106 protein-coding genes and 1 tRNA gene (1 of these 107 cut by a window edge) are annotated in these 113,932 nt (G+C 68.8%); 53 read left to right on the plus strand and 54 right to left on the minus strand.

Annotation, left to right across the window (positions count from 1 at the left end):
- Window positions 1-385: 385 nt before the first annotated feature.
- Both AB0I34_RS01610 and AB0I34_RS01615 read right to left on the minus strand, forming a co-directional pair.
- Complete coding sequence (locus AB0I34_RS01610) at window positions 386-3,757, minus strand: phosphodiester glycosidase family protein (protein WP_360437604.1); 3,372 nt, start codon at window positions 3,755-3,757, stop codon at window positions 386-388.
- A gap of 136 nt (window positions 3,758-3,893) precedes the next feature.
- Entirely contained in the window at window positions 3,894-4,229 is a 336-nt protein-coding gene (locus AB0I34_RS01615; protein ID WP_360437607.1) for a rhodanese-like domain-containing protein, read from the minus strand.
- Between the two features lie 117 nt (window positions 4,230-4,346).
- On the opposite strand from AB0I34_RS01615, the gene AB0I34_RS01620 reads away from it, so the two are divergent.
- On the plus strand, window positions 4,347-5,156 hold the full coding sequence (locus tag AB0I34_RS01620; RefSeq protein WP_360437610.1) for a hypothetical protein: 810 nt from the start codon (window positions 4,347-4,349) through the stop codon (window positions 5,154-5,156).
- A gap of 72 nt (window positions 5,157-5,228) precedes the next feature.
- Window positions 5,229-6,197: a hypothetical protein gene (locus AB0I34_RS01625; RefSeq protein ID WP_360437612.1), complete on the plus strand. Its 969-nt coding sequence runs from the start codon at window positions 5,229-5,231 to the stop codon at window positions 6,195-6,197.
- 23 nt (window positions 6,198-6,220) lie between these two features.
- Here the strand turns inward: AB0I34_RS01625 and AB0I34_RS01630 are convergent, their stop codons facing one another.
- Entirely contained in the window at window positions 6,221-7,078 is an 858-nt protein-coding gene (locus AB0I34_RS01630) for a DNA-formamidopyrimidine glycosylase family protein (RefSeq protein WP_360437615.1), read from the minus strand.
- Between the two features lie 115 nt (window positions 7,079-7,193).
- On the opposite strand from AB0I34_RS01630, the gene AB0I34_RS01635 reads away from it, so the two are divergent.
- Both AB0I34_RS01635 and AB0I34_RS01640 read left to right on the plus strand, forming a co-directional pair.
- Window positions 7,194-7,334: a hypothetical protein gene (locus tag AB0I34_RS01635; protein ID WP_360437618.1), complete on the plus strand. Its 141-nt coding sequence runs from the start codon at window positions 7,194-7,196 to the stop codon at window positions 7,332-7,334.
- Between the two features lie 202 nt (window positions 7,335-7,536).
- Window positions 7,537-8,715 carry a DUF418 domain-containing protein gene (locus AB0I34_RS01640; RefSeq protein WP_360437620.1) on the plus strand — a complete coding sequence of 393 codons (1,179 nt, stop codon included), beginning with the start codon at window positions 7,537-7,539 and terminating at the stop codon, window positions 8,713-8,715.
- Between the two features lie 71 nt (window positions 8,716-8,786).
- Here AB0I34_RS01640 and AB0I34_RS01645 read toward each other — a convergent pair whose 3' ends face one another.
- A complete protein-coding gene (locus AB0I34_RS01645) occupies window positions 8,787-9,056 on the minus strand; it encodes a hypothetical protein (RefSeq protein ID WP_360437623.1) in 270 nt (89 codons plus the stop codon).
- Window positions 9,057-9,138: 82 nt separating this feature from the next.
- Here AB0I34_RS01645 and AB0I34_RS01650 point away from each other — a divergent pair, with 82 nt between their 5' ends.
- From AB0I34_RS01650 to AB0I34_RS01675, 6 genes are all read left to right on the plus strand, one after another.
- The gene (locus tag AB0I34_RS01650; RefSeq protein WP_360437626.1) at window positions 9,139-10,092 is read left to right on the plus strand and encodes a helix-turn-helix domain-containing protein; all 954 of its coding nucleotides are present in this window, start codon (window positions 9,139-9,141) and stop codon (window positions 10,090-10,092) included.
- Window positions 10,092-10,517 carry a GNAT family N-acetyltransferase gene (locus tag AB0I34_RS01655; protein ID WP_360437629.1) on the plus strand — a complete coding sequence of 142 codons (426 nt, stop codon included), beginning with the start codon at window positions 10,092-10,094 and terminating at the stop codon, window positions 10,515-10,517. Before AB0I34_RS01650 ends, AB0I34_RS01655 begins: the two co-directional genes overlap by 1 nt.
- 58 nt (window positions 10,518-10,575) lie before the next feature.
- Window positions 10,576-11,271 carry a PadR family transcriptional regulator gene (locus AB0I34_RS01660; RefSeq protein ID WP_360437632.1) on the plus strand — a complete coding sequence of 232 codons (696 nt, stop codon included), beginning with the start codon at window positions 10,576-10,578 and terminating at the stop codon, window positions 11,269-11,271.
- Window positions 11,272-11,422: 151 nt separating this feature from the next.
- Window positions 11,423-12,406, plus strand: a complete 984-nt coding sequence (locus tag AB0I34_RS01665) for an ATP-binding cassette domain-containing protein (protein WP_360437635.1) — start codon at window positions 11,423-11,425, stop codon at window positions 12,404-12,406.
- A complete protein-coding gene (locus AB0I34_RS01670) occupies window positions 12,406-13,194 on the plus strand; it encodes an ABC transporter permease (RefSeq protein WP_360437638.1) in 789 nt (262 codons plus the stop codon). The genes AB0I34_RS01665 and AB0I34_RS01670 overlap by 1 nt, the downstream gene beginning before the upstream one ends.
- 13 nt (window positions 13,195-13,207) lie before the next feature.
- Window positions 13,208-14,212, plus strand: a complete 1,005-nt coding sequence (locus AB0I34_RS01675; RefSeq protein WP_360437641.1) for an L-idonate 5-dehydrogenase — start codon at window positions 13,208-13,210, stop codon at window positions 14,210-14,212.
- On the opposite strand, the gene AB0I34_RS01680 is transcribed toward AB0I34_RS01675, so the two are convergent.
- On the minus strand, window positions 14,195-15,274 hold the full coding sequence (locus AB0I34_RS01680; protein WP_360437644.1) for an adenosine deaminase: 1,080 nt from the start codon (window positions 15,272-15,274) through the stop codon (window positions 14,195-14,197). The genes AB0I34_RS01675 and AB0I34_RS01680 overlap by 18 nt on opposite strands.
- 34 nt (window positions 15,275-15,308) lie before the next feature.
- Here AB0I34_RS01680 and AB0I34_RS01685 point away from each other — a divergent pair, with 34 nt between their 5' ends.
- Both AB0I34_RS01685 and AB0I34_RS01690 read left to right on the plus strand, forming a co-directional pair.
- Entirely contained in the window at window positions 15,309-17,165 is a 1,857-nt protein-coding gene (locus tag AB0I34_RS01685) for an ABC transporter ATP-binding protein (protein ID WP_360437647.1), read from the plus strand.
- Window positions 17,152-18,945: an ABC transporter ATP-binding protein gene (locus AB0I34_RS01690; protein WP_360437650.1), complete on the plus strand. Its 1,794-nt coding sequence runs from the start codon at window positions 17,152-17,154 to the stop codon at window positions 18,943-18,945. The genes AB0I34_RS01685 and AB0I34_RS01690 overlap by 14 nt, the downstream gene beginning before the upstream one ends.
- A gap of 7 nt (window positions 18,946-18,952) precedes the next feature.
- On the opposite strand, the gene AB0I34_RS01695 is transcribed toward AB0I34_RS01690, so the two are convergent.
- Entirely contained in the window at window positions 18,953-19,426 is a 474-nt protein-coding gene (locus tag AB0I34_RS01695; RefSeq protein WP_360437653.1) for a nitroreductase family deazaflavin-dependent oxidoreductase, read from the minus strand.
- Between the two features lie 112 nt (window positions 19,427-19,538).
- Here AB0I34_RS01695 and AB0I34_RS01700 point away from each other — a divergent pair, with 112 nt between their 5' ends.
- Window positions 19,539-20,231: a TetR/AcrR family transcriptional regulator gene (locus AB0I34_RS01700; protein WP_360437656.1), complete on the plus strand. Its 693-nt coding sequence runs from the start codon at window positions 19,539-19,541 to the stop codon at window positions 20,229-20,231.
- On the opposite strand, the gene aat is transcribed toward AB0I34_RS01700, so the two are convergent.
- A complete protein-coding gene (gene aat / locus AB0I34_RS01705; RefSeq protein WP_360437659.1) occupies window positions 20,224-20,889 on the minus strand; it encodes a leucyl/phenylalanyl-tRNA--protein transferase in 666 nt (221 codons plus the stop codon). The genes AB0I34_RS01700 and aat overlap by 8 nt on opposite strands.
- A 147-nt stretch (window positions 20,890-21,036) precedes the next feature.
- On the opposite strand from aat, the gene AB0I34_RS01710 reads away from it, so the two are divergent.
- Entirely contained in the window at window positions 21,037-21,732 is a 696-nt protein-coding gene (locus AB0I34_RS01710) for an EcsC family protein (RefSeq protein WP_360437662.1), read from the plus strand.
- A gap of 5 nt (window positions 21,733-21,737) precedes the next feature.
- Window positions 21,738-22,124: a VOC family protein gene (locus tag AB0I34_RS01715; protein WP_360437665.1), complete on the plus strand. Its 387-nt coding sequence runs from the start codon at window positions 21,738-21,740 to the stop codon at window positions 22,122-22,124.
- 3 nt (window positions 22,125-22,127) lie between these two features.
- Here AB0I34_RS01715 and AB0I34_RS01720 read toward each other — a convergent pair whose 3' ends face one another.
- Both AB0I34_RS01720 and AB0I34_RS01725 read right to left on the minus strand, forming a co-directional pair.
- Window positions 22,128-22,967: a helix-turn-helix transcriptional regulator gene (locus tag AB0I34_RS01720; RefSeq protein WP_360437668.1), complete on the minus strand. Its 840-nt coding sequence runs from the start codon at window positions 22,965-22,967 to the stop codon at window positions 22,128-22,130.
- Between the two features lie 40 nt (window positions 22,968-23,007).
- Complete coding sequence (locus AB0I34_RS01725) at window positions 23,008-23,934, minus strand: hydroxymethylglutaryl-CoA lyase (RefSeq protein WP_360438128.1); 927 nt, start codon at window positions 23,932-23,934, stop codon at window positions 23,008-23,010.
- Between the two features lie 34 nt (window positions 23,935-23,968).
- Here AB0I34_RS01725 and AB0I34_RS01730 point away from each other — a divergent pair, with 34 nt between their 5' ends.
- Entirely contained in the window at window positions 23,969-24,613 is a 645-nt protein-coding gene (locus AB0I34_RS01730; protein ID WP_360437671.1) for a GNAT family N-acetyltransferase, read from the plus strand.
- An 81-nt stretch (window positions 24,614-24,694) separates the two neighbouring features.
- Here AB0I34_RS01730 and AB0I34_RS01735 read toward each other — a convergent pair whose 3' ends face one another.
- On the minus strand, window positions 24,695-25,492 hold the full coding sequence (locus AB0I34_RS01735) for a metallophosphoesterase family protein (protein ID WP_360437674.1): 798 nt from the start codon (window positions 25,490-25,492) through the stop codon (window positions 24,695-24,697).
- A gap of 102 nt (window positions 25,493-25,594) precedes the next feature.
- Here AB0I34_RS01735 and AB0I34_RS01740 point away from each other — a divergent pair, with 102 nt between their 5' ends.
- From AB0I34_RS01740 to AB0I34_RS01755, 4 genes are all read left to right on the plus strand, one after another.
- On the plus strand, window positions 25,595-26,329 hold the full coding sequence (locus AB0I34_RS01740; protein WP_360437676.1) for a hypothetical protein: 735 nt from the start codon (window positions 25,595-25,597) through the stop codon (window positions 26,327-26,329).
- The gene (locus tag AB0I34_RS01745) at window positions 26,329-27,591 is read left to right on the plus strand and encodes a type IV secretion system protein (RefSeq protein ID WP_360437679.1); all 1,263 of its coding nucleotides are present in this window, start codon (window positions 26,329-26,331) and stop codon (window positions 27,589-27,591) included. The genes AB0I34_RS01740 and AB0I34_RS01745 overlap by 1 nt, the downstream gene beginning before the upstream one ends.
- Before the next feature lie 129 nt (window positions 27,592-27,720).
- Window positions 27,721-28,272 carry a MarR family transcriptional regulator gene (locus AB0I34_RS01750; RefSeq protein WP_360437682.1) on the plus strand — a complete coding sequence of 184 codons (552 nt, stop codon included), beginning with the start codon at window positions 27,721-27,723 and terminating at the stop codon, window positions 28,270-28,272.
- Window positions 28,273-28,370: 98 nt separating this feature from the next.
- Entirely contained in the window at window positions 28,371-29,933 is a 1,563-nt protein-coding gene (locus AB0I34_RS01755; RefSeq protein WP_360437685.1) for a molybdopterin-dependent oxidoreductase, read from the plus strand.
- On the opposite strand, the gene AB0I34_RS01760 is transcribed toward AB0I34_RS01755, so the two are convergent.
- Window positions 29,930-30,532, minus strand: coding sequence for a TetR/AcrR family transcriptional regulator (locus AB0I34_RS01760; protein WP_360437688.1), 603 nt, complete (start codon window positions 30,530-30,532; stop codon window positions 29,930-29,932). The two genes, AB0I34_RS01755 and AB0I34_RS01760, sit on opposite strands and share 4 nt — an antisense overlap.
- A 55-nt stretch (window positions 30,533-30,587) precedes the next feature.
- Between AB0I34_RS01760 and AB0I34_RS01765 the strand changes: the two genes are divergently transcribed.
- Both AB0I34_RS01765 and AB0I34_RS01770 read left to right on the plus strand, forming a co-directional pair.
- A complete protein-coding gene (locus AB0I34_RS01765; protein ID WP_360437691.1) occupies window positions 30,588-31,280 on the plus strand; it encodes a hypothetical protein in 693 nt (230 codons plus the stop codon).
- A complete protein-coding gene (locus tag AB0I34_RS01770; RefSeq protein WP_360437694.1) occupies window positions 31,277-33,340 on the plus strand; it encodes a YhgE/Pip domain-containing protein in 2,064 nt (687 codons plus the stop codon). Before AB0I34_RS01765 ends, AB0I34_RS01770 begins: the two co-directional genes overlap by 4 nt.
- 545 nt (window positions 33,341-33,885) lie before the next feature.
- On the opposite strand, the gene AB0I34_RS01775 is transcribed toward AB0I34_RS01770, so the two are convergent.
- From AB0I34_RS01775 to AB0I34_RS01805, 7 genes are all read right to left on the minus strand, one after another.
- Window positions 33,886-35,130 carry a hypothetical protein gene (locus AB0I34_RS01775; RefSeq protein ID WP_360437697.1) on the minus strand — a complete coding sequence of 415 codons (1,245 nt, stop codon included), beginning with the start codon at window positions 35,128-35,130 and terminating at the stop codon, window positions 33,886-33,888.
- The gene (locus AB0I34_RS01780; protein ID WP_360437700.1) at window positions 35,127-36,032 is read right to left on the minus strand and encodes a carbohydrate ABC transporter permease; all 906 of its coding nucleotides are present in this window, start codon (window positions 36,030-36,032) and stop codon (window positions 35,127-35,129) included. The genes AB0I34_RS01775 and AB0I34_RS01780 overlap by 4 nt, the downstream gene beginning before the upstream one ends.
- 9 nt (window positions 36,033-36,041) lie before the next feature.
- Window positions 36,042-36,932 (minus strand): sugar ABC transporter permease, encoded by an 891-nt coding sequence (locus AB0I34_RS01785; protein ID WP_360437703.1) that lies wholly within the window; start codon window positions 36,930-36,932, stop codon window positions 36,042-36,044.
- Between the two features lies 1 nt (window position 36,933).
- The gene (gene ngcE / locus AB0I34_RS01790) at window positions 36,934-38,313 is read right to left on the minus strand and encodes an N-acetylglucosamine/diacetylchitobiose ABC transporter substrate-binding protein (protein WP_360437706.1); all 1,380 of its coding nucleotides are present in this window, start codon (window positions 38,311-38,313) and stop codon (window positions 36,934-36,936) included.
- Window positions 38,314-38,423: 110 nt separating this feature from the next.
- Entirely contained in the window at window positions 38,424-39,092 is a 669-nt protein-coding gene (locus tag AB0I34_RS01795) for a putative N-acetylmannosamine-6-phosphate 2-epimerase (RefSeq protein ID WP_360437709.1), read from the minus strand.
- Between the two features lie 9 nt (window positions 39,093-39,101).
- Entirely contained in the window at window positions 39,102-40,025 is a 924-nt protein-coding gene (locus AB0I34_RS01800; protein WP_360437712.1) for a BadF/BadG/BcrA/BcrD ATPase family protein, read from the minus strand.
- Entirely contained in the window at window positions 40,022-42,682 is a 2,661-nt protein-coding gene (locus AB0I34_RS01805; protein WP_360437714.1) for a hypothetical protein, read from the minus strand. Before AB0I34_RS01805 ends, AB0I34_RS01800 begins: the two co-directional genes overlap by 4 nt.
- A 137-nt stretch (window positions 42,683-42,819) precedes the next feature.
- Here AB0I34_RS01805 and AB0I34_RS01810 point away from each other — a divergent pair, with 137 nt between their 5' ends.
- A complete protein-coding gene (locus tag AB0I34_RS01810; protein WP_360437716.1) occupies window positions 42,820-43,905 on the plus strand; it encodes a glycoside hydrolase family 172 protein in 1,086 nt (361 codons plus the stop codon).
- A 119-nt stretch (window positions 43,906-44,024) separates the two neighbouring features.
- Here AB0I34_RS01810 and AB0I34_RS01815 read toward each other — a convergent pair whose 3' ends face one another.
- Both AB0I34_RS01815 and AB0I34_RS01820 read right to left on the minus strand, forming a co-directional pair.
- Window positions 44,025-45,455: a gamma-aminobutyraldehyde dehydrogenase gene (locus tag AB0I34_RS01815; protein WP_360437719.1), complete on the minus strand. Its 1,431-nt coding sequence runs from the start codon at window positions 45,453-45,455 to the stop codon at window positions 44,025-44,027.
- Between the two features lie 9 nt (window positions 45,456-45,464).
- Window positions 45,465-47,123, minus strand: coding sequence for an amidohydrolase (locus tag AB0I34_RS01820; protein WP_360437722.1), 1,659 nt, complete (start codon window positions 47,121-47,123; stop codon window positions 45,465-45,467).
- Between the two features lie 129 nt (window positions 47,124-47,252).
- Here AB0I34_RS01820 and AB0I34_RS01825 point away from each other — a divergent pair, with 129 nt between their 5' ends.
- A complete protein-coding gene (locus tag AB0I34_RS01825) occupies window positions 47,253-48,632 on the plus strand; it encodes an aspartate aminotransferase family protein (protein WP_360438130.1) in 1,380 nt (459 codons plus the stop codon).
- Window positions 48,633-48,666: 34 nt separating this feature from the next.
- Here the strand turns inward: AB0I34_RS01825 and AB0I34_RS01830 are convergent, their stop codons facing one another.
- The 5 genes from AB0I34_RS01830 to AB0I34_RS01850 are packed head-to-tail and all read right to left on the minus strand — an operon-like array spanning window position 48,667 to window position 54,059.
- Window positions 48,667-50,034 carry an FAD-binding oxidoreductase gene (locus AB0I34_RS01830; protein ID WP_360437725.1) on the minus strand — a complete coding sequence of 456 codons (1,368 nt, stop codon included), beginning with the start codon at window positions 50,032-50,034 and terminating at the stop codon, window positions 48,667-48,669.
- Window positions 50,031-50,831 (minus strand): ABC transporter permease, encoded by an 801-nt coding sequence (locus tag AB0I34_RS01835; RefSeq protein WP_360437728.1) that lies wholly within the window; start codon window positions 50,829-50,831, stop codon window positions 50,031-50,033. Before AB0I34_RS01835 ends, AB0I34_RS01830 begins: the two co-directional genes overlap by 4 nt.
- Window positions 50,828-51,736 (minus strand): ABC transporter permease, encoded by a 909-nt coding sequence (locus AB0I34_RS01840; RefSeq protein ID WP_360437731.1) that lies wholly within the window; start codon window positions 51,734-51,736, stop codon window positions 50,828-50,830. Before AB0I34_RS01840 ends, AB0I34_RS01835 begins: the two co-directional genes overlap by 4 nt.
- Window positions 51,733-52,866, minus strand: a complete 1,134-nt coding sequence (locus AB0I34_RS01845; protein ID WP_360437734.1) for an ABC transporter ATP-binding protein — start codon at window positions 52,864-52,866, stop codon at window positions 51,733-51,735. The genes AB0I34_RS01840 and AB0I34_RS01845 overlap by 4 nt, the downstream gene beginning before the upstream one ends.
- A 2-nt stretch (window positions 52,867-52,868) precedes the next feature.
- Window positions 52,869-54,059, minus strand: a complete 1,191-nt coding sequence (locus AB0I34_RS01850) for a spermidine/putrescine ABC transporter substrate-binding protein (protein ID WP_360437737.1) — start codon at window positions 54,057-54,059, stop codon at window positions 52,869-52,871.
- Window positions 54,060-54,206: 147 nt separating this feature from the next.
- Here AB0I34_RS01850 and AB0I34_RS01855 point away from each other — a divergent pair, with 147 nt between their 5' ends.
- The gene (locus AB0I34_RS01855; RefSeq protein WP_360437740.1) at window positions 54,207-54,689 is read left to right on the plus strand and encodes an Lrp/AsnC family transcriptional regulator; all 483 of its coding nucleotides are present in this window, start codon (window positions 54,207-54,209) and stop codon (window positions 54,687-54,689) included.
- Window positions 54,674-56,041: an FAD-binding oxidoreductase gene (locus AB0I34_RS01860; protein WP_360437743.1), complete on the plus strand. Its 1,368-nt coding sequence runs from the start codon at window positions 54,674-54,676 to the stop codon at window positions 56,039-56,041. The genes AB0I34_RS01855 and AB0I34_RS01860 overlap by 16 nt, the downstream gene beginning before the upstream one ends.
- On the opposite strand, the gene AB0I34_RS01865 is transcribed toward AB0I34_RS01860, so the two are convergent.
- The 3 genes from AB0I34_RS01865 to AB0I34_RS01875 all read right to left on the minus strand — a co-directional run bounded on the left by AB0I34_RS01865 (window position 56,038) and on the right by AB0I34_RS01875 (window position 57,643).
- Window positions 56,038-56,679, minus strand: coding sequence for a hypothetical protein (locus AB0I34_RS01865; protein ID WP_360437746.1), 642 nt, complete (start codon window positions 56,677-56,679; stop codon window positions 56,038-56,040). The genes AB0I34_RS01860 and AB0I34_RS01865 overlap by 4 nt on opposite strands.
- A gap of 68 nt (window positions 56,680-56,747) precedes the next feature.
- Window positions 56,748-57,329, minus strand: a complete 582-nt coding sequence (locus AB0I34_RS01870; protein ID WP_360437749.1) for a hypothetical protein — start codon at window positions 57,327-57,329, stop codon at window positions 56,748-56,750.
- Window positions 57,329-57,643, minus strand: coding sequence for a hypothetical protein (locus tag AB0I34_RS01875; protein ID WP_360437752.1), 315 nt, complete (start codon window positions 57,641-57,643; stop codon window positions 57,329-57,331). The genes AB0I34_RS01870 and AB0I34_RS01875 overlap by 1 nt, the downstream gene beginning before the upstream one ends.
- A 169-nt stretch (window positions 57,644-57,812) precedes the next feature.
- Between AB0I34_RS01875 and AB0I34_RS01880 the strand changes: the two genes are divergently transcribed.
- From AB0I34_RS01880 to AB0I34_RS01925, 10 genes are all read left to right on the plus strand, one after another.
- Window positions 57,813-58,553 (plus strand): GntR family transcriptional regulator, encoded by a 741-nt coding sequence (locus AB0I34_RS01880; RefSeq protein ID WP_360437754.1) that lies wholly within the window; start codon window positions 57,813-57,815, stop codon window positions 58,551-58,553.
- 72 nt (window positions 58,554-58,625) lie between these two features.
- A complete protein-coding gene (locus AB0I34_RS01885) occupies window positions 58,626-59,738 on the plus strand; it encodes an FAD-dependent monooxygenase (protein ID WP_360437757.1) in 1,113 nt (370 codons plus the stop codon).
- A 74-nt stretch (window positions 59,739-59,812) separates the two neighbouring features.
- Complete coding sequence (locus AB0I34_RS01890; RefSeq protein WP_360437760.1) at window positions 59,813-60,601, plus strand: TIGR03084 family metal-binding protein; 789 nt, start codon at window positions 59,813-59,815, stop codon at window positions 60,599-60,601.
- Window positions 60,598-62,310: an acyclic terpene utilization AtuA family protein gene (locus AB0I34_RS01895; RefSeq protein WP_360437763.1), complete on the plus strand. Its 1,713-nt coding sequence runs from the start codon at window positions 60,598-60,600 to the stop codon at window positions 62,308-62,310. The genes AB0I34_RS01890 and AB0I34_RS01895 overlap by 4 nt, the downstream gene beginning before the upstream one ends.
- The gene (locus tag AB0I34_RS01900; protein ID WP_360437766.1) at window positions 62,307-63,428 is read left to right on the plus strand and encodes an acyl-CoA dehydrogenase family protein; all 1,122 of its coding nucleotides are present in this window, start codon (window positions 62,307-62,309) and stop codon (window positions 63,426-63,428) included. Before AB0I34_RS01895 ends, AB0I34_RS01900 begins: the two co-directional genes overlap by 4 nt.
- The gene (locus AB0I34_RS01905; RefSeq protein ID WP_360437769.1) at window positions 63,425-64,978 is read left to right on the plus strand and encodes a carboxyl transferase domain-containing protein; all 1,554 of its coding nucleotides are present in this window, start codon (window positions 63,425-63,427) and stop codon (window positions 64,976-64,978) included. The genes AB0I34_RS01900 and AB0I34_RS01905 overlap by 4 nt, the downstream gene beginning before the upstream one ends.
- A 7-nt stretch (window positions 64,979-64,985) precedes the next feature.
- Window positions 64,986-66,887 carry a biotin carboxylase N-terminal domain-containing protein gene (locus AB0I34_RS01910; RefSeq protein ID WP_360437772.1) on the plus strand — a complete coding sequence of 634 codons (1,902 nt, stop codon included), beginning with the start codon at window positions 64,986-64,988 and terminating at the stop codon, window positions 66,885-66,887.
- On the plus strand, window positions 66,884-68,041 hold the full coding sequence (locus tag AB0I34_RS01915; protein ID WP_360437774.1) for an acyl-CoA dehydrogenase family protein: 1,158 nt from the start codon (window positions 66,884-66,886) through the stop codon (window positions 68,039-68,041). The genes AB0I34_RS01910 and AB0I34_RS01915 overlap by 4 nt, the downstream gene beginning before the upstream one ends.
- 49 nt (window positions 68,042-68,090) lie before the next feature.
- Complete coding sequence (locus AB0I34_RS01920; protein ID WP_360437777.1) at window positions 68,091-69,659, plus strand: AMP-binding protein; 1,569 nt, start codon at window positions 68,091-68,093, stop codon at window positions 69,657-69,659.
- Complete coding sequence (locus AB0I34_RS01925) at window positions 69,652-70,263, plus strand: TetR family transcriptional regulator (RefSeq protein WP_360437780.1); 612 nt, start codon at window positions 69,652-69,654, stop codon at window positions 70,261-70,263. The genes AB0I34_RS01920 and AB0I34_RS01925 overlap by 8 nt, the downstream gene beginning before the upstream one ends.
- Here the strand turns inward: AB0I34_RS01925 and AB0I34_RS01930 are convergent.
- Window positions 70,236-70,409, minus strand: coding sequence for a helix-turn-helix domain-containing protein (locus AB0I34_RS01930; protein ID WP_360437783.1), 174 nt, complete (start codon window positions 70,407-70,409; stop codon window positions 70,236-70,238). The two genes, AB0I34_RS01925 and AB0I34_RS01930, sit on opposite strands and share 28 nt — an antisense overlap.
- Window positions 70,406-70,969, minus strand: a complete 564-nt coding sequence (locus AB0I34_RS01935) for a hypothetical protein (protein WP_360437786.1) — start codon at window positions 70,967-70,969, stop codon at window positions 70,406-70,408. The genes AB0I34_RS01930 and AB0I34_RS01935 overlap by 4 nt, the downstream gene beginning before the upstream one ends.
- 55 nt (window positions 70,970-71,024) lie before the next feature.
- Here AB0I34_RS01935 and AB0I34_RS01940 point away from each other — a divergent pair, with 55 nt between their 5' ends.
- A complete protein-coding gene (locus AB0I34_RS01940) occupies window positions 71,025-72,158 on the plus strand; it encodes an MFS transporter (protein WP_360437789.1) in 1,134 nt (377 codons plus the stop codon).
- Here the strand turns inward: AB0I34_RS01940 and AB0I34_RS01945 are convergent.
- Window positions 72,148-74,403 (minus strand): NACHT domain-containing protein, encoded by a 2,256-nt coding sequence (locus tag AB0I34_RS01945; protein ID WP_360437792.1) that lies wholly within the window; start codon window positions 74,401-74,403, stop codon window positions 72,148-72,150. The genes AB0I34_RS01940 and AB0I34_RS01945 overlap by 11 nt on opposite strands.
- Window positions 74,404-74,513: 110 nt before the next feature.
- Between AB0I34_RS01945 and AB0I34_RS01950 the strand changes: the two genes are divergently transcribed.
- The gene (locus AB0I34_RS01950) at window positions 74,514-75,965 is read left to right on the plus strand and encodes an MDR family MFS transporter (RefSeq protein ID WP_360437795.1); all 1,452 of its coding nucleotides are present in this window, start codon (window positions 74,514-74,516) and stop codon (window positions 75,963-75,965) included.
- Here the strand turns inward: AB0I34_RS01950 and AB0I34_RS01955 are convergent.
- A complete protein-coding gene (locus AB0I34_RS01955; protein WP_360437798.1) occupies window positions 75,903-77,333 on the minus strand; it encodes a sulfatase-like hydrolase/transferase in 1,431 nt (476 codons plus the stop codon). The two genes, AB0I34_RS01950 and AB0I34_RS01955, sit on opposite strands and share 63 nt — an antisense overlap.
- A gap of 61 nt (window positions 77,334-77,394) precedes the next feature.
- Window positions 77,395-78,837, minus strand: coding sequence for a DUF1254 domain-containing protein (locus tag AB0I34_RS01960; protein ID WP_360437801.1), 1,443 nt, complete (start codon window positions 78,835-78,837; stop codon window positions 77,395-77,397).
- 129 nt (window positions 78,838-78,966) lie between these two features.
- On the opposite strand from AB0I34_RS01960, the gene AB0I34_RS01965 reads away from it, so the two are divergent.
- Window positions 78,967-79,983 (plus strand): GNAT family N-acetyltransferase, encoded by a 1,017-nt coding sequence (locus AB0I34_RS01965; protein ID WP_360437804.1) that lies wholly within the window; start codon window positions 78,967-78,969, stop codon window positions 79,981-79,983.
- Here AB0I34_RS01965 and AB0I34_RS01970 read toward each other — a convergent pair.
- Complete coding sequence (locus AB0I34_RS01970; protein ID WP_360437807.1) at window positions 79,978-80,412, minus strand: MarR family winged helix-turn-helix transcriptional regulator; 435 nt, start codon at window positions 80,410-80,412, stop codon at window positions 79,978-79,980. The genes AB0I34_RS01965 and AB0I34_RS01970 overlap by 6 nt on opposite strands.
- 28 nt (window positions 80,413-80,440) lie before the next feature.
- Here AB0I34_RS01970 and AB0I34_RS01975 point away from each other — a divergent pair, with 28 nt between their 5' ends.
- Complete coding sequence (locus AB0I34_RS01975; RefSeq protein WP_360437810.1) at window positions 80,441-80,851, plus strand: MarR family transcriptional regulator; 411 nt, start codon at window positions 80,441-80,443, stop codon at window positions 80,849-80,851.
- Window positions 80,852-81,403: 552 nt separating this feature from the next.
- Here AB0I34_RS01975 and AB0I34_RS01980 read toward each other — a convergent pair.
- Window positions 81,404-81,592 carry a hypothetical protein gene (locus AB0I34_RS01980; protein WP_360437813.1) on the minus strand — a complete coding sequence of 63 codons (189 nt, stop codon included), beginning with the start codon at window positions 81,590-81,592 and terminating at the stop codon, window positions 81,404-81,406.
- 214 nt (window positions 81,593-81,806) lie between these two features.
- Here AB0I34_RS01980 and AB0I34_RS01985 point away from each other — a divergent pair, with 214 nt between their 5' ends.
- The 4 genes from AB0I34_RS01985 (at window position 81,807) to AB0I34_RS02000 (ending at window position 85,786) form a co-directional block, all read left to right on the plus strand.
- Entirely contained in the window at window positions 81,807-83,102 is a 1,296-nt protein-coding gene (locus AB0I34_RS01985; RefSeq protein ID WP_360437815.1) for an XRE family transcriptional regulator, read from the plus strand.
- A gap of 8 nt (window positions 83,103-83,110) precedes the next feature.
- Complete coding sequence (locus AB0I34_RS01990; protein WP_360437818.1) at window positions 83,111-83,644, plus strand: GNAT family N-acetyltransferase; 534 nt, start codon at window positions 83,111-83,113, stop codon at window positions 83,642-83,644.
- Between the two features lie 30 nt (window positions 83,645-83,674).
- Window positions 83,675-84,577, plus strand: coding sequence for an oxygenase MpaB family protein (locus AB0I34_RS01995; protein ID WP_360437820.1), 903 nt, complete (start codon window positions 83,675-83,677; stop codon window positions 84,575-84,577).
- A gap of 63 nt (window positions 84,578-84,640) precedes the next feature.
- Window positions 84,641-85,786 (plus strand): ROK family transcriptional regulator, encoded by a 1,146-nt coding sequence (locus AB0I34_RS02000; RefSeq protein WP_360437823.1) that lies wholly within the window; start codon window positions 84,641-84,643, stop codon window positions 85,784-85,786.
- Window positions 85,787-85,829: 43 nt separating this feature from the next.
- Here AB0I34_RS02000 and AB0I34_RS02005 read toward each other — a convergent pair whose 3' ends face one another.
- Both AB0I34_RS02005 and AB0I34_RS02010 read right to left on the minus strand, forming a co-directional pair.
- Window positions 85,830-86,426, minus strand: coding sequence for a ParA family protein (locus AB0I34_RS02005; RefSeq protein WP_360437826.1), 597 nt, complete (start codon window positions 86,424-86,426; stop codon window positions 85,830-85,832).
- A gap of 106 nt (window positions 86,427-86,532) precedes the next feature.
- The gene (locus AB0I34_RS02010) at window positions 86,533-86,751 is read right to left on the minus strand and encodes a hypothetical protein (protein WP_360438133.1); all 219 of its coding nucleotides are present in this window, start codon (window positions 86,749-86,751) and stop codon (window positions 86,533-86,535) included.
- Between AB0I34_RS02010 and AB0I34_RS02015 the strand changes: the two genes are divergently transcribed.
- Complete coding sequence (locus AB0I34_RS02015) at window positions 86,674-88,425, plus strand: tetratricopeptide repeat protein (RefSeq protein ID WP_360437829.1); 1,752 nt, start codon at window positions 86,674-86,676, stop codon at window positions 88,423-88,425. The two genes, AB0I34_RS02010 and AB0I34_RS02015, sit on opposite strands and share 78 nt — an antisense overlap.
- Here the strand turns inward: AB0I34_RS02015 and AB0I34_RS02020 are convergent.
- The 3 genes from AB0I34_RS02020 to AB0I34_RS02030 are packed head-to-tail and all read right to left on the minus strand — an operon-like array spanning window position 88,379 to window position 92,360.
- Complete coding sequence (locus AB0I34_RS02020) at window positions 88,379-89,338, minus strand: ABC transporter substrate-binding protein (RefSeq protein WP_360437832.1); 960 nt, start codon at window positions 89,336-89,338, stop codon at window positions 88,379-88,381. The genes AB0I34_RS02015 and AB0I34_RS02020 overlap by 47 nt on opposite strands.
- Window positions 89,335-91,290: an ABC transporter permease subunit gene (locus tag AB0I34_RS02025; protein WP_360437835.1), complete on the minus strand. Its 1,956-nt coding sequence runs from the start codon at window positions 91,288-91,290 to the stop codon at window positions 89,335-89,337. Before AB0I34_RS02025 ends, AB0I34_RS02020 begins: the two co-directional genes overlap by 4 nt.
- Window positions 91,290-92,360, minus strand: a complete 1,071-nt coding sequence (locus AB0I34_RS02030; protein WP_360437838.1) for a glycine betaine/L-proline ABC transporter ATP-binding protein — start codon at window positions 92,358-92,360, stop codon at window positions 91,290-91,292. The genes AB0I34_RS02025 and AB0I34_RS02030 overlap by 1 nt, the downstream gene beginning before the upstream one ends.
- An 83-nt stretch (window positions 92,361-92,443) precedes the next feature.
- Between AB0I34_RS02030 and AB0I34_RS02035 the strand changes: the two genes are divergently transcribed.
- Window positions 92,444-92,572, plus strand: coding sequence for a hypothetical protein (locus tag AB0I34_RS02035; protein ID WP_360437841.1), 129 nt, complete (start codon window positions 92,444-92,446; stop codon window positions 92,570-92,572).
- Here AB0I34_RS02035 and AB0I34_RS02040 read toward each other — a convergent pair whose 3' ends face one another.
- Together AB0I34_RS02040 and AB0I34_RS02045 are read right to left on the minus strand one after the other, a co-directional pair.
- Window positions 92,573-93,034: a group II truncated hemoglobin gene (locus tag AB0I34_RS02040; RefSeq protein WP_360437844.1), complete on the minus strand. Its 462-nt coding sequence runs from the start codon at window positions 93,032-93,034 to the stop codon at window positions 92,573-92,575.
- A 12-nt stretch (window positions 93,035-93,046) separates the two neighbouring features.
- Complete coding sequence (locus AB0I34_RS02045; RefSeq protein WP_360437847.1) at window positions 93,047-93,937, minus strand: aminoglycoside phosphotransferase family protein; 891 nt, start codon at window positions 93,935-93,937, stop codon at window positions 93,047-93,049.
- 47 nt (window positions 93,938-93,984) lie between these two features.
- Here AB0I34_RS02045 and AB0I34_RS02050 point away from each other — a divergent pair, with 47 nt between their 5' ends.
- Complete coding sequence (locus tag AB0I34_RS02050) at window positions 93,985-94,707, plus strand: hypothetical protein (protein ID WP_360437850.1); 723 nt, start codon at window positions 93,985-93,987, stop codon at window positions 94,705-94,707.
- Here the strand turns inward: AB0I34_RS02050 and AB0I34_RS02055 are convergent.
- The 7 genes from AB0I34_RS02055 to AB0I34_RS02085 form a co-directional block, all read right to left on the minus strand.
- The gene (locus tag AB0I34_RS02055) at window positions 94,670-95,350 is read right to left on the minus strand and encodes a class I SAM-dependent methyltransferase (RefSeq protein WP_360437853.1); all 681 of its coding nucleotides are present in this window, start codon (window positions 95,348-95,350) and stop codon (window positions 94,670-94,672) included. The two genes, AB0I34_RS02050 and AB0I34_RS02055, sit on opposite strands and share 38 nt — an antisense overlap.
- A gap of 45 nt (window positions 95,351-95,395) precedes the next feature.
- Window positions 95,396-96,223 carry a siderophore-interacting protein gene (locus AB0I34_RS02060; RefSeq protein WP_360437856.1) on the minus strand — a complete coding sequence of 276 codons (828 nt, stop codon included), beginning with the start codon at window positions 96,221-96,223 and terminating at the stop codon, window positions 95,396-95,398.
- Between the two features lie 114 nt (window positions 96,224-96,337).
- On the minus strand, window positions 96,338-97,465 hold the full coding sequence (locus AB0I34_RS02065; RefSeq protein WP_360437859.1) for an endonuclease: 1,128 nt from the start codon (window positions 97,463-97,465) through the stop codon (window positions 96,338-96,340).
- 355 nt (window positions 97,466-97,820) lie between these two features.
- Window positions 97,821-98,738, minus strand: a complete 918-nt coding sequence (locus AB0I34_RS02070) for a hypothetical protein (RefSeq protein ID WP_360437862.1) — start codon at window positions 98,736-98,738, stop codon at window positions 97,821-97,823.
- Complete coding sequence (locus tag AB0I34_RS02075; protein WP_360437865.1) at window positions 98,735-99,865, minus strand: pyridoxal phosphate-dependent aminotransferase; 1,131 nt, start codon at window positions 99,863-99,865, stop codon at window positions 98,735-98,737. The genes AB0I34_RS02070 and AB0I34_RS02075 overlap by 4 nt, the downstream gene beginning before the upstream one ends.
- The gene (locus AB0I34_RS02080; RefSeq protein WP_360437868.1) at window positions 99,849-100,475 is read right to left on the minus strand and encodes a PAS domain-containing protein; all 627 of its coding nucleotides are present in this window, start codon (window positions 100,473-100,475) and stop codon (window positions 99,849-99,851) included. The genes AB0I34_RS02075 and AB0I34_RS02080 overlap by 17 nt, the downstream gene beginning before the upstream one ends.
- Window positions 100,476-100,508: 33 nt before the next feature.
- Window positions 100,509-101,306, minus strand: a complete 798-nt coding sequence (locus tag AB0I34_RS02085) for a PrsW family intramembrane metalloprotease (protein WP_360437871.1) — start codon at window positions 101,304-101,306, stop codon at window positions 100,509-100,511.
- A gap of 146 nt (window positions 101,307-101,452) precedes the next feature.
- Between AB0I34_RS02085 and AB0I34_RS02090 the strand changes: the two genes are divergently transcribed.
- Complete coding sequence (locus AB0I34_RS02090; protein WP_360437874.1) at window positions 101,453-105,085, plus strand: S8 family serine peptidase; 3,633 nt, start codon at window positions 101,453-101,455, stop codon at window positions 105,083-105,085.
- 37 nt (window positions 105,086-105,122) lie between these two features.
- Here AB0I34_RS02090 and AB0I34_RS02095 read toward each other — a convergent pair whose 3' ends face one another.
- Complete coding sequence (locus AB0I34_RS02095) at window positions 105,123-106,100, minus strand: helix-turn-helix domain-containing protein (RefSeq protein ID WP_360437877.1); 978 nt, start codon at window positions 106,098-106,100, stop codon at window positions 105,123-105,125.
- A gap of 194 nt (window positions 106,101-106,294) precedes the next feature.
- Between AB0I34_RS02095 and AB0I34_RS02100 the strand changes: the two genes are divergently transcribed.
- Window positions 106,295-106,438, plus strand: coding sequence for a hypothetical protein (locus AB0I34_RS02100; protein WP_360437880.1), 144 nt, complete (start codon window positions 106,295-106,297; stop codon window positions 106,436-106,438).
- Here AB0I34_RS02100 and AB0I34_RS02105 read toward each other — a convergent pair.
- From AB0I34_RS02105 to AB0I34_RS02120, 4 genes are all read right to left on the minus strand, one after another.
- Entirely contained in the window at window positions 106,418-108,241 is a 1,824-nt protein-coding gene (locus AB0I34_RS02105; RefSeq protein WP_360437882.1) for a hypothetical protein, read from the minus strand. The genes AB0I34_RS02100 and AB0I34_RS02105 overlap by 21 nt on opposite strands.
- Window positions 108,226-108,984 carry an ABC transporter ATP-binding protein gene (locus tag AB0I34_RS02110; protein ID WP_360437885.1) on the minus strand — a complete coding sequence of 253 codons (759 nt, stop codon included), beginning with the start codon at window positions 108,982-108,984 and terminating at the stop codon, window positions 108,226-108,228. The genes AB0I34_RS02105 and AB0I34_RS02110 overlap by 16 nt, the downstream gene beginning before the upstream one ends.
- Window positions 108,985-109,111: 127 nt before the next feature.
- Window positions 109,112-109,942 carry a carbon-nitrogen hydrolase family protein gene (locus tag AB0I34_RS02115; protein ID WP_360437888.1) on the minus strand — a complete coding sequence of 277 codons (831 nt, stop codon included), beginning with the start codon at window positions 109,940-109,942 and terminating at the stop codon, window positions 109,112-109,114.
- Between the two features lie 190 nt (window positions 109,943-110,132).
- Window positions 110,133-110,216 (minus strand) — tRNA-Leu (locus AB0I34_RS02120).
- 227 nt (window positions 110,217-110,443) lie between these two features.
- On the opposite strand from AB0I34_RS02120, the gene AB0I34_RS02125 reads away from it, so the two are divergent.
- The 4 genes in view from AB0I34_RS02125 to AB0I34_RS02140 are tightly spaced (at most 10 nt apart) and all read left to right on the plus strand, a layout consistent with a single transcriptional unit that may run on beyond the window.
- Window positions 110,444-111,262 (plus strand): DUF3662 and FHA domain-containing protein, encoded by an 819-nt coding sequence (locus tag AB0I34_RS02125; RefSeq protein WP_360437891.1) that lies wholly within the window; start codon window positions 110,444-110,446, stop codon window positions 111,260-111,262.
- Window positions 111,263-111,272: 10 nt separating this feature from the next.
- Entirely contained in the window at window positions 111,273-111,755 is a 483-nt protein-coding gene (locus tag AB0I34_RS02130; RefSeq protein ID WP_360437894.1) for an FHA domain-containing protein, read from the plus strand.
- 10 nt (window positions 111,756-111,765) lie between these two features.
- Window positions 111,766-113,157 carry a protein phosphatase 2C domain-containing protein gene (locus tag AB0I34_RS02135; protein WP_360437897.1) on the plus strand — a complete coding sequence of 464 codons (1,392 nt, stop codon included), beginning with the start codon at window positions 111,766-111,768 and terminating at the stop codon, window positions 113,155-113,157.
- On the plus strand, window positions 113,154-113,932 hold the 5' portion of the coding sequence (locus AB0I34_RS02140) for an FtsW/RodA/SpoVE family cell cycle protein (RefSeq protein ID WP_360437900.1). It continues 619 nt past the right edge of the window; only the first 779 of its 1,398 coding nucleotides appear in the window; it begins with the start codon at window positions 113,154-113,156; its stop codon lies beyond the right edge, outside the window. The genes AB0I34_RS02135 and AB0I34_RS02140 overlap by 4 nt, the downstream gene beginning before the upstream one ends.

Below are 113,932 nucleotides of genomic sequence, written 5' to 3' on the forward strand. Positions count from 1 at the left end.
TCCCCTCCGCTGGGTAGGCCCACCGGCTGGTGGGTTCGCCAACCGCACGCCATGGGTCAACCCACACTCTCGTGGGTCAACCCACGACAGGGGCCCACGCCGCCCCACGAGCGTCCCCTCCGCTGGGTAGGCCCACCGGCTGGTGGGTTCGCCAACCGCACGCCATGGGTCAACCCACACTCTCGTGGGTCAACCCACGACAGGGGCCGTCGCCGCCCCACGAGCGTCCCCTCCGATGGGTTGGCCCACCGGCCGGTGGGTTGGCCAGCCGCACGCCGTGGGTCAACCCACACTCTCGTGGGTCAACCCACGACAGGGGCCGACGCCGCCCACGAGCGTCCCCTCCGATGGGTCAACCCACGAGAGGGGCCTACCAGAGAGGGGGCTACCAAGTGACCTCGATTGTGGTGGTCTTGGAGACGCCGTTGACGGTGACGCCCAGCTGGACCGTGCCTGGGCGGATGCCGGTCACCTTGCCGGTGGCCGGGTCGTACGACGCGACGGCCCAGAACGGTGCGGTGTCGGCCGGACCGATGTGGAGGAGCGCCGAGCCGAACCAGTCGGACGACACCGGGAACGCAACCCGCACTCGGCGCTCGTCCTGGACCACCGTCGCGGCCGCCGTACCCGTCTCACCTCGGTGCAGCGTCGCAGGCGCCGCGAGCTCGAGCGAGTCCACGTGCGGTCGCAGCTCGACCTGGAACCAAGACCGCTCCGGCGCCGACCACTTCCGCTCGCCGGCCGGCGCAGCCGCGGCCTTCGGGTCGATCCCGACCAGCGCCCAGCCGGTGAAGCCACCCGCGTCCGGTGCCGCTGCCGGGCTCTTGCCCGAGTTGCCGGTCAGCGGCAGCAGTACGCCGTCCGTCCGGGTGGCGGCGAACGTCCCGGCATGCGCTGCCATGTACGCCGCTCCCTTGCCGGTCTGCGCGCGGAAGTCAGCCAGCCACTTCACCACCATCGCCGCTTCCTTGCGGTCACCGAGCTGCGAGTTGGCCGTCGGCGACGGGTCGTCGATCGGGTGGTGCGCCATCACCACGACGTTCCGGATCGACTTGTTCCGGGCCGCGTCGTCCAGTTGCGCGCGCAGGTCACGGATCTGATCGAACCCACCGGCCCGCAGCGAACCGAGCGAGGAGTCACGCAGGACGAACCGCGTGCCGTTGTGGTCGAAGGTGCTGGTCGGCGACCCGAACACCTTGGTCCACTCGGACAGGTCACCCGGTCCGTAGCTCTCGTGGTTGCCGGGCACGTAGTGGACCGGCACCTTGCCGGCCACCTCCTCGTCGATGATCTGCTTGGCCAGCGCGATGTCGTTCGGGAAGGCCCGATCGACGAAGTCACCGTTGATCACCAGGAAGTCCGGGTGCTGCGCGAGTGCCTCGCGGATCGTCCGCCGGGCCTGCTTGACGTAGTCGGAGTTCGGGTCGTCGGAGGTGAACTGCGCGTCCGACATCACCGCGAAGCGCCAGCGCCCACCGCCGGTCACCATGCCGTCCGTGACCACCATCGGGTCGATCACCTTCGCCGGTGGCGCCACGGTCACCGGCGGCGCGCTGCGAACGGTCAGGTCGTCGACGATGATCCGTCCGGAGTACTGCCGGGTCGGCACGGTCTCCACCACATAGATCCGCCAGAACCGCAGCGGCATGGCCAGACCGGGCGGGATGTCCGCCTCGACATACTTCCAGCCGGTCCAATCCACGGTGGCCGCGAGGTTCAGCGTCTGCGCGGTGCCACCGGCAGCGTCGTACGCGTTCGCCCGCAGCCACGCGCCCTTGCCGTCGCCGTAGACCCAGGCGCCGAGCTTCTGCGGCTGCCCGGGCAGCGTCTGCTGCGGCGTCTGCGAGAGGTACGCCGCTCGCGTTGCCGTACTGCCGGTCAGCGAATAGTCGAGCGCGATCGCCTGGCCGCCGTCATGCCCTTCGGCGGCGGACGCCGATGCCGTCGCCGCACCGACCGGTACGGCGTTCGCGGCCCACTTGGTCAGGTCGTCGACCTCGTCCACGACCGTGCTGCTCAGGCCGGCGGTGACGCTGAGCTGCGTGGTCAGGTCACCGACCTTGGCCGTGACCACCGTCGAGACCGCCTCGTCGCTGAGCACGTTGACCTCGAACCCATTGCCCTTGGCAACCACCTTGACGACGGCCGGGTCGTAGGTCAGCTCGACGTCCCGCGGCTCGATCCAGGTGGAGAACCCGTCGGCGTCGTACCCGTCGACCTCGAAGAACCCCTTGGCGGCGGAGTCCGCCAGCGACACCTGCCGCGTCGACGGTGCCAGGCGGGCCGGCGTACCGAGGACCGTCATGGGGAACCTCCCGTTCGCCGAACCGCGAGCCGCCGTGACCACCACCTCGCCGGCTCGCCGTCCTGTCACCACACCCTGCTGGTCGACACCGACATTGCTTCCGGCGAACCAGTACGGCGTACCTGTCGCGGGAGCATAGGTCTCGTCGTGGCCGGTGGCGGTGAGAACGCGGCTGAGGCCGGTGAGGACGCGGGAGCTGCGTGACACATCGGCGTCCGGGCCGTCGGCCGCCGTACCCAGAGCCTCGACCTGGTAGCCCGTCAGCGTGCCGGAGCCCTTCACCGGAAGGAGTCCGAGGCCGTTCGGGATCAGGCGCTCGCCGCCGTCGGACGGGTCGTTCACCACGTGCGGCCCGGCCTCTCCGGGCGAGCGGGCCAGCATCGTGGACGAGCCGCCGCCGTCCAGGTTGAGCGCATCGTCGGCACCGAGGCCGATCATCAGCTCGCCCATCTCCTTGAGCGACAGGCCGCGGGATCCGGTCGCCCGGCCATCGACGGTCAGCAGGAACATCCTGCTGCCGTCCTTGTCGAAACCGACCGCAGTGCGCGGTGCGAGGTCGGCGTCCGGTACGTCGGCGGGGACAACACCGTCCTTGGCCAACTGGTAGTTGCCGCTGATGCCGACCGCGACGTTCGCCGCATCCGGGCGCAGGCCGTACTCGACGTCGACCTTGTCGCCGACCTCGAAGGCGGTGAGGGCGTCGGCGCCCGCCTCCCGGCCGATCAGCGCCTGCTCGTTCGCGGCCAGCGGAGTGGTGCCCGGAGTGGCGGCCGAGGAGACGACCACCCCGTCGCGAAGGATCACCTCGCGTACGGTCGGCAGGCCGTCGACGGTCCGGGTCCGGGCCGCGTCACCCCACTCCGGCGTGTAGAGGCCGATGCCGCCGGAGTTGACGGCCGGCGAGTTCAGGTTGGTCAGCTCGAGCTTGGTCGCGTCGTCGTCGGTCGCACTGCCCTGCAGGAAGAGCTGCGCGATCTGGCCAAGGCCGTCCTTGCCGATCACCGCGGTGTCGTTGTGGCCGGTGGCCGGCGCGTTGATCAGCCGGCCGTCCCGCTGGACGCCGACACCGAGTGGTGCGGTGGTGTCGTTGATGTCGAAGAAGTCGCCGTTGACGCCGGCGATCGCACCCCGGCTCGCCAGCTGCTGGCTGAGCGGCGTACCGCCGGAGACCTTGCCGGTGTTGACGTAGTCGACCGTCACGCCGTGCTTGTCCAGGTCGGTGGTCAGGATGTCGCCGCGCTGCCAGCCCTTGGGGTCCAGTCGCTCGAACGACGTGTAGTTCACGCCGGGCGCGACCGGGCTGTCCTCGCGCGTCGTCAGTACGCCGTCACCGGCGATCCCGGCATCCGGGATGGGCCCGTCCGCGGTCTGCGCGTGGGACGGGCTGACGACGACACCGGCCAGCAGGCCACCCACGCCGATGGCTGTGGTCAAGGGACGGAAGAGCGACACGGGAGCCTCCCCAACGTGGACGGACGCGGCCATCCGACGCGGTGCGCTCTACCTCCACATGAGGCACAGGTGTACGCCGGTCAACCGACCGGTGACAAAGTAACGTCTCCAGCGGCTGACCGGAAGGTTTTCTTCTCTACTGATCGGATCCGTTGGTACTGACCGGGCGCCCCGACACCTGCCACGCGTGCATGCCGCCGTCCAGGTTGATCGCCTCGCGGCCGATCGAGTTCAGGAACTGGGTGGCCATCCCGGACCGTCCGCCGACCGCGCAGACGCAGAGCACCTTCTGGTCCGCCGGCACCTCGCCGACCCGCTGCTGCAGGTCGCCGAGCGGGATGTGCACGGCGCCCTCGATGTGCCCGCGGTCCCACTCGTCCGGCTCACGTACGTCGAGCACGAACGCCTCCGCCAGCAAGGTGTCGCCGAGTTCGGCCACCACGACCGAGGGGATCTGCTGATTCTGGAACATGCCTCCGATCATCCCAGACGCCGGTGACGCGATCCGGCCACGGCGGGCCGAGGCGTGGAAATCGCGTTGACACCGGCAGACCCGATTGCGGAACGTAGATCGGAGGAGGCGGCGGCGTTGGCACTGATTCAGGGCATCCCCGGCGAGTTCGGGCCGCAGCCGTGGGGCGAGGCGATCCTGCGGAACGGCGAGCTCCTGCTGCTCCGGATCACCCGCCGTCCCCCCAACCACGAGGTCCGGCTGCCGGGCCTGGCGACCACGCCGCGGCATGTGGTCGAGGACGGTACCGGCAGGGCGCTGACCTGGCGGCACGATGGCGACGACCTGCTCGTCCGCCTGCCCGAGTCCACCGAGCGCGCCGTCGTCCGGGTGTCGCTGGAGGGCAAGCTGCGGATCGTCCCGCCGGACACGGTCACGGCCAACGCGGACGGCGTCTGGGACCTCACGCCGGCTGGTACGACGGCCCACCTCGTCGCCCGCCGCTCCGCGGACGTCGCAGTCCGCGTCTTCGGCGAGGCGACCGGCGAGATCGAATTGGCGAACCAGTCGCTGCCCATCCATCACCTCGGCCGGACCATCGGTCCGTTCCAGGTGCCGGCCGGCCTCGTCGTTCCGCTGACGCTTCCGGCCGGCGTACGTCGGGTGCTCGTCGCGCCGGTCGGCACAGTACTGGCGTCGATCCACGCCTGCGGTCCGGCCGGCGAGCTGGTTGTCCGCGTCACGAACTTCGGCCGCACGGTCGCTCAGGGGGAGGTCGAGCTGGCCCTGCCCACGGGGACCTGCCGATGGACCTTCGAGGAGCTCGAGCCCGGCGGGTCGACGGGGTGGACCGCCGCGATCACCGGACGGCCGGGCGTGTACGTCCTCGAAGCCCGGCTGGACGCCGGGCGTCGCTCGGCCTCGTCGCCGTTGTCGATTCACCTGTGATGGGTTGAATTCCGGCAACGGTTCCCCTGTACTGAGGCTGATCGATCTTCCGCCCCGATCGAGGAGTCACCCATGCGCAATGCCCTGCCCAGAACCCTCCGGCTTGTGGCCGCCGGCATCCTGCTCACCGGCGGCGGCGTCGTCAGCACAGCCGCCGCAGTCTCTCCCCCATCCACACCAGCAGCCGCGACAACCGCCGTACAGGCTCCTGCGCTGCCGTCGAAGGTTCCGGCCGGTGCGCTCGACGCGACCGGCTACTGGACCGCCGAGAAGCTGAAGAACGCGATCCCGGCCGACCTGCCGGGTGACGCCGCAACCCCAGCAAAACAAAGGCCTTCCACGTCGAGTGGCGTCGCGTCGAAGCCGGTCGCCCCGCTCGGCTACAAGCTCGCGAACGATGTCGTCCCGAGTACGGCGGGCAAGCTGTTCTTCGTCGACAACGGGCTCAACTACGTGTGCTCGGCGTCCACGATCAACAACAACTACAAGAACCTGATCATCACCGCCGGCCACTGTGTCCACAGCGGGGCCGGTGGCGCGTGGCACTCGAACATCGTGTTCGCGCCGGCGTACTACAACGGCCAGTCGGGCTACGGCCTGTGGAACTGGAGCCAGGCGCGCACGTTCAACTCGTGGATGAACAGCAGCGACTTCACCCACGACCAGGCGTTCGTCACGCTGCAGCAGCGCAACGGCGCCAACCTGGTCGACGCGGTCGGCGGGAACGGACTGGTCTGGGGCAACAGCCAGAACCAGCCTGGTGCCCGGATCTGGGGTTGGCCGGCCGAGCCGCCGTACAACGGTGAGGTGCCGTACTACTGCGACGGCGACACGTTCGCGTGGGGCGGCTCCGACGCCGCTCTCACCTGCTCGATGAACGGTGGCGCGAGCGGAGGTCCGTGGCTGAAGGATCGGATCGACGCGAACCTCGGCTACGTGTTCGCGGTGACGTCGCGTCGGACGACCAGCGGTACGCCGACGTTGCTGTCGACCCCGAACTCGGCCGACGTGAAGACGATGTTCGACCTGATGACGACGTAGCAGCTATTTCAGGAACTTGACTGCTATTTCAAGAGCTTGGACAGGCGGCGGTCGGCCAGCGGCTTGCCGCCTGTCTGGCAGGTGGCGCAGTACTGCAGCGCGGAGTCGGCGAAGCTCACCTCGCGGACGATGTCACCGCAGATCGGGCACTTCTGGCCCTTACGGCCGTGCACCCGCAGGCCGGACTTCTTCTCCGACTTCAGGTCCTGGACCGCGAGCCCGGCGGACCGGTCGACGGCGTCCTGGAGGGTTTCGCGCATCGCGTCGTACAGGGTCTTCAGCTCGTCCTCGGACAGATTCGAGGCGGGTTTGAACGGGCTCATCTTCGCGACGTGCAGGATCTCGTCGGAGTAGGCGTTGCCGATGCCGGCGATGACCGACTGGTTCCGCAGGACGCCCTTGAGCTGGACCCTGCCCTGGCGCTTGAGGATGTCGCTGAAGTCGGCCGGTGACAGGGTGAACGGATCCGGCCCGAGCCGCGCGATCCCGGGGACCTCGGCCGGGTCGCGGACGACGTACACCGCGAGCTTCTTCTGCGTGCCGGCCTCGGTCAGGTCGAACCCTGAGCCGTCGTCCAGCACCGTCCGCAGCGCGATCGGCCCCTTCCCCGGCCGCACCAGCCCGGTCGACTGCTCCTCCCGCCATCGCAGCCAGCCGGCGCGCGCCAGGTGGATCACCAGGTGCACACCCTGAGCCGAGATGTCCAGGAACTTCCCGTGCCGCTGGACGTCGTCGATCAGCAGCCCGACCAGCGACGAGATCGGCGGATCGTACGTCTTCAACGCACTGATCGCGGTGATGTCCGCACGCACGAACGCCCGGCCGACGGCTCGCTCCCGCAGGAACACCGCTAGCGACTCCACCTCCGGCAACTCTGGCACCGTCCCAGTGTGCCGCAAGCCAGGGACAGTTTCCCGGGGTTCTCCGGTGAATCACCTATTGGAGACGCTTGCTTCGGGCGGCTACCGTCAGTGGCAACAGAGTAGGGAGGCCCTCATGGGGTTCGTGAAGACGTTGGTGAAGGGTGCCGTCGTCGCCAAGCTGGCCCAGATCGCCCAGCGTGAGCTGAGCAAGCCGGAGAACCAGCGGAAGATCAAGGAAGCGTTCCAGAAGATGCAGCAGCGGCGGGCGCAGTAGGCAGGCTTGTGGGCCTGGAGGGTGTAGGTGGCGGGGAGCCAGTTCGGATTCTCCGCCAGACACCGCTCTCCGGCCTGGTCCTCGGTCACCAGGCCGAGGAGGCCACTTCAGCGCGCCCATCCCCGGGGTAGGTGAAAGTCCACCCCTAGGGGAGGGGGCAGGGTGAGTGTGTCCGGGGGCTCGGGTTGGTGTGCTGGAGCACATGAGCCAGGGACTCGATCGGACGCGGATCCAGGACATCGACGCGCTGCGTGGTTTCGCCCTGCTGGGCATCTTGATCGTGAACATCACCTTCGCCGCCTCGGGCTTCCCGATCCACCTGGCCGAGGATCCGGCGTACCACTCCTGGCTGGATCAGGCGGTGCACTGGTTGTCGACGGCGTTCGTCGACATGAAGTTCTATCTGCTGTTCTCGTTCCTGTTCGGATACAGCTTCCAGCTGCAGCTGGTGGCGGCGCAGAAGGCCGGCGCCGCGTTCAAGCCGCGGATGCTGCGGCGACTCGGCGGCCTGTTCGTGATCGGGACGCTGCACGGGATCTTCCTGATCACCGGTGACATCCTCAGCGTGTACGCGCTGATCGGTCTGGTCCTGCTGGGCATGCGGCGAGTGTCGGACCGGACGGCGCTGATCGTCGCCGGCTCCATCTACGCCTACATGTTCATCACCCTGGGTGCAGCAACGCTGTTCATGGACGCGTCGGCTGTCATCGACCCGACCACGGCCGTCGCCTCGGCACAGCAGACCGCGGCCAACCTGGCCGGCTCGTTCAGCGATGTCATCGGCGAGCATGTCCGGGCCATGCCGACGTACGGCCTGTCGCTGCTGACTGTGCAAGGCCCGACGACTCTGGCCGCATTCCTGATCGGCATGGTGCTCGGCCGCCGGCGGATGCTCGCGAACCTCACCGGCACCGAGGCAGTACTGCGGCTGATTCAACTGCTCGGCTTCACCATCGGCATCACCGGCGGGATCGTCTACGCGTCCGCGGGTGGGAACGGCGACACCGGCGCCGTACTGGCCAGCGCGCTGACCGCGCCCTTCCTCACCGCGGCGTACGTCGCAACGCTGCTCAGGGTCATGCACTCCGACCTAGGGCAGGACGTCCGCCGATTGCTGGCACCGGCCGGGCGGATGGCACTGTCCAACTACCTGGGTCAGTCGGTCGCGACGGTGCTGATCTTCACCGGCGTCGGACTGGGTCTCGTCGGGCAGGTGTCGCCGCTCGCGACCATGGGCATCGCGGTGGCGATCTTCGCCGTACAAGTGGTGCTGAGCCACCTCTGGTTGAACCGCTACGGCTACGGACCCGTGGAAGGCGTACTGCGGGCGATCACCAACGCCACCGCGCCGACCTGGCGGCGCCAGCTCAGCAGGGTTTGATCAAAGTAGGCGGGGTTTGATCAAACAGAAGGCCCGCCGGGAAGTCCCGGCGGGCCTTTCTGATGTATCGGTCAGGCCGCGTGGCGGCCGTGGTGCGTGGTGAGACGGGTCCGGCGGATCGTGTGCACGGAGCCGGCGGTCGTCACGGGCTTGTGGTTGAAGGGTTCGGCCTTGCTGCCGAGGGCGAGCAGGTCGAGCTTGGTCCGGGCCAGGTCGCGGTCGTCAGCAACCCAGGAACCGTCCGGACCGGTGGACAGACCGGTCGAGTGGCGCCTGTTGCTGAACTCCAGAGCCGCGATCACGGCCAGCACGAGTACTACGAAAACGATGTATCCGGTCATGGCAGTAATCATGCTACCAACTAGATCCAGCCACCATTGGCACTATTGACATAGTTCCACAAATTACTGCCATACTGGTTCCATGCTGGAAAAGATCGCGGTCGTCCTGATGGAAGACGTCGCCATGTTCGAGTTCGGGGTGGTGTCGGAGGTGTTCGGCCTCGACCGGACCGATGACGGTGTGCCCGCGTTCGACTTCAAGGTGTGCTCGACCACGCCCGGCCAGCCGCTGCGGAGCAGCAGTCACTCCGCGGTGATCGCGCCGTACGGGCTGGAGGAGCTCGAGGACGCCGACCTGGTCGCGCTGCCGGCGACGACCTGGCGGGAGGAGTACGACGAGCGCATTCTCGAGGCGCTGCGGCGGGCCGAGGCCCGCGGGGCGATCCTGCTGACGGTCTGCTCGGGCGCGTTCGTGCTCGGCAAGGCGGGCCTGCTGGACGGGCGGCCGTGTACGACGCACTGGCGCTACGAGAAGAAGTTCCAGGAGCAGTTCCCGCTGGCGAAGCTGGATGCGGACGTGCTGTTCGTCGACGACGGCAACATCATCACCAGCGCCGGCACCGCGGCCGGGATCGACGCCTGCCTGCACCTGGTCCGCCGTGAGCTCGGCAGCGCGGTCGCGACCCGGATCGCCCGCCGGATGGTCGTCCCACCCCAGCGCGACGGCGGCCAGCGGCAGTACGTCGACGTCCCGGTGCCGGAGTCGTCGAGCGAGAGCATGCAGCCGGTGCTCGACTGGATGGTCGACAACCTGACCATCGAGCACACCGTGCCCGCGCTGGCCCGCCGCGCCCAGATGTCCGAGCGCACGTTCGCCCGCCGCTTCGTCGCCGAGACAGGCACCACGCCGCTCAAGTGGGTCACCACCCAGCGCGTCCTCCGCGCCCGCACCCTGCTCGAGCAGACCCGGATGGGCATCGAGCAGATCGCCTCCGAGTCAGGATTCGGGACGGCAGCCTTGCTCCGCCACCATTTCCGTAGGGTGGTGGGCGTGCCACCACAGGACTATCGCCGTACGTTCCAGACCGCCAGCTGATGCTCACCTACCGCGCCGCGGTCGCTGCCGATGCCGACGACGTGATGGCCTTCTGGGCCGTCGCCGCCGAGGACTCCCACCGCCCGCCGGACTCACCCGAGGCCGTGCTGCGGTTGATCGCCCGTGACCCCGAGGCGCTGATCCTGGCCGTGGACGACGACACGGTCGTCGGCTCGATCATCGTCGGCTGGGACGGCTGGCGCTGCCACCTGTACCGCCTCGCGGTCGCCCCGACCCACCGCCGCCAAGGCATCGGACGGGAGCTTGTCGCGAGGGCCGAGGCCCGGTTCGCGGCGTACGGCGGGACGCGAGCGGACGCGATGGTGCTCGACGACAACGCCCAGGCACACGGTGTCTGGTCGACCGCCGGGTACGCGCCGCAGCCCGAGTGGTCCCGCTGGGTCAAGCCGCTCTCGAATACTTGACATCGGACACCCTCGGACTAATACTCGATTTCGAGTAATTGAGATCGAGGAGGGCCCGATGGCCAAGCGGAAGGTCGGGAATCCCCTGGCGTTCGCCGTGCTCGGGAGTCTGGGCGAGCGGCCGATGCACCCGTACGAGATCTCCACGATGCTCCGGGCCCGCGGCAAGGACCAGAGCATCAAGATGAACTACGGCTCGCTCTACTCGGTCGTCGCGGCGCTGGAGAAGAACGGTTTCATCGAGGCACTGGAGACGGTCCGGGAGGGCAATCGGCCGGAGCGGACGGTGTACCAGATCACCGGCACCGGGCAGGCCGAGTTCGACGACTGGCTGACCGAGCTGGTCGGCACGGCCACCCGCGAGTTCCATCCCCTCGAGGCCGGCCTGGCGTACCTGCCGGGCCTGCGACCCGACCGCGCGGCCGAGCTGCTGGAGCAGCGCGCCAGGGCGATCGACGCGGACATCGAGGAGACGACCGCACTGCACGAGCAGATGGAGTCGATCGACTTCCCGCGCATCTTCTGGGTCGAGTCGGAGTTCCGGCTCGCGCTGCTCAAGGCCGAGTCGGAGTACGTGCACCAGCTCGCCGAGGAGATCCGCACCGACACGCTGGGCGGCTCCGCCTTCTGGCGCAAGGCCTGGAAGCTCTTCGAGGAGGACGGCATCACCCCGGCCGAGCAGCTCAAGGACCCGGTCAAGTACTTCGGGACCGAGTTCGAGTGGATGCGGGCGATGCCACCGGAAGCGCAGTAACAGTACGAGACGGCCCCCGACCCACGGTGCGGCAACACCAGGGTCAAGGGCCGCAGTTCCTCGAGTCGGTCCGAAGACCTGGCACCCAAGGCGCAACCATCAGGATAGCCAGCAGCGGACCGGCTCCCATCACCCACAAGGGAGTCACCACATGGTTACGCATGCCCTCGAGGCGGTCGACCTGGTCAAGACGTACCCGGCCGGGCGCAAGAAGCCTCCGCTGCGCGCACTGGACGGGCTGACGTTCAGCGTCCCGGAAGGCATCGTCCTCGGCCTTCTCGGCCCGAACGGCGCCGGCAAGTCCACCACCGTCAAGATCCTCACCACGCTGTCCCGCGCCGACTCCGGTACGGCGCGGGTCGCCGGGTACGACGTCGGCGGCGAGCAGGACCAGGTCCGTCGCGCGATCGGGTACGTACCGCAGAAGTCCAGCTCGGACCCGATGGCCACCGGCGTCGAGAACCTCGTGCTCGGCGGCCGGATCTACGGCCTGTCCCGGACGGACGCCGTCCGCCGGGCCGCGGAACTGCTCGAGCGGTTCGGGCTGACCGAGTTCGGCGATCGTCAGGTCAAGACGTACTCCGGCGGCATGCAACGCAAGCTGGACGTCGCGCTCGGGCTGGTGCACCGGCCGCGGGTGCTGTTCCTGGACGAGCCGACCACCGGTCTCGATCCCGAGGCCCGCGCCGATCTGTGGAACGAGGTCGGCCGGCTGTCCGGCGACGAAGGCCTGACGGTGTTGCTCACCACCCACTACCTCGAAGAGGCGGACCGGCTGGCCGGTCAGCTCGCCATCGTCGACCACGGCAAGATCGTTGCCGAGGGCACCCCGGAGGCGCTGAAGGCGGAGCTGCGCGGCGACTCGGTGCACGTCGAGCTGGTCGACCCGGATCTCGACGGCAGCGTCCGCGCGCTGCTCAGCGGGCTCGCCGGCATCGGCGAGATCGTTGTCGAGGGCAACGCCCTGCGCGCCCGGGTGGACCGAGGTGCGACCGCGGTTCCCGCCGTCCTGGGAGCCCTTGAAGACAAGGCGATTCCGGTCGCCGCGGTGACCGTGTCCCGGCCGTCGCTCGACGACGTGTACCTGCAGTACACGGGACGATCGTTCCATGCGGTGGAAGAGGAGGCTGCGTGATGTCGACTGCAGTTCCGGGATTCACGGCGCACACTCGCTTCATCACCGGCCGGTGGCTGCGGGCACAGTACCGGCAGCCGGCGTTGATCGCGTTCACCCTGGTCCAGCCGGCGATCTGGCTGCTGTTGTTCGGGCAGCTGTTCAAGGGCGTAGTGAACATCCCGGGCTTCAGCGACTCGTCGTACATCGCGTTCCTGACGCCTGGGATCGTGATGATGACCGCGCTCATGACGAGCGGCTGGAGCGGTACGACGTTCATCGCGGACATGGAGCGCGGCGTGATGGACCGGATGCTCGCCTCGCCGGTCAGCCGTGGCGGCCTGATGGCCGGTCAGCTGATCAGCAACGCGACCACGACGCTGATCCAGACCATCCTGGTGTTCGCGATCGGTATGGCCGCGGGCGCTCGGTACGACGGCGGCCCGGCCGGCTACCTGGTCACGATCGGGGTGTCGATGCTGGTCGGGATCGGGTTCGGCTCGCTGTCCAATGCGGTGGCGCTGCTGACGCGGCAGCAGGAGGCGCTGATCGGGATCTCGCAGTTCGTCTCGCTGCCGCTGACGTTCATGTCGTCGATCATGATCGACCCGGCGGTCGCCCCGCACTGGGTGAACGTCGCGGCGAAGTTCAACCCGGTCGACTGGGCCGCGATCGCCGCCCGCCAGGCTCTGGCGGCCGACCCGGACTGGTCGTCGGTCCTGGGCCACTCCGGGCTTCTGCTCGCCTTCACCCTGTTCGTCGGCTGGCTGTCGACGCGCGCATTCCGTACCTACCAGCGCTCGGTGTGAGCATGATCGGTGCATGAGAGCAGTCGTGGTCCACGGACCGGGTGACGTACGGGTCGAGGAACGGCCCGATCCGTCACCCGGTCCCGGCGATGTTCTGGTGGCGATGGAGTGGGGCGGGGTGTGCGGGAGCGACATCTCGTACGCGCTGCACGGCGCGTCCGGGACCGCCGTACTGCGCCATCCCTTGGTGCTCGGGCATGAGGTCGCCGGGCGGGTCGCCGTCCTGGGTGAAGGAGTGACGTCGTACGCCGTTGGTGATGCGGTGACTGTGCATCCGGCGACTCCGTCGGACGAGCCGCTGCCCGCACGGTTGATGGGGCGGACGAACCTGCACCGTGAGGTCCGGTATCTGGGATCCGCCGCCTTCGATCCACATGTCGACGGCGGCTTCTCGACGTACAAGGTGGTGCGGGCCTCGCAACTGCGCTTGCTCCCGGCCGGCGTTTCCACTCAGCTCGGCGCGTTGGCCGAGCCGCTGGGTGTGGCGTTGCATGCGGTCGGGCGGCTCGGTCCGCTGGACGACCGCGAGGTGCTGGTGAATGGCGCCGGGTCGATCGGGTGCCTGGTGGTTGCGGCTTTGAAGGCCCGCGGCGCGGGCCGGGTGGTCGCGGCGGATGTGAGCGTGGCGGCGCTGGACCAAGCGCGGATGTTGGGCGCCGACGACGTGTTCTCCTCGACCGAGCTGCCCGAGGACGTCGAGCTCGTTGTCGAGGCATCCGGCGTACCCGATGCCCTCGGTCCACTCCTGCGCGCGACCGCCCGCGGTGGGACCGTCGTGCAGGTCGGAAATCTGCCGATCGCCCCGACCCCGGCCGTACTGGCCGACCTCGTCACCCGCGAGATCACCTGGACCGGCTCCTACCGCTTCGTCGACGAGATCACCGAGGCGGTCGAGCTACTTGCCAAGGGCATCGATCTGTCGCCGCTCATCGCAGGTACTGCCGACCTGGACGACGCTCCCGCGGCGATCCGGGCGGCCGGATCCACCGCGGGCAAGCTGCTACTTCACCTCGGCTAGGGCGTCGGCGTACCAGGGCTTGATGATCTGGTCGATGATCGCGAGGCGTTCGTCGAAGGGGAGGAACGCGGACTTCATCGCGTTGATGGCGAACCAGCGGAAGTCGGCCAGGCCGTAGTCGAAGGCCTCGGCGAGCAGGGTCAGTTCGCGGCTCATCGATGTACCGCTCATCAGGCGGTTGTCGGTGTTGACCGTGACCCGGAACCGGAGTTTGGCGAGCAGGCCGATCGGGTGGTCGGCGATCGACTCGGCCGCGCCGGTCTGCAGGTTCGAGCTCGGGCACATCTCCAGCGGGATCCGCCGGTCCCGCACGTACGCCGCCAGCAGGCCGAGGTCAGCCTTGCCGGTGTCCGGGTCGTAGTTGATGTCGTCGATGATCCGGACGCCGTGGCCCAGCCGGTCGGCGCCGCACCACTGGATCGCCTGCCAGATCGACGGCAGGCCGAACGCCTCGCCGGCGTGGATGGTGAAGTGCGCGTTCTCCCGCTGCAGGTACTCGAACGCGTCCAGGTGGCGGGTGGGCGGGTAGCCGGCCTCGGCGCCGGCGATGTCGAACCCGACCACCCCGTCATCGCGGTACGCCACCGCGAGCTGGGCGATCTCCATCGAACGGGCCTTGTGCCGCATGGCGGTCAGCAACTGGCGCGCGACGATCGGCCGCTCCGCCGTCGCCATGCCATGCTCGAAACCCTCGCGGACCGCGTCGACGACGTCCTCCAGCGACAGCCCGCCGTTCAGGTGCTGCTCCGGCGCGTACCGCACCTCGGCGTACACCACGCCGTCCGCAGCGAGGTCCTGCACACACTCGCTCGCCACGCGCTTGATCGCCTCGGCGTTCTGCATCACCGCGACTGTGTGGTCGAAGGTCTCCAGGTACCGCTCCAGCGACCCCGAGTCCGCCGACTCGACGAACCACTCCCCGAGCTCCCCGGCATCGGACCGCGGCAGCACATGCCCGATCTCCTTCGCCAGCTCCAGCACCGTCTCCGGCCGCACCCCACCATCCAGGTGGTCGTGCAGAAGAACCTTCGGCGCCGCGCTCAACTGCTCGGGAGTAATCATGCCGCCATGGTGCCAGCAGCGAGGGATCCGGCAAATGTTCAAGATTTCCGTCGGTGCGGCGTGCCATGGTGAGGAAATGATGAGCCGCCTGCGCCGCCGCCCCGAATGGCAGTTCTTCGCGGTTCTGCCCAAGGCGGATCCGGTGCTGGCAACGGTCTGGTGGCTGCTGCTGTTGGCCCGTGGCGCGCTGCCCGCGGTGTTCGCGATCGCGATGGGGTCGATGGTCGGTGCGGTCCAGCACGGGTCTGCTCTGGCAGCTCCGCTGACCTTGATGGGTACGACGTTCGTCCTGCTCCAAGTGCTCACGCCCGTTCACCAGGCCGTCAGCGCCAACCTCGGCAGCCGGGTCGCCGCCTGGCTCAACGACGCGCTCGCGGAGGCCTGTGTGGGACCGCCGGGGATCGGCCATCTCGAGGACCCGGAGCTCGCCGAGGACCTGACCGTGGCGCGGGAGTTCGACCGCGGCCAGACCGGGCCACCGATGTATATGAACGTCGACTTCGCCGCGGGCGGCCTGGTCGAGCTCGCCGGTGGTGTCGCGTCCGCGGTGGTGCTGTTCGGGTTCACCTGGTGGGCGCCTTTGCTGCTCGTCGGCGCCTGGTCGGCGACGCACTGGCTGCTCCGGGAAAGTGGTGTCTGGCGGGACCGGAACACGACCGAGGTTCGATCGGCCCAGCGGCACGCCGACTACGCCTATCGACTGGCCGTCGAGCCGGACGCCGCGAAGGAGGTGCGGCTGTTCGGCCTGGCCGAGTGGACCGTGCAGCGGTTCACCGATCGGCGCCGGCGGCTGTTCGAGTTGCAGCATGCCGCGACGCGGCTACGAGAACGCCCGATGATCTGGTGTCTGCTGATCGTCACAGTGGCCAACGGTCTCGTCTTCTGGGCGCTCGGAGCGGCCGCGATCGACGGTCGCCTGGATCTCGACCGGCTGGTGGTCTTCGCCCAGGTCGCGATCGGGGTCAGCATGATCGCGTTCGGTGGGCTGAACTGGGTCCTCGACGGAGCGGCGGCACCAGTCGTCGCAGTACGGCGGCTGGAGCCCGCGATGGCACCGGCCGGTGCGCTGACGCCCGCCCGGCGACCAGCCGGTGATGCCATGCCCATACGCCGGGGAGCGGTCGCGATCGAGATCCGTGATCTGAGTTTCCGGTATCCGCACGCCACCCAGCCCGTCTTCGACGGACTCGATCTGACCGTGCCGGCCGGCTCGTCGCTGGCCGTCGTCGGCCAGAACGGCGCCGGCAAGACCACGTTGGCCAAGCTGCTGTGCCGGTTGTACGACCCGGACGCCGGATCGATCGAGGTCGACGGGGACGACCTGCGTGACCTCGACACCGACGGCTGGCGGACCCGAGTCACCGCGGTCTTCCAGGACTTCCTGCGGCTCGAGCTCCCCGTGCGGGACAACGTCGCACCGGCCGGAGCTCCGGAGGCGGACATCCTGGCCGCACTCGCGGACGCCGGCGCCGGCGACCTGGCCGGCCTCGACACCCGGCTGGCCACGGGCTACGGCGACGGCATCGACCTGTCCGGAGGTCAGTGGCAACGGATCGCGCTGGCGCGGGCGCTGTGCGCCGTCCGGCAGGGTGCCGGACTCGTGCTGCTCGACGAGCCGACGGCCCAGCTCGATGTCCGGGGCGAGGCGGCGATCTTCGACCGCATTCTGACGGCGACCCGCGATGTCACCACGATCCTGATCTCACACCGGTTCTCGACCGTCCGGCATGCCGATCGGATCTGTGTCCTCGAGGCCGGCCGGGTCGTCGAGCTCGGCAGCCACGAGGAACTGATGGACCTCGGTGGGCGGTACCGGACGATGTTCGATCTCCAGGCCCAACGCTTCACCGCGGAGGTCGACGAACAAGGGATGAGCTATGACACGCTCTGATATCGACGACCTGCCCAAGGCTCTGCCGGCGATGTGGCGGCTGTGCCGACTGGGCTACCAGCACGAGCCAGGGCTCCTGGTCTTCGCCTTCGGGATGACTTTGCTGGCTGCACTGCCGGACGCGTTGCTCGCGTTGTGGCTCGCGGTGCTCGCCGACGGTGTTCTGCAGGACGACCGGCGAGCCGTTCTGCTGGCCGTCAGTGGGCTCGCGCTCTCCGTCACGGCGACCTGGTTCCTACGGACGCTGTCGGCCCGAGTCTCCCGGCGATTCCGGGACCGCGTCACGATCATGCTCGAGGCCCACGTCGCCCGGCTGCAGGCGTCCGTCGCCACCGTCGAGCACCACGAACACCGCGACTTCCTGGACCGCCTGTCGGTCCTGCGCAAACAGGTGTTCGTGCTCGACCACATGTACATGTCGTTGTTCTCCACCTGCGGCTGGATCCTGCGGCTCGGGGTGACTGTCGCTCTGCTGATGTCGATCGATCCGGTGCTGGTGCTCCTGCTGGTGTTCGCGCTGCCCACCGTCCTCAGCTCGAGCTGGCGGCCGGGCGTCGAGCGCGCGGTCGAGGAGCGGTACGCCGCCGACAGCCGCCTGGCCGAGCATCTGTTCAAGACCGCGACCACACCCGCTCCCGGCAAGGAGGTCCGCGTGCTCGGCATCGGCCGGGACCTGGTGGTGAACCGTCGTCGCGAGTGGGAGCGGTGGTACGCCCCGATGGCCGCAGCCCGCTGGACCAGCGCCGCCTGGCATGCCGCCGCCTGGGCCGTGTTCGGCGCGGCGTACGTGGGTGCCGTGCTGTTCGTCGCATCCGGGCTGAACGGCTCGGTCGGTCAGGTGTTGCTGATCCTCGCGGCCGGTGCGCGGTTGTCGTCGTACATCGGTGCGACGGTCGGCGAGATCGGCTTCCTGCGCGGGATCTGGCTGGACGGATCCCGGCGGCTGGTCTGGCTGGAGAACTACGCGGCCTCGTTCGACACCACCGCGGATCTGGCTGCGCCCGACCAGCTCACCGACGGCATCCGGCTGGAGCACGTCTCGTTCGCCTATGCCGGATCCGAACAGCCTGCGCTGGATGACGTCGAGCTGCGGCTGCCGGCGGGCAAGGTGATCGCCGTCGTCGGGGAGAACGGCGCCGGCAAGTCCACCCTGGTGAAGCTGATCTGCAAGCTGTACGAGCCGACCGATGGACGGGTTCTGATTGACGGCCGGCCACTGGACCGGATGCCGGCCGAGGCGTGGCGGCTGAAGATCGCCGGCGCCTTCCAGGACTTCTTCCGGTTCGAGTTCCGGGCCGACCACAGCGTCGGGCTCGGGGATCTGCCGAGGCTGGACGACGAAGCGGCCGTCACCTCCGCTGTCGGCCGGGCCGGTGCCGAGGACGTCGTCGAGCGGCTCGAGGCCGGGCTGAACACTCAGCTCGGTTCCACCTGGCCGGATGGAGCCGAGATCAGCTTCGGGCAGTGGCAGAAGCTGGCACTGGCCCGGGGCTTCATGCGGGACCGGCCACTGCTTCTGGTGCTCGACGAACCGACTGCCGCGCTGGATGCCGAGACCGAACATGCCCTGTTCGAACGCTATGCGGCTGCGGCCAGGAACAGCACGGACGGACGGATCACGATTCTGGTCTCACACCGCTTCTCGACGGTGCGAATGGCCGACCTGATCGTCGTCCTGGACGGTGCCCGGTTGGTCGAGACGGGAACGCACGACGAGCTGATGGCGCGCAACGGCCACTACGCCGAGCTGTACCGGATCCAGGCCGCCGCCTACCACTGATGCCGGCTCAGACAGCGTGGATCTTGAAGACGGGGACGCCGGGGGCGATGTGAAGGAGGGTTTCTTCGGGGGAGTTCTTGGTGACGTCGCCGGAGAAGAAGGTCCCTACCTCCCAGGCCCACTTCTTCAGGTAGAGGCGGAGGACGGGGAGCTTGTCGGCGTTGGGGACCTCTTCGGCGCGGAAGGTCTCGATCTTGCGGCCCAGTTGGAGCCGGCCCTCGTTGCTGGCGCGGAGGTTCTTCACCCACTGGGTGTGGCCGCGGGGTGCGACCAGGTAGCGCTGTCCGTCGAGGACCAGGAGGTTGACGGGGGTGCTCCGCCAGTCGCCGGTCTTGCGGCCGCGGACCGACAGGACCCGGCTGCCCATCAGGCTGATCCCGAGCTTGGTGAAGCGCGCGACGATCCGGTTGAAGATCCGCATGCTGCCGTCGGCAGTGGTGATCACGCGGTTGGCGTCGTAGGTCTGCTTGTACTCCGGCATCGTGGTGCCCCTCCAAGTCTGCGAGAGCGGTGCTCTCTGTTGTGATCAGTGAATACCGGAGCAGTGCTCCCTGTCAAGAGCACTGCTCTCGGTTTTGTGGCACACTGCCTCTATGAACGCCGGACGCACCGCACGCGAGAGAGCCCGCGCCGAGCTGACCGAGGAGATCAAGGCAGCCGCCCGCCGGCAACTCGCCACGGAGGGAGCCGAGTCGCTGTCGCTGCGGGCGATCTCCCGCGAGCTCGGCATGGTCTCGTCCGCCCTCTACAGGTACTTCCCGAGCCGCGACGACCTACTCACCGGCCTGATCGTCGACGCGTACGACGCTCTCGGTACGGCGGCCGAGTCGGCAGCGGCGAAGGACTACGAGCACCCGATCCAGGCGTGGCTGGCGGTGTGCGCCGCTCTCCGCGAGTGGGCACGGGCCAACCCACACGAGTACGCCCTCATCTACGGCTCACCGATCAGTGGCTACCAGGCACCGCAGGCGACGGTCGAGCCCGCCGCGCGGACGCCGATCGTCCTGCTGCGCATCGTGAGCCAGGCCCACGCGGAAGGCTGGCTCAAGCTTCCCGGCGACGTGCCGGAGCCCACCGGCAAGCTGCCCGAACAGCTCGACGTGATTGCGGCGATCGCTCCCGGCGTACCGTACCGGATCCTGCTGCGAGTGGTGATCGCCTGGACGCAGCTGTTCGGGATGATCAGCTTCGAGCTGTTCGGTCAGCTGGTCGGGACGATGGATCCAGCGGACGACTTCTACGACGCGGCAACCCGGCAGATGGCGAAGTTCATCGGCCTCAGCTGAAGGCCTTGGGCAGTGGCACTGTGAGGGCCTGCGCGACCCGGCGTACATAGACCTCGCGCGGGATCGAGACCGCGCCGAGCGTCGCCAGGTGGTCCGTCACCCACTGGATGTCGAGCACCCGGTCGGCGGCGTACTCGTCGTCCAGCAACTCGATCAGCCCGGCCACCGCGGCCTTCGACCCGTCGGTCTTGTGGTGGAACATCGACTCCCCGGCGAACAGCCCGCCGATCGCGACGCCGTACAGGCCGCCCGCGAGCTCGTCGCCGTCCCAGGCCTCGACCGAGTGCACCCAGCCGAGCCGGTGCAGTTCGGCGTACGACGCGATGATGTCCCGGTCGATCCACGAGCCGGGCCGGCGCGGATCGGCGCACGCCCGGATGACCTGGTCGAACGCGGTGTTGACCCGGATCTCGAACTTGCTCCGGGCTCGCCGCACCGTCCGCGACGGCCGGTACCCGGCCACCTCGATCACGCCCCGATCGACCGGCGACCACCACAGCACCGAACCGCGGTGGTCCGGCATCGGGAACAGCCCCGCCCGGTACGCCGCCAGCACCGTCCCCGGAGCCAGATCCGCGCCGCCCGCGACCACGTCACTCGCCCCGGCGACCGCCACCGGCGGAAACTCCCAGACAGACCCAGCAGGCTCGACAGGCACGCCACCATCCTGGACCACGACCCATCGCCGGCTCCCACCAGCCACCTAGGGGACACCAAGGGTTTCTCCCGAGTGGCGGGGTACCAGGAGCCACGTAGAGTTGAGGCACGCCCCGACTCCGTCGCGGGGAGGGCCGGAAGGAGCACCGTGGCCGGAGTAGCCAGGTTCGTTGCCAGCAGTCTCGCGCCCGCCGCGCAGCGCTTTGCACCGCAAGCCGCAGCGGGTGCCCTGCGCCAGGTTCTCGAGATCGCGATCGACGGCTATCAGCGGTTCCCCGGCGCGGAGCGGGTCGCCGAGACCAAGCTGGCCAAGGTCGGCGGTGACCCACAGCTCGCGATCGACGCCGTGATCGACCAGCACATCAGGCTGGCCGGCGTGCAGGGCTTCGCCACCGGCCTCGGCGGCCTGGTCACCCTCCCGGTCGCGCTGCCCGCGAACCTGACCGGCATCGCGATCGTCCAGGCACGCATGGTCGCCGCCATCGCGCACCTGCGCGGCTACGACCTCGGTGACCCGCGCGTCCGCACCGCTGTGATCACCTGCCTGCTCGGCGAGGACGGCATCACAGACCGGCTGGAGAAGTCGAGTCTCCCGACGTCGCCGTTGGCGATCGCGACCGCTCCGGTGTTCGATCCCGAGCTGGACCGGCAGGTCGCCGGTGAGGTCGTCGGCGAGCTGATCGCGCGGATCAGTGGGAAGAAGATGGCGCTCACCTTCACCCGGCGGGTTCCGTTGCTCGGTGGCGCGGTCGCCGCCACCGTCGACGGCTGGTCGACGTACCGGGTCGGCCAGTACGCCGACAAGAGTCTGGTCCGCCGGATCCGCCGCCCGATCGAGCCCTGACGAGCGTGGTCGCGCCGTTCTGGGGCCCGACGCTCGACTGTCCGGATCCGCTGGAGCTGGGCGAGTTCTACCAGCGCGTCGCGGGTGGTGAGCTGGCCGTCGTCCACGAGGCGTTCGTGGAGCTGAGGTTCGAGACGTACAGCATCGGCTTCCAGCGCGACCTGAACTACCGGGCGCCGACCTGGCCGGATCCGCGCGTGCCGCAGCAGTGCCACCTCGACTTCATGGCGGCGGACCTGGACGCGGAGCAGGCCCGCGTCATCGAGGCGGGCGCGACCCCGACCCCGCTCCAGCCGGAGCCATCGGTGTTCCGGGTCTTCCTCGACCCGGCCGGACACCCGTTCTGCCTGACCACCTGGCGTACGCCGAGCGGTCCACCCAAGTCCCGCTGACCGTCAGACCCCGGCCGACGCCACCGAGCGTCGGGTCATCGGAAGCCGGCTGCGCGTCTCCTCGTCGGCCGGTGTCTCGACGAACAACACCAGCTCCGGATGCGCGGGCACGGCCAGCTCGGTGACGGTCAGATGCAGCTCACCGGCCTCCGGGTGCAGGATGTGTCGCGGACGTGGACTGCACGCGGCGACCTCGTGCCGGGACCAGAGCTGAGCGAACTCCGGACTCAGCTTCTGCAGCCGCTCCAGGTCCGTCTCCCAGTCGGGATCGCCGACATGTTCGCCGTACGCCGACCGTAGTCGGCCGACCAGGTACGGGACCTCGGTGTCGTAGTTGAGCAACTGCTGCCGGGAGGTCGGCTCGGTGACGAGGCACCAGAGCAGGTTCTTGTGGATGCAGGGCAGTGCGTGCCAGTCGTGGAACAGGTCGCTGAACGCCGCGTTGGTCCGGACGATGTCGAACCGGGTGTTCGTGATCACCGCGGGCAACGGGTCGAGCGCGCCGAGGATCTCGGCGAAGACGTTCTCGTTCGCGCAATCGGTCACGCGCGGCGGCCGCGCCGGAGTCGCCTCGGCCAGGCGATACAGGTGTTCGCGCTCGATCGAGCTGAGTCGCAGCGTCCCGGCGACCGCGTCGAGTACCTGCCCGCTGGCGTTGATCGGCCGGCCCTGCTCGAGCCAGGTGTACCAAGTCACGCCGACCCCAGCGAGCTGAGCGAGCTCCTCACGGCGCAGTCCGGGCGTACGACGCCGACCGCCGGCGGGCAGACCGACATCCTCGGGGGACACCCGGGCGCGCCGCGCCTTCAGGAATTCCCCGAGCTCGGTCCGGCGATCAGTCACCCGACCATCCTGACCGCACCTACCGACATTTCCCAGCGGATTACCCGGCGAGCGCCTGCACCACCCGGCTCGGCGACGGCTTGCCCAGCTGACCGGCCATCCAGACGCTGGTGGCGACCAGCTTCTCCAGGTCGACGCCCGTCTCGATGCCGAGGCCGTCGAGCTGCCAGAGCAGGTCCTCGGTGGCCAGGTTGCCGGTCGCGCTCTCGGCGTACGGGCATCCACCGAGGCCGCCCGCCGAGCTGTCGACCGTGGTGACGCCGGCGCGGAGCGCGGTCAGCGTGTTGGCGAGAGCCTGGCCGTACGTGTCGTGGAAGTGCACAGCCAGCTTGTCGACCCCCACCCCAGCCGCGCCGAAGGCGGCGATCAGCGCGGTCACCTGACCCGGCGTCGCCACACCAATCGTGTCGCCGAGGGACAGCTCGTGGCAGCCGAGCTCGACCAGCCGCGCGCCGACCTTCACGACCTGGTCGATCGGTACGTCGCCCTCCCACGGATCGCCGTAACACATCGACACGTAGCCACGGACCGTCAGCCCTTCGGCCAGGGCACGGTGGATCGTCGGGGCGAACATCGCGAACTGGTCGTCCAGCGTGGAGTTCAGGTTCTTCGCGGCGAAGGTCTCGGTCGCGCTGGCGAAGATCGCGATCTCCCGCACGTTCGCGGCCAGGGCCCGGTCGAGGCCGCGCTCGTTCGGGACCAGGACCGGCGCCCGGACGGCTTCCGGCAGGTCCAGCCCCTCGAGCAGCTCCGCGGCGTCGGCGAGCTGCGGCACCCACTTGGGGTGCACGAAACTGGTCGTCTCGATGGTCGTCAGGCCCGCGGCCACGAGCCGGTGGATGAACTCCGCCTTAACCGCCACGTCGACGATCGCCGACTCGTTCTGCAGTCCGTCGCGGGGACCGACCTCGTAGATCGTGACCCGGCCGGGCAGTCCGTCGGCCCGCTCCACCTGCGGCTTCCGCATGTCCTTGCCCTCCGTACCGCCGACAATGGTCGTGATGAACACTCTTGCTGACATTCTGCGTGGCGTCGAACGCGGCGCGTTCCCGCCCCCGGACCTCGGCATCACCGTCGTGCCCCCGCCGTCGGACCGAGCGTCCTGCCTGGTCGCGTTCACCGCCCACATCGTCATCGCCGCCGATGTCGACGCCGCCTGGGTCGCGGAGCGACTGCCACCAGGCGACCTGTGCGCACCGACGAACCCGCCGTTCCTGTCGGCTCTCGAGGCGGCGACGGAACGCCACGTGGCCTCCCTCGACGCGATGCTCCTCGCGCCGGCAGTCACCGACCCGGCGGAGCGCACCGCGGCGACCGCCGGTCTCAGCGAAGTGACCGACCACCAGCACCCCCGGATCGAGAACGCCTTGCACACCCGCGACGACGTCCGTGTGTACGTGGACGAGTACGGCGGGTTCGTGCTGACCGGACGCGGTCTCGCGGATCGCGTCGAGTGTGCGATCGAAGTACCGGAAGACGCCCGCGGCAAGGGACACGGGCGCCGGCTGGCGCGGGCCGCGCGGGCCTTGATTCCTGCGAATGCACACGTTTGGGCGCAGGTCACACCGGGGAATGCTGCATCGATGCGCACGTTCCTCGCGGCCGGATACCGGCCTGTAGGTTCGGAAGCTCTTCTGGTCAAGTGACCACCGGGTGAACATCCGATGGTCGGACCGTTGCTCGGGGCACCTAATCCACACCTGTGGACAACGTTGGGGACAACGTCCTCAGGTGGTGCGGAGCCGGCGGTGGTACGTGTGCGGTTCGCCGGCGTAGAAGTTGCCGCGGTACAGACCCCGGATGATCTCGGCCTCGTAGCCGTCGAGTTCGGGCATGCCGAGTTCGCGGGCGATCTCGAGCTCGGCGTGCGCGTCGTACGGGACGCGGACGAACTGGATCGAGAACGTCGCCGGATCGGGTGAGTCCGGCACGCCTTCGAGGATCGTGTAGACCGGGGTCGGATCGTCCAGGCTGTTGCCGACCGAGCCGATGTTGAACAGCGTCCGGCCGAGATCGACCTCGTAGAACGGGTCGTGGGTGTCGGCGTACCCGACCATCGTCGGGACCGGTCCGGCGCCGGTGGCCTCGGTGTTCTCGAACATCAGCCGGTACTCCGCTTCGTCGTGATCGAACCGGACGCGCTTGTGAACGCTCGTCGACGACGCGTGGAACAACCGGATCTGCCGGCCGCTGAGCAGGAAGTCGTGGCAGAACGGGAGCCCTCGCAGCCAGGTCCCCTGGTCCTCGCGCAGTTCCTTCCGCCACCAGCGCATGCCCTCGGTGTCGAACTCGCGGTCCGGGTCCGGCAGCGAGTCGTCCCAGTTGCCGAGGATGTTCACCTCGCAGACCTCCCGGCACCGGTCCACCACCGCCTGCCCTCGCGGTCCTTTCCCGACGTAGTCACCGAGATTGAAGATCCGCCCGATCCCCCGCCGCTCGATGTCCGCGAGCACCGCCTCCAACGCGGTCAGGTTCCCATGCACGTCCGAGATCAGCGCGATCCGCTCCAGCCCCATGTCCGTCATGGTTCCACCCTGCCGCACCCCACCGACACCGGTTTTCCCGCGGCGGCCCAGGCCTGTGGATAACTTCCGCGGCGATCGGCCGATCTTTGCCAGCCTTGATCCATGAGGCCGGAACACGAGGACAAGTCACCGTTCGGACGCGGGTTCGTCACCGCCTGCGTGGTCGTCAGCACGGTGCTGCTGTGTGGCGCTCTGCTGCTGGTCAGCGCTCTGACCTCGGACGACGACCAACAGGCGGCAGCGCAAACCGCACCCACAGCACCACCCGCGACGCCAGACGCCCAGCCTGCCGCAACTGGAGAGGGCAGCTGTGGTCTGCCCGGTGGTGATCAGACGATCCCGACGAAGCCGCCGGCCGTGGATGCCTGGGAGGTCAGCCGTCGCGTCGTCGTACCGCGATCGAGCGCGACCGGACCTGCCCGGACCGATCCCGACGGCTTCCGGCATTGCTTCGCCCACTCACCGACAGGCGCCGTCTTCGCTGCCTACAACGTGGTCGCCGCCTTCGCCGACCAGGAGCAGGCGCTCGCCACGATCCGGAAACTCATGGTCCCGGGCCCGGACACCGACGCCCTGACGCGTGCGCAGAGCGAGTCGGAGCCGTCCGGCTCGTCCGCCTCGCAGGTGGCCGGCTTCCGCGTGCTCGACGCCGGCGGAGACCGAGCCACGATCATGCTGGCACTTCCGGCCGAGTCGGCGTACATGAGCATCACGCTGACCATGCGCTGGTACGACGGCGACTGGCGCCTCCAGTCACCACCTCCCGGCGGGGCGGTCGGAGCGCCGTACTCCCAGCACCGGGACCTGAGCGACTTCGTGCCGTGGAGCGGTGTCTGATGTGTGGGCCGACGGAGATCGATTGCCACATCACGAGGGGTCTGAACGACGTCGCAGGCAACGCACTGGAGCAGATCGCGAAGAGCATCGGACAGGCGGCGTACGAGGGCATCCAGGCGATCGCAACCTTCTGGATCCACCAGCCGAGCCCGGCACTCTCGGTCGGCGCGGACACCTCGAGTCCGCGGAACAGCGCGATCGTCGACTTCCTCCAGGGCAACGTGCTGTGGGTGTCGGCGGCTGTCTTCACCGTCGCGGTGCTGGTCGCCGGGATGCGGCTGGCCTGGGAGCAGCGCGCCCGGCCGCTCCAAGAGTTGCTCAAGGCAACAATGGTGTTCGTCGCCGTCGGTGCGGCCGGGTCCGCGACGTTGCAACTGCTGGCCGAGTGGTCGGACAAGCTCGCCGAGGCGATCATCCGCTCCGCGCATCCCAACGACACGACGCTGGCCACCGCACTCGCCGACGTGATGCTGCAAGGCAGCCTGGGCACCGTGACGGGAACGAACCCGGCCACGCTGATCATGATGTTCGCCGGCGTCGCCGTCATTCTGGCCGCGCTGATCCAGGTCGTGCTGATGGTGATCCGGTCCTCGATGCTGATCCTGCTGGCGGGCACGTTCCCGCTCGCCGCGGCCGCGACCAACACCGAGATCGGCCGGTCCTGGTTCCGCAAGTACTGCGGCTGGTCGCTGGCGTTCATCGCGTACAAGCCGGCCGCGGCGCTCATCTACGCGGCCGCGCTGAAGATGAACGAGAGCGGCATCGGGCAGTCCGACAACAGCTTCGTGCAGACCACGACCGGCCTGATGATGTTGTTCCTCGCGATCTTCGCGCTACCGGCCCTGCTCCGCTTCCTGGTTCCGGTCACTGCCGCGGTGGCCGGCGGCGGCTCGGGGATGGGCAGCACAGTGGCCGATCCGGGCGGTATGGCGACCGGCGCCGTCGGTGTCGGCCGCTCGGTCTTCGGCCGAGGGGGCGGCGGATCGGGCCGGTCCGGTGGTGGATCCTCGGGCCGTGGTGCGTCGGGCGCGGTCGGAGTCGGGTCGCATCCCGGCGTCGTCGCGGCCGGCGGGATGGTGAACGGCGCGCGGAAGTTCGCCGGCGGTCTGGCCGGCGCCGCGGCGCACTCGGCCGGTGAGCAGGGCGGCGGATCGACCACTCCGACCTCGTCCTTCGGTCCGCTGTCCCAGCCCGGCGGATCCCGCGAACCCCGTCGCGAAAGGAAGGGTCCGAATGGCAGTACGCCGTCCGCACCGCGCTAGACCGGATCCCGCCGAGGGCGCTCGGCGGTGGCCGGGTTAGGCTCAGAAGCTTGTCGGTTCGGGGTCGATCTGTAGCCGAAGGGTCACCCCGTGTAGCGAAGTGACCTAGTCAGCTAATAGAGTCCGCGCATGACCATCGCGCCTTCGCTTTGCTCGCCCCTAGCGCTCGCCGATGCAGAACCCACCCGCGCCGCGGAACCATGGGAAAGCGACGTCCTCACCGCGTACGGTCTGCTGCGAGAAGCAGCGGCCGAACTCGATCATGTGATGCGTCACTCCCTCAAGCGCAGTGGTCTGCAAATGGCAATGTTCGAACTGTTGCTGCGGCTGGCCCGCAGTCACGGGGAGAAGCAGCGTCTCACCTCTCTAGCCCGGGAGCTGACCGTCACCACCGGCGGCATCACCCGGCTGGTCGACCGCGCCGAGAACCTCGGTCTGGTACGCCGGGAACCCTGTCCCGACGATGCCCGCGGTTCGTTCGCGGTTCTCACCGAGGAGGGAAAGCGGCGGTTGCGCGAAGCACTGCCGGATCACCTCCTGGAGATCGACAGCCTCTGGATGTCTCAACTGGCCGACGAGCGGGAGGTTGTGCTCGGCAAGTTGCGCCGGGTTCGCGACAACGCCCGCCGCTGGCCGAACGGCCGGCCATCGCTGGGTCAGATCTCTCCCGAGCGCATCTGACGCAGTATCCGGGGCAAAACTCGATATTTGTATTACCCGCGACTAACGGATGGGGCGCCCGGCTGGTGTCGGGCGCCCCGCCGCGTAATGGTTGAGAGGTGAACCAGCAACTCGTCGACCAGCCGCGGGCGCCCCAACGTCGTACCGAGGGCAGGAACGGGATCCGCTGGCGTGGTGCCCTCGGTGGCATCCTCGCCGCTCTGTCCGGACTGGCGGCCGGGAGCGTGGCCGCCGGGCTCCTCGGCACCTCGCAGACACCCGTGGTGGCGATCGGGTCGGCGTTCATCGACCGGGTCCCGCCGTGGCTCAAGGACCTGGCGATCTCCTGGTTCGGCACCAACGACAAGACCGCGCTGCGCGTCGGCATCGTGATCGTCCTGCTCGCCCTGGCCGCGATCGGCGGCATTCTCGCGGTACGGCGCTACTGGGCCGGCGCACTGATCATCGTCGTACTGACCGGGGCGGCGGTGATCGCGGCGGCGACGCGGGCGGACGCCGGACAGACCGGGTTCCTGCCGTCAGCGGTCGCCGGGATCACGGCCCTGATCATTCTGCGGCTCTTCAGCAGGCGGCTCGAGCCGCTCCTCCAAGGAGTCGACGACGGCGTGAGCCGGCGCGGATTCCTGCAGTTGTCGGCCGGAGTCGCGATCGGCGCGGCGGCCGTCGGCCTGCTCGGCCGGGTGGTCTCGGGGAACCGTGCCGCCGTCGCCGATGCACGGAAGGCGCTCAACCTGCCGAAGCCGCCGAGCCTCGACGCGCCGGCGGGTGCGCAGGCGGAGGGCGCGGTGCCGTGGGTCACCCCGAACGACGACTTCTACCGGATCGACACGGCGCTGTCGGTGCCGCAGATCCTGCCGTCGGACTGGAAACTGCGCATCCACGGCATGGTCGACCACGAGATCGAACTGAGCTTCGACGACCTGCTGAAACGCCCGGTCCTGCACAAGTGGGTGACGCTGACCTGCGTGAGCAACGAGGTCGGCGGCGACCTGATCGGGAACGCGCTGTGGTCCGGCGTACTGCTCAAGGACCTGCTGCAGGAGGCCGGCCCGTCTCCGGACGCCGACGCGATCCAGTCCACGTCGAAGGACGGCTTCACCGCGGGTACGCCGCTCAGCACGCTGCTCGACGATCGTCAGGCGATGCTGGCCTACGCGATGAACGGGCAGCCGTTGCCGGTCGAGCACGGGTTCCCAGTGCGGATCGTCGTACCCGGGCTGTACGGGTACGTGTCCGCGACGAAGTGGCTGACGGACATCGAGGTGACCCGGTTCGACCAGTTCGAGGCGTACTGGACGCCGCGCGGCTGGTCGGCGCTCGGGCCGATCAAGTTGTCGTCGCGGATCGACGTACCGGGCGGCAAGGAGGTGCCTGCCGGTCAGGTCACGGTGGCCGGGGTCGCGTGGGACCAGCACGTCGGGGTGTCCAAGGTCGAGGTCCGGGTGGACGGTGGCCAGTGGCACGAGGCGACGCTGGCGACGGACGCGTCGATCGACACCTGGCGGCAGTGGCACTGGACCTGGGACAACGCGCCGCACGGGATGCACATGCTGCAGTCCCGGGCGTTCGATGCCAAGGGCAACCCACAGGTCGAGGCGTCGGCTCCCCCCGCACCGAACGGCTCGACCGGCCTCCACACCGTGAGCGTGAAGGTCAACTAGTCGGTCACCGCGGTCAGGACCATCGGCAGGAAGGTCCGTTCGAGCGAGCCGGCCGGGACCTTCCGGGGCTCCAGCAGGCTTTGTGACCGCGCACCTTCGTGTACGGCGATGACGAGCCGGACGAACTGCTCCGCCGGGACACTCATCCGCATCCCGCTGGTCTCGGAGATCTCCTCGACCAGCTCGGTCAGGCTCGACCGGAACATCGCCCGCTGCCGATTGAGCGCCCGCGCCGCCTCCGGATTCCGCAACGCGTGCAGGGTGAACTCGGTGGAGATCAGATGCCACTGCCGCTGGTCCCCGGCCGCCTCGTCGAGCAGCCCGAGGACGGCGTCCAGCAGCGTGCCGGGCTGACTCGCAAGGTCCGGCAGCAGCGCGCCGATCTGTTCGAGCAGGCGGTCGGTGGTTGCCTGGAACAACGCCAGCACCAGCTCGTCCTTGGACCCGAAGTTCGAGTAGAAGGCGCCCCGGGTGAAGCCGGCCCGCTCGCAGATGTCCTCCACCGAAGCGCCGTTGAAACCGCGCTCGGCGAACACCTCGAGGGCGCCGTCGAGGAGGCGGGACCGAGTGGCGGAGCGGCGGCGTTTGGGTGCGTCCATAGCAGTAGGATACAGTTCTGTATTGAATACACAACCGTATTGAACGGGGAATGGGATGCAGCTCGATGCCAGCCGGATCAGTGTGCGCGGCCCACACGCACCGATGCTGGGCACCACATCGGTGGGCGTCGCCGACCATCAGGTCGTGCTGCTGGCGGGCTACCCAGGCCCCGGCCATGTCGCGGCAGCACTCGGACTGTCCGGTCGGTTGCGACCCGACACCGGCCGGGTGCGGCTGGACGGCGCGACTGACGCCGCCCTGCTTCGCCGCCGGGTCGCTGTGGTCGACGCACCCGGCATCACCGAGCCGGACGACGCGCTGCCCGTGCAGACCGTGGTTGGCGAAGAGCTGGCGATCGCTGGACGCAAGGCCGGCCGGAAGGCCGTACTGGAGTGGCTCGACGAGCACGATGCGGCACAGCACGCGGGCAAGCGCTTCGAGCACCTACCGGTCGCCGAGCGGACCGAGTTGCTCGCCGAGCTGACAGTGGCGCGACCCGACGTACAAGTAGTCATCCTGACGATGCCGGACCGCCACGGCGGCGATCCGCATGAGTGGTACGCCCTCGGCCGCCGCCTGGCGTCCCGCGGGTACGGCGTGATCATCACCTGTGCTGACGCATCGGCACGACTCCTGGGTGTGCCGGCTGCACAGCTCGGCTCTGTCGATCAGCCCGAGCCGATCCAGGTTGCGCCCGTCGCGCCGGTGGAACCTGTGACTGCCATTGATGAGGAGCTGAAGGCGTGACCGCGCTGCGGATGGCGTTGAGTGAGCTGCGGCGGTTGACCGCGGGACGATTGCCGAAGCTGGCGGTGGTCGCACTGCTGCTCGTGCCGGTCCTGTACGGCGGCCTCTACCTCTACGCCAACCACGATCCGTACAGCCGCCTCGACAAGATCCCCACCGCTGTCGTGGTGGAGGACGCGGGTACGACGCTGTCCACCGGCGAGAAGCTGAATGTCGGGCCGGAGGTCGCGGACGAACTGGTCAAGTCGAAGAGCTTCGACTGGCACAAGGTGGACCGTGCGGCCGCCACCGACGGCGTGTCGGACGGGACGTACGAGTTCGCTCTGGTGCTGCCGAAGTCGTTCTCGGGCGACCTTGCGTCGAGTGCCGAGTTCACACCCCGGCAGGCGAATCTCGAGCTGCTCACCAACGACGCCAACAACTACCTCGCCCACACGATCGCGAACCAGGTCGTCGCGCAGGTCACCAAGACCGTCGCGGCACAGGTGAGTGAGACCGCGGCGAGCAAGCTGCTGGCCGGTTACAACACGATCCACACGCAGGTCAGCCAGGCAGCATCTGGTGCCGCGCAACTGCAGACTGGTCTTACCAGCGCCGCGTCCGGGGTCACCAAGCTCCAGACCGGCGCGACCCAGCTCAACACCGCGCAGAAGCAGCTCTCCGCCGGCGCGACCAAGCTGGCGACCGGGACCAGCCAGGCGTCTCAGGGCGCGACCGAGCTCGCGTCCGGAGCGAGCAAGCTGGACTCCGGCCTCGGCACTCTCGAGCGCAAGACCGCGACCTTGCCGAAGCAGACCAAGACGCTTGCCAACGGCGCCGATCAAGTGGCCGACGGCAACGAGAAGGTCGCCACCGCCGGACGCCAGGTCGCTACCGCGTCCAGCACCCTGGTCAAGGATCTGAGCACGGTGGACGGCACACTGGCGCAGCGGCTGAAGGCCCGTGGCTTCACGCAGGCGCAGATCAACGAGGTGCTCGCCGAGACCGCAAAGCTGCGTGCGCCAGTCGTCACCGCGAACACGAAGATCCAGTCGACCTCCAAGCAGCTCAACCAACTCGCGACCGGCGCCCGCAAGGTTTCGAACGGCGCCGCCGCCTTGGCCAAGGCAACGCCGGCGCTGACGAACGGCATCGGTACGGCGGCCAACGGCGCGAAGCAACTCGACACCGGTGCGGGCCAACTCAAGACCGGACTGACGAGCCTGCAGACCGGCGCCCAGCAACTCGCGGCCGGTGAGAAGCAGGCGGTGACCGGCCAGGGCCAGCTGCTCACCGGCGTGAACAGCCTGGCCGGTGGAGTCACCCAGCTGAAGACCGGCGCCACCCAGCTCAACGCCGGGCTGGCCAAGGGCGTCCAGCAGATTCCCAACCCGTCTGCCGACCAGCGCAAGGCGGTGGCCGAGACCCTCGGCGCACCCGTCACGCTGCAGAACGTCTCCCAGGCGACCGCGGACAGCTACGGCGCCGGGCTGGCTCCGTTCTTCCTCAGCCTCGCCTGCTGGATCGGCGCCTACGTACTGTTCCTGCTGGTTCGGCCGCTGTCGCCGCGGGCACTGGCCGCGTTACAGTCGCCGTTCCGCGTCGCCCTCGGCGGATGGTTGCCTCCAGCCCTCTTCGGCGCGATCCAGGCGGCACTGGTGTTCACCGCGGTCACACTCGGCCTCGGTATCCACGCTGCGCATCCGTGGCTGACCGTCGGCTTCCTGATCCTGACGTCGTTCACGTTCGTCGCGATCCTGCACGCGTTGTCCGCCTGGTTCGGTGCCGTCGGCAAGTTCCTCGGCTTGGTCCTGATGGTGATCCAGCTGGTCAGCGCCGGCGGCACCTTCCCGTGGCAGACGATCCCGGCGCCGCTGTACTTCTTCCACCACGCGCTCCCGATGAGCTACGCGATCGACGGCGTACGCCACCTCATGTACGGCGGCCCCGGCACCTCCCTAGGCCGCGACCTCCTAGCCCTGGCCGCCTGGTTCGCCGTAGCCCTAGCGGCCTCGACCCTAGCCGCCCGCACCCAACGAGTCTGGCCCGCCAAGAAGCTCCAACCGGAGCTGGCCATCTAAACCCGCGCCCACCACGTCCTGTTCAGCGTCGACTTTGTGCATCGGATCCGCATCCCAGCGGCGATTCGGTACGTACGCGGTGCACAAAGTCGACGAGATCGCGAGTCGCCGGCCGTCAGTTGGCGGCGAGGACGCCAGCGGCGGTGAAGGTGTAGGTGGTGTTGGCGATGGTGAGGGACCGGATCGCGCCGTGCCAGGCGTTGTCCCGGCCCTTGCCGACGCCGGCGGAGATGAACTTCGCGTCGTCGCCCAGCTTGGACAGCGCCTCGGTCAGCGTGCACCGCGAACCGTTGATGCCGCACCGGTCGGTGCCGGTGTTGAAGTACGTACCGGTGAAGCCCCAGTGGTTCCCCGTGTCGGCCTTCGCGTCGATCGAGGTCCAGGCGTTCGACGCCGACCGCCAGCGCCCCGTTGTGGTGTCCTGCCGGACTAGACCGGCAGGAGCTTCCGGGGGTCACATCGGTGTGAGAACACGGAGCGTTACATCGGCGCCGGAAGTATTTTGGTTGCCCCCGGCTCCTGCCCAAACCCACGGCCCGTGCGAGCTACCTGTTGACGAAGGCGGCGGTTTCGGAGAGGAGGCGGTTGGTGGTGGGCTGGTCGAAGAAGGTGATGAGGGCTTCGTAGGCGCCGGAATCGGCGGCGGACGGGTCGACGATGTAGCCGTAGTAGCCGTCCGTGTAGCCGACGACGCGGGTGATCGGGTGCGTACTGTCCGCCTGCAGGCAGGCGCCGTGCAGCGCGAACAGTTCGACCGGCAGGTTGACCCAGCACACGTCGCCCATCGTCACCACGCTGACCGGCAGGTCCAGCGTCTCCGGCAACGATGCAGCGGCCATCAGCGCCTGGCCGCGCGCACCGTCGAGCCGGGTCTGCGCGATCCGGGACGACGGGTCGTCGATGCCGTCACGCAAGGATCGCTCGGCCGTGGCGACGGCCGAGGCCCGATCGTCGGCCGAGGGTAGATCGCGGACCGGCAGGCTGATCGTCGTACGGCGGATGACCGGGACCGACCGGGGTAGCTCGAGGCCCGGGCCGGCCAAGGCCTCGCGGACCCGGGACGCGAGCAGACCGCCCAATCGGGCGACCTCGACGGCGCCGCGGCCCTGGCGCGTGAAGCGCGGACTGACGTCGCCGGCGGCACCCTGGAGGTAGCCGACCACCGCGGGTGCCAGTGCTGCACGGGCAGCGCCGGGCCAGTCGGCGGAGTACTGCAGGTTCTCCGGGCCGTGGGTTGTCGGGTGGCAGGCGAAGTCCAGCAGGATCGCCTCCAGCGAGCCGTCGAGGGAGTGAAGCGCGAGGATGCCGGCGGTGTTGTCGTGCGGACCGTTCCGCCGGTGCCGGTTGGTGCCGACCCCGACCACCTCGATCGATCGCCAGGACGCCGTCACCGGACGGCGCTCCAACGTCGCATTGGCGATCGACGCGCTCAGCGCCTCGTACAGCGCCGGCTCCCGCTCGGCCGGGATGACCGGGTGGATCTGGCCGGTCCAGCCGGACGGCCCGGAGTGCGTGTGCGACGCGGACACCACCACGTTCTCCGGCGGGATCCCGGCCACCTTGGCTGCGGCCGCGGCCAGTTCCGTGGTCAGTTGCTTGCCCACAGCAATCGCGTCCAGAGTCAGCCACAGCACCCCCGGGTCGTCCGCCGTACCGAGCCAGATGATGGTGGCTCGCAACGGGTCCGCGGCACCGGTCGCGGGAGCAGTCCGGGCCGCGTACCCGTCCAGGCGGTGCCCGGGCGGCGGGGTGACGTCGAGCGACGTCGCGGCGAGCAGGAGATCGGTCACTTGAGGGCTCCAGCCGTCATACCGGTGCTGATCTGTCGATGGAAGGCAAGATAGACCGCCAGCACGGGGAGGATCGAAATGGTCAGTCCGGCGAACAGGCCGGAGAAATCACTGTGGTACCCCTGCGTCACCGCGATGTTCGCCAAACCCTGGGTGACCAGGTAGCGACTCTCGTCGGTGTTCAGCACCAGCGGGAGCAGGTACTCGTTCCACATCCCGAGGAACTGGAAGATGCCGATGCTGACCAGCCCGGGGCGGGCCAGCGGCAGCATGATCCGGAACAGCACACCCCAGTGTGAGCAGCCGTCGACGAGCGCCGCCTCGGCGAGTTCCTTGGACTGGGTCCGGAAGAACGCGGTCAGGAAGAACACCGAGAACGACATGCCGTGTGTCGCGTAGACGAGGATCAGGCCGAGGTACGTGTTGAGTAGACCCAGGTTCTGAACCACGAAGAACAACGGCACGAGGGCCATGAACCCAGGGAACACCATGCCGCCAACAAAGACGTAGTACAGCAGCCGGCTGCCCGGGAACTCGAAGCGCGCGAGCACGTACGCGACGGCGGACGACAGCAGCAGGGTCAGCAGTACGCCGCCGCAGACGACGATCACACTGTTGAAGAAGTACGTGCCGATGTGGGACTCGTTCCAGGCCCGGGAGAAGTTGTCCCAGTGCCACACCGACGGCAGACTCCACGGACTCTTGAAGATGTCCGCGTCGGACTTGAAGGAGCTGAGCACCGCCCAGAGCAGCGGGAACACCACCATCGCGCCCCAGACCAGCACGAACCCCTGGGACGTGCCGCCCAGCACCCGCGATCCCACGGTCCGCCCTGTCGGTGGATCCGGTACGGCGGGAGCCGGGGCGGCGTCGATCCGGGCCGGATCCGTCAGAGTGGCCACCTGTGCTCCTCAGTATTCGACCCGCTCACGGCGGGTCAGCCGGAACGTCAGCAGGGTCAGGATCATGTTGATGGCGAACAGCGTTACCCCGATCGCCGAGGCGTAACCGAACTTCCCGTAGGTGAAGGCGTTCGTGTACATGTACAGCGAGATCACCTGGGTCGCGTCGTCCGGTCCGCCCGGCCCGACCGACAGGATCTTCACCAGCGCGAACAGGTCCAGCGCGCCGATCACCTGGAACGCGAGCGCGACCTGGACGGTGTTCCAGATCAGCGGCAGCGTCAGCCGCCAGAACGACTGGAGCGCGCCGGCGCCGTCGAGCAGCGCCGCCTCGTACAACTCCCGCGGGATCGCCGCCATCGCCGCGGTGAACAGGACGACGTAGAAGCCGACGCCACCCCAGACGACCACAGCCATGATCGAGCCGAGCGCGGTCTTCCCTTCGCCGAGCCACAGCTGGGCCAGACCGTCCAGCCCGATCGCCCGCAGGAACCCGTTCAGCAATCCGTTCCGCGGCTCGAAGATGAACTGCCACAGCACGCCGACGATGGCGATCGACAGCACGCTGGGGAAGAAGTACACGACCTTGTAGAACTTCGCGCCCGGTACGCCGCCGCGGTAGTTCAGCATCGCGGAGAAGAACAGCGACAGCGTGACGATGATCACCGGCAGACTGATCAGCAGGAACAGGTTGTGCCGCAGTGCGACCCAGAACACCGAGTCGTGGAACAGCGTGACGAAGTTGTCGAACCCGATGTAGTGGTAGTCCGCCGACAGGCCCTCCCAGTCGGTGAACGCGATCGGGAAGGCCTGCACGTACGGCGAGACCACGAACACGGCGTACAAGCCGAGTGGGATCAGCAGCAGGCTGAGGACGAACCGGTACTTGCCGTGGTGCATGTCAGACGTGGAACTTCTTGATCGACGGGTCCTTGGCGGTCTCGTCGGCGTACTTCTGCATCTGCTTGCTCCACTCGTCCGGCGTCACCTCGCGGTTCATCAGCGCCGCCATCGCCTTGTCCGAGTTGTCGAGCAGCTTCTTGTACCAGAGCCGGAACGACCAGTCGGCGAACATGTTCGCGCCGGCCGCGGTGATCACGTCCTGCATGGACTTGTTCGCGGACGACAGCTCGACGCCGTCGGACGCGCCCTGCACCACGGTCAGCGACTTGGTCACCTGGGTGAAGTTCTTCATGCACTGCTTGGACAGGATGATCCGCAGCAACTCCAGGCCGCCCTGCGGATTCTTCGCCTTGGCCGGCACGATCAGCGCCCCACCCGGGCCGCCGGTCACCGTCTCGAACGGCGCCTTGTCGTCCTTCGACCAGCCCGGGACCGGCACCATCGTCATGCCGAGGTCCTTGGGCGCGATGGCGCCCAGCTCGTTCTCCAGCCAGCCGCCGCACGGGATGAACACGGCCTTGCCCTGCGCCCAGTAGGTCTGCGACTGCGTGTGCGACAGCGCCTGCGATCCCTCCAGCAGGTAGCCCTTCGCGGCCAGCTCCTGGTAGCCCTCGGCGGCCTGGATCAGGGCCGGATCCCGCCAGGCGTTCGGCTCGAGGTTGTCGACCTTCTTCTTCAGGTCCGGCCCGGCCGCCTTGTACGCCGTCATCAGCATCGGGTTGGTCAGATAGCCGGGGAACTTGCCCTGGTAGGTCCACGGCGCGATCCCGGTCTTCTTGATCTCCTCGCAGAGTGCGAGCATCTCGTCCCAGTGCTTGGGGTAGGTCCAGCCGTGCTTGTCCATCAGCGGCTTGCTGTACCAGATCCCGCCGACGCCGAACACGTACGGCATCTCGTACTTCACGCCGTCGTACCGGCCGGCCTCGGCGACGCCCGGCAGCAGGGTGTCCTTGACCTTCTTGCCGGGCTCGTCGTACGCGTCCATCTCGAGCAGCGCGCCGATGTCCATGACCTGCTTCTTGGCGGCCAGGGCGGCGCCGTCGAGGCCGACGTTCTCGATCAGGTCCGGCGGGTCGCCCTGGATGAAGCGGGGCTGGAGCTGCTGCTGGAGTTGCTGGCCGCTGGTCAGCTTCACCTCCGCCTGCGGGAACTCCTTGCGGTAGAGGTCCAGCGGCATCGTGGTCCATTCCTTGCCGTAGCCGCCGTCGAAGTTGAAGAACTCCAGCGGCTTCGAGCCGTCCACCGAGGCGCCGGTACTCGCGGCCGGCGCGGACTTGTCGGCGACCGGCTTCGCACAGGAGGCGAGCGCCGCCACGGCGGGCGCGGCCAGCGCCACGCGGAGGAGGGTACGGCGGTCGACCTTGCCGGCAATGCTCATGTGTCGCGTCCTCTCCCAGGGTTGAGTTGCGTCATGGATACGCCGCCCGGAACTCGCGCGGAAGAGGATTCGACCCTCGTCGACAAGGTGGGCTAGACCACTCGGATGGCCTATGTCCCCGGGATCGCCTCGACCAGTCGGGCCGTGATGTCCATCGGATTCGTGATCGCGTGACCGACCACGACGGCGTACGCGCCCGCATTGCACACAGCGCGGACGTGTTCGGGCGTACGAATCCTGCCTTCGGCAACGATCGGGCAGTCCAGCTTCGCCGCGAGCTGCCGGACCAGCTCGACGTCTGGTCCGGTCGGCGACGTGCCATTGGTATACCCGGACAGCGTGGTCGCGACCAGGTCGGCGCCCGCCGCACGGGCCGCGAGACCCGCGTCGACACTGTCCACATCGGCCAGTACCTGTACGCCGAGCTCCTCGTGGATCCGGGCGATCTGCTGGTCCAGCCGTTGCCCGTCCGGCCGCGGCCGCATCGTGCCGTCCAGCGCGATCAGGTCGGCCCCGGCCCGGGCCACCCCGACGGCCGAGTCGTACGTCGGGGTGATGAAGACGCCGGCCGGATCGCCGAGTTTGTTCAGCCCGATGATCGGCAGGTCCGTCACTGCCCGGATCGCGGCCACGTCGAGCGCTCCGTTCGCCCGGATCGCCCCGGCCCCGCCCGCCTCGGCCGCGCGGGCCATCAGCGCCATCGCCTCGGGCGAGTAGAACGGATTGCCGGGCCCGGCCTGGCAGGACACCACGAGGGTGCCGTGGGCAAGAACTCTCATCGTCTGTTGTCACCCCCGAGCGAAGCGAGGGCGCCCTTTCTCTTGTGTCTTGCGGTGGATCACGGTGAGATCGGCATACGGCTGCAGCGATCCGGTCGCGAGCCGCTCGGCGCCGTCGAGCGAGTTGCCGACGGCAGGGGTCAGCCGTGCACGGGCCGACAGCGCCGCGCGGACCGGCTCCAGCAACTGATCGCCGGCACCGCGGAACAGCCCGCCGACACACGCGACCGGCACCGGTCCTTCGCCGGCCAACTGCGCGACGGCCGCGTTGATCGTCTCGCCGATGTCCCCAGCTGCCTGTACGACGAGGTCCGCGGCAACCGGGTCCCCTTCGGCGGCACAGCGCAGTACGTCGGGAGCGAAGCGGGCAACGTCGTCGACCAGCGTCGCGGATCGATAGAGCGTGACCGGATCGAGCGGGGTGTCCGCGAGCTTCGTCACCGGGCCGCGGCCGTCGCGGGCGCGCTGGACGGCGACCAGACCGGCACGGCCGATCGCGAAGGCACTGCCAGCGTCGCCGAACAGGTACCCGTGTCCGTCGAGCTTGTGCCAACTGCCGTCGCGATCCAGCGCGAGACAGACAAGTCCGGTGCCTGCGGCAACCACCACGCCATACCCGTCGGGCAGGGCGCCGGCGTGTGCGGTCACCATGTCCTGCGTCAGCCGCACCTCGTCGGCGTCCAGCAGTTCGCCGACGTCCGCCGCGAACTCTTCCGCGGCTCCCGGAGCAGGCGGGTAGCCCGTCAACCCGAGAGCGACCACCTCGACCGGTCCGCTCACACCTGCCTCGGCGGCGGCCGCTCCGATGGCGGTCAGCATCCGTCGGAGTGCGTCCGGGCCGTGGGTGTACCCAGGGCCTGTACCGGTACGCCGGGACGGGAGGGCTCGGAGTCGGAGGGCGGACTGACCGCCGTCAATGGCGAGGTGAGTCATGCGGTGATCCAGTGTGAGTAGTCCTGCCACGGCAGGTGCCAACGGTTCACCTTGCGGGTCCGGCGGTCCTGTCCGGCGATGTCGTTGGCGACCAGGCGGACGGTTCCGAGCGTCTCGTCGTACAGCACGGCGGGCGAACCGGTGAAGTGCAAGGTGCCGACAGGTTCCCACGGGGTGTGGCCGCCGCGCACGTCGATCATCGAGCAGTGGTGGATCCGGCGGTCCACACCGAGCACGTACACCTCGACCGCGTCGGCGCCGGGGTTGAACGCGACCACCGGGTCGTCGGCCAGTTCCAGTTCGCCAACTTGTTGCCACCGGCCCTGACCGACGCGGTCGTCCAGGTAGGTGTGGTGCAGGTGGCCGTCCGCGCCGCGGACATAGATCTCGGTCGATCGGGCCGGCTCGTTCCGCGCCCAGACCGGTTCACCGGCTGCGACCAACTCGCCGAGCACTGCCTGAGCGCCGTCCTGGGTGCGGACGATCCGGGCGTCGTCACGCCGCGCGAAGCCGACCGGTGCCGGGCGTCCGGTGAGGATCGCGTCGAACTCTGCCTGGACCTTGGCGACGGTGACGCTGTGCCCGGTGCTGGGCTCGGGCGGGAAGAAGGGGTCGCCGCTCAGGTAGAGCATCGCGCCGATCAGCGCGGGCGCCACGGACCAGCCGGTCTCGACGCAGTACGGTCCCCAGCCGAGGTCCGCGTTCGAACCGAAGTACTCCCACGCTTCGAAGTCGAACGCCCGCTGCCAGGTCCCGTCGAGTTGCTCGTCGTCCGGGTCGTCGATCTGGATCCGGCTCAGATAGTCGAGTACGCCGTGCGCCAGCTCCTCGAACACCTTCTCCCCGGTGACCTGGTGCGCGAGCGGCAGCGCCCAGGCGGCGAACGGGGTGCCGTACAGCTGGTCGGTGATCGGGTCGCCATTCGCCTGGAAGATCGACGCCTCGTCGACGCCGTACGCCTCGTTGCTCGGCGGACACTTCCCGTCCCACTCGGCGAACCCGCCGTCCGGGCCCTGCCGGCTCTTCAGGTACTCCGCCAGCGAGCGGAGCGTATCCAGGTAGAGGGGCTTGCGGGTGTAGTGGTAGGCGCCGACGAGCGGGAGGAGGAAGCGGCCGGCCTCACAGGTCCGGCTGGTCTCCAGGCGGGCGCGCGGATGATGGCTCGCCATGTGGTCCAGTCCGCGGGTGGCGATGTCGAGGTACCGCTGCTCACCGGTCAGGCCGTACGCGTACAGGTAGGCGCACTGTGCCGAGCTCTGCCAGTGCGAGGTCAGGTCGAGGCCGTCCTCGATCGGGGTCCGGGCGATCTCCTCCCAGCCCTTCACCAGGATCGTCGACGGGGTTCGCCATGGGTCGACCTGCAGGCCGAACTCCTCGCTCGCGGTCCGCATCAGCGACTCGACGCCGCGCAGCCCGGCCTCGGTCGCACCGGAGATCAGCGCGAAGAGGGAGATCCAGCCGTTGTCGTCGGCAAACAGGTTGTTCGTCGCGGTCAGGTCGGTGCGTGCTCCACGCGGTTCCCAGGCGCCATACAACTGGTTGCGGTCGGTGAGCTGTTCCTCCTCGACCACGAGACACATCAGGTTGTCGGCGATCGTGTGACCGCGCGGGAAGTCCGCCAGGTCGGCGTACATCCGGAAGGCGTGCGCGGTCTGGGTGAAGCAGTCGCCGCGCGGAACCGGACGGAACGGGAGTCTGCCGTCGACGTCGACCTCGTTGGAGAAGCCTTCCGCGACGCCCTTGGACCCGTCCGGCCGGGCGTAGAACATACCGGCCCGGTCGAACCACGCAATGCCTCTGTCGACCATCCGGCGATAACGCTCCGCCCGCGGCCCGACCCTGACGGTCGTTTGCTGGTCGCCGACGGTGAAGGTGTGTTCGCCGTCGTCGAGGTACTGCGGCTCGGATTCGAACCTCCCGGTCGCCGTCTCGATCAGGTCGAGATCCGGGGACGACGGCTTGGTCGCGGACCGCACGACCAGACGGACCGGCTCGCCGGACGCAACCCAGACACGCGGCTCGGTGAAGACCTCGAGGTCCGGTGCGATCTCGGTGCCGGTGACCTCGGCGACGATCACCTGCATCAGGCGCCGCCAGCGGCGTACCGGCTTGTAGCGGCCCTCGAGGTGGTGGCTGAGTGCGGTCGTGGCGTAGAGCAATCGGCCGTCGCCGACCGGGATGTCCAGGAGGGCTGGGAAGGTGTGTTCGGGTGGACCGAAGACGGCCTTGTGCGTGCCGGCGACCGTGCCGTAGCTGAGCAGCTCGACCGCGTTGCTCGGGGCGGCTACTTCCTGAGCGCGGGACAGGTGCTCGTCCAGGATGCTGAGCGGCTCCAGCCCTGGCAGCGCCGCCGTGGTGAAGATCCGCTCGATGTGCGCCTCCCGCACGTCCCCGGCCGGCAGGAACCCGGTCGCGTCGAGGGCGAACTCGACGTACGCCGATCCGCCTGAAGCGACGTACTGCGCCAGCGCGCCGGTATCGAGGTGGTCGGGTTCCGGATAGCGGCCGGCGAGGACGAACACCGCACGATGACCGGAGAGCTCGGCGGGCTGGGCGTCGTACCGGACGTAAGGGAGTCCGGCCCGGTCGAGGGCACCGGTGAGCGTGGCCGCCGGGCCGGGTGGTCCGATGACGGCGACAGGCGCTGATGCGGTCACCGGTTCACTGTCGCCGACTCCGCCCGGCCGGGTAAAGCACCTTGAGTAGACCACTCGGGGCTTCCGGGACACGCCGGTCTCACCCGGTCCGCCGATGGGCGCCTGCTGACCGGCCACGGCCTCTAGGGTCATTCGCCATGGGTGACTTCAACGGGCTCGACGTTCATCTCGGCAACGTGGCGCGGTTGTCGGCGGCACGGACCTACTCGATCAGTGCGGAGAATCCGGACGGCGCGAAGGCGGGCGGCGCCCGGGCGACCGAGGGCGCGTATTCACGACAGGCCCGCGAGCTCGGCCCGGGCTGGAAGATGGCGCCGTGCATCCCGCTCGCACCGGAGTCGACCACGACGATCGCGGACATCGAGGGACCGGGAGCGATCACGCACGTGTGGATCACGGTCGACTCGAAGCTGTGGCGGTCGCTGGTGCTGCGCGCGTACTGGGACGACGAGGAGACGCCGTCGATCGAAGTGCCGCTGGGCGACTTCTTCTGCAACGGCTGGGGTCAGCACTGCCAGGTCAGCTCGGTGCCGATCGCGGTGAACCCGTCCGGCGGTTTCAACAGCTACTGGCAGATGCCGTTCCGCGGCCGCGCCAAGCTGACGATCGAGAACCTCTTGGAGACGGAGGTCCCGGAGCTCTTCTACCAGGTCGACTTCGTCAAGACCGAGGTCCCGGACGACACGGCGTACCTGCACGCGCAGTGGCGACGCAGCAACCCGATCCCGTACGGCGAGGTGCACACGCTGCTCGACGGCGTCCGCGGCCAAGGGCAGTACGTCGGCACGTACGTCGCGTGGGGCTGCAACAACTCGGGGTGGTGGGGTGAGGGCGAGGTCAAGTTCTACCTCGACGGCGACGACGAGTACCCCACCATCTGCGGGACCGGGACCGAGGACTATTTCGGCGGCGCGTGGGGGTTCATCCACCCGGAGGGCGTGTACGCGACGTTCACGACGCCGTACCTCGGGATGCCACAAGCGATCCAGCCGGACGGGTTCATGAAGAACCAGCAGCGGTTCGGGCTCTACCGCTGGCACATCGCCGACACGATCCGCTTCACCGAGGACCTGAGGGTCACCGTCCAGGCCCTCGGCTGGCGGCGCGACGGCCGGCTGCTGCAACTCCAGGACGACGTGGCCTCCACGTCGTACTGGTACCAGACCGAGCCGCACGCACCGTTCCCTCCGCTGCCGGGAAAGGACTACCTCGAGGTCGTTTAGCTGTGGTGCTGTGCAAACGGACAGGAGGTGTCACCTGTGGCATGAACTTGTGCCGCTCGTCGAACCTGCTCGGCGGACGAATTGAACCGACACCTCCTGTCGAGCTGCACGGAGCTGCACTAGATCTCGATGTTGGACATGACGTGCTTGATGCGGGTGTAGTCCTCCAGGCCGTACATGGACAGGTCCTTGCCGTGGCCGGAGTGCTTGAAGCCACCGTGTGGCATCTCGGCGACGATCGGGATGTGGGTGTTGATCCAGACGCAGCCGAAGTCGAGGCGGCGGGCCATCCGCATCGCGCGGCCGTGATCGCGGGTGAACACCGACGAGGCCAGGCCGTACTCGACGCCGTTGGCCCAGCGCAGTGCCTCGTCCTCGTCGGTGAACCGCTGGACCGTGATGACCGGGCCGAAGATCTCCTGCTGGATCGCCTCGTCGTCCTGCCTCAGACCGGAGACGACCGTCGGCGCGTAGAAGTACCCGCGCTCGCCGACGACCGCACCGCCGGTCCGCACCGACGCGTGGTCGGGCAGGCGATGGACGAAGCCGTCCACCCGGTGCAACTGAGCCTCGTTGTTCAAGGCGCCGTACGCGACGTCAGGGTCGTCGGGGCGGCCGGTACGGGTGCGGTTGGCGCGGACGGTGAGCGCGTCGACGAAGTCGTCATGGATCCGGGGACCGGCCAGCACCCGGGTCGCGGCGGTGCAGTCCTGCCCTGCGTTGTAGTAGCCGGCGTCGGCGATCGCCTCCGCGGCCTGCTCCAGGTCGGCGTCGTCGAAGACCACTACCGGCGCCTTGCCACCGAGTTCGAGGTGAGTGCGCTTGAGCTGCCGGGCCGCCGACGACGCGACCTCCATCCCGGCCCGGACCGAACCGGTGATGGCAACCAACTGCGGGATCTCGTGGTCGACCAGAGCACGGCCGGTGTCGCGGTCGCCGCAGACGACGTTGAACACACCCGGTGGCAGGAACTCGTTGCACAGTTCGGCGAGGAGCACGGTCGATGCCGGGGTGGTGTCGCTCGGCTTGAGCACGATCGTGTTGCCGGCGGCAAGGGCCGGTGCGATCTTCCAGACCGCCATCATCAGCGGGTAGTTCCACGGCGTCACCTGACCGACGACGCCGATCGGTTCGCGGCGTACCCACGACGTGTGGCCGGCCAGGTACTCGCCCGCCGAGCGGCCCTCCAGCACCCGCGCCGCACCGGCGAAGAACCTTAACTGGTCCACACAGGGCGGCACCTCGTCGGTCGCGGCGATCGCCAGCGGCTTCCCAGTGTTGCGGCTCTCCACCGCGATGAACTCGTCCGCGCGTCGCTCCATCGCGTCGGCGATCCGGAGCAGGGCCAGCTGCCGCTCGGCCGGCGTGGTGTCGCGCCAGGTCTCGAACGCCCGCGCGGCCGCGGTCATCGCCTGATCCACGTCCTCCGGACCCGACAGCGGCGCGCGGGTGTACGTCTCGCCGGTGGCCGGCGCGATCACGTCGTACGTCGCTCCGCTCTGGGCCGGGACCGGCTTGCCGTCCACGAGGTTGGTGAGGGTTTGCTCCATGACCGTCCCTTATCTCGTTGAGTGATCACCGAAGACGCACTCGCCCTCGACATAGGTGGCCCGCACTCGGGCGGCTCCGATCTCGTCGGTCGGGCCCGTGAACGGGTCCCGGTCGAGGAGGACCAGATCCGCGAGCGCTCCACCCTCGATCCGGCCGGAATCGTCGGCATGGTTCAGCCAGGCACTCCCCGACGTGTACGCCGCCAGCGCGGTACTCAGGTCCAGGGCCTGCTCGGGAAGGAAGGCGTCGGGATCGCCTGGCGCCCGGCGATTCACCGCGACGTGGACGGCGGCCAGCGGGTCGGGGCTCGACACCGGCCAGTCGGAACCGGCCGCGAGCCGGGCACCGGAGCGCGCGAGGTCGCCGAAGGGGTACTGCCACGAGGTTCGCTCCGGACCGAGGAACGGGATGGTCAGCTCGACCATCTGTGGGTCGTACACCGCCCACAACGCCTGCAGGTTCGCGGCGACTCCGAGGCGAGCGAACCGGCCGATGTCGTCAGGGTGGATCACCTGAAGATGCGCGATGTGGTGCCGCAGGTCGCTGTCGCCGTTCTCCGTCCATGCCGCCTCGAACGCATCCAGCGCCTCCCGGACGGCGCGGTCGCCGATGGCGTGCACGTGGACCTGAAATCCTGCGGCGTCCAGCTGTGTGACATGGCTCCGCAAGGCGATCGGGTCCACGAACGAGAGACCGGCGTTGGCGGTCCGGCAACCGCAGCCGTCGAAGTACGGCTCGAGCATGCCCGCGGTGAAGTTCTCCGCCACGCCGTCCTGCATGATCTTCACGCTGTCCGCCCGGAACCGCGGGAACTTCACCGCATCCCGTCGTTCGATGAGTTCCTGCAGTTGCTCGGCGCCACGGTCCCGCTGCCACCACAGCGCGCCGACGACTCGTGCCGTCAGCCGTCCGTCGCGAGCGAGTTCGGCGTACGCCGGGGTCGCGTCGCTGAGGTTCGCGTAGTCGCCGAGGATGGCGTCCTGCCAGCCGGTGACGCCGAGCGAGTGGAGGTAGGCCTGCGCGTCGAGGAGGGCGGCGACCTGCTCGTCGTGGGTCGTCGGCGGGACCAGGCGGCCGACGAGACTCATGGCGCCCTCGTGCAGTGTCCCGGTCGGCGTGCCGTCAGGGCCGCGCTCGATCCGGCCGTCCGGTGGGTCCGGTGTGGTCGCGTCGATCCCGGCGTACTGGAGCGCCTTCGTGTTGACCCAGGCGCCGTGGTGGTCCGCGTTCACCAGGAAGGCCGGACGGTCGCCGGTGACCGCGTCGAGGTCGGCTTTGAGCGGCGCGGCGCCGGGGAAGTCGGGCTGATGCCAGCCGCCGCCGAGGATCCACGGGACGTCCGGGTGCGAGGCGACGTACTGCGCGATCGTCTCCTGGTACGCCCTGAGTCCGTGGGCGGGTGAGAGGTCGCAGTGGGCGCGTTCGAGGCCGCCCTGCACCGGGTGGATGTGGGCGTCCACGAATCCGGGCAGCAGGAGGCCGCCGGCGAGATCGACCACCTCGGTCCGCGGACCACGCAGCCCGGCGGGGTCGGCGGTGACCGCCGAGATCCGGCCGGCCCGCACACCGACCGTCAGGCCCGATCGGTGGCGGTGGCCGTCGAAAATCGATCCGTTCACGAACAGGGTGTCCACCTTGGCAACCTTCCCGTGGTACGGATTTCGCATCAGAAGCCTATGCGAACCGATGACATCAACACCATATCGGCTGGATGGGCACGAAATCACTTGCCTGAACGGTTTTTCCCAGGCAGGATGACCAACTACACACAGCACCCGGAGACGAGGGATCTGACCATGTCGTTCGACGACGCAGAGTTCACCACCCTGCAGACGTCGGCGCGCGACCACCTCTGGATGCACTTCACCCGGATGTCCAGCTACGAGACGGCCGACATCCCGGTGATCGTTCGCGGCGACGGCGCCTACATCTACGACGCCCGCGGCAAGCGGTACCTGGACGGCCTGGCCGGACTGTTCGTCAACCAGCTCGGACACGGGCGCACCGAGCTCGCCGAGGCGGCCGCCAAACAGGCGTCCGAACTGGCGTTCTTCCCGCTCTGGTCGTACGCACACCCCAAGTCGATCGAGCTGGCCGAACGCGTCGCCGGGTACGCGCCGGGCGACCTGAACCGGGTCTTCTTCACCAGCGGCGGCGGCGAGGCGGTCGAGACCGCCTGGAAGCTGGCCAAGCAGTACTTCAAGCTGACCGGCAAACCCGGCAAGCACAAGGTGATCAGCCGTGCGATCGCGTACCACGGCACCAGCCAGGGGGCCCTGTCCATCACCGGTCTCCCGGATCTCAAGGCGCCGTTCGAGCCGCTGGTGCCGTCGACGTTCCGGGTCCCGAACACGAACATCTACCGCGCCCCGATCCACGGCGACGACCCGGCCGCGTTCGGCCGCTGGGCCGCCGACCAGATCGCGGTCGCGATCGAGAACGAGGGCGCCGACACCGTCGCCGCCGTCTTCCTCGAACCGGTGCAGAACGCCGGCGGTTGCTTCCCGCCACCGCCTGGCTACTTCGACCGGGTCCGCGAGATCTGTGACGAGTACGACGTACTGCTCGTCAGTGACGAGGTGATCTGCGCGTTCGGCCGGCTCGGGCACATGTTCGGCGCCGAACGCTACGGCTACCAGCCCGACATGATCACCTGCGCTAAGGGCATCACCTCCGGCTACTCACCGCTCGGCGCGATGATCGCGACCGACCGGCTGTTCGAGCCGTTCAGGCACGGGGACACCACATTCGCCCATGGCTACACCTTCGGTGGCCATCCGGTATCAGCCGCGGTCGCGCTGACCAATTTGGACATCTTCGAGCACGAAGGCATCAACGAGCACGTCCGGGCCCGGGAGGGGGAGTTCCGGGCGACGCTCGAAAGATTGCTCGATTTGCCCTTGGTCGGCGACGTCCGCGGTGCGGGGTACTTCTACGGGATCGAACTGGTCAAGGACAAGGCGACCAAGGAGACCTTCGACGACGACGAATCCGAGCGCCTACTGCGCGGCTTCCTGTCCAAAGCCCTCTTCGACGCCGGCCTCTACTGCCGAGCCGACGACCGAGGCGACCCCGTCATCCAACTCTCCCCACCCCTGATCTGCGACCAGCCCCACTTCGACGAGATGGAACAGATCATCCGATCCGTCCTCACCGAAGCCGAATCCAAGCTGTAGCTCTTCCCCACGCGTACACAGCCCGGGAAATCGTCTAGAAGTCGAAGCCGAGGCCGAGTTTGTCGAGGGTTCTCAGCCAGAGGTTTCGGTGGCCTTGGTGGGTGTCGGCGCGGGACATGGACCAGCGGGTCAGGTGGATGGCGGCGGCGCGGATGGGTTCGGGTGGGAAGGGCATGGGGCGTTCGCGGACCATGCGGAGGCGGGTGCGGTCGGTGTCCTCGTCGTACAGGAGGTCGAGCATGACGTCGGCGCCGAAGCGGGTGGCGCCCACGCCGAGGCCGGTGTAGCCAAGGGCGTACCCGACCTGGCCGGCGTGCGCCGTACCGAAGAAGGCGCAGAAGCGGGTGCTGGTGTCGATCACGCCGCCCCAGCGGTGGGTGAAGTGCAGGCCCTCCAGCTGGGGGAACGTCGTGAAGAAGTGGCGCGCGAGCATCTCGTGGATGCTGTGGCGTAGTTCGTGGCGGGGATCGATCCGGCTGCCGTAGTAGTAGAGCGGGATGTAGCCGCCCCACAGGATGCGATCGTCCCGGGTCAGGCGGTAGTAGTGGAAAAGGTTCGACGCGTCGCCGACACCTTGGCGGTTGCGCCAGCCGATGGAGTCGAGCTGTACGGCGGACAAGGGCTCCGTGACCAGGACCAGGTCGTAGACGGGGACTGTGTAGCGGCGGAGGCGCCGGAGCAGGGGCGGGAAGGCGTTCGTGGCCAGGGCGATCCGGTCCGCCCGGACCGAGCCAGTTGCTGTGGACAACGTTTTGCCGTGCATCCTGTTCACCTGCGACATTTCATGGATGCGTACGCCGTGCAGCAGGCAGGCACGGCGCAGACCCCAGGCCAGCCGGGCCGGCTCGACCAGAGCCATCCGACTCGGGTCGGACAGTGCGCCGAGGTACGTCGGTGAGTTGACCTCAGCACGGGCGGCGTCCTGGTCCAGCAGCGTGACACCGTCGCGCTCACTCACCTCCTCGGCCAGTTCGTCGAGGTGATGTGGCTCGGTGGCAACGGTGAGTTCGCCGCTCAGTCGCCAGTCGCAATCGATGCCGTAGCGCCCGATCGTCTCCCCGATGGCAGCGAGATTGTCGGCGCCGAGCTGCTCGAGCTGGCCGATTTCCTCGGGCCAGCGCGCGAGACCGTTGGCGAATCCGTGCGTGAGGCTGGCGTCGCAGAACCCGCCGTTCCGTCCGCTGGCCGCGGATCCACAGATCTCCGATTCCAGCAGTACGACGTCCAGTTCCGGGTACCGTTCCTTCGCCCGCAACGCCGTCCACAGGCCGGTGTAACCACCGCCGACCACGGCCAGGTCGGCCTCGGTCGGGCCGAGGAGCGAGGGCGAATGCTCCGGCGCGGCCTTGTCGTCGAGCCAGAACACTCGCGGTTCTGCATCCGCCAGCGCCGCAAGTTTCATCGCGTCCGTCGGCGGCGGGTGAGCTCGCCACCCACGACGAGCAGGAGGGCCAGCAGGAACATCGCCGTACCGACGACGTTGATCTGCGGCGGGATGTCGCGCTGCGCCGACCCCCAGACGAACATCGGGAACGTCACCGTCGTACCGGCGTTCAGGTTCGTGATGATGAAGTCGTCGAACGACAGCGAGAAGCTGAGCAGCGCAGCGGCCACGATGCCGGGCAGCACCAACGGGAACGTGATCCGCCAGAACGCCTGCCACTCGGTGGCGTACAGGTCCATCGCGGCCTGTTCCAGCCGGAGGTCCATCCCCGCCAGCCGGGCCTTCACGGTCACCACCACGAAAGACAGGCAGAACATCACGTGCGCGATCAGGACCGTCCAGAAGCCGAGCTGCCCGCCGAATCCGCTGGACACGAACAGCGCCAGCAAGGACGAGCCGAGCACGATCTCCGGCGACGCCATCGGCAGGAAGATGAACAGGTTCGCCGTCGTCCGGCCGCGGAACCGGTGCCGCACCATCGCGAACGCCATCAGCGTCCCGAGTGCGGTCGCGATCAGTGTCGCGAGCAGGCCGATGCGGAGGCTGGTACTGACCGCGTCGCACAGACCGAGTGGCCGGCACGGGTGCTGCCAGTTGTCCCAGGTGAAACCGTCGAAGGTGTAGGACAGCTTGCTCGCCGGCTGGTTGAACGACATCAGGATCACGACGGCGATCGGCGCGAACAAGTACAGCAGGACGACGATCGCGACCAGCATGATCACGTTCCGCCCGAACCAGTGCCCGACCCTGGTCATACCAGATCCTCTGTCCCGGCGCGGCGTATGTAGAGCAGCACAAGTACGACGATGGCCGCCATCAGCGTCACCGACAACGCCGCCGCCGTCGGGTACGCGCCGGCCGCGAACAGCCGCTGGATGTCGTTGCCGATCATCCGTTGTTTCGGCGTACCGAGCAGCTGCGCGTTGATGTAGTCGCCGGCCGCCGGGATGAAGGTGAGCAGCGTGCCCGCGATCACGCCCGGCATCGACAGCGGCAGCGTGACTTTCCGGAAGGTGGTGAAAGGCCCGGCGTACAGGTCCCCGCCGGCCTCGAGCAGCCGCGGGTCGATCCGTTCCAGGCTGGCGTACAGCGGCAGCACCATGAACGGCAGGAAGTTGTACGTCAGCCCGGTGACGACCGCGGACGTGGTGGCGAGCAGTCGCCCGTCCTCGCCGAGGATGTGCAGCCACTTCAGCGCGTCCACGACGAAGCCGTTGTCACTCAGCAGCAGCTTCCACGACAGTGTCCGGATCAGGAAGCTGGTGAAGAACGGCGCGATCACCAGTGCCAGCATCAGGTTCTTCCACCGGCCGGCCTTGACCGCGATCGCGTACGCGAGCGGGTAGCCGAGCAGCAGGCACAACGCCGTGGTGATCAACGCGTACCACAGCGACCGACCGAACGGACGCCAGTAGTCCGCCATCGTGTCCGTGAAGTTCTGCCAGTGCCAGGTCATCGAGAATCCGTTCTCGATGGACCCGTTCGGGTCGTACAGGCTGGCCGCGAGCAACGACACCAGCGGTATGGCGAAGAACAGCAGCAGCCACAGCCCACCCGGAAGCAGCAGCAGGTACGCCGTCACCCGCCGGCCGGATCGCTGAGGCGGGGGCGATGGCTTGGCTGCGGTGGCGGTCGCGCCCAGCTGGCCGACCGCACTCATCCGGCGCCACCCGGGTCGTCGACGTGCTCGACTCCTGCCAGCGCGTCCTGTTCGGCGTCGAGCACGAACGTGTGCGCGGGCTGCCAGTGCAGGTCGACCTCGTCGCCGACCGCGAACGTGCCCCGGGCACCGGTGTTCTGCTCGAACACCGTCAGCTCCTGGTCCCATGGCAGCCTGACCAGGTACTGCGTACTCACGCCGACGTAACTGACGTCGGTGACGACCGCGCCCCGGAGCTGGTTCACGCCGTTGCTCTGCTCGGTACCGGCCGCGGCCAGGAACACCTTCTCCGGTCTGATCCCCATCCAGACGTCGCCCTCGGTCACCCGGCAGCGCGGCAACGGCACAGTCACCTTGCGCCCCTGCACCTCGACGATCAGGTTCTGCTCGGCCCGGCCGATGATCGATGCCCGGATCAGGTTGGACTGGCCGAGGAAGTTCGCCACGAAGGTGGTGGCCGGCAGGTCGTACAGCTCGGCCGGCGACCCGAGCTGCTCGATCACACCACCGTTCATCACCGCGATGGTGTCGGCCATCGTCATGGCCTCTTCCTGGTCGTGCGTGACGTGCACGAAGGTGATCCCGACCTCGGTCTGGATCCGCTTCAGCTCGATCTGCATCTGCCGGCGCAGCTTCAGGTCGAGCGCACCGAGCGGTTCGTCGAGCAGCAGCACCTGCGGCCGGTTGATCAACGCCCGGGCCAGGGCTACTCGTTGCTGCTGGCCACCGGACAGCTGAGACGGCCGGCGCTTGCCGAAGGTCCCGAGCTCGACCAGGTCGAGCATCTCCGTCACCTTCGGCTTGAAGTCCTTGACGCCACGACGCTTCAGCCCGAACGCGACGTTCTCGAAAATGTCGAGGTGCGGGAACAGCGCGTAGTTCTGGAACACCGTGTTCACCGGTCGCTTGTACGGGCGCAGCCGGGTGATCTCTTGCTCACCCAGGCTGATGCTGCCGCTGCTCGGTTCCTCCAGCCCGGCGATCATCCGCAGGGTCGTGGTCTTGCCGCATCCCGACGGTCCGAGCAACGCGAAGAAGGAGCCGGTCGGCACAGTCAGATCCAGTTGCTGCACCGCGTACTGCGCACCGAACTGCTTGCTGATCCCGGTGAGGACTAGGTCGCTCGTCATGGTCAGCCCCCGATCGCAAGGTTGAAGTCGGTTTCGTAGAGCTTCGCCTGGTTCGTGTCCAGCGGCATGAAGGCGAACGTCTTGGACAGCATCGCCTGGTCGGGGAAGATCAGCGGGTCCTCGACCAGCTCGGGGTCGATCGCCTCCATCGCCTTCTGCGCGCCCTCGACCGGACAGATGTAGTTCACCCAGGCCGCGAGCGTGGCGGCCACCTCCGGCTCGTAGTAGTAGTTCATCAGCGCTTCGGCGTTCGCCTTGTGGGAGGCCTTGTTCGGCACCATCAGGTTGTCCGACCACAGCGCCAGGCCCTCTTCCGGCACCACGAACTTGATGTCGGCGTTGTCCGCCTGCATGGCGATCACGTCACCCGACCACGCTTCGCAGGCGGCGATGTTGCCGGCGTTCAGGTCCTGCACGTAGTCGTTGCCGGTGAACCGGCGGACCTGACCGGAGGCGACGCTGTCCTCGAGCCGCTCCAGCGCCTTGCTCCACTCCGCGTCGGTGAAGTTGGACGGGTTCGCACCCACCAGGCGCAGCATGAACGACATCGTGTCGGGCATCTCGGACAACAAGGTGATGCGGCCCTTGAGATCCTCGCGACTGAGAAGGTCCTCGAAGCTGCCGACCTCGCTGGTGACCTTGGCGTTGTAGGCGATCCCGGTCAGACCGGTCTGCCAGGGCACGCTGTGGTCGCGGTTCGGGTCCCAGCTCGGCGCCCTGAGCTGCTCGAGCAGGTTGGCGTCGACGTTCGGGATCTTCGCGTGGTCGAGCTTCTGGATCCAGCCCAGGCCGATCATCCGGGCCGCCATCCAGTCGGTCAGCGCGAAGAGGTCGCGGCCGCAGGGCTGGCAGGTACCGAGCTGGTCGCGCACCTTGGCGTAGAACTCGGCGTTGTCGTTGACGTCGGCGGTGTAGGTGACCTTGATCCCGGTCTGCTTCTCGAAGGCGGCGAGCGTGGGCGGCGGCGCTTTGCTGTTCTCCTCGTCCTCGTCGATATAGCTCGGCCAGTTCGAGAAGATGAGTGCCTTCTGCTCACCGGACAGATCGGTGCTGACACACGAGCCGGCGCTCTGTTTCGCGGGGGGAATGCCGCACCCCGCCAGCGCGGAACCTCCGGCCAGACCGAGGGCGGAGAGCGACATCCCGCGAAGAACCGCCCGGCGCCCCACGACGGATTGTTGCCGAAGACTCATCGCACACCTCCCCGGATGCGTCTGTCGCGGGCGATACTGTCAAACAGAATGGATCGAGACAAGGGATTCCGTAGTTAATAGCCCGATTTGCAACGAATTCCGCTGCATTGACTTGCTTACACCAGGTAACCCTGAAAGGATCTCCGAGTGGCTGTGCGAACGGGGAACTCCGACAAGAACCAGGCGCTGCTGGACGACACCTCGAAGGCGATCATCGAGCAACTCCAGAAGGACGGACGCCGTTCGTACGCCGCGATCGGTAAGGCGGTCGGACTGTCCGAGGCCGCGGTGCGGCAGCGGGTGCAGCGACTGACCGAGGCCGGCGTGATGCAGGTCGTCGCGGTCACCGATCCGCTCGAACTGGGCTTCGACCGGCAAGCGATGATCGGGATCAAGGCCGAGGGTTCGCTGGAGCCGATCGCCGACGAGCTCGCGAAGATGGACGAGGTCGAGTACGTCGTGATCACGGCCGGCTCGTTCGACCTGCTGGCCGAGGTTCTGTGCGAGAGCGACGAGCACCTGCTGCAGGTGCTGTCGGAGCGGGTCCGGCGGATCGACGGCGTGAAGGCGACCGAGACATTCGTCTACCTGAAGCTGGTCAAACAGACGTATTCGTGGGGTGTGCGCTGATCCTCTGGGCCGAGACGACCGAGCCCGCGGCCGCACGCCCGGGGCTCGCGGGTGACCGGAACGCCGACGTGGCGATCGTCGGCGCCGGGTACACCGGCCTGTGGACCGCGTACTACCTCGCGAAGGCCGATCCTTCGCTGCGCATCGTCGTACTCGAGGCTCGGACAGCCGGGTTCGGGGCCTCTGGTCGCAACGGTGGTTGGTGTTCCGCCTTGTTCCCGGTCTCGTCGCGGCGGCTGGCGGCGCTGCCCGGATCGAGCCGTGAGTCGGCGATCGAGTTGCACCGGGCGATGCAGGCGACGGTCAACGAGGTCGGGTTGGTGACCGCTGCCGAGGGCATCAACTGCGATTACCACAAGGGCGGCACGATCGTGTTCGCCCGGACCAAGGCGCAGCTCGCCCGGGCCCGCGCCGAGGTGGCCGAGGCGCACGACTGGGGTCCTGGTGACCTGCGCTTCCTCGAGCCGGACGAGGTCGCGGCGCAGGTGCGCGCCACAAAGGTGCTCGGGGCAACGTTCACGCCACACTGTGCCGCGATCCATCCGGGCAAGCTGGTGCGTGGACTGGCCGCTGTGGTCGAGGGCCTCGGCGTGACGATCCACGAGAACACTCCGGTAACCGCGATCGAGTCCGGCCGCGCGATCACGCCGTACGGCGTCGTCCGCGCCGAGGTGGTGGTCCGGGCGACCGAGGGGTTCACGCCGGCGCTCGACGGGCAGTCGCGGGCGGTGGCGCCGGTGTACTCGTTGATGATTGCGACCGAGCCGCTCGACGATGCGAGCTGGGAGCGGATCGGGCTGGCGGACCGGCCGACGTTCAGCGATCACCGGCACCTGATCATCTACGGGCAGCGCACGGCCGACGGGCGACTCGCCTTCGGCGGGCGCGGGGCGCCGTACCACTTTCGGTCGCGGGTCAAGGCGTCGTACGACGAGGTGCCGCGTGTGTTCAAGGTGTTGCAGGCGACGTTGCGTGATCTGTTCGACGGGCTGGACGACGTTGAGTTCACGCATGCTTGGGGCGGGCCGCTCGGCATACCCCGGGACTGGTGCGCGTCGGTCGGGTTCGATCGTGGATCCCGGCTGGCGTGGGCGGGTGGGTACGTCGGGGATGGCGTCAGTACGACGAATCTCGCCGGGCGGACGTTGACGGATCTGATCCTCGGGCGCGACACCGCGCTGGTCCGGCTGCCATGGGTGGGGCATCGGTCGCGGCACTGGGAGCCGGAGCCGCTGCGTTGGCTCGGAATCAACGCCGGGCTGCGCGCGATGACGTTCGCCGACACGGAGGAACGCGTGACCGGGCGGGACAGCCGGATCGCTCGCCTGATGGCACCCTTGATCGGTCGTTAGCGGAGCGCTAGTTGGGTGGTGCCTTCTTCGAGCAGGGATGCGAGCGGGCGGCCGGTCAATTGGATGCTGGGGCGCATCCAATCGTTGAGGATCGGCTCCTCGGTGGTGAGGTGATCGGTCAGTTCGGTCCGGCTCAGCTCGAAGACGTGGGCCGGGTTGCCGGTCAGGTCGACGACAGTCTGCATCAGCCGGCCGGCCTGTTCCTCCCACAGCACATCACCGGCGTCGAGGTGGTCCGGGCGGATCAGCAGCAGGTCGACGTCGCTGTCCAGGTCGCCGTCACCTCGGGCGACCGCGCCGTACAGGCTGGCGTGCACCGGCGGGATCCGCCAGGCGCTGATCTCGTCCGCGAGCCGGCTGACCAATGTACTGCGAAGATCCGCGAGGAACTCGACCGCCGGGGCGACCAGGTGTCTGCGATTGAGTCGATAGAGCAACGAGTTGCCGAGGTCATCCACGTGCACGAGCCCGGTCGCCGCCAACCGCTGCAGCACCAGCCGCACACCGGCGACGCTGCCCGTGCCGGCCAGCTTGTGGATCTGCCGTCCGGACAGCCCTTCGTCACTGCGCGCCAGCACCTGGAGCACGGGACCATCGAGCGACGGCACGACGGTACTGATCGGAGTCCTGAGATCCATAACCCGATCCACCCTAGTGATCACACCCCCACTCACCGTAATCACGATGACCCGTCAACCACCTTGCCCTATTGGTAGCCGCGCTTCAGCAGGTACTTGGCTCCCGCGTCGAAGCCCTCCGGGGTGAGGATCTCGAAGGCGAACGCGTCGGCGAGGCGGTCAGTGATGTTGAAGGCTGCGCAGACCGCCAGTGCGTCCTTGATCTGCTGGGGTGAGACACCTGCTGACAGCACCTCCCGCATGTCCTCGGCGCCCACCTTTCCTTCTCGGGTCAGCCGGCCGAGCATCCGCAACGTTGCCCGAAGCCCGTTCTCGACGGGAGCCGTTTCCAGGTCGTCGAGGACTGCGGCAACGCGTGGCCCGTCCTGATAGGCCTGGCTCGCGGTCGCGGTGTGCGCGCCGATGCAGAACGCGGTCTCGTTCACCTTCGACACGTACGCCGCCATCAGCTCCCGGTCGCCGACCGACCACTCGGACGGGCCGCGCATCGCCTCGTGGGTGAACACCTTGGCGCGATTGCCGTAGAAATCGGGCCGGTAGAAGACCAGCTTGGCGGCGTCCGGCACCGGCTGCCGCGAGAAGAGCCGGATCATCGCGAAGAGCAGCTTGGTTCCGGGCTTGTAACCGCTGTTCAGGATCTCGAGGCGCATCAGCCGACCTCCCCTTCGGCCAGCGCGGCCAGTCCCGCTTCGTACTGCCGGGTGGACTGACCGACCGCGGCACACACCACCAGCTCGAACAACTGGTCCTCGCTGAACCCCGCTGCCTTGGCCGCAGCGAAGTCCGCGTCGGTCACCTGCGACGGCGTCATCGCGACCTTGCCGATCAGCGCCTGCAAGGGCGGAGGTACGTCGGCATTGCCGAAGGCACGGGCCCGATCCTCGGCGGATGCCGTTCCCTCTCCGGTCACCACGCGGTCCACCAGGGCCCGGTGCGCTACTCGTTTCTTGTCCTCATCCGGCACGGCGCACTCCGCTTCTCGATCTCGGTTGTCTGCTCACATGTATATGACGATCGGCGCGCCGCCGAACACGACATGCACCCGAAGAAGGTGGTAATTGGTCTAGTTGACCTGGCTTCGACGGCGGTGGAAAGGGTTCACGGTGGGGTCCGCGGAGTGTTACGCAAGACCAATGCACAGTTCGCTGCCCGGAAAGGCTGCTGAGATCCGGGCGTTGCTGCTCAGCCTGATCGACACGCTGCCGGAAGGTGCCGCACTGCCGCCGGAGCGCGAACTGGCTGTGCGCTGGAACGTCGCCCGGATGACGCTGCGCCGTGCCGTCGACGAGCTCGTGATCGAGGAGCTCCTGGTCCGCCGCCACGGCAGCGGGACCTACACCACCCGCCCGAAGGTCGCCCGCTGGCTCGGGATGATCGGGTTCTCCGAGGACATCCGCCGGCGCGGCATGCGGCCGGGCAGCAAGATGCTGGAGTACCGCCACCAGAAGGCCGAGCGCGCCGCCGCGCGCAGGCTGCGGATCCCGGTCGGCGACCCGATCATCGCGTTCACCCGCCTCCGTCTCGCCGACGATCTCCCGATGGTCGTCGAGCGCACCACGATGCCCGCGGCGTACGTCCCCGGCCTCCAGGCCGAGGACCTGAACGGCTCGCTCTACGACCTGCTCACCAATCGCTACGGCATCGACCTCGTCAGCGGCACCTCGCGCCTCGAGCCTGTCATGCCCGACGCCAAGACCGCGTCTTGGCTCGGCATCCCCACCACCCAGCCGTGCTTGGCTCTGCACGGCGTCAGCTTCGACCGCCGCGACCGAGTCTTCGAGTACACCTCCGCCCTGTACCGCGGCGACCGCTACGCCTTCACCACCGAACTCCGGACCACCCCCACTCCCCGAGCTAACGCCAAGGGCCTCTGAACCACATTCGAGTGGACCAGAGTGCCTTGCCCCGGTGCGTGCGGGGACCGCGTAGCAAGTAACGTCCGGCGCATGGGCATCGGTGAGCGGAGTGCGCTTGTTGTCGGCGCGGGGATCGGCGGGTTGGCTGCGGCGGTGGCGCTGCGGCGGATCGGGTGGTCGGTCAGCGTCCTGGAGCGGGCGCCGATCATCGCCGAGGTGGGCGCCGGCCTGACGCTCTGGCCGAATGCGGTTCGGGCGCTCGAAGCACTCGATCTGGATGTCACCGACCGCACCGTCAAGACAGTCTCGCGCGGCAACATCCTGACTCCGAAGGGCCGTTGGGTACGGCGCAATCACCCGGAGGACGTCGGCGTTCTCGCGATCCATCGCGCGGAGCTGCACGACGTACTGCGAGAGCAACTGCCTGACTCGGTGTTGCACACGGATGCCGAGGTGACCGCGGTGTCGTCCGACGGCACGGTGACCTGCTCGGGTGAGGAACTGACCGCCGACCTGGTGGTTGCCGCCGATGGCGTCAACAGCATCACGCGGCGGACGTTGTGGTCCGGGGACGCGGTCTTCCAGCGCCGGGCGGTCTGGCGGGGCGTGACGCCACCGGAGTCGGTGTGGCCGGTCCAGGAGTCACTCACGCTCGGTCGTGGTGTGCAGGTCGGCGTACTCCCGTTGCCTAGAGAGCGCGTCTACTGGTTCGTCACCGTCAACGCCGATCAGCCCAACCAGTTGTACGCCGACGATCGCCGCGAGGTACTGAATCGGGTCGGGGACTGGCACGACCCGATCCCGGCGCTGGTCGCGGCGACGCCGCCGGACCAGGTGCTGCACAACGACATCGTCGACATCGATCCGCTGCCGACGTACGTGAAGGATCGCGTCGTGCTGCTCGGCGATGCAGCGCACGCGATGCCGCCGGACCTTGGCCAAGGTGCGTGCCAGGCGATCGAGGATGCCCTGGTGCTCGCCGCGGCGCTGGCCGACGACGATCTGCCGCGGTACGACCGGGAACGGCGCGCGCGGGTGCAGCCGATGGCGGCGGAAGCCCGCGACTCGGTCAAGCGGAACTCCAACACGAGCGCGGTCGCACACTTCGGGCTGACCCTCGCGGCCCGGTTCATCCCACCGAAGGCGTGGCGGAAGGCCACCGCCAAGTGGGCCGACTGGACCCCGCCGAAGCTGCCGAACTAGAAAACAAGCACCCTTGCTTCTTTTTCCTGGGCGTGCCAGTCTCGGCTGCACGATCCCCACCCAGGGAGTGCAGCGTGCAACTGGACGAAGTGCTGGCGGACCTGTGGGCCGAGAGTGCGGAGCTGGACCGGCTGGTCGGTGGACTCGCCGCCGACGCGTGGGCGACGCCGACCCCGGCGGAGGGCTGGACGATCGCGCACCAGATCGCCCACCTCGCCTGGACCGACGAGGCCGCGCATCTCGCCGCCACCGATCCCGACGGCTTCAAGGCCTCACTGCAGAAGGCGGCCGCCAACCCGACCGGATACGTCGACGAGGGTGCTGCCGAGACCGCGGCGCTGCCGCCCGACCAGCTCCTGCCGTACTGGCGAGAGACCCGCGCCGAGGTCGCTGACGCGCTGAAGAAGGTCGCGCCGGGCGAGAGGGTCCTCTGGTACGGCCCGCCGATGAGTCCTACCTCGATGGCGACGGCACGGTTGATGGAGACGTGGGCGCACGGCCAGGACGTGTTCGACGCGCTCGGCGTCAACCGGCAGCCGAGCAGCCGGTTGCGTCACGTCGCGCACCTCGCGGTCCGGACCCGCGATTTCGCCTACATGCTGAACGACCGCACCCCGCCGACCGAGCCGTTCCACGTGGAACTCACCGGACCCGACGGCCAGACCTGGACCTGGGGTCCGGACGACGCGGCGCAACAGGTGACCGGCCCGGCGCTCGACTTCTGCCTGCTGGCAACACAACGCCGGCATCGCGACGACCTCGCCGTACAGGCTGAGGGCGCGGACGCGGAGGAGTGGCTCGGCATCATCCAGGCGTTCGCGGGGCTGCCCGGGAAGGGCCGGGAGCGGGGGCAGTTCGGATGACCGCGCCCATCAGGATCGGTAACGCGTCCGGGTTCTACGGCGACCGCTTCGGCGCGGTCCACGAGATGCTCACCGGCGGTCCGCTCGACGTCCTGACCGGCGACTACCTGGCCGAGCTGACCATGCTGATCCTCGGGCGGGACCGGCTGAAGGACCCGTCACTCGGGTACGCGCGCACGTACCTCAAACAACTCGAGACCGGCCTCGGCGAAGCGCTCGACCGCGGCGTCAAGCTCGTCAGCAACGCCGGCGGCCTGAACCCGTCCGGTCTCGCCCAGGCGATCCAGGAGCTCGCGGATCGGCTCGGTCTGCACCCCAAGATCGCGTACGTCGAGGGCGACGACCTCCTGCCACGCGCGGCCGAACTCGACCTCGGCGAGCCGCTGACCGCGAACGCCTACCTCGGTGCCTGGGGGATCGCCGAGGCACTGCAAGCCGGCGCGGACGTCGTCGTGACCGGCCGCGTCACCGACGCCTCGGTCATCGTCGGACCCGCCGCCGCCCACCACGGCTGGAAGCGGGCGCAGTACGACGAACTCGCGGGTGCCGTGGCCGCGGGGCACGTGATCGAGTGCGGCTGCCAGGCGACCGGCGGGAACTTCGCGTTCTTCAGCGAGATCCGCGACCTCGCCCGGCCCGGGTTCCCGATCGCGGAGATCCATGCCGACGGCAGCAGCGTGATCACCAAGCACGACAACACCGGCGGCGCGGTCACGATCGACACGGTCAAGGCGCAACTTCTCTACGAGATCACCGGCGCCCGGTACGCCGGTCCGGACGTGACCACGCGGCTGGACACGATCGAGCTCGAAACCGACGGACCCGACCGGGTACGAATCTCCGGCGTTCGCGGTGAGCCGCCACCTCCGACGTACAAGGTGTCGCTCAACAGCGTCGGCGGGTTCCGCAACGAGGTGGACTTCGTGCTCACCGGGCTGCAACTGGAGCAGAAGGCCGAGCTGGTTCAGCAGCAGCTCGAGCGGGGGCTGCCCAAGCGGCCGGCGGACCTTCGGTGGACTCTCGCGTGGACGGAGAAGCCGAACGCGGCGTCCGAGGAGGAGGCCAGCGTGTTCCTCCGGTGCGCGGTCAAGGACCCGGATCCGAAGGTCGTCGGCCGCGCGTTCTCCAGCGCCGCGATCGAGCTGGCGCTGGCGAGCTACCCCGGTTTCCACGTCACCGCGCCGCCTGGCGACGGATCGCCGTACGGCGTCTTCCGGGCCGGGTACGTCGACATCCATGAGGTCGAGCACACCGTCGTCCTGCCGGACGGGTCGCGGGCCGTCGTCGAGCCCGCGATGGAGACGCAGCCCCTGAGTCCGGTCGACGACATCGAAATGCCGATCCCGTTGCCGCAACTGGCGTCCAGCGGGCGCCCGCGGACCCGCGAGGTCCCGCTCGGACGGATCGCCGGCGCGCGGTCCGGCGACAAGGGTGGGGACGCGAACGTCGGTGTCTGGGTGCGGGACGAGAAGACGTGGCGGTGGATCGCGCACACGCTGACGGTCGAGCTGTTCCAGGAGCTGCTCCCGGAGACTCAGCCGCTGACCGTGACGCGCTACGTGCTGCCGAATCTGTGGGCGGTCAACTTCGTCGTCGAGGGATTGCTGGGTGAGGGCGTCGCGTCGCAGGCGCGATTCGACCCGCAGGCGAAGGCGGTCGGCGAATGGCTGCGCTCCAGGTACATCGACGTACCAGAGGTGCTGCTGTGAACGACTACCGGCAGACCGTACGGCGGTTCATGGCGACCGAGGTGCTGCCGCAGCTGGACCGGTGGGAGCGGGACGGCGAGCTGCCGCGGGAGCTGCACAAGAAGGCCGGCCAGATCGGGATGCTCGGCGTCGGGTTCCCGGAGGCGGTCGGCGGTGGCGGCGGTTCGTTGCTGGACGCGATCGCGGTGGTCGAGGAGATGCACTACGCCGGCGGGTCCGGCGGTCTGGTCGCCTCGCTGCTGACCTGCGGGATCGCCCTCCCGCATATCGTTGCGGCAGGCAACCAGGAGCAGATCGATCGATGGGTCCGGCCGACGCTCGACGGCGCACTGATCGGCGCGCTGGCGATCACCGAACCCGACGGCGGCTCGGATGTCGCGTCGATCCGTACGACGGCTCGGCGCGAGGGTGACGTGTTTGTCGTGAACGGTGCGAAGACCTACATCACCTCGGGCTGCCGTGCGGACTTCGTCACTACCGCGGTCCGGACGGACGGGCCGGGCGCACACGGGATCAGCCTGCTGGTGATCGAGAAGGCGACGCCCGGCTTCGTGGTGTCCCGGAAGCTCGAGAAGATGGGTTGGCTGTGCTCGGACACGGCTGAGTTGTCGTTCACCGATGTCCGGGTGCCGGTGGCCAACCTGATAGGGGCCCAGGGCACCGGGTTCGTCCAGCTCGCGACGAACTTCGTGGCCGAGCGGCTGACGCTCGCGACGCAGGCGTACGCCGGAGCGCAGCGAGCACTCGACCTCACTGCGGAGTGGTGCCGGGCGCGGGAGACGTTCGGCAGGCCGTTGATCTCGCGGCAGACCGTGCAGCACACGCTCACCGAGATGGCCCGGCGGATCGACGTCGCCCGGGTCTACGTACACGAGGTCGCCCGCAGGTCCGACGCCGGTGACGACGTGATTGCCGAGGTGTGCTTCGCGAAGAACACGGCGGTCGAGTCCGGGCAGTGGGTGTGTGACCAAGCGCTGCAGCTGCACGGCGGTCTCGGCTACATGCGGGAGGCGGAGGTCGAACGCCAGTACCGCGACCAGAAGATTCTCGCCATCGGCGGCGGCACCACCGAGATCCTGACCGGCCTCGCCTCGAAACGACTGGGGTTCAGTGCATGAGCAATCGCGAGGCGATGCTGGAGAAGCTGACGGCCTTGGAGGCCGAGCATGCCAAGGCACTGGCAGGCGGTGGCGAGAAGTACGTCGACCGGCAGCACAAGCGCGGCAAGTTGCTGGCCCGGGAGCGGATCGAGTTGCTGCTCGACCCGGACTCGCCGTTCCTCGAGTTGTCGACGCTGGCCGGCTGGGGCTCGGACTTCACCGTCGGCGCCAGCCTGGTGACCGGGATCGGCGTGGTGTCAGGCGTCGAGTGTCTGATCACGGCCAACGATCCGACGGTCAAGGGCGGCGCGAGCAATCCGTGGACGCTGCGTAAGGCCCTGCGTGCGGACGAGATCGCGCGGGCGAACCGGTTGCCGGTCATCAGCCTGGTCGAGTCCGGTGGTGCGGACCTGCCGACGCAGAAGGAGATCTTCATCCCGGGCGGCGCGATGTTCCGCGATCTGACCCGGTTGTCGGCGGAGGGGATTCCGACGATCGCGCTGGTGTTCGGCAATTCGACCGCGGGCGGCGCGTACATCCCCGGCATGAGCGACTACGTGGTGATGGTCGACGGCGGAGCCAAGGTGTTCCTGGCCGGACCGCCGCTGGTGAAGATGGCGACCGGTGAGGACGCCGACGACGAGTCGCTCGGCGGCGCCTCGATGCACGCCCGGAAGTCCGGACTGGCCGACTACTTCGCGGTCGACGAGCAGGACGCGATCCGGCTCGGCCGCCAGATCGTGTCCCGGCTGAACTGGCGCAAACTCGGTCCGTCGCCGGCTCCGGCGTACGCCTCGCCGCTGTTCGACGAGGACGAGCTGCTCGGGATCGTGCCGGGCGACCTGAAGATCCCGTTCGATCCGCGGGACGTGATCGCCCGGGTGGTGGACGGGTCGGTGTTCGACGAGTTCAAGCCGCTGTACGGGTCGTCGCTGGCGACCGGCTGGGCGTCGGTGCACGGGTATCCGGTCGGCATCCTGGCCAACGCACGCGGCGTCCTGTTCAGCGAGGAGTCGCAGAAGGCGGCGCAGTTCATCCAGCTGGCGAACCGCGCGAACACGCCGCTGATCTTCCTGCACAACACCACCGGCTACATGGTCGGCCAGGAGTACGAGCAAGGCGGGATCATCAAGCACGGCGCACAGATGATCAACGCGGTCGCGAACTCCAAGGTCCCGCACATCTCGATCCTGATGGGCGCGTCGTACGGCGCCGGCCACTACGGGATGTGCGGCCGGGCCTTCGATCCACGCTTCCTGTTCGCCTGGCCGTCGGCGAAGTCTGCGGTGATGGGTCCGCAGCAGCTCGCCGGTGTCCTGTCGATCGTGGCGCGGGCCGCCGCGGCGGCGAAGAACCAGCCGTACGACGAGGACGGCGACGCCACGATGCGCGCGTACGTCGAGGGCCAGATCGAGGCGGAGTCGCTGCCGATGTTCCTGTCCGGCCGCCTGTACGACGACGGCGTGATCGACCCTCGCGACACCCGAACAGTCCTGGGCATCTGTCTGTCCGCTATCCACTCGGCACCGGTGGAGGGCACGTCCTCCTTCGGCGTCTTCAGGATGTGAGGGGCACATGCTGACAAGTGTTCTGGTGGCGAACCGTGGCGAGATCGCGCGGCGGATCTTCCGGACCGCACGGTCGCTCGGTCTGTCGACGGTCGCGGTGCATTCGACCGCCGACGCCGCGATGCCGTTCGTCGGTGAGGCGGACGCGGCTGTGCAGCTGCCGGGGAACGCGCCGGCCGATACCTACCTCCGTGGTGAGCTGGTGATCGAGGCGGCGTTGAAGGCGGGCGCGGATGCGGTGCATCCCGGGTACGGATTCCTGTCGGAGAACGCCGGGTTCGCGCAGGCCGTGATCGACGCCGGGCTGACGTGGATCGGGCCGCCGGTGGACGCGATCTCGTCGATGGGCTCGAAGATCGAGGCGAAGAAGCTGATGGCGGCCGCCGGGGTGCCGGTGCTCGCCGAGCTGACGCCGGCCGGGGTGTCCGCAGACGACTTGCCGGTGCTGGTGAAGGCATCGGCAGGCGGTGGCGGCCGTGGGATGCGGGTGGTCTCGCGGCTGGCGGAGCTGCCGGGTGAGATCGAGGCTGCGTCGGCGGAGGCGCTGTCTGCCTTTGGTGACGGGACGGTGTTCTGCGAGCGGTACCTCACGGCCGGCCGGCACATCGAGGTGCAGATCATGGCCGATCAGCACGGCACGATCTGGGCGGTCGGCGAACGCGAATGCTCCATCCAGCGCCGCCACCAGAAGGTGATCGAGGAAGCCCCGTCGCCACTCGTGGAACGCATCCCGTCCCTGCGGGCGGAGCTCTTCGACGCGGCTCGGAAGGCTGCGGCGGCGATCGGATACGTCGGCGCCGGCACCGTCGAGTTCCTGGCGGACGAGGGTGGCGCGTTCTACTTCCTCGAGATGAACACCCGCCTCCAGGTGGAGCACCCGGTCACCGAGGAGACCACTGGGCTGGACCTGGTGGAACTGCAGTTCGCGGTCGCGACCGGTGCCCACCTCCCGCCCGAGCCACCCCCGACGGTCGGCCACGCGATCGAGGTGCGGTTGTACGCCGAGGACCCCGCGCAGGACTGGCGGCCGCAGACCGGAGTACTGCGGAAGCTGGAGTTGTCGCCGGACCTACGAGTGGACTCCGGGGTCGAGGATGGTTCGGAGGTTTCGCCGTACTACGACGCGATGCTGGCCAAGGTGATCGCGTTCGGGGCGGATCGGACGGTCGTGGCCAGGCGGCTGGCAGGGGAACTGGAGCGGGCTCGGATTCACGGGGTCGGGACCAACCGCGACCTGCTGGTGTGGATCCTGCGGCATCCGGCGTTCCTGGACGGAGACACCGATACCGGATTCTTCGACCGGCACGGGATCTCGCCGGAGGTCGACGCCGGGGTGGTCAGGACATCGGCGTTGGCGGCTGCGCTGGCTGATGCGGCGGGGCGGGTGCCGGTGGTGCGGGTGCCCAGCGGGTGGCGGAACGTGCCGTCTCAGCCGCAGCGGAAGGCCTATCGCGTCGGTGCTGCGACTGTGGAGGTCGAGTATCGGCTGACCCGGGACGGGTTGGTTGTCGAGGGCAACATAATGCTCGTGGACTCCGCGCCGGAGCGGGTGGTGCTGGAGATTGACGGCGTACGCCGGTCGTTCGACGTGGCGGCGTACGACGGGTTGGTGTGTGTGGACTCGTCGCTCGGATCGGTGGCGTTGACTCCGGTGGAGCGGTTTGTGGATCCATCGCAGCAGATCTCCGCGGGATCGTTGGTGGCGCCGATGCCGGGGACGGTGATCCGGGTCGGCGTGCAGGTGGGTGACGGGGTGAAGCAGGGACAGCCGCTGCTGTGGTTGGAGGCGATGAAGATGGAACACACCATCTCCGCCCCGGCCGACGGCGTACTCAGTGAGCTCAGGGTCGAAGCAGGTCAACAAGTCGAGGTCGGCGCCGTACTGGCGGTCGTTGGGGAGGAAGCATGAGCTTCGTGGAATCCGAGGAACGCCAGGCGCTGCGCAAGGCGGTGGGTGAGCTCGGGAAGAAGTACGGCTACAGCTGGTTCAACCGGCAGGCTCGGACCGGTGGGCACACCACCGAGCTCTGGCTGGAGGCCGGCAAGCTCGGCTACCTCGGTGTGAACCTGCCCGAGGAGTACGGCGGCGGAGGCGGCGGTATGGCCGACCTGTCGATCGTGCTGGAGGAGCTCGGCGCGGCCGGATCCCCGCTGCTCATGATGGTCGTCTCACCGTCGATCTGCGGGACGGTGATCTCCCGTTTCGGCACCGACGAGCAGAAGCAGCGCTGGCTCCCGGGCCTGGCGGACGGTACGACGATCATGGCGTTCGCGATCACCGAGCCGGACGCCGGATCGAACTCGCATCAGATCACCACCACCGCGCGCCGTGCCGATGACGGCTGGTCGCTGTCCGGCCGGAAGGTCTTCATCTCCGGCCTGGATGTGGCGCAGGCGGTCCTCGTGGTCGGCCGCACCGAGGACGCCCGGACCGGCAAGCTCAAGCCGGCCCTGTTCATCGTCCCGGTCGACGCACCGGGCGTGGAGTTCCAGCAGATCGAGATGGATCTGATCAGCCCGGACAAGCAGTTCTCGCTGTTCCTGGACGACGTACGACTGCCGCGGGAGGCACTGGTCGGCGCCGAGGATGCGGCCCTGATGCAGCTGTTCGCCGGGCTCAACCCCGAGCGGATCATGGCGTCCGCATTCGCGGTCGGCATCGCCCGGCACGCGCTCGACAAGGCGACCGCGTACGTCAAGGAGCGCCAGGTCTGGAAGGCTCCGATCGGCGCTCACCAGGGACTTGCGCACCCGCTCGCGCAGATCAAGATCGAGCTCGAGTTGGCCAGGCTGATGATGCAGAAGGCGGCCGCCCTGTACGACGCCGGCGACGACCTGGGCGCAGGCGAGGCCGCGAACATGGCGAAGTACGCAGCTGGCGAAGTCGCGGTCCGCGCGACCGACCAGGCCGTCCAGTCGCTCGGCGGAAACGGCATGACGGTGGAGTACGGCGTCGCCTCGCTGGTCGCGGCCGCACGTGCCACCCGGATCGCGCCGGTGAGCCGGGAGATGATCCTGAACTTCGTCGCCCAGCACTCGCTGGGCCTACCCAAGTCGTACTGAGGTCCGCCACAGTCTGATCACCCACCGGGCCAGGAGAGGATCCCCGCCGATGATCATCACGAGCCAGTTCCCACCCGTCGAGGTCCTCGACGTACCCATCCACGACGCCGTCCTCGGCCGGGCCCAGGAGTACGGCGACCGGCCGGCCATGGTCGACGGCGTCACCGGCAAGGAGCTCAGCTACGCCCAGCTGGATGCGATGACCCGCCGGGTCGCGGCCGGTCTCGCCGAGCTCGGTATCCGGCACGGCGACGTGATCGCGCTGTACAGCCCGAACACGATCCTCTACCCGGTCGTCTTCTACGGCGCCACTCGAGCCGGCGCGACCGTCACCACAGTCAACGCGCTCTACACCGCCGACGAGTTGCACAAGCAGCTGGTCGACTCGAAGGCGAAGCTGCTGGTGACGATCTCGCTGTTCCTGCCGAACGCGACCGCGGCGATCGAGGGCACCGACGTGACCGAGATCTTCGTCTGCGACAGCGCCGAGGGGTACCGCTCGGTGCTGGAGCTGCTCGCGTCGACCGCACCCGAGCCGGAGGTGATGATCGATCCGGCGAACGACGTCGCCGTACTGCCGTACTCGAGCGGGACGACCGGCGTGGCCAAGGGCGTGATGCTGACGCACCGGAACATCGCCACCAACATCTCGCAGGCCGAGGTGATGATCACGCTCGGGGCGGACGAGCGGATCATCGCGATCCTGCCGTTCTTCCACATCTACGGCCTGTCGGTGCTGATGAACCTGCCGCTGCGGCTCGGTGCGACCGTGGTCGTGCTGCCGAAGTTCGAGCTGCAGCAGTTCCTGACCACGCTCGACCAGCAACGGATCACCCGGGCGTTCGTGGCTCCGCCGGTCGTGCTGGCGCTGGCGAAACACCCGGCGGTCGACGGAGTCGATCTGTCCGCGCTGAAGCACGTGACCTCGGCGGCCGCACCATTGGACGGCGAACTGGCCGAAGCCTGCGCGAAACGGCTCGGGCTGCACGCGGTGCTGCAGGCGTACGGCATGACCGAGCTGTCACCGGGCACGCATGCCGTGCCGCAGGACGACCCGGAGCCGCCGCCCGGTGCCGTCGGCAAGCTCTTCCCGTCCACCGAGATGCGGCTGGTCGGTGCCGACGGCAACGATGTCGGCGACGACGAGACCGGCGAGATCTGGATCCGCGGACCGCAGGTGATGAAGGGGTACCTGGGCCGCCTGGCGGAGACCGACGCGACCGTCGACCAGGACGGTTGGCTGCACACCGGCGACATCGGCCGGATGGACGCACGCGGGTACCTGTACGTCGTCGACCGGGTGAAGGAACTGATCAAGTACCACGGCTACCAGGTGCCGCCGGCCGAGTTGGAGGCCGTGCTGCTCACCGACGACCGGATCGCGGACGCGGCGGTGATCGGCGTCCAGGCCGAGGGCAACGAGGTACCGAAGGCGTTCGTGGTGCCGATGCCCGGTGTCGAACTGACCGCCGACGACGTGATCGAGTACGTCGCCGCCCGGGTGGCGCCGTACAAGAAGATCCGGCAGGTGGAGTTCATCGACGCGGTGCCGAAGGCGGCGTCGGGCAAGATCCTGCGGCGTGAACTGCGGGCTCGGGAGGCTGCCGCCCGTGAGTGAAGCCCTGAAGGCACCCCAGCAGGACCGCAGCCGGGCCACCCGGCAGCGGTTGCTCGAGGCGGCCGTGGAGTCGCTCGCCGAGGTCGGGTACGCCGCGACCACGGTGAGCGTCGTGGCCACCCGGGCCGGGGTGTCGCGGGGTGCCGCCCAGCACCACTTCCCGACGCGGGCGGATCTGTTCGAGGCGGCGGTCGAGTACATGACCGAGGTCCGGCTCGCGGAGATCAAGGCGCAGGCGGCCGCACTGCCCAGCGGCCCGGCGCGGACCGAGGCGATCGTCGAGATGCTGACGGACGTCTACACCGGACCACTGTTCCGGGCCGCGCTGCACCTGTGGGTGGCTGCATCGACGGAGGACGCGCTGCGAAGGCAGATCGTCCGGCTGGAAGCACATGTGGGACGCCAGGCCCACCGGGCTCTGCTGGAAGTGCTGGAGGTGAGTGAACGGACTCCCGGAGTACGGGAGACCGTGCAGGGCGTGCTGGACCTGGCGCGCGGGTTGGGACTCGCCGACCTGCTGACGGACGACAGCGCACGCCGCAAGGGCATCGTCCGGCAGTGGAGCCGCATCCTCGATCAGGCTCTGCGGGCTCCCGGGGTGTGACCGAACGCCGCCCGGAAGGTGTCGATAAAGGCACTCGTCGATGCCCAGCCGCACTGATGCGCGACCCTGGTCACCGACTCCCCGGTCGCCAGGAGCCTGAGCGCCTGGTGCAGCCGGAGCTGCGTCCGCCACTGCGGGAAGGTCATGCCGAGGTCCGTCCTGCACAACCGGCTGAGAGTCCGCTCACTGGCCCGACTTCCCGGCCCAGCTCGGTCAGCGTTCGGGGGTCCGCAGGATCATCTCGCAGCAGGTCGCAGACGGCGGCCAGCCGTGCGTCGGTTGGGGTCGGCAGATAGGTAGGACGCTGGGGCGATCGCCTCAGCTGATCAAGCAGTACCAGGTGGAGCCGCCGTAGTTCGTCCGCGTCGATCTCTTCGTCTGTCGTGTAGGTGAGGAGCAGTTCGCGAAGAAGTGGGCTCACGACGAGGGCTGATGGTGCGTCGAGGCCCAGTGGGTTCTCCTCGAGTCCCACGGTGTGCAGCGCGGTCTCGCCGTACGCGCGGTGCTCGTGCAGGGTGCCGGCCGGGACCCAGATCGCTCTGGTCCCTGGGACGATCCAGCTGCCTGCGTCGGTGGTCACCGAGAGAACGCCGCGGCCGGCGTACACGATCTGGTTCCGGTCGTGCCAGTGCGCCTCGATCGCACCGCCGGCCGGGATCGGCCGGATTCCGGTGTTCGCGGGACGGAGCTGGCGGGTTTCCGGCATAGGTTGGCATTTTATCGGAAGCCGGACAGCGGCGTCGGCGACAACGATCGACGGTGTGCTGAGACTTCGACCGATCGGACTGATGGCGATCGGGCACGCGTGCGTGGATGTGTACCAGGGCGCTGTACCGGCGCTGGTGCCGTTCCTGGTCGCCGAGCGCGGGCTCGGGTACGTCGCGGTGTCCGGGATCACGTTGGCTGCGACGCTGCTGTCCTCGGTGGTGCAGCCGGTGTTCGGCGTACTGACGGATCGGCGGCCGCTGGCCTGGCTGATCCCGGTCGCGATGACGACGGCGGGACTCGGGATCGCACTGGTCGGCGTCGGCGACACGTACCTGCTCAGCTGGCTGGCTGCCGCGCTGTCCGGGCTCGGAGTCGCCGCCTATCACCCGGAGGCGGCACGGATGGCGCGTGCCGTGAGCGGCGGCAGCCATGTCGGGATGAGCTGGTTCTCGGTCGGCGGGAACGTCGGTTTCGCGCTGGCGCCGGTGCTCGTCACGCCGATCATGGCGGCAGGTGGACTGTCGCTGACTCCGCTGCTCGTCGTACCGGCGCTGGTCGGTGCGGTGATCACCAGGCCGGCTGTTCGCTCCGCACGCTTGGTTGCTGGAGGCAATCGAATGCAGCGGCCCGGGAGTGACGACTGGCCGTCGTTCCTGCGGTTGTCGGCGATTATGGTGTGCCGCTCGATCGTGTTCGTCGGCCTCGGCACCTTCATCGCCCTGTACGCCGGCCAGCGGGTCGGCGGTGGAACGACGACCGGTGGGGTGGCGTTGTTCGTGTTGTTCGCGGCCGGCGCCCTCGGCACGCTGCTCGGCGGCCGGTTCGCCACCCGGTACGGGCGGGTCCGGACGATGCGGACGTCGTACGCCGTCGCCGTACCGGCCATCGCGGCGCTGGTGTTCGTGCCCGGTCCGGCGTTCTTCGGCTTCCTCGCGCTGACCGCGATCGCGATGTCGATCCCGTTCTCTCTGCACGTCACCCTCGGCCAGGACTTCCTCCCGGGCCGGGTCGGTACCGCGGGCGGCATGACGCTCGGTCTCGCGGTCAGCATCGGCGGAGTCGCCACCCCGGTCCTCGGCACGATCGCCGAACACACCTCACTGCGCGTCGCGCTCAGCCCCCTGATCGCGCTGGTCCTGACCGGCTGCCTGATGGGCTTCGCGCTGAACGAACCCGCTACCGGGTAGCGACGGTCGCCCGCTGGGCGATCCGGCGGTCGACCTTCTCGGCCAGGTGGTTGGGGGAGCATTCGGCCAGGTGGTCGCGGACGAGGAGGTGGATGAAGGAGTACTCACCGCGTCCGGTGCGGGCGAGCACGTACCGGTCGGCGGCGTACCGGAGGAAGGCACGGCGGCGCCAAGGGAGGTACCCGGTCCAGCGGAGCAGGAAGTCGTGGAGCAGACGGGAGAGCGGTCCGGCGAACAGCGGTGGGCGACGGCGCCACGCCTTCGCGGCGACAGCGCCGGTGATCACACCGGCCACCGCTTCGAGGTCAGGGGAGGTCAGATCGGCGCCGAGTGCCACCGCCAGCAGGAATCCGGCGACTGCACCGCCCAGCACCCACAGATCCATCCACCAGCCATGTCCAGCCGGCTGCTGAACCACGTGGTCGGTCGGTAGCGACTTGACCAGCCGGATGCCTTGCGCGACGAGCAGTCCGATCGCCAGACCGGTCGCGAAGCTGTCGGGCCGATCACCGATGCTGAGCGTCACCCAGCCGGCCGCGACCACCACAGCGAGCCGGACTCCCAGCAGCAACCGACGCCTGTTGGTGTGGGAGACCACCTGCTCGACGACGTACGACGCTGCGATCGCTGCCGCCTCGACACCGAGCGCCAGCCACACCGGCAGCAGCTCGACCAGCCCCATCACGGCGACGATCAGGACGACCGTGCACGCCGTACTCAGGACGAGCGTGAGCACGAGCAGTGGCGCCCGCTGCGGCTTGGGCCCTTCGGTCATGAGCGCCTGCCACGGATGCGGCTTGATATGCACGAGCAGCAATGCCGCTCCGGCTACGGCCAGCCCGGCTAGTACGCCGTACTGCGCGAGCGTCACGAGGATCGCACCGGCGGCGAGCCCGGCGAAGATCGCGGGCAGGCTGACCGCATGGGCCAGGTAGTCCGCCTCTGGCAGGGACAGGCCGTACCAGCCGTTGGGGATCAGCCACCGCGGTACGGCGGTGCGGTCGCCGGCGCGACTACGGGTCCACCACGCCAGGCACCAGAGCGAACGGACCGCCGTCCTTGAGTCGTACTGGCGACTGGTCGAGCGGTGTCTGGCCAGGACCTCGCTGATGTAGGTGTCGAACAGCTCCCGCCGCAGGTCGGCCACACCGCCGGCGACGACCTCCTCCGGCACGCGGCCGTGGTACGCGAGGATCATCACGTTCAGCATCAGCGGTGAGTTGACCAGGTCCCACAGTTCGTCGTCCTGCTCGATCGCTGCGCGCGCACCGTCCAGGTCCGGACCGACAGCGGCGAAGTAGTCGAGCACCTGCTGCCTGGTGAGCGGTCTGATGTGCACAGCGCCGTGCAGGCTGAGCTGGTCGGGGAGAAGCTCGTAGTCCTGCGTGCGGCACGTGATGGCGAGCCTGCCGATCAGATAGCGGCGGCGGAGCTCTTCGAGGACTGGTGCGAGCTTGGCGCGGCTCGGTTTGGCGATCTCGTCGAGGCCGTCGAGCAGGAGTGCAAGGCGACCGCGGCGCAGCCAGGTACGGCCGACTGCGGCCGGGATGCCGTAACGGGTGTTGAGCTCACCTAGCAGCCAACGAACGAAGCCGGCCAGGAGCGGACTGTCCTGCGGTTCGTCCTCGTCCTTCCGCGACGGCTGCGCGGTCCAGCCGGCCAGATCGATGAGGACCGGGATCGGCTTGCTCTCGTCTGCGTGGGCCTGCTCGGCGAGGGCGCGGGCGAGCTCAAGCAGCAGAGTGGTCTTGCCGGCGCCCGGTGCGCCCAGGATCAGCATCGAGTCCTGCAGTTGGTCGAACACCGTGGCGATGTCGGTGTCGTCGGAGACCGGTCGGGGCGAGCTGTCGAGTGGCTGGACCAGCAGGTCGTACGGGCGGATGACGGCTTCGGGGCGCTCGTCGAGGGCCAGTGCAATGCGGGTGCGGGAGGCGAGTGACCCGGCCACGCGCTGGGACAGGTAGCGGTCGACGCGAGCGAGCGCGTTCGGCCGGTTGCGCGGCTGGTCGGCGGATCGACCGGAGACGGTGGGCAGCCGGCGGCTGCGGAACTCGAACAGAGCGGTGACGATCGCGACCAACCAGAGCGCACCGATCACCGGCCAGGTCCAGTCCGCGTACGGCGCCAGGAAGCCGGGAGCGGTGCCACCGGTGCCGACGTTGATCGCGATCGGCAGCAGCACCAGCGTGAGCGACACGGTCACCACGAGCACGACAGCACGCAGCATCCCATCCCGAATCCTCACCCCCCGGAGCGTAGCTGCGTACTAGCCGACCGTGCCTGGCTCAGCGCGCGTCCATCTGGCGATCCGGCAGTGCGGGAATCGTTGTCCCGGCAGTTAGATTGGCCTTTGTCATGACTACTGAGCGGATCGACCGGGCGAGTGTGGGGCTTCGGTCGGAGCGGGGACCGATCCTGCTCGCGGTGATGCTGAGCGTGGGGCTGGTGGCGATCGACGCGACCATCCTGGCCACCGCCGTCCCGTCGGTGGTCGACGACCTCGGCGGCTTCACCCAGTTCCCCTGGCTGTTCTCGATCTACCTACTGGCCCAGGCCGTCTCGGTGCCGATCTACGGCAAGCTCGCCGACCTGCGGGGCCGCAAGCCGATCATGCTGGTCGGCGTCGGGCTGTTCCTGCTCGGATCGGTGCTGTGCGGGTTCGCCTGGAGCATGCCGGCGCTGATCGCGTTCCGGCTGGTCCAGGGACTCGGTGCGGGCGCCATCCAGCCGATCGGGATGACGATCGTCGGCGACATCTACACGGTGGCCGAGCGGGCCAAGGTCCAGGGCTACCTGGCCAGTGTGTGGGGGATCTCGTCGTTCGTCGGCCCGACCCTCGGCGGGCTGTTCTCCGACTTCCTCTCATGGCGCTGGATCTTCTTCGTGAACATCCCGCTCGGCATCGCCGCCGCCTGGGCGCTGGTGCGTCGCTTCCACGAGAACGCCGTACCGCGGACCAGCCACCGGATCGACTATGCCGGTGCGGTGCTGCTCGCGGTCGGCGGCTCGATGCTCTTGCTCGGCCTGCTCGAGGGCGGCGTGATGTGGTCCTGGGACTCGACCGCGAGCATCGCGATCCTGGCCGGGGCGGTCGTCCTGCTGACCGCGTTCGTCGTCGTCGAGCGCCGCGCGCCCGAGCCTGTGCTCCCGCTGTGGGTGCTCAGTCGGCGCGTCCTGAACTCCGCCAACTCGGCGGCCCTTCTGATCGGCGTGCTGATGATCGGCCTGTCGACGTACGTGCCGCTGTTCGCCCAGAGCGTGCTGGGTACGTCGGCTCTGGTCGCCGGGTTCGCGCTGGCCGCGATGACGCTGGGGTGGCCGATCGCTGCCTCGCTGGCCGGGCGGATCTACCTGCGGCTCGGGTTCCGTACGACGATGCTGTTCGGCGCGTGCATCGTGGTCGTCGGCGCTGGGCTGCTGCTCACGGTCGGGACCGAGAGTTCAGTGCTGCACCTGGCCGGTGCCTGCTTCGTCATCGGTATCGGACTCGGCTTCTCCGCGTCGCCGTCGGTCGTGGCGGCGCAGTCGTCGGTCGAGTGGCAGACACGTGGTGTGGTGACGGGCGCGAACATGTTCGCCCGATCGGTCGGTAGCGCGATCGGAGTGGCCGCCTTCGGCGCCGTGGCCAATGGTGTGGTCGCCGCACGTCTCGGCGACGACCACGCAGATCTCGAGACGCTGCCCGGTGACGTCCTGGCCCCGGCGATCCACGACGTCTACTACGGCGCCGCCGGAGCCGCTGTCCTACTCGTCGCTGCCGTTCTGTTCATGCCGAACCGGATCCCCGAGCAGCCCAACCGGGTCTAGGCCGACCTCCGTGCGCCAGGTGGCGTGCAGTGCTTGGAGACGTTGGGCGATCTCGGGCTCGTCGGTCATGCGGTTGTGTTGCTCACCCAGGTCGGCGGCAAGGTTGGTCAGATGCGACCCGGAGCCCATCGGTGCGTGCTCGTACTGGCTGAGGTGGGCGACGGATGGGCTGTCGCTGTCGACCCAACTGAGCTTCCAGTCACCGGATCGCACGGCCCACTGGAAGCCGCAGTCCCAGTGCAGGGCGGTGTGAGCGGACTGGATCTCGCCGGTGAGCACCGGCAGGAGGTCGACGCCATCCGACTCGGCTTCACCACCTGCGGCAGCGACCAGGGTGGGCACGAGGTCCAGCGTGCTCACCAGTGCATCCGTCTGCTGCGTGGCTGGCAGCCGCTCGGGCCAGCGCCACAGCATCGGGACCCGGATGCCGCCTTCCCAGACCGTGTACTTGGTCCCGCGCAGCGGAGTGTTGTCGGCGAAGTTGCAGGTCGAGCCGCCGTTGTCGGTGGTGTAGACGACCAGAGTGTTGTCCGCCTGACCAGTGGCGTCGAGCAGGTCGAGCAGCTTGCCGATCTCGGCGTCCATGAGCTCGAGCTGGGCCAGGTAGTACTCGCGCCCGTGCGGGAGGTTGGGCACGATCACGTCGTCGTACCACTCGGTGTAGGTGCGGCCGGACTCCGGCTTCCAGTCGTTGTACTCCGGCAGACCGCGGCGGGCGAGTTCGTCGGCGGGCAACTGCCAGCAGAAGTTGTGCACCGCGTTGAAGGCGAGCATGCAGAAGTACGGGCGTTCGTCCTCGGTCTCGATGAACTCCGCGGCGCGGCGACCGAGCTCGCTGGTCAGGAAGCCCTCATGCTCGACCGGCTCGTCACCGGACAACAGTGGCTGCACCGCCATGTACTTGGCGGCATCGGCGCCGTACTCGCTCTGGGACTGCTCGGAGTGGTGCAGGTAGTTGAGCCGGCCGAGCGACTGCCCGGCCAGGCCGTACAGCGTCTCCTCGAAGCCGTGCTGTGGTGGGCAGGCCCGGTCCCCGACGTTCTCGCCGCCGTAGTGGACCTTGCCGAAGTACCCGGTCCGGTAGCCGCGCTCCTGCAGCAGCTCAGCCAGACTCGGTACGTCGTCCGGCGCGAAGGAGGCCGAGTCGAACCACTGACCACCCCACCGCTGCTGGTACCGCCCCGAGATGATCCCCGCCCGCGACGGACTGCAGATCGGCGCGGTCACGTAAGCACTCGAGCAGCTCACTCCACCACTAGCCAGCCGATCCAACCCCGGCGTCCGCACATCAGAATGCACCCCCAGCGCACTCCGATCCGCATACCCATGGTCATCCGACACGATCAGCAGAATGTTGGGCGCCGACATCACCACTCCTCGCGAGATTGCTTCTTTCGACGCACAACACCCTACGGACGAACAGAACCGATCAGTCCAGCGGCACGAACTCGTTGAGTCGCCAGGTCTGGTCGAACCACGGCTGGAGTGGACCGTAGAGCCTGAACAACTGGAACCAGGACTTGCCGGGAACGGTCTCCACCCAGTTCGATTCCTTGCCCTGCGGAGCGGTCGGACCGAAGTACAGGTCGTACGAGCCGTCGTCGTTGGCCTGCAGGGTTCCGGTGTTGCTCGCCAGCGCGGGCCAGATGGTCGACGGGACCTGGAGCAGGGACCGGGTCTGGGAGTCGTAGACGTCGACGGCCCAGAAGTTCTTCGCCGGCGGGTTCGGGTCGACGTGCAACCGGTAGTTCCGCGAGCCGTCGAGCAGGTCTCCGTTGCTGTCGTGGACCGTGTACGCGTAGGCGGAGCCCGCTCCGACGCGGGCATGGGCCATCGCGGGAGTCACCACCGTCGCGAGGTAGTGGAACTGGGTGCGCGCATCGAGCAGACGGGCGCCGTCGCGGAGGAACTCGTGGCTGCCGCCGACGAAGGCGTTCTTCCACGACCCGTACAGCTCCGCCCCGGGATCCCGCGGAGCGAACGCGATCGTGCGCGCAAGCCCGGCGCCGATCTCGGCCGCCCTGGACAGAATCCCGCGCATCCGCGCGTCGGGCGCGAACGGCTGCCCGCTCACCAGCCCGATCGCCGCGAGCTGTCCGGCCCGCTCCGGGTCGAGCGCTTCGACCGGTTCCTCCTGGACAAGCTCGGCGAGCTCCTCGAAGAACGAGAAGTCGTTGCCATGCACCGTGTTCATGATCTCGTCGGCGAGGTTGACGAACTGGTTGTCCTCGGGTGCGCCGGCCCGCGACAGCGGATAGATCCGGGTCTGCTTCATCGCCGGTACGCCGCCGAGCGCACGGAGCACGACCCAGTTGGAGTACGTCGGGCAGTGGTAGCTGTAGTAGCCGTGCGGGACCTTGCCGTCGTACCCCGGTGGCAGGAAGAGGTACTTCCCACCCAGGCCCCGGTCGGGTCCGGCGATGCCCATGTCGGCGACGTACCGGAACCAGAAGTCGTCGACGACGCACAGCGATTCCGCAGGTGCGTCGATCACCGTCGGACCCCAGGCCTTCAGGTCCAGGAACGTGGTCCCGTAGGTGGTTTCGGTGTTCGGAGTCAGGAAGAGACTGTTCGAGTTGGCTCGCGGATCCGTGATCCCGATGATGCCGGGCGACGTGATCCCCGCGGACCGCAGACCTCGTCGCATCGCGACCAGCGACGCACCCGGGACGGCGTTGAGGAACACCTCGATGCCGCGCATCAGATCGAGCGCGTCGTACGCCGTCGACACCGTGGACGGCCGAGGGAGTCCGTCGAAGAAGTCGAGCCGGCCGAACGGCGACTCCACCATGTCAGGGGACGACAGTGACGCGATCGCCTTCCGCAACTCATCGGTCGACAGTCCTGAATCCGCAGTACCCGCACCCGACATGTTTCGCTCCAGCCCGCAGTCGACGATCTTTGTCTCCCGACGGTCGCAGGCACTCACCCCGGCGGTCCTCACCCCGCAGAGGTGAAGCTGCGTCAATGTCAGGGCCTCCGGCCGGGCTAGGTTGCTGGTATGCGTGCGGTCGACTGTGTGGGTGCCTTGATCCGGGACGAGCAGCAGCGTGTCTACGTGCAGCGGCGTACGGCGGAGCGGCGGTTGCTGCCCGGGATCTGGGACATCGTCGGCGGCCACCTGGAAGCGGGAGAGACACCTGAGCAGGCGCTGGCACGGGAGGTCGAGGAGGAGACCGGCTGGAAGGTCCGCGACATCCTCTGGACCGTCGCCGACTGGGAGTGGGAGTACGAGGGCCGGGTACGGCGTGAGCTCGACTACCTGATCACGGTCGACGGGGATCTGAGCCGGCCGCGACTCGAAGAGGGCAAGCACGACGCGTCGGCCTGGGTCGGGCCGGACGACCTCGAACTGCTGATGGTCGGCCGCACCGACGGCGACCGGAGGCTGCGCGACATCGTGGCGCAGGCCGTGCGCACCCGGTTCACCGAGCGCCTCCGGCTCGAACCGATGACCGCGCCGGGCGACGTCCTGCCCGGACATGCCGCGGACCTCGAGATCCTGCACGCCGATCCGTGGGTCGCCCACTGGTTCGCCGGCACCTGGTCCGCCGAGGAGTCGCTCGAGCGAGCCACCGGGATGCACGAGGCATGGGAGCAGGACGGCGTCAGCAAGTGGATGGCCTACGACCGGACGTCCGGTGCACTGGTCGGTCGGGGCGGGCTCTCGCGTCTGGGGGACTCCGAGCAGATGGCCGCGCTGGTGGGGTCCGAGTGGGCGACCGATCGGCTCGAACTCGGGTGGAGTGTGCTCACGGCGTACCGCGGCCAGGGCATCGCGACCGAGATCGGCCGGGCCGGACTCGACTTCGCGTTCCGCACACTCGGTGCGAGTTCGGTCGTCGCGTTCACCGAGCGGATCAACAGTGCGTCGCGGGCGGTGATGGAGCGGCTCGGGATGACCTACGTGGGTGAAGCCAGCTACGAAGGGCTGGTCGAGGGCTCGGCCGAGGTCCAGCCGGACGCGCCGTTCGCGGTCTACATCACCGGACCCGAAGCGGACATCCAGCGGTCATAGCCGGTCGAAGCCGCTCACGAACCGGGTCAACAGGTCCGCGAAGGTCTCCCGCTCGGCGTCCGTCCAGCCGGTCATCGCATCGGCGAACCGCTCCTGGCGATAGCCGTGCACCCAATCGAGCTGCTGCCGGCCTTCGGCGGTCAGCACCAGGTTCGTACGGCGACCGTCCTGCTGGTCGGCCTCACGCCGTACCAGACCGGCGGACACCGCCGCGGCGGCCAGCTTGCTCGCCCGGGGTTGGTCGACGCCGAGGGCCGCGGCGACTCCGTTCACCCCGATCGAGCCCGGTGCGGCCGCCTCGACCGCGTCGAGGACGTCCTGGACCGGGTCGGGTCCGCCGGACTGTACGGCGAGGGCCCGGCGGGTCTGTCGGCGGCGGATCGCGATCATCGCCGTCTCCACCGCGACGACCGGGTCGGTGTTGTCCACGGGCACTCCAAAATATATGCTCGTTGACATGTATATGTCGGATGACAACAAGCCTATCGGCTGGTGGCTGAAGGAGGTGGACCGGCTGCTCGAAGCGTCGTTCGAGCGGGTCCTCGCCGCGGACGGGCTGACGCGCCGGCAGTGGCAGGCGCTCAACGCGGCCGCCGGCCCGGAGCCGATCGCGGTGACACTGGCGCCGTTCCTGACCGGAGACCCGGCCGAACTGGCCGCCGTCACGACCCCGCTGGCCGACCGCGGCTGGCTGACCGGCGAAGACCTCACCACCGAGGGCCGGGCTGCACTCGAAACCCTGACGACCAAGGTCCACCAGCAGCGCCGACAGGTCACAGCGGGCATCACCGACAAGGAGTACGCCGCCACACTCAGGATCCTCCGGCGGATGGCCCACAACCTCGCAGCTTCCGCGAGCGTCGACTGACTCCGAACGGGGAGTCTCGCCTGCCGAATCAGGTGCACGATGCTCCCCGGACCGGGTGCACACCCTTCCCGCTGGCCGGTTATTTCACGAGCGACGTCTTACCGGACGCCAGCGATCAAACAACCCGCCAGCGACCGCCCGGACCACGGCGACCACCCGGGACACCTGGGGACATCGGAAATGGCTCCGCTGTGTGATCGCCCAGGCGCGGCGGTCACACAGCGGAGCCGGCCACCTCAGGGGGTGGCTCTCGGTGAGGTGTCAAGAGCCACCGGTGTCCTACCGCCCAGGACACTCGGCCCTGCCTGGCCCGAGGTGTCGGCCAGGAGGTGGTTTGGAACGGCTGGGCGGCGGTGATACAGGGAGCTCAACCGCCAGGCCCAGCCGGGTCGATGGGCGGTGTGGTCCGGTGCTGAGGAGTGCTCCGGACCACACCTGGGTTTCGTCCGGGACTGAGGAGTGTCTCGGACCTTCCAGAGCTGCCCCTGAGCGTGAGGAGACCCCAGGGCGCAGCGAACCGGGTCTGAGGAGGACCCGGAAGGTCAGGTTGTTTCAGTCGGTGCTGTCGAGCGGGCCGAGTACGTCGTTGGTGACTCGGAGACCGGCGAAACGGCGCCGCATCGCCTGTTCGTAGCGGGCTGCCAACGGCGCCTCCGCGACGTACTGAGCGATCACGTGCTCGCCGAACCAGACCCGAACTCGGCGCCGGTGCTGCCTCGACGTCACTTCCGCGATGGTCACTACCTCTCACCCCGTAACTCTGAGCCCTTGCAACCAGTTGGACTTACTGGTTGTCATGGCAGTAATGGTGCACGAGCCCAACGTGACCGCTCTAGGACCTGGACCGGACCTTTGCCGGACCTCTTCCGGACCTCTCGCGGACATCTGGGGGACCGCACCTTGTCGTGGGGCATCAGTCGAGACAACGTCTGATCTGACGTGAACGGGAGGAACGATGGCGGTGAGGTACACGCCAAAGACGGTCCTGGCGCACCTGATCCAGCGCCGGAACCAGACCTACTCCGAGATCGTCGCCGAGTTCGTCGAGCTGGGTGGAACCATCACCGAGCGGCACCTGCGGCGCCTCGCATCGGGCGAGCGCGCGGGGACCACTCCTCAGACCCGGCGCACCCTGCAGCGCATGTTCGGAAAGCCGGTCGAGGAACTCTTCTCGCCGTACGTCCCCGAGCAGGCATCCCAGGTGGTGCCGGCACCTGCCGCGAGTGGACGGATCACGACAGGTAATGAGATGGAGGTTCTCGACATGGCTGCCAGCCGAGCGAGGGCGTTTGCCCTCGCGGCCCAGTCCGGTCTCGGAAGCGAGGCCATGGAACAGGTGTACGACGACGTGCGTCACGTCGCGAAGGCCTACCCGCAGCGCCCGCTGCCAGAAATCCTCGGCCAGCTGGTCGAGACGCAGGACCTGGTCTTCGCGCTGCTGGAGAGCAGGCAACGCCCGGAACACCTGCGGCAGCTGTACTTTCTCGGGGGCGTGACCGGCGGTCTGCTGGCCAAGGCATCCCACGACCTCGGCAACCCACATGCCGCCCTGACCCAGGCGCGGACGGCCTTCCTCTGCGCCGACAACGCCGACCACCACGGCCTGCGCGCCTGGGTGCGCGGCCTGCAGTCGCTCGTCTCCTACTGGGCCGGCAACCCCCACGACTCGGTCCGGTACGCACAGCTCGGCGCCGGGTACGCCGAGCAGGCGAACAGCACCACCAGCGTCTGGCTGCCGGTGAGCGAGGCCCGCGCCTGGGCCGCGCTGGGCAACCCGGAGGCCACTCGGGCCGCGCTCGAGCGGGCCGAGGAGGCCTGGAACACGGTGCGCAACGACGACCTGGACGACATGGGCGGCCTGTGCACCTTCGGCCGGCACCGGCAGCTGTACTACGCGGCCGACGCGCTGGCGTGGCTGCCCGGTGAAGTCGACCAGGCCACGCGGTACTCGAGCCAGGCGGTCGACGCCTACACCGACCAGAACCACCCGGAGTGGGCCTTCGGCGACGCCGCGGGCAGCCAGGCCGCGATGGCGATCAACCGGATCGCCAGTGGCGAGCTCGACGGCGCGGCCGACGCGATCGCGCCGGTGCTGGACCTTCCGGCCGAACGCCGGATCAACGGCGTGGTGCACTCGGCCCGCAGGGTCCATCAGGCGCTGCGGCAGTCCGGGCGCGCGGACGACGCCCGGGAGCTGCAGGAGGAGATCGAGATGTTCACCCGGACCCCGATGCAGACGTTCCCCCGGTAGCCGCCCGGATGGATCCTCTGATCGGCGACCTGACCACGCTGCGCGAATTCCGCCCCACCGATCTGGACGACTATCTCGCCATTGCCGGTGACGACAGGGTGACCACCTGGATGGCCTTCGACAGCTACGACCGCGCCAAAGCGGCCGAGGCGCTGGCCGGCATCATCGAACGGTCGGCCCGGGAGGACCGCCCGGATCACATGCTCGCCGTCACCCGCCGGGACGACGACCGGGTGATCGGCTTCGCCCGGCTGGCGCCCAGCGGGCCGTGGGGAGCGAAGCTCGGCTACGCCATCCACGCCGACCACTGGGGGCACGGCTACGCCACCGACGCCTCCCGGGTGATGCTGCGCTTCGCGTTCACCACTCAGCGCCGGCACCGGGTGACCGCCGCGATCGGCCCGGAGAACGAGGCCTCGATCGCGGTGGTGAAGCGTCTCGCCTTCACCTACGAAGGTCACCTCCGCGACCATGTCTTCACCAACGGCGCCTGGCGCGACTCCCTGCTCTACTCCCTCCTGGAGAACGAGTACGCCGACTGACCGGGTTGGGGCCGGGGGGAGACTGACTATATGGCCGCCACCACTGCTGGACCGCTGGACCCGCTGCGGGACGGGTTGGCGAAGCTGATCATGACCAAGGTGGCGGGTCCGGACCCGCGCGCCGAACGCAACCGGGTACACAACACGCCCGGTCCCCGGTGGTTCGCCCCGGACCGCCCGATCCGGCGGGTGCACGGCGACGCGTCGATGTTCGCCGGTGGACTCCGGGCTCTGCTCCTCCAGTCGCTGCATCCGCTGGCGATGGCCGCGGTGTCGGCCCACTCCGGCTACCGCGGCGACCCGTGGGGCCGGCTGCGCCGGACCAGCTACTTCCTGGCCATCACGACGTACGGCGCGATCCCGGATGCCGAGGAGGCGATCGAGCGGGTCAAGTCCGTGCACGAGCGGGTCCGCGGGACCAGTCCGGACGGGGTGAAGTACCGCGCCTCGGATCCGCACCTGCTCAAGTGGGTCCACGTGGCGGAGGTCGACAGCTTCCTCGCCGCCCACCAGCAGTACGGCGTCGCACCGCTGAACGCCGAGGAGCAGGACCTGTACGTCGAAGACGCGGCACTCGTGGCCCGCAGGCTCGGAGTCATCGACCCACCGACCACAGTGGCCGAGCTGCGGCAGACACTGACGGAGTACCAGCCGGAGCTGCGCGGCACGACCGAAGCCCGCCAGGCCGCCCGCTTCATGCTCGTGCACCCACCGGTTCCGTGGGCCGCGCGCCCGGCGTACGGCGTACTCACGGCTGCTGCGGTCGGGCTGCTGCCGTGGTGGACCCGGCTGCCGCTGCGGCTGCCGTACCTCCCGCTCGCCGAGCGGACCGTCGTACGCGCCGCCGGCAACGGCCTGACCAGGACCATCCGGTGGGCCTTGACGTCCCCAACACTGGGAGAAATCGAAGCGGCCGTAGTGACGCGCCGGTAGGTTGTTCTCGTGCCGCTGCGTCCTCATCGTCCCCTCCCCCTGGCCACGCCGGCGGGAGTCGAGGTGCTGACCAGGATTCTGACTCAGGGCCCGATCCCGCGGGTGGAGATCGCGCGCCGGACCGGACTGTCCCAGGCGGCCGTCACGAAGGCCGTCGCGCCGCTGATCGAGACCGGGTTCGTCACCGACCAGGCACCCGTGCCGGCCGACGACAACCAGCTCGGCATCGGCCGGCCGGTGAGCCCGCTGACCGTGGTCCGCGAGAGCGTCTCGCTGATCGGGTTGAAGGTGACCCCGACCAGCCTGATCGGCGTGACCACCGACTTCACCGCCGGGATCCTGACTGTCCGGCACCAACGGCTCGACGACACGACGCCCGAGCGAGTGATCGACCAACTGGCCGACCTGTCCAGGGAACTGATCACGTCGCTCAAGACGGGTGAGGCGATGGCCGGACCGCTGGTCGGGATCGGTGTCGCGGTGTCCGGTGACGTCGACGCGGCGCACGGCGTCGTCCGGGACTCGCCGTTCATGGGTTGGCGCGATGTCCCGGTCGCGGAGCTGATGGGTCAGCGGCTCCGGGTCCCGGTCGTGGTGACGAACGACGTACGGGCGCTGACCGTCGCCGAGCATTGGTTCGGGGTCGGCGTCGACGCCGACTCGTTCGCGGTCGTGACGATCGGGTCCGGCATCGGCTGCGGGCTCTACATCAACGGCGAGGTCGTGTCCGGGGCGTACGGCGTCTCCGGCGAGCTCGGCCATCTACCGCTGGCCCCGGGTGACCTCGTCTGCACCTGCGGCCGGCGCGGCTGCGTGGAGACGGTTGCTTCGTCCGACGCCATCCTGGCCCGGACCCGGGAGACCACCGGGCGGGCGGACCTGGATCTGGCCGGGGCGATCAAGCTCGCGCACGAAGGCGATGACCACGCGCGCGAGGCGTTCGACCGGGCCGGCGAGGTGATCGGTGCGGCGCTGGCCGCGATGGTGAACCTGGTCGGGCCGGAGCTCGTGGTGATCGCAGGCGAGGGCGTGGCGGAGTACGACCTGTACGAGGACCGACTGCGGCGGACCTTCGCGGAGCATGCGTTCGGCGCCGCCGGCGACTGCCGACTGATGCTGCGCTCGCACACCTTCGACGACTGGGCGCGCGGCGCGGCCGCCACGGTGATCCGCTCCTACGTCCGGGGCGAACCACCCCTCAACCGCTGAGCCGGGCACACAGCCGCACCGTGCGCCCGGGCTCTCGCGAACTTCAGGTCCTGGCCGCGGCCAGGATTTTGCGCCAGACCTTCTTGTAGGACTCCAGGCCGTCGGCGGCGAGCGGACCGCTGGGGCCGGCCGTGATCGACACGCGCTCCGGGATCGTGCCCCAGACCGGGATGCCTTCCTCGGCGTACTGCTGCATCGCTTCCTGGTAGCTCCGGGTGTACGTCCGGGCCGAGCAGATCACCAGGCCTGCCGGGACGCCGTCCGGGACCAGTTCCAGGACCGCCTTGACGCGGGGCGTCTCCACCCCGCCGATCCGGGTCGGGATGACCACGATCCGGGCTCGCTCGAGCGCCTTGTTCAGCAGCCGCTCGTGCGACGGCGGCATGTCCACGATGCCGATGCCTTCGGGCGGCACTTTGTCGAGTGCCTTGTTCAGCAGCCGCTCGGTCGGCGCCTCCTCGATCTCGATCCTGTTCAGATGGTCGTCCTCGGAGGAGTCGACCCAGTCGGCGGCACTGCCTTGTGGATCGGCGTCGACCAGGGTCGCTGTGCGACGGTTGGAAGATGCCAGCGCGGCCAAGTACACCGACGTGGTTGTCTTTCCGACCCCGCCCTTCAGTGCAGCTGTCACGATGATCATGAGAGTGAACTTACCCGGTCCTGTCCGATTTCCGGCGTGTCGTCGGCGTTGCTCACCCACATCGTGATAGTTGCCCCCAGCCCGTGTGAACAAGCTCAAGTGTCCTTCAGCCGCGAATGCGGACCATCTCGACCAGCGAGGCCAGGCCGTCGGCGCTGTGGCCGGCTGCTACCGCGCGGGCGAACAGGGTGGCCAGTGCGCGTGGCAGTGCGGTGTCCAGCCCGGCCTGTTCGAAGGCCTCGACCACGTGCTCACTGCCGACCGCCTGCATCTGCAGGTTGTTCTGGCCGCCGGGATAGACACCTGCGTCGAGGCGATCTGTCAGCGGCTCGACGGGATCCCGCTCGCACTGGAGTTGGCGGCGACCCGGGTCCGGGCGCTCGGAGTGCAAGGTCTGGCGGACCGGCTGAGCGACCGCTTCCGGGTCCTGTCAGGCGGTCGCGGCGTACCGGAGCGGCAGCGGACGCTGCGAGCAACGATCGACTGGAGCTGGGACCTGCTGGACGAGGAGGAGCGCACGATGCTCCGCCGACTGGCCGTGCATGCGGGCACCTTCTCGCTGGAGGCGGCGACCGCGGTCAGTCGCCTGCCGGAGCAGACCGTCCTGAGCCTTGTCGACAAATCACTCGTCGTCGCGGCCGCCGGCCGGTACCGGCTGCTGGAGTCGGTGGCGGACTACAGTCTCGAGCGACTGACCGAAGCCGGCGAGGAGGCGGCGACCCGGCGGCAGCACGCGGAGTACTACCTCTCGCTCGCGCAGAGGGCCGAGCTTCGCGGGCCGGAGCAACAGGCCTGGTTGCGCCGCCTGGACCAGGAGTCCGCCAACTTCCGGGCCGCACTCGATGCGGTTCCGAACCTGAAGCTGGTCAACGCCCTCGCGTGGTACTGGTACCTCCGCGGCCGCCTGGGCGAGGCACGCCGGTCGATCGCCGCGGCCCTCGACGTACCCGGGCAGGATTCGGCAGACCGTGCGGCTGCCACGGTCTGGTACGTCGGCATGACGGCGACCGATGCCAAGGGCACCAACCTCACCGCAGCGAGTGAGGAGGCGCTGAAGCTCTACCCGGAGGAGGGACTCGGGCAGGCGCGGGCGCTGTGGTTTCTGACCACGACACAGTGGGCGTACGGCGACCGGACTCTCCTCCGCGAACGCATCGACCGGGCGATCGCGACCTTCGCACAACACGGCGAGACGTGGGGGCTGGCCGCGGCGCTCAGCACCCGGGCGCAGCTGAACATCGTGCACGCCGGTGTGGACGACATGGTGCGCGACAGCCGACGCAGCCTGGAGCTCTTCGACGAGTTGGGCGACGACTGGGGACGGCTGCAGGCGACGTACTCGCTGATCGTGGCCGCAGAGATCAGTGGGGACTACCCGACCGCGGCGAGGTATCTCGACGATGCGATCCGACGGGCGGAGGATCTCGGCCTGTGGACCGAGGTGTCCTTCCGGACCGCCGGGTTGGGCCGGATCGCGCTGCTCACCGGCGACTACGACCGGGCCGACGAGCTGCACGAGCGGGCCTGGCGGCTGGCGATCGAGCAGTCCAACAAGTCCGCCGAGGAGTACGCCGAGGTCGGACTCGGGCTGTCCGCGCGATGGCAGGGCCGGCTCGAGCAGGCCGAGACGCACTTCACCAAGTGGCTCGGTTGGCTCGAGCAGGTCGGCGGCACCCCCGGCATCGCGTTCATCCGCGCCCAGCTCGGCTTCGTCGCCGAACAACGCGGGGAGTTCACCAAGGCACAAGCCCTGCACCAGCAGAGCTATGCGGCCGCCGTCCAGGTCGGCGACGAGCGGGCGATCGCCTTGGCTCTGGAGGGCCTGGCGGGCGCGGCCGGGGATCCCGGCCGCGCCCTCGAACTGCTCGACGAGGCCGAAGCACTGCGCCGCTCGGTGGGTGTGCCGCTCCCACCCGGTGAACGCTTCGACGTCGACCGGATCAGCCGCCGGGCTACTTCTTGCCCAGCCAGGCGTCGACCTTCGACTGGTTGTCCTTGATCCACTTCTCGGCGGCCGCGTCCGGCGTCATCTTGTCGACGGCGATCATCCGGGCCACGGCGTTCTGGTCCTCGTTGGTCCACTGGAAGTTCTTGACCAGCTCGTACGCCGGGCTGCCCGAGTCGGCGAACTTCTTCGAGACCACCTTGTCCAGGTCGTACGGCGGGTAGTCGCAGGCAACCTTCGCCGGGTCGACATCGCAGCCGGACTTGTACGGCGGCAGGTCGACCTTCACCAGCTTGAGCTCGTTGAAGAACCACTGCGGCTCGTAGAAGTACGCCAGCAGTGGCTTCTTGTTCTTCTCCGCGTCCCGGAACGCCTGGATCAGCGCGGTCTCGCTGCCGCTCTGCACGACCTTGTAGTTCAGCGACAGGTTCTTCACCAGCGCCTCGTCGTTCGTCACGTACGACGGGTCGCCGTCGAGCAGCTGGCCCTTGCCACCGGACTCCGACGTCTTGAACTGGGCGGCGTACTTGTTCAGGTTCTTCCAGTCGGTGATGTCCGGGTACTTCTCGGCCATCCACGGCGGCACGTACCACCCGATCACGCCCTTGACCCCGGTCGAACCCGTCTCGACCGCGACCTTCTGGTCCTCGATGTACTTCTTCTTCAGGTCCTCGTGGCCCCAGTTCTCCAGCACCGCGTCGACCTCGCCGGTGCCGAAGCCCTGCCAGGAGATCTCCTCCTTGAGGTTCTTCTTCACCACTGTGCAGCCGAGATTCTTGCTGGCCACGTACCCGACCACGGCCGCGTTCGCCTCGTACCCGACCCAGGGGCTGACGGCCAGGTTGAACGTGCCGCAGTCCTTTCCACCGCTCGCGGCCGGTTCGTCCGCACCGACCTTCTCCCCGCCGCATCCGGCGAGCGCGAGTGCCGCGGCCGTCAGGACACCGGCGTACCGGAGCTTCTTCACAGCTTGTCTCCTCTAACTGTTCCGTTGAACTTCCGGGTCCGCGCGGCCGCCTGGGTGATGCGGTCGAGCAGGACCCCGAGCAGCACGATCGCCAGCCCGGCGGCCAGTCCCTTGCCGTACAGCTCGCTCTGCGCGAAGCCGGCGGCGACGTCGTACCCGAGGGCACCGGCGCCGACGAGGCCGCCGACCACCACCATCGCGAGCACGTAGATCAGGCCCTGGTTGACCGCCAGTGTGATCGCTCTGCGGGCCACCGGCAGCTGCACCTTGCTGATCACCTGCCAACTGCTGGAGCCGACCGAGTTCGCCGCCTCCACCGTCGCCACCGGCACCGCCTTGATGCCGTCAGCAACGATCTTGGTGGTGACCGGTACGGCGTACACGACGGCGGCCGCGATCGCGGTGAACCGGCTGGTGCCGAAGAGCGCCAGGAACGGCACCAGGTACACGAACGGCGGCATCGTCTGGCCGGCGTCCAGGACCGGCCGGATCCAGGTGTCGACCCGATGCTTGCGCCCGGCCCATACTCCGAGCGCAAGCCCGACGACGACGACCACGACGGTCGCGAGCAACGTCGAGGCCAGCGTGATCATGCTGTCGTGCCACACCCCGGTGACCACCAGCAGCCCCGAGCACACCGCCGCCGGCACCGCACCCCGCCAGCTCCCGAGTACGGCGGCCAACGCCACGACGACCGTGGCGACGAGCCACCACGGCGATCCGGTCAGCAGGGCCTCGAGCGGGTTCAGCAGACCGTTGGTCACCGCGTCACGGACGCCGTACGTGAAACCGCCGAAGGTGTCCTGCACCCAGTTCGTCACGTCGGTGGCGATCACGGCGATCCGCGAGCCGAGGTTCACCGTGTCCGGGAACTCGGCCGCCCATACGTAGGTCCGGGAGAACCAGACCGCGACCAGCACCCCGACCGCGCCCGCGCCGAGCAGGACCTTCCGGCGGACGCTCGCCGTACGCCACGGCCGGTCGCCGGCCGCGGTGGTGACGCGGTCGAGGACGATCGCGATGACCACGATCGCCAGGCCGGCGTTGAACGCGACGCCGACGTCGAGCGTCTGCAGGGCCGTCAGCACGGTCTGCCCGAGACCTGGCGCGTCGATCAGCGCAGCGACCGTCACCATCGACAACGCGGCCATGATCGTCTGGTTGATGCCGACCACAACAGTGCTGCGCGACATCGGCAAGAGGACCTTGGTCAGCGTCTGGCCGCGGGTGGATCCGAGCGAACGGGCCGCCTCGACACTCTCCAGCGGGACCGAGCGGATCGCGTGCGCGGTCAGCCGGACGGCCGGCGGGGCGGCGTAGATCACGGTCGCGATGGTGGCGGCGGCCGGCCCGATCGCGAAGAACAGTGTGAGCGGCGCGAGGTACACGAACGTCGGCAACGTCTGCATCAGGTCGAGCACCAGCGTCGCGACCCGGAACGCGCGATTCGACAGACCGGCCCAGATGCCGAGCGGGATCGCGACGAGCAAGGACAACAGCACGGCCGCGATGGTCAACGAGAGCGTGTCCATGCTCTCCTGCCACAGACCTTGCAACCCGACGAACCCGAGCCCGGCCGCGGTCAGCAGCGCGACCTTCCAGGTCCCGAACGCCCAGGCCAGGTACGCCGCCACCGCGACCACACCGAGCCAGCCGATCACCGGGACCGGACGCCCGTACGACGGTTGGGACAGGACGTTCTGGAGCAGTACGACGAAGTGGTCGACCCCGACCCGGATCGCGTCGAAGACAGCGTTGCCCTGGCCGACGTCGTCGCGGTGATCGGTCAGCCAGCGGTGGAACGCGGTCGTCTCCTGCCCACCCAGAACGAGCGTGTCGATCCCGCGGAGCAGGAAGTACGCCGCTACCCAGGCGACGAGCAGGATCCCGACGATCACGCTGCGGCGCGGCCGTCGTACCTCGAACTCGACCGAGCCGGTGATGGAGGCCATCAGACCGGCTTTTTGTGGGGCGGTGCCACGACGGCGAGGATCTCCTCGTCACCGATCACACCGAGCAGCGTGCCGTTGGAGACGACCTTGACCGGGCGGTCCGACTCCAGCACCAGCCGGGTCGCCTCCCGGACCAGCACGTCCGGGCCGAGCTCCGGTCCGTCCAGCGGCTCCTCCGGGCGCGGTTCACGGACGATCCACCGCAGCGTCAGTACGTCGGCCCGCTGAACGTCCCGCACGAACTCGCGAACGTAGTCGTCGGCCGGAGCACCGACCAGTTCGTCGCCGGTGCCGAACTGCACCGCCGCGCCGTCGCGCATCAGCAGGATCCGGTCACCCAGCTTGAGCGCCTCGGACAGATCGTGGGTGATGAACACCATCGTCTTGCCGACCTCGCGATGCAGGCGCACCACCTCGGTCTGCATCTCGCGACGGATCAGCGGGTCGAGCGCGGAGAACGGTTCGTCGAAGAGCAGTACGTCGGGGTCGTTGGCGAGCGCACGCGCCAGGCCGACGCGCTGCTGCATGCCGCCGGACAACTGCTCGGGGTAGAGGTTCTCGTTGCCGGCCAGTCCGACCAGGTCGATGACCTCCTGGGCGCGGCGACGCCGGTCCGGCTTGCTCTCGCCGCGGATCTCCAGGCCGTACGAGACGTTGTCGATGACCTTGCGGTGCGGCAGCAGCCCGAAGTGCTGGAACACCATCGAGAACTTGCTCCGCCGCAGTGCGCGCAGCCGCTTCTCGTCGGCCGCGCGGAGGTCCTCGCCCTCGAAGATCAGGCTGCCCGCGGTCGGTTCGATCAAGCGTGTGAGACACCGGACCAGCGTGGACTTGCCCGAACCGGACAGGCCCATCACCACGAACACCTCGCCGGGTGCCACGTCGAAGCTGAGGTCGCGGACGGCCGCCGTACATCCGGTCTGGGCGTACAGCGCGGCGCGGTCGAGCGAGGCGAGCTCCGGCCGGCGGGGGACGCGTTGCGCCTTCGGGCCGAACACCTTCCACAGGCCGTGGATCGACAGTAGCGCGTTGTCGTCCTGCACCCCGGGATACTCGAGCTGAGCGGTCACTGGTTCACCCTCGCATCCCCGCCACGCGGATTCTTCGTGAACCGCGACTGTATCCAACCCACAGTCCCACAGCGCGGGCGCGGGTGTCTGCGACGTCAGCGAACGCCCCCACCGTCGCTGTGTCCGTCGTCATCGGGATCGTCGCGGCGCTCGCGGCCGTCGTGCTGCTGGTTGTCCGTCACGTCCGCCAGACCTGGGGCCGGCGGACCTGACTACGGCTGGTACGGCGGTGCTTCACCCCAGCCCCAGTGGGGGACCGGCGCCTCGGGCGGTGGAGTGGCGCCGGCCTGCGAGTTGGACAGGGCGATCCTTGTGCCCCACTCGATGTAGGCGACGAAGGCCGAGCGGAACTCCGGGTCGTCCGGGAGCCCGGCCGGGTCGGCGCTCTGCGCGATCAGGGCAGCCCAGCGCGAACGCTGCTCTTCGGTGAGCGCCAGGCCGAGGTGGTGGCCCAGCATCGCCGGGTAGCCGCCGAGCTCATCGGTGTACCGGCTGTGGCCGCGGAAGACCTCGCCCAGCCAGATCGCCACATGCTCGCGGTGCTTGTCGCTCATGTGCGCGAACACCGGCGCGAGGACCGGGTCGCTCAGCACCTTGTCGTAGAACACCTGGGTCAGCCGCAGCAGCGCCTCATGCCCACCGGCCCAGTCGTACAGCGTCGGAGTCGTCGTCATGTAATGATGTAATCACGAGTACAGGGCAGCGGCGACAGCGGCCAACTCGGCCTCCATCCGGGTCGCGCCGTCCTCGGTGAACCACAGCACGTTCTGCAGGATGCGGCCGGCCGTCCAGCCGAGCGCGCGGCCCCGATCGATCCCGGTGATCTCGAGCATCAGGTCGAACCGGTTCCGGATCGCCTGCGACAGATCGCCGGTCGCGACCAGGTCGTCCCACCGGTTCCACAACACCGGGAAGACCTCGAAGCCGGGATCACCGGCCAGTGGCTTGGGATCGATCACCAGCCACGGCTGCCGCTGCGAGGCCATCACGTTGTAGTAGTGCAGATCCCAGTGCAGCAGCCGGTCGCCGGAGTCGGGCAGCAGCTCGGCCACCTGGGCGGCAAAACGCCGTACCAGCCGCCGCTCGGCCGGATCGGCCAGCCGGGGGATCAGGCCGGGCGCGTCCTCGACCATCGCGCCGGCGATGTCCGCGAGGCGCCGGATCCCGGGCGGCGCCTGTACGGCGCTCAGCCTGACCAGGAGCCCGGCCAGGATGCGAGTCGCCTCGACGTGGTCGGGCAGGTCGTCGAGAGTGCGGGGTTCGAGCCGTTCGAGCAGCAGGGTCGACGTCGCCGGGTCGTCCTCGAGCACCTCGACGACGTCGTCGTGGTTCCAGGTGCGCAGGGCGAGCGCCTCGCCCTCGCTCTCGTCGTTGACCGACTGGAGCTTGAGCATCGCCTCGGTACCGTCCCGCCGGACGACCGGAAGAATCAGCGACGCCTCACCGCTCAGCGGCTCGCCGTTGACAGACAACTGCCATCGTTCGAGGTACGTCGCGGCCGTGCCGGGCAGACTCTCCAGCCACTCGGCCGACCGCTCGCTGTGGTTCCTGATCAGCTTCGCGGGAATCTCGATCACCCTCGGCACAGTAGGTGGTTCGGCCGGGATGTGCTTGGGTTTTCTCCGTGACCGAGGTGGAACGCCGGCACCGGCGAGCGCAGCGCGTGGTGGCAGTGACGTATCTGGGGATCCCGCTGGTGTTGCTGGGGATCGTGGCGTGGATCAGCACGCAAGGACCGGCCGCGACCTGGATCGGTTGCGTCGTGCCGGCCGGGATGCTGGTGCTCGGCTGGATCCTCTGGCGACGGCATCGGTACATGCCGCGCTGGTGGGCCGGCGTCGGCGGACTGTTCGGCGGGATCGCCGGATTGTTCGCGACGCTCTATCCGCTGGTGCTCGGCGTCTGGTGGCCCGCACTCCTGGCGTTGCCGGCGCTCATCGTCGGGCTGGTCGTGGGGCTCGCGTTGGCCCGTGCCGCCGATCGTGCGCTGCTGGTCCCCGTCGTACCTGAACTGGCGGAGACGCCGTACGAACTGGTGTTCCGGTTGCGCGGGATGCCACTGGCCGCGGTCCTGCTGGGCGCGGACGCGGTGACGATCCAGGGCCACCCGTTCCCGCGATCCGAGGAGCAGTCGCGGTCGTATCCGTTGGGCTCGATCACCGGGACCTTCGAGGTGTCGCTGAGTGGTGCCGAGCGGCTCAAGTTCCCGATCGCGATTCCTCACCCGCCGGTCGCGACCGAGGGGCCGGCGGTCATCCTGCAGGCCTCCGGCGACGACTGGGTCCTGCCGAGCAACCAGGCGCCGACCCTTATCGAACTCCTGGACCGGCGCAGGTCCATCGCATAGCCAACGCGAACCCGAGGTCGTCGTACTGCGCTCCAGGGAACACGTCGTCGTAGACCTCGCGGAACTGGGCGCGGGACAAGTAACGGTCGCTCGCCAGGTGATCGAGCCACGGCTTGCTGTGCCAGAACCGGAACTCGAACCACGCATCCCGCAGCCCGAGCCGACGGATCTCCCGCGGAAACCCCAGCCAGGCACCAAGCACATACATGTATCGGGGCGGCGTCGGATACGGATCGCAGACGTTGTCGACGACCGCGACCGTCCCGCCCGGCCGGACCAGGCTCTTGAGGTGCTGGAGGCCGGCCCGGTAGTCGGGTAGGTGGTGCATCATCGTGTGGCTGTAGACCAGGTCGAAGCCGTCGTCGTCGATCGTGAACACGTCGGCCATGCGGTACTCGAGGTTCGGCCGGGATCGCATCCGCCGGGCGAGCTCGATCATCGGCTCGCTCAGATCCACGCCGAGAACCTCGTCGTACTGCACGGCCAGTCGCTCGGCCGCATGGCCGGAACCGCAGCCCGCGTCCAGCGCGCGCTTGCCACGGAGCCCGAGGCCGAGCACCCACTCGACGTTCTGCCCGGGCTGGAGGCTGACGAACCGGTCGTACTCGGCCGCGAAACGATCGAACGAGGCAGGGTCATCCATGCTTCGTACGATGCCGCCCGAGCCGACCTGGTTCACGTGCCGCCGCTAGGAACCCTCGCGCTCCTTGCGGGCGGTTTCGGCCTTCTCCGCCTGCCAGCCGTCCTCGTTCTTGCCCAGCCGCCAGTAGCCGGACAGCGAGACCCGCTCACGCGGCAGGCCGCGCTCCTGGAAGAGGTTCTTGCGGATCCGGAACACGAAGCCGGCCTCGCCATGCACGAACACCTGGACGTCCCCGGCCGGGAAGTCGAGCGCCTCGACCGCGGCGACCAGCCCGTCGCCACGACCGGCGGAACTGCCCGCGCGGTGGAACCAGGTCACGTCGACCTCGCCGGAGCCGCTGAGCTTCTGCTCCTCGGTCTCGTCCCCCACCTCGACCAGGACGGTCGCCCGCGCACCCGGCGGCAACTGCTCGACCGCGGAACCGATCGCCGGAAGCGCACTCTCGTCGCCAACCAGCAGATGCCAGTCCGCGGCCTCGTCCGGCGCGTAGGCGCCACCCGGACCGTTGAACCACAGCACGTCACCCGGCTTGGCCGCCGCGGCCCACGGTCCGGCGATGCCTTCGTCGCCGTGGTACACGAAGTCGATCGCGAGTTCCTTCGCGTCCTCGTCCCAGCTGCGCACGGTGTAAGTCCGCATCGTCGGCCACTGCTCGCGCGGGTAGGTCTCCCGGACCACACCCATGTCCAGCGGCTCCGGATACTCGACCCCGGGCTGACCGAACAGCAGCTTCACGTAGTGGTCGGTGAAGCCGTTGTCGGCGAAGTCCTCGGAGCTGAACACGACCCGGATCATGTGCGGAGTGAGCTGCTCGGTACGGCGAACGGTTGCGCGCTTGCACACGCGGTTGCGACGGGGTGCGGGGCTGGTCACACGACCACGGTCCTCTCGGCGGAAGTTAGGCCTACCTAACTCAGGTTATCCCACCGACGCCAACCGCCGTCTCACGTTCCGAGCCACCTGCACCGCGGTCGTACGGCAGATGGTTTACGGCCAGATGGAGGTGATCCATTCGGGGTGGTCGATGAAGGGGTTCCGGTTGTGTTGGTAGGTGGTGTAGATGACCTCGTTGCGGCGTTTCTCGAAGGCGTCGGGCGGGTCGGCGGCGGCCCAGGCCTTGAGGACGGAGAGCTTGCCGATGTACGGCGCGGAGCCGTTGCCGACGGAGTCGTTCGGCTCGAGGTCGGCGAAGCCGTCGCCGCCGTCGTACCGGACTGCCATGTAGAGGATCATCCGGGCGACATCACCGCGGGCGGCAGGACGCGGGGCGAACGAGTCGGAGTCCGCGGTGCAGCCGGAGCACTGGGCGACGGCGGAGCCGCCGTTGTCGAAGTCGAGGTTGCCGCGGACCCCGTTCACCGACACGTCCTCGGGCCGCAGGTGGTGGATGTCGGTGCCGGGGCCGGTCGCCGTACCGAAGTCGCCGTGGGACTTGGCCCAGACATGCTCGCGGTTCCAGTCGTCCGGGTCACCGCCGTTGGTGGTCTTGCTGATCGAGCGGCCGGAGTAGATCTCGATCACGTTGTTGGTGTTCGCCGGGTCCTGGTCGGTGTCCTTGAGCGCGTTCCAGACCTGGTCGTAGGTGAGCTTGGTCTGGCTCGAGATGATCGTGTGCAGCGCGGCCTTCAGTGCGGGACCGGTCTTGCCCTCCGCGCCGGCGTAGTAGTCACCCGGATCCGGCCCCGGATCATCCGACCCGCCGCCGAACGCGGTCGCGTTCTTCAGGCCCGGGTGCGAGAAGTAGGCCGACAGCGTCCCGGTGACGGTGATCTTCTGACCCATCCGCCCGGGGTTGCTCTGCAGTCCGTACGACGCCCTGAACGCGGAGGGGATCTGGACATACAGCATCGCCGACGTACTGGTCTGCGAGGCCGAGTCCGCCAGCGCCAGCGCGAAGTCGTTCGGGAAGTTGCTCCGGACAACGGTGCTGGTCGCGGTCGGCTGACCGACCACGTACCCCTCGACCGTCGCGGTGGATCCGTCCTGCCGGCCGATCGCCGTACTGACGGAGATCGTCGCGGTGGTCGCCGCCGTCGACGGCGTGATGCCGAAGCCGAGCAGGGCGAGCACAACGGAGACGACCAGGGCGGGACGAAGTGCGCGTGGAATGGGCACGGCAACTCCCAGGGGCGGTTGGGGTCCGGTCGCCCTCAGTCTGCCCACCTGATCGGGTCACCGAACGTCCGGCGGTGAAACCGTCGATGAATTGAGTCGGTGGGGCGGTGAGCATGTGAGTGACGCTCAACCGCCCCACCTGGGTGTATGGGCCCCCATCAGGCCGCGACGAACCGCCGCGGGCCGCTCTGCCCATCCACCAGTGAGGCGCTACTGGCGGGCAGCACCTCACCGCACAGGAGGAGGGCACAGCCCCAGACGAGCGGCCCTCCTGCGGTGGCGTGGTGCGGACGCCGTTTACGGACCGTACTCAGTCCACCACGCATTGTCCATGCCTCAGCGCGGCCGTCTCACCCTACTGACGGGAAACTGACCCGGCAGTGACCTTGGCCAGTACGGCGCTCGCCACCGCGGCGTCGGCCGCACCGATCCCGGTCAGATCGGCCACCGACCGGCGGCTCCGATCCACGCCGTCCCGCAGTACGGCGCCGACCGCCAGGTCGACGTCGTTGCCCACGACACCGGCCCGTACGGCGTTCCCGAAGTCACCGTGATCGAGGCACTGCGCGTGGTCGTCGGTGGCGATGAGCGCTCCCGCGAACACCTCGACCGGCAACTCACCCTTCCCGGGCATGTCGGTCCCGATCCCGGTCACGTGCACCGCGGACCGGAACGCCTCGGCCGGCAACGGCTCCCGAGCAGCGGTCGTCGCGATCACGCATGCCGCGCTATCCAGGGCGTCGGGCCGCGCGTCCAGGCCGTCCTCGGCGAAGACCGCGCAGAGTGCATCGACAGCCTCGGGGCGACGCCCCCACACCTTGACCCGGCGCAGCGGGCGCAGCTCGCACAACCATCGCACCTGCATCCGCGCCTGCTCGCCGGTTCCGAGGACGGCGACCTCATCCACGTCGGCTGGTGTCATCGCATCGGTGATCAGCGCTCCGGCGGCCGCCGTACGCCACGCGGTCAGCAGGCCTTCGTCGGCGAGCACCGCGGCGGGAGCGCCGTTCGTTGCGTCGACGACGAGCATCAGCCCGTTGTTGACCGAGGCGAACGTGCTGGCGATCTTCACCACGAAGTACGGCGAACCGTCGACGTACCCGGCCTTCACGTGGCAGTCGCCGGCATGCTCCGGGAAGTCCAGCACCATCGGAGCCGGGACCGACGTACGACCCTCGGCGTGGGCGATCAGCGCATCGCGAACCGCGCCGAACACAAGCTCCGGCGTGGCGACGCGCGTTATCTCCGCCAGACCGATCATAGGCAACGTCATCCGCGCTTCTCCAACCAGTCGCCCCACACGGCCAAGGCCTCACCGGGATCACTCCGCCCGATGCCGACCCGGAAGCGGTCGGTCGGGGTCTCGGTCAGCGCCGAGCTGTAGATGCTCGACGGCAGCAGCAGTACGCCGACCTGCTCGACGAGCTCAGTGCACATGGCCTCGACACCGTCCGCACCGAGGTAGCGCGGGAAGCAGACACAGCCGCCGTCCGGTGCGGCGAACTCGAACAACTCGGGACAGCGCGCGAAGAACTCGGTGAACACCGGCAGGTTCTCCGCGACGATGCCGCGGTTGCGGCCGAGCACTTGCTCGCGGGCCCGCAGTGCGATCAGTGCGAGCACCTCGCTGGGGGCGGAGTTGCAGATCGTGGTGTAGTGCTTGGCGCGCTCGAGCTTGTCCAGCACGCTCCGATCCCGGCAGGCGATCCAGCCGATCCGCAGGCCGGGTAGCCCGTACGCCTTCGACATCACGTTCAGCGAGAGCGCCGTACCGGACAGGTCTGTTGCTTGTGGCAACGATGGTGCGGAGAGTTCCAGCCCGCGGTACACCTCGTCGCTGAACAGTGTGATCCCACGCTCGTCGCACAGGCGCACCAATTGGTACCAGCTGTCGAGGGACGGGACCGCCCCGGTCGGGTTGTTCGGGAAGTTCACCGACACCATCCGGGTGTTCGGCCGGAGTGCACGCTCGATCGCGTCGACGTCCAGCGCCCAGCCGTCCTCGGGCCGCAGCGCGACACCGCTGACCTCGCACACCGACAGCGGGACGGTCTCGGCAGCCTGGTAGTTCGGGGTCAGCACGACCGCGTGATCCGTCGGCTCGAGCAGCGCTCGCATCGCCAGGTAGAGCGCCTCCTCGGCGCCGGCGAAGCACAGTACGTCGTCCGCCTCGGCGTGCTCGTACGTCGCGGCGATCTCCTCCCGGAGCGCAGGCAGTCCGCGCGTCTTGGTGTAGCCGAGGGCCAGCGACTCCCACCGCTCCCGGCCGTCGTCGTCGGCCAGCGCGAGCAGCTCGGCCAGTGACAACGTCTGCGCGTCCGAGGCCGTCAGGTGGTGCCGCGCACTGAACTCCCACTGCGCGAAGTAGGTCTCCAACCGGAAGTCAGGCAGGGTCGGCATCGGCGGGCTCCTTCCGGGCCTCGGCGAGCAGTTGATAGAGCGCGGAACGGGAGATCCGCAGGGCGCGAGCAACGGCCGGAACCGATCGCCGCTGACTCAGCACGCCGGCGGCGTCCAGCTGACCGAGCAGCTCGTGCCTGTCCGCGCGGCTCAATCGGTCGACCGTCGCGCCACGCTCGCGGACGTACGCACCAACGATCTCGTTGAGCGTCTCGGACCAGTCGTGCTCGAACAGCACCCGCGGCTGGCCGGCCACCGGCGCCGCGAAGGCCGCCAGCAGCCGACTCGCGTCCTCGAAAGCCGTCCGGTCGACGTTGACGCACAGGACGTACGCCGGTTTGCCGTCGTCGTCGCGGATCACGGCACTGACGCTCGACAGCCGGCGGCCGTCGGGCAGCGTCTTCGGGTACGGGCCGTAGACACCTTCGCCGGTCGCGGTCAGCTCGGCCAGCTCACCGAGCAGCGAGGGTTCGCCGGGCTCGCGGCCGGACAGCGGGTTCCAGATGCCGGCGACCTCGTCGGTCACGGCGTCGTGCAGCACGACCTCCGCGTGCGGCGACAGCAGCCGCGCCAGGGCCTCACCGATCGGTGCGAGTTGATCCGGCTTCACGTGTGGACAATAGGTCCACCATGGACAACCTGTCTAGCCGGCGGCGACCGGAACGCGCGCCTGGTCCATCCGCTGCGCCCGCTTCAGGCCGTACAGCAGCAGGCCGATCGAGATCACGCCGACGATGATGTAGGTGACCCAGCCGCCGATCCCGTCCCAGGCGGTGTGCAGGGCGACGGCCAGCGCGTACATGCCGAGGAAACCCGCGAAGTGTTTGCCGCTCGGCACGATCACGAACCGCCAGAGTCCCCAACAGGCCAGACCAGTCCAGGCAGCGTGACCGGCCGGGGAGAGCAGGCCGCGGATGAACAGAGTCTGCTCGGCGGCCCCGACGTTCCCGTCGGACTGCAGCAGCGCGACGAAGGCGTACCCCATCGTCTCCAGCACGGCGAAGCCGGTGCCGACCGCAACGCCGATGACGATCCCTGTCCCGAGCGACGTCCGGTAGCGATGCCCGAAGAATACCACCAGGATGGTCGGCACGACGAGCTTCGCCGCCTCCTCGATCAGCCCGACCCCGAGCATCGGCAAGGTCCCGAGCCGCCGCATCGCGTCGTACTCGAGCAGGCCGGCGACGACCACCCCGACCACGCCACCGAACAGCAGCGAGCCACCGAGTGTCGGGCCGTCGATCAGCCAGCGCCCGGACCGGCCGGCCGCGAACGTCACGAACGTCAGCGGTACGACGAGGGCCCCGAGCAGGATCAGCGTCGGGAACAGATTCGGGTTCCCGGTGTCGGTGAAGACGGCGAGCACCAGAACGTACAGCGCAGCGCCGACCAGCAACGTGCCGAGCCAAGCCCACCTACGCGCCACCTGCTGTGCGGTCATGACCTCGATGGTGCCGGGTGCTGGCGTGGTTGCGCCATGTCGCAGGGACGGCAGTGATGGACAGGCCGGATTCCCGTGACCTGATTGCAAACTCTGTCGGAAGAAGAGGTGGTCCTGCCCCCAACCTCTCGAAGGAGAATCCGATCATGTCCCAACCACGGATCACTGCTGCCACCCTTGCAGCGGTGCTGGCCCTCGGCGCGGTCTCGGTGACCCCGGCCGCCGCCGCGTCACCACCCCCGACCGGGAACACCAGCCCGAAGAGCAGTGCGGTCACCCTGATCACCGGCGACGTCGTCGAAGTGACCGACGCCGGTGGCGGCCGGAAGGCGGCCAGCGTCCACCCGGCGCCGGGCCGCGAAGGCGTCTCGTTCCACACCATCGAGGCCGACGGCGGCCTCCGCGTCCTGCCGAGCGACGCCGTCCCGTACGTCTCCACCGGCGTCCTCGACGTCGACCTGTTCGACGTGGACGAGCTGATCGCCGACGGGTACGGCGACTCTGCCGCCCGGCAACTCCCGCTGATCGTCAAGTACACCCCGGGCCTCCGCGCGTCTGAGGCACTCGCCGGTACGACGACCACCCGCCAGCTCTCGTCGATCGGTGGAGAAGCCGTGGACGCGGCCAAGGACCAGCTGCCCGAGCTGTGGAAGTCCTTGGCTCCGGCGGTCGGTGCTCGCTCGCTGAGCAGCGGTGTCAGCAAGATCTGGCTCGACGGCAAGGTGAAGCCGGTGCTCGACAAGAGCGTCCCGCAGATCGGCGCACCGGACGCGTGGAAGGCCGGCTACGAGGGCTCCGGCGTCCAGGTCGCCGTACTGGACACCGGTGTGGACGCGCAGCATCCGGACCTGGTCGGCAAGGTGAGGGAGGCCGAGGACTTCTCCGGCAGTCCGACCGGCGCGCAGGACCACTTCGGCCACGGCACGCACGTCGCGGCGACCATCGCGGGCTCCGGAGCCGGCGCGGGCGGAACCCGGAAGGGCGTCGCCCCGAAGGCCGACCTGCTGGTCGGCAAGGTGCTCGGCGACGACGGCTACGGCTACGACTCCTGGATCATCGCCGGGATGGAGTGGGCGGCGGCCGAGGGCGCGAAGGTCGTCAACATGAGCCTCGGCGGTGGTCCGACCGACGGCACCGACCCGCTCAGCCAAGCGGTGAACGACATCACCGCGCAGACCGGCACGCTGTTCGTCGTCTCGGCCGGCAACGACGGAGCGGACGAGACGATCGGTACGCCGGGAGCCGCGGCGTCCGCGCTGACGGTCGGTGCCGTGGACCGGAACGACGGGCTGGCCGACTTCTCGAGCCGCGGACCGCGTCTCGGCGACGCCGGACTCAAGCCGGAGATCACCGCACCCGGTGTGGACATCATCGCCGCCCGGGCGGCCGGTACGGCCATGGGTGCACCGGTGGACGAGCTCTACACCGCTGCGTCCGGTACGTCGATGGCCGCGCCGCACGTGACCGGTGCGGCCGCCTTGCTGGCGCAACAGCACCCGGACTGGAAGTCCGACCAGCTGAAGAACGCGCTGGTCAGCACCGCCAAGACCCAACCGAACCAGAGCGTCTACGCCCAGGGCGCCGGTCGCGTTGACCTGACCCGGGCGATTGCGCAGAAGGTGTTCGCCACCGGTGTGGCGGACTTCGGCCTGCAGACGACGACCGGTTCGTCCACCCGGACCATCAACTACCGCAACGACTCGGACGCGCCCGTCACGCTCGCCCTGTCCGTTGCCGTGAGCAACCTGGACGCCGGCAAGCCGGAGACCGACGCCTTCGGCCTCCCCGCCACCATCACCGTGCCCGCGCACGGCAACAGCGACGTACCGGTGGACCTGACCGCGGCCAAGCTCGACCGTGGCCTGCACAGCGGCTGGATCGTTGCCACCGGCCCGGATGGCGTCGTCACCCACACCGCGGTCGGCGCGCTCCGGCAGGGCCCGAAGCACACCGTCACACTGCGAGCGGTCGGCCTCGACGGACAGCCCACCGGCGTCCCGGTCATCTCGCTGTACGGCGACAACTCGCGCTCCGACGTACTGGCCTGGATCCCGGACGGCTCCAGCTACACCGCCGAGGTCGAGGAGGGCACGTACCTGCTGCACTCGCTGGTCGAGAACGGCGACCCGCAGGACGAGAAGGTCAGCCTGTTCACCGACCCGAACATCGTGGTGAGCAAGGACATCGAGGTGGTGATCGACGCGCGCAAGGCGGTGCCGATCACGATCCGGACGCCGAAGCCGTCCGAGCAGCAGGCGGTGCTGAGCTACTACGTGCACCGCGAGTACGGCAACGGCCGCTCGATCAGCCATGGCGTCATGCACTTCAGCACGGTCAAGGAAGTCAGCGTCACCCCGACCAAGCCGGTCAAGGACGGCACCTTCGAGTTCTCGTCCCGCTGGCAACTGGTCGCGCCGCTGGTGCAGGCCACGGTCTCCGGTGTCACCGGACCGCTGGACATCAACCTGCTGCACCAGTCGCCGTCGTACGAAGGCAAGAAGCGGTTCCCGCTCGTATCCGCCGACTCTTCGTTCCAGGGAGTGAAGGGTGCGGTGGCTGTGCTGGACTCGAGTCAGGACGGCAGTGAGCAGGACCAGATCGCGGCGGCCGCGAAGGCCGGTGCCGCTGGGGTGATCCTGGTGCGGCCGGCGGACTGGTCGGCGTGGACCGTCTGGCGCCCGACCGGCGACCGCGAACCGATCCCGGCGATGGTCACCACGTTCAAGGACGGTCACCGGCTGATCGACCGGGCCGAGCGCGGCGACGCCACGATCGACCTGACCCTCACCACCTCGAGCCCGTACCTGTACGACGTCCAGCAGGTCTCGACCGGGTCCATCCCGAGCAAGATCGACTACAAGGTGACCGCGGCCAACAGCGCGCGGATCACCACTGGCTACGCCGACAACGGCGGCTTCGACTGGGCCAAGGAGCAGCGGTTCGGGTGGCGGCCCTGGCAGGAGTACTCCTGGAACGACTCGCAGCGGTTCGTGCAGACGCCGAAGGTGCGGGAGGAGTGGGTGACCTCCGGTGACTCGCTCTGGCAGCACCGGGTGCACCACCTCTACACCTGGGACGAAATGAACCCGCTCGCCGGTGGCATGACCACGCTGCCGGGCACCTACAAGAACGGCAACTCGACCGAGACATGGTTCGGTCCGGTCGTCCGCCCGGCCGTCGCACCGGGTGTGGTGTCGAGCCGGACCGGCGACCGGCTGTCGCTGCGGATCCCGTCGTTCGTGGACGCGGACGGGCACTACACGATCGGCGAGACCAGCTCGGCCGGCGCCAAGCTGTCGCGCAACGGTCAGGTGATCGCCGAACTGCCGGACGCGTGGGAGGACGTGATCACCTCCAGCGACACGGCGGCGTACAAGCTGGACCTCGCCACCTCGCGGATCGACGCTGACGGGGAGTGGACCTGGGCGACGAACACGGAGACCTCGTGGGAGTTCCGGTCCGGTAAGCAGGCGGAGGACAAGGCGACGCCGCTGCCGCTGCTGCAGGTCGGCTACAAGGTCCCGACCGACCTGACCGGTCGTGTCGGTGCCAGGACGCATGTCGTCGGCTTCGAGGCACCCCGGTCAACCACGTTGAGTGCCTGGGCCTCCTTCGACGAGGGCAAGACCTGGCGGAAACTCCTCGTGGTAGGTGCCCTCGGCCACTATGTCGCCGTGGTCGCCAACGCCCACGACACCGTCTCGCTGAAGGTGCAGGCCACCGGCCCGGACGGCGCGAAGTTCACGCAGACAGTGATCCGCGCCTACGGCGTGAAGTAATAGTCCTGGGCGGGCCCGCCTGGTGAGGCGGGCCCGCTCAGATCCAACCGCGCTTGGCGGCCTGGAACGCCAGGCCGGTGCGGGTGTCGACGCCGGCCAGCGCCATCATCCGATCGAGCCGGCGCTGGACGGTACGGCGACTGATGCCCAGCTGCGACGCGATCGACTTGTCCGGCACACCGGCGACCAGCAGTGACAACAGGAACCGCTCGTTGTCGTCGAGACCCTCCGACTCCTCGGAGTCGCCGCGCTGGAGCTTCACCGGTGTCGCCTGCTCCCAGTGGCTCTCGAAGAGCGCCAGCAGCGCGTCCAGGAGTTGGCCGCGGCTGATGACAGCGGCCGTCGGCTCGCCGATCCCCAGTTCGTCGTCACGGACCAACGGGCAGACCGCTGTCGAGCGGTCGACGATCGCCAGCCGGACCGGGAGGGTCGGCAACGCGCGAGCCTCCTCGCCCCAGCTCACCCCTTCGGCGATCGAGTCGAGTTCGCCCGGCGTCTCGAGCAGGGCGCGTTCGTAGATCGCGCGGTACCGGACGCCGCGGGTCAGAGCGCCGTACTCCTCGGTGTTGTCCGCGCCCTGCATCGCCAGTGGGTTGGCGCGGCAGAACCAGAGGATCTCCTCGCGCGCCGATTCCTGCAGGTCACGCAGCCGCTCCCGGAGCGCGGTCGCGCCGACGATCACCTCGACCAGGTGGTGCGCGTCGCGGCGGCTCGCACTGGCGCGGAACTCCTCGCTCAACGCCGCCACCGTCTTGCGGGCCGTCTCCAGCGACTCCTGCCGGCGGAGCAGCGTCGTACCGAGGGCCACGTCGGGCGGGAGCGGGCGGAACACCGGGTCGTCGACCTCGGTGGCCGCGACCAGTCCCTTCGCCTGCAACCGCTGCAGTACCTCGGCCGCCTCGTGCTGGGTCAGCTCCGCGACTTCGGCGAGCTCCGCGGACCGGGCGGCGGACAGCCCGACCAGCAGGCGGTAGGTCTGCTCCTCCCGGGCATCAAGCAACAAACCTTCCTGCATGGGCGGCCCCCTCTCGGCGCGGTAGTCCACCTAATCAGGCGTTACAACGCTGAAGCGAGCCGGTTCCCGCTGGCCGTTCCGTGCCACGGCACGTCCGTGTCATCACGGATTTGCTGAGGGACCGTCACTTCCGGTCAGAAGTTCGCGGATCTCGCCGCCGCCGAGCACCCGCCCGCCCTCGAAAGAGAAGTCTCATGAGTCTGACCGACTACGCCGGAATCGCCGGCCTGGTAGCCGCGGCCGTCCTCGCCCTGTGGATGGTCCTGGGCGCCCGAAGCGTCACCAACGCCCGCCACCGGGGGACTCCCAAGCCGGGGCTACCCCGCCTCCGCCGGTGACGCCTTCCGCGCGTTGTAGTAGATAAGCCCGCCGTACGCGTACATCCCGAGGCCGAGAGCGGCCATTCCCACGATGACCAGCCAGGGCCACGGACTCGGCACGTAGAGCGCGAGGAACCAGGACTTGGTGTCCTGGTTGTTGGTCAGCAGGAAGATCGCCGGTACGAGCGCCTGCGGGAACAACGGGATGGCACCGAAGCCGAGACAGAAGCCGGCCGTCGTCCGCTTCCACCTCGGCAGTGCGTCGAGCTGCGCCTTCTTCTTGGTTTCCTCGACGGTTCGGCCGTGCCTGAGCAGGGTCAGCAACTCGGGTCCACGCTGTTCGAGCCGGGTGATGGCGAGCCGGCCGAGGTACCACCACGCCAGTACGCCGGAGAGGATCCCGATCGGGACGCCCCACCACGACCAGTACAGCGCGACAACCAGTGCGGGTGCCGCGGTCACGGACACCAGGACGAGCATCACGTAGACGAGGCCCACGGTCTCGCCCTCGTTCTCACCCGAGTTGAGCGGGTTCCCGGACCGCTTGTGCGCGTCGGTCGTCGGTACGGCGGCCCACACCGAGCAGGCCACGATCAGACCGGCCGCGCCGCCCAGGAGCGCCGGCATCACGCTGAGCACGAGCGGCCAGGCACCGGCGTCGCCTGCCCACCAGGTGAAGAGCACGGTGATCAGGACGGTGAGCGGTCCGAAGACGAGCAGGAACGCGCGCTGGCGTGCCCGCACATCCGGTCCGGCCGATCCGGGCGTCATCAGCGTCGTCCAGAGCGCCGTACCGTCCGCGCCGTACAGGTTGGAGGCCATCGCACCGGCCATGATGACGGCCGCCGGACCGGCCCAGGGCAGCATGTAGGTCGCCTTGAGTGCGAGCGGCATCAGGCAGAAGAAGAGTCCGTAGCTGACCGCGAAGACGGCCTTGTGACCGTAGAGCAGGTCCCGCGTCCACGAGCGGAGTTCCTTGGCTGCGGCCGCGCTGCTCGGTCCGGTGGCGGACAGTGGTCGCCGTATCTTGTGGCTGATGTGGCTGGCGGTGGTACGGCGTACCAGGAGTGCGGACCAGGCGATCAGCATCACAGCGGCGAGCAGGACCAGGCCGGCCAGCGGCACCAGCACTTCGAGCCAATCGCCACGGCCGGCGGCCTCGACCGCGGCCAGACCCCAGCCCGACGGTGCGATGCGCGCAGCAGTGGCCACGGTGCCCTGCAGATCGGTGGAGACGTACGCGACGATCAGCGCCCAGCCCTGGGCCGCGAACGCCAGGATGAACGCGTTGACCACCGCGGCGAGTACGGCACCCGATCGCACCTGCAGCAGTACGCCGTACACAGCGACAGCTAGCCGGGAGGCAAGGATGAAGCAGAACAGCTGCAGTACAAGGGCCGGCAAGGCGATGAGTGCTGCTGCGACGCTCAGCTGCGCACCGGCGACGACCAGACTCAGCAGGGCCACCAGGCTGATCACCGGCGCGACACCGGCGACCGCGGCGACCAGCAGTCCGGTCGACAGAGTGCGCGGCGGCAGCGGCAGCATGCTGAAGTACTCCGGCTTGAGCGTCTCGTCACCGCCACCGGCGAACAGAGGACCGACCACCCAACCGAGCATCCAGATCCCGAGCGCGACGACCAGTCCGTCGTTGTCGCCGCGGGCCGCGACCCAGATCGTGCCACCGGCGAGTACCAGGCCGCAGAACGCACCGGTGCCGATCCAGGAGACCCGGTTCTGGTCCTTGAGCGCATGCCGGAACGAGGACAGCCGCATCCGGACCAGCGTGTGCGAGGTGGTGTAGGTCAGGCCGAGAGCCACGACAGGCCCTCCGCACCCCGGGTCGACGCACCGACCAGCGACACGAACGCGTCCTCCAGGCTGCCACCGGCCTGCACCTCGGAAATGGTGCCCGAGGCAACAACCTTGCCGGCCGCGACGACCGCCACCCGGTCGCACAGCTGCTCGACCAGCGCCATTACGTGACTCGACATCACCACCGAGCCGCCGCCGGCGATGAACCTGTTCAGGATGGTCCGGATGGTCGCCGCCGACACCGGGTCGACCGCCTCGAACGGTTCGTCGAGCACCAGCAGCCGGGGCGCGTGCAGCAGCGCGACGGCCAGGCCGAGCTTCTTCCGCATGCCGGTCGAGTAGCCGATCACCTGCTTCTCGTCCTCGTGATCGAGCTCGAGCACCTCGAGGAGTTCCGTCGTACGCCTCCGGACCTCGTCCTCGGGCAGACCGCGCAGCAGGCCCAGGTACGTCAGCACCTCACGCCCGGTCAGCCGCTCCGGCATCCCGAGCCCGTCCGGCAGCACCCCGACGAGCGCCTTCGCCTTGGTCGGCTCGGCCCACACGTCCACCCCGAAGATCCGCGCCGTGCCCTCATCCGGCCGCAGCAGTCCGACTGCCATCGACAGCGAGGTCGTCTTCCCCGCCCCGTTCGGCCCGAGCATCCCGAAGAACGACCCGGTCGGCACCGACAGGCTCAGCCCGTCGACCGCCCGTTCCTCGCCGAACACCTTGGTCAGCCCGACCAACTCGAACGCCGCACTCTCCATACCGCCAGTTTCCTTCCAGCTCACACCCCTCAAAAGTCAAACTCTGTCACCCAACGGGCGCCTCAGTCGTCATTCCCCGGACCGACCTCCGTTGTCCCCCGCACGGCCTACGTCCTTTCGGACCGGGTCAGAGCGCGGTCTTGTCCCGGGAGCGGGGGTCGTCGACGGCTCGGGTGCGGTAGATGTCGCCCTTCATGGCGGTGGCGCGCCAGGGGCGGGCGTGCCGGAACGGGACAGTCAGGGCGGGGTCGTCGCGGTCCAGGGTGGTGATGGCGAGACCGGAGTTGCCGCTGAGTTGGGCGGCGTACGTGCCTGTGGGCGTGATCAGACCGGACGGCATCAGGTCGACAGTCTGCGCGGGCAGCGACATCGAAACCCAGTAGCAGTTGATCGCGGCGTACGCACGGGCCTTCAGCTCGAAGACCGAATCCACCGGGTACGCCGACAGCAGCAGACACTCGACGCCGAGACGCTCGTACTGACTGAACAGCTGCGGAAAGTTGATCTCGACACAGATCGCGCAGCCGAATCGATAGCCGTCGACGTCGAACACAACCGGGTCGAAGCCAGGACTGTAGAAGTGGTTGATCTCGGTGTTCGAGCAGAAGCGCTTGTCGTACCGGTCGACCAGTTCGCCGGCGTCGGAGATCACGTACAAGCTGTTGTGCGGCCGATGCGGCGGCGTCAACGGATGCGCCGAGCCGAGCACCACCCACAGCCGCAGCTCAGCAGCCAGCGCCATGATCCGCTCGAGCTCGTCGCGGACCACATCCCAGTCAACCTGGGACCAGTCGGCGATCTGCTCCTTCGCATACCCGCTCAACGCACCCTCAGGAAACTGCACCAACCGCGCCCGCCCAGCCGCCGCCTTCCGCATCAACGACCGAACCGTCTTCCCGTTCACCCGCGCGTCCGCACTGATACCCGGCTGCGCCAGCGCAACCCGAATCCCCGTCATCGCCCTACAGTCGCACCCAGCACCAACAGAACCACGCAGCGCCACGGCCCCTCCGGCGATACGCCCGCGCGGGTCGACCACAGCACTTCCGTGGATCCGACCACGAGCCCGCCGCAACCCCGTTGCTCTGAGGGGTTGACCACAGTCCGTCTGGGAATTGAAAAAGTCCCGGTCGTTGACCGGGACTTTGTGCGCGAGGGGGGAGTTGAACCCCCACGCCCTTTCGGGCACACGGACCTGAACCGTGCGCGTCTGCCTATTCCGCCACCCGCGCGCTGGTCGCTCCGACGATGTCGTTCACGACCGAGGAAGACAGTAGCACGGGATCTGGCGGACCTTCACATTGCGGGTTCGGTCGAACCTCCCGATACGATCGATCGTCGTACCCGGTGTGTCCACCGTGACGGTGGACGCGGCGTACGGCGTGCCTGCCTGCTGGGGGCGCCGGACGGCAGGCACGATCGTTGGCACCAGCCGGCGACCGATCGTGGAGGAGGAGGCGTGCGACCGCTGCAGCGCTTCGAGCGACGCCTGGAGGGCATTGTGAGCGGTGTCTTCGCGCGTGCATTCAAGGGCGACGTCGAGCCGATCGAGCTGGCGGCGGCGCTCAAGCGTGAGATCGACAACACCGCGCGGATCCTGTCCAGGGACCGCCGGCTGGTGCCGAACCACTTCACGATCGAGCTCGGCCCGGGCGATTTCGAGCGCCTGAACGCCTACGGCCGGACCCTCAACCACGAACTGGCCAACGAACTGCGCGACCACGCCGACATCCAGCGGTACACGTTCTCCGGCCCGATCGAGATCGAGCTGACCGAGCAGGACGGCCTCCCGACCGGTAAGTTCCGGGTGGTCAGTGCCACCGTCGGTTCTCCGCAACGGCGGTCCCAGCCCTACCCGCAGGAGCCCTACGTGCCGCCGAACGACGGCCCGGTGCTGAGCACCCCGGCCAGCCCACCGCCCCCGCAGCAACAGCAGCCTCGCCGCGGTCACCCCCAGGTGATGCTCGAGGTGAACGGCCGGCGCCGCCCGGTCAACCCGCCCGGCGTGGTCCTCGGCCGCGGTACCGACGCGGACATCCAGATCAACGACCCCGGCGTCTCCCGGCGGCATGCGGAGATCCGGCTGATGCCGGAGGGCCCCGGCGGCATCCGAGTGGTGCTGGTCGATCTGGGCTCCACCAACGGCACCCTGGTGAACGGCCGGCGGACCACCGAGGCCGAGCTGGTCGATGGCTCGACCGTGCGGATCGGCAACACAACCATGACGCTGCGTCTCGCGGACGAGCCGATGGCCCAGCCGCCGAGCAGCGGGTGGTGACTGAGCTTCCATGTCGGAACTGACCCTGACCCTGATCAAACTGGGGTTCCTGGCGCTGCTGTGGATGTTCGTCCTCGCGGTGCTGTCCGTGATCAGGTCCGACCTGTTCGGCGCCAAGGTGGACAGCCGCGCCGCGGCCGCCGTCGTACCGCAGAACTCCCGTACACCGAAGCCCGCCAAGCCGACCAAGAAACGCAAGGGCCTGCCCGGGTCGGTGACGATCGCGGACGGCCCCCAGGCAGGCGTCGGCGCGACCCTGGTCGACGAACCGGTGATCATCGGCCGCGGCTCGGACTGTCAGATCCGGCTCGATGACGACTACTCTTCGACCCGGCACGCCCGGCTGTTCTCTTCCGAGGGACAGTGGTGGGTCGAGGACCTCGGCTCGACCAACGGGACGTACCTGGACGGCCAGCGGGTGACCCGCCCGGTGCCGGCCGAGATCGGCGGCTCGATCCGGATCGGCCGGACGACGCTGAACATCGCGAAGTAGGCCTGCCTCGATGACCCTGTCGCTCGACTACGCAGCACTGTCCGACGTCGGACGGGTGCGCCGCAACAATGAGGACTCGGCGTACGCCGGTCCGCACCTGCTGCTGCTCGCCGACGGGATGGGCGGCGCGGCGGCCGGTGAGGTGGCCAGCGCGGCGGCGGTCCAGGTGATCCGGCGGCTGGACAGCCCGGAGATCAGCGGCGAGGACATGATCGAGGCGCTGGCCGGCGCGGTGCACCGGGCCAACGAGCGGCTGTCCGAGCTGGTCGAGGAAGACCCGGAGCGCGAGGGGATGGGCTCCACCGTCACCGCGCTGATGTTCGACGGGCAGCAGCTCGGGCTGGCTCATCTCGGCGACTCCCGCGCGTACCGGATGCGGGACGGCAAGCTGTACCAGCTGAGCCACGACCATACTTTTGTGCAGTCGCTGGTGGACGAGGGCCGGATCTCCAAGGAGGAGGCCTTCACTCATCCGCACCGCAACCTGATCCTGCGCGTGCTGGACGGCCGGCCCGACTCCGATCCGGACCTGGAGATGCTCGACGTCCGGGCCGGCGACCGGCTGCTGCTGTGCAGTGACGGCCTGCCCGACTACGTGAGCGACGAGGTGATCGCGGCCTCGATGGCCGACGGTACGCCGGACTCTGTGGTCGTCGAGCTGATCACGCACGCTCTGGAAGCCGGGTCGAACGACAACGTCACCTGTGTCGTCGCGGACGTGATCGAGACGCCGCCGGTCAGCGGGGAGGCGCCGCAACTGGTCGGCGCCGCGGCCGAGCTGGCACAAGGCAGCACGGGCCGCGGCGAGCCGACCACGGCAGTCCGGGGTGGCGGCCACGGTGGTGGCAGTCATGCGACCGCGTTGGACCCGGAGGAACTGCGGTACGCCCCGAGACCGCCGAAGCGGTTCCCATGGCTGCGGCGGATCGCCGTACTCGTGGTGATTCTCGGCCTGATCGGTGGCGGCATCTGGTTCGCGTACAGCTGGACCCAGAAGCAGTACTTCGTCGGCACTGACGGCGACTACGTGGCGATCTTCAAGGGTGTGGAAGGCGACCTCCCGGGCCTGACGCTGTCGACGGTGTACGAGCGGCAGACGCTGCAGGTGGACAAGCTGCCGACCTACAGCCGGGAGCAGGTGGAGGCCAACATCCAGGCCGACGACCTGGCCGGGGCACACGCGATCGTCAGCGAACTGCAGCACACCGCGGACGAGTGCGCGCGGGTGAAGCCGACCCCGAGCCCGACACCGCGGCCGACGACACCGCGGCCGAGCACGGCGCCGCCGACCGGCAAGCCCGTGTCCACGCCGCCGAAGCCTCCCGCCACGGTTCCTGTGACCTCACCGTCGACCACGCCGAGTACGCCGGTGGACCCCGATGACTGTGACGGCGTTCGATGAGCATCGCGTCGACGTCGGTCATCCAGATCATCCCGCGCAGCCGGCGCGGGGTGGAGTTGTTCCTGCTCATCATCGCCGTCGGCGTCTCGGTCGCGGCGTACGTGAACATCGGCATCACCGTGCAGGACAAGGTCCCGGCCAGCACCGGGTACTACGCCGCCGGGATCGGCCTGCTCGCCCTGATCGCCCACCTCGCGCTGCGCTACCGGGCGCCGTACGCCGATCCGGTGCTGCTGCCGTGCGCGGTGCTGCTGAACGGGCTCGGCGTGGCGATGATCCACCGCATCGACCTCGGCCTGGCCTCGATCGCCGAGGCGAACGGCCGGACCCCGAAGGCACCGGCCGCGCCGCAGCAGATCACCTGGACCGCGGTCGGCATCGTGCTCTTCCTCGTGGTGATCCTTGTGATCAGAGATCACAGACGCCTGCAGGCACTCACCTACACCGCGGGGCTGGCCGGTCTGGTGCTGCTGGTCCTGCCGCTGATCCCCGGACTCGGCGTGAACCTGAACGGCGCCCGGATCTGGATCCGGCTGGCCGGGATGTCGTTCCAGCCCGGTGAGTTCGCGAAAGTGTGTCTGGTCATCTTCTTCGCCGGCTATCTGGTGGTGAAGCGCGACGTACTGACGCTGGCCGGGCACCGCTTCCTCGGGCTCGACCTGCCGCGGGCACGCGACCTGGGCCCGATCCTGATCGCCTGGGCGGTCAGCCTGGGTGTGCTGGTGTTCGAGAGCGACCTCGGGTCGTCGCTGCTGTTCTTCGGTCTGTTCCTGTT

This window comes from Kribbella sp. NPDC050281 (genome assembly GCF_040655855.1).
Taxonomy (GTDB): domain Bacteria; phylum Actinomycetota; class Actinomycetes; order Propionibacteriales; family Kribbellaceae; genus Kribbella.

Bases quoted from the DNA above. Each gene is read 5' to 3' on its own strand.
- AB0I34_RS01850 (WP_360437737.1), bottom strand. From the start codon at position 54,059: ATGAGTCTTCGGCAACAATCCGTCGTGGGGCGCCGGGCGGTTCTTCGC.
- AB0I34_RS01800 (WP_360437712.1), bottom strand. From the start codon at position 40,025: ATGACTCACCTCGCCATTGACGGCGGTCAGTCCGCCCTCCGACTCCGA.
- AB0I34_RS01685 (WP_360437647.1), top strand. From the start codon at position 15,309: ATGTTCAAGATTTCCGTCGGTGCGGCGTGCCATGGTGAGGAAATGATG.
- AB0I34_RS01650 (WP_360437626.1), top strand. From the start codon at position 9,139: ATGCTGGAAAAGATCGCGGTCGTCCTGATGGAAGACGTCGCCATGTTC.
- AB0I34_RS01910 (WP_360437772.1), top strand. From the start codon at position 64,986: ATGCTGACAAGTGTTCTGGTGGCGAACCGTGGCGAGATCGCGCGGCGG.
- AB0I34_RS01895 (WP_360437763.1), top strand. From the start codon at position 60,598: ATGACCGCGCCCATCAGGATCGGTAACGCGTCCGGGTTCTACGGCGAC.
- AB0I34_RS01740 (WP_360437676.1), top strand. From the start codon at position 25,595: ATGAGGCCGGAACACGAGGACAAGTCACCGTTCGGACGCGGGTTCGTC.
- AB0I34_RS02100 (WP_360437880.1), top strand. From the start codon at position 106,295: ATGAGTCTGACCGACTACGCCGGAATCGCCGGCCTGGTAGCCGCGGCC.
- AB0I34_RS01885 (WP_360437757.1), top strand. From the start codon at position 58,626: ATGGGCATCGGTGAGCGGAGTGCGCTTGTTGTCGGCGCGGGGATCGGC.
- AB0I34_RS02005 (WP_360437826.1), bottom strand. From the start codon at position 86,426: ATGATCATCGTGACAGCTGCACTGAAGGGCGGGGTCGGAAAGACAACC.
- AB0I34_RS01905 (WP_360437769.1), top strand. From the start codon at position 63,425: ATGAGCAATCGCGAGGCGATGCTGGAGAAGCTGACGGCCTTGGAGGCC.
- AB0I34_RS01745 (WP_360437679.1), top strand. From the start codon at position 26,329: ATGTGTGGGCCGACGGAGATCGATTGCCACATCACGAGGGGTCTGAAC.
- AB0I34_RS02025 (WP_360437835.1), bottom strand. From the start codon at position 91,290: ATGGCCTCCATCACCGGCTCGGTCGAGTTCGAGGTACGACGGCCGCGC.
- AB0I34_RS01920 (WP_360437777.1), top strand. From the start codon at position 68,091: ATGATCATCACGAGCCAGTTCCCACCCGTCGAGGTCCTCGACGTACCC.
- AB0I34_RS02110 (WP_360437885.1), bottom strand. From the start codon at position 108,984: ATGGAGAGTGCGGCGTTCGAGTTGGTCGGGCTGACCAAGGTGTTCGGC.
- AB0I34_RS01635 (WP_360437618.1), top strand. From the start codon at position 7,194: ATGGGGTTCGTGAAGACGTTGGTGAAGGGTGCCGTCGTCGCCAAGCTG.
- AB0I34_RS01690 (WP_360437650.1), top strand. From the start codon at position 17,152: ATGACACGCTCTGATATCGACGACCTGCCCAAGGCTCTGCCGGCGATG.
- AB0I34_RS01735 (WP_360437674.1), bottom strand. From the start codon at position 25,492: ATGACGGACATGGGGCTGGAGCGGATCGCGCTGATCTCGGACGTGCAT.
- AB0I34_RS02130 (WP_360437894.1), top strand. From the start codon at position 111,273: ATGTCGGAACTGACCCTGACCCTGATCAAACTGGGGTTCCTGGCGCTG.
- AB0I34_RS01660 (WP_360437632.1), top strand. From the start codon at position 10,576: ATGGCCAAGCGGAAGGTCGGGAATCCCCTGGCGTTCGCCGTGCTCGGG.
- AB0I34_RS01625 (WP_360437612.1), top strand. From the start codon at position 5,229: ATGCGCAATGCCCTGCCCAGAACCCTCCGGCTTGTGGCCGCCGGCATC.
- AB0I34_RS01880 (WP_360437754.1), top strand. From the start codon at position 57,813: ATGCACAGTTCGCTGCCCGGAAAGGCTGCTGAGATCCGGGCGTTGCTG.
- AB0I34_RS01830 (WP_360437725.1), bottom strand. From the start codon at position 50,034: ATGAAACTTGCGGCGCTGGCGGATGCAGAACCGCGAGTGTTCTGGCTC.
- AB0I34_RS01785 (WP_360437703.1), bottom strand. From the start codon at position 36,932: ATGCACCACGGCAAGTACCGGTTCGTCCTCAGCCTGCTGCTGATCCCA.
- AB0I34_RS02040 (WP_360437844.1), bottom strand. From the start codon at position 93,034: ATGACGACGACTCCGACGCTGTACGACTGGGCCGGTGGGCATGAGGCG.
- AB0I34_RS01700 (WP_360437656.1), top strand. From the start codon at position 19,539: ATGAACGCCGGACGCACCGCACGCGAGAGAGCCCGCGCCGAGCTGACC.
- AB0I34_RS01655 (WP_360437629.1), top strand. From the start codon at position 10,092: ATGCTCACCTACCGCGCCGCGGTCGCTGCCGATGCCGACGACGTGATG.
- AB0I34_RS01955 (WP_360437798.1), bottom strand. From the start codon at position 77,333: ATGTCGGCGCCCAACATTCTGCTGATCGTGTCGGATGACCATGGGTAT.
- AB0I34_RS01865 (WP_360437746.1), bottom strand. From the start codon at position 56,679: ATGGATCTCAGGACTCCGATCAGTACCGTCGTGCCGTCGCTCGATGGT.
- AB0I34_RS01915 (WP_360437774.1), top strand. From the start codon at position 66,884: ATGAGCTTCGTGGAATCCGAGGAACGCCAGGCGCTGCGCAAGGCGGTG.
- AB0I34_RS02090 (WP_360437874.1), top strand. From the start codon at position 101,453: ATGTCCCAACCACGGATCACTGCTGCCACCCTTGCAGCGGTGCTGGCC.
- AB0I34_RS02055 (WP_360437853.1), bottom strand. From the start codon at position 95,350: ATGGATGACCCTGCCTCGTTCGATCGTTTCGCGGCCGAGTACGACCGG.
- AB0I34_RS01985 (WP_360437815.1), top strand. From the start codon at position 81,807: ATGGCGGTGAGGTACACGCCAAAGACGGTCCTGGCGCACCTGATCCAG.
- AB0I34_RS01725 (WP_360438128.1), bottom strand. From the start codon at position 23,934: ATGCGGAAGCCGCAGGTGGAGCGGGCCGACGGACTGCCCGGCCGGGTC.
- AB0I34_RS01730 (WP_360437671.1), top strand. From the start codon at position 23,969: ATGAACACTCTTGCTGACATTCTGCGTGGCGTCGAACGCGGCGCGTTC.
- AB0I34_RS01820 (WP_360437722.1), bottom strand. From the start codon at position 47,123: ATGCGAAATCCGTACCACGGGAAGGTTGCCAAGGTGGACACCCTGTTC.
- AB0I34_RS01845 (WP_360437734.1), bottom strand. From the start codon at position 52,866: ATGACGAGCGACCTAGTCCTCACCGGGATCAGCAAGCAGTTCGGTGCG.
- AB0I34_RS01670 (WP_360437638.1), top strand. From the start codon at position 12,406: ATGTCGACTGCAGTTCCGGGATTCACGGCGCACACTCGCTTCATCACC.
- AB0I34_RS01765 (WP_360437691.1), top strand. From the start codon at position 30,588: ATGCAGCTCGATGCCAGCCGGATCAGTGTGCGCGGCCCACACGCACCG.
- AB0I34_RS01835 (WP_360437728.1), bottom strand. From the start codon at position 50,831: ATGACCAGGGTCGGGCACTGGTTCGGGCGGAACGTGATCATGCTGGTC.
- AB0I34_RS01760 (WP_360437688.1), bottom strand. From the start codon at position 30,532: ATGGACGCACCCAAACGCCGCCGCTCCGCCACTCGGTCCCGCCTCCTC.
- AB0I34_RS02115 (WP_360437888.1), bottom strand. From the start codon at position 109,942: ATGACGGGGATTCGGGTTGCGCTGGCGCAGCCGGGTATCAGTGCGGAC.
- AB0I34_RS02070 (WP_360437862.1), bottom strand. From the start codon at position 98,738: ATGACGTTGCCTATGATCGGTCTGGCGGAGATAACGCGCGTCGCCACG.
- ngcE (WP_360437706.1), bottom strand. From the start codon at position 38,313: ATGAGCATTGCCGGCAAGGTCGACCGCCGTACCCTCCTCCGCGTGGCG.
- AB0I34_RS01870 (WP_360437749.1), bottom strand. From the start codon at position 57,329: ATGCGCCTCGAGATCCTGAACAGCGGTTACAAGCCCGGAACCAAGCTG.
- AB0I34_RS01615 (WP_360437607.1), bottom strand. From the start codon at position 4,229: ATGTTCCAGAATCAGCAGATCCCCTCGGTCGTGGTGGCCGAACTCGGC.
- AB0I34_RS01640 (WP_360437620.1), top strand. From the start codon at position 7,537: ATGAGCCAGGGACTCGATCGGACGCGGATCCAGGACATCGACGCGCTG.
- AB0I34_RS01795 (WP_360437709.1), bottom strand. From the start codon at position 39,092: ATGAGAGTTCTTGCCCACGGCACCCTCGTGGTGTCCTGCCAGGCCGGG.
- AB0I34_RS01750 (WP_360437682.1), top strand. From the start codon at position 27,721: ATGACCATCGCGCCTTCGCTTTGCTCGCCCCTAGCGCTCGCCGATGCA.
- AB0I34_RS01975 (WP_360437810.1), top strand. From the start codon at position 80,441: ATGTATATGTCGGATGACAACAAGCCTATCGGCTGGTGGCTGAAGGAG.
- AB0I34_RS01990 (WP_360437818.1), top strand. From the start codon at position 83,111: ATGGATCCTCTGATCGGCGACCTGACCACGCTGCGCGAATTCCGCCCC.
- AB0I34_RS01960 (WP_360437801.1), bottom strand. From the start codon at position 78,837: ATGTCGGGTGCGGGTACTGCGGATTCAGGACTGTCGACCGATGAGTTG.
- AB0I34_RS01675 (WP_360437641.1), top strand. From the start codon at position 13,208: ATGAGAGCAGTCGTGGTCCACGGACCGGGTGACGTACGGGTCGAGGAA.
- AB0I34_RS01840 (WP_360437731.1), bottom strand. From the start codon at position 51,736: ATGAGTGCGGTCGGCCAGCTGGGCGCGACCGCCACCGCAGCCAAGCCA.
- AB0I34_RS02075 (WP_360437865.1), bottom strand. From the start codon at position 99,865: ATGCCGACCCTGCCTGACTTCCGGTTGGAGACCTACTTCGCGCAGTGG.
- AB0I34_RS01930 (WP_360437783.1), bottom strand. From the start codon at position 70,409: ATGACCTTCCCGCAGTGGCGGACGCAGCTCCGGCTGCACCAGGCGCTC.
- AB0I34_RS01810 (WP_360437716.1), top strand. From the start codon at position 42,820: ATGGGTGACTTCAACGGGCTCGACGTTCATCTCGGCAACGTGGCGCGG.
- AB0I34_RS01935 (WP_360437786.1), bottom strand. From the start codon at position 70,969: ATGCCGGAAACCCGCCAGCTCCGTCCCGCGAACACCGGAATCCGGCCG.
- AB0I34_RS01680 (WP_360437644.1), bottom strand. From the start codon at position 15,274: ATGATTACTCCCGAGCAGTTGAGCGCGGCGCCGAAGGTTCTTCTGCAC.
- AB0I34_RS01815 (WP_360437719.1), bottom strand. From the start codon at position 45,455: ATGGAGCAAACCCTCACCAACCTCGTGGACGGCAAGCCGGTCCCGGCC.
- AB0I34_RS01695 (WP_360437653.1), bottom strand. From the start codon at position 19,426: ATGCCGGAGTACAAGCAGACCTACGACGCCAACCGCGTGATCACCACT.
- AB0I34_RS02085 (WP_360437871.1), bottom strand. From the start codon at position 101,306: ATGACCGCACAGCAGGTGGCGCGTAGGTGGGCTTGGCTCGGCACGTTG.
- AB0I34_RS02095 (WP_360437877.1), bottom strand. From the start codon at position 106,100: ATGCAGGAAGGTTTGTTGCTTGATGCCCGGGAGGAGCAGACCTACCGC.
- AB0I34_RS01950 (WP_360437795.1), top strand. From the start codon at position 74,514: ATGACTACTGAGCGGATCGACCGGGCGAGTGTGGGGCTTCGGTCGGAG.
- AB0I34_RS01645 (WP_360437623.1), bottom strand. From the start codon at position 9,056: ATGACCGGATACATCGTTTTCGTAGTACTCGTGCTGGCCGTGATCGCG.
- AB0I34_RS02135 (WP_360437897.1), top strand. From the start codon at position 111,766: ATGACCCTGTCGCTCGACTACGCAGCACTGTCCGACGTCGGACGGGTG.
- AB0I34_RS01665 (WP_360437635.1), top strand. From the start codon at position 11,423: ATGGTTACGCATGCCCTCGAGGCGGTCGACCTGGTCAAGACGTACCCG.
- AB0I34_RS01965 (WP_360437804.1), top strand. From the start codon at position 78,967: ATGCGTGCGGTCGACTGTGTGGGTGCCTTGATCCGGGACGAGCAGCAG.
- AB0I34_RS01825 (WP_360438130.1), top strand. From the start codon at position 47,253: ATGTCGTTCGACGACGCAGAGTTCACCACCCTGCAGACGTCGGCGCGC.
- AB0I34_RS01995 (WP_360437820.1), top strand. From the start codon at position 83,675: ATGGCCGCCACCACTGCTGGACCGCTGGACCCGCTGCGGGACGGGTTG.